Below are 112736 nucleotides of genomic sequence, written 5' to 3'. Positions count from 1 at the left end.
GGCCTCGCGGCGCCCGAGCGCTGAGCGCACGCCGCATCCCGCGCCGCCCGCGCCCCCGCGCCCCGCCACCCACCGTCGATCCGGAGGAGATCTGCGATACGGAGGTCACCTCCCCCGCCTCCACCCTCCGAATTGCGGATCCCCTCCCGACTGCCGCAGCACCACAAGCCGAGGCGCAGCGAACCCGAGGTCAGACGACGATGCCGGCCAGTCGCTGCTGCGACATCCATGACCGGACGAGACGCCCGAACTCACGCGGCCGCTCGAGTGGCAGCAGGTGGCCGGCATCCAGGGTGACGAGACGGGCGTCAGGCATCGCCGACACGATCTCGGTGTGGAAGTGCGGCGGACAGATGGCGTCGTCGAGCCCCGAGACGACGAGGGTCGGCATCGACAATCCGGTGATCCGCGAGAGCAGGTCGGTGCGCGTGAGCTGCATCCGCAGTTGAGCGCGCAGCCGGTCGGCACCGGTCTCCTCCCCCATGCGCAGAGTCCGCTCCACGAGCTCGGGCCGCTCTCGCACGAGAGCCTCCCCGAGCAGAGGAATGAGGATGCCGTCCTGCAGCGCGCGCGGCTCGACGCCCTCGTCGAGTGCCGTGAGCCACCCGCCCCATCCGGAACGCTGCGCGTCGGTCGGCGCCTTGGCATTGGTCGACACGAGGCAGAGGCCGGCCACCCTCTGAGGCGCGGCGAGGGCGAGAGCCATGCCGACGATGCCCCCGAGCGAGTGGCCGACGAGCACGAAGGTCTCGGGCAGATCCCGGAGCAGCGCCGCCACCTGCTCGTCGATCGAGGGACGATCCAGCACCGGCCGGACCGCCCCCTCGAACCGCGCATCCGTCCACAGGTCGGCCGTGCAGTTCATGCCCGCGAGGAGCACGAGCGGCGGCACCGCGGCAGCCACCTCAGCCCTTCACGGCACCGTCGCTGAGACCCGCGACGAGATACTTCTGCGCGATGAAGGCGATCACGAACACCGGGATCGTCAACAGCATCGACGCCGCTCCCGCCTGCTGCAGCATCGGCAGGGTCTGCCCGAGCTGCGTGGCGATGAACACGGGCACCGTCTTCGACGAGGTGTCGGTGAGCACGAGCGCGGTGAGGTACTCCTGGAAGGCGAACAGGAACACGAAGATGCCGGCGGTCAGGATCCCCGGCCCCATCAGCGGGATCATGACCCTGCGCAGCATCCCGATCCTGGTGCAGCCGTCGATCATGGCCGCCTCGTCGAGCTCCTTCGGAATCTCGGCGAAGAAGTTGCGCAGCAGCCAGATCGTGAACGGCTGGTTGATCGCGACGAGGGCGATCGCGAGCGCGAACGTGGTGTCGTAGATGCCGAGCGCGCGGCTGATGTCGTACATCGGCAGCACCACCGCGAAGCGGGGCAGCGCACGGAAGATCAGTGCGAGCACGAGCAGCAGCGCCGAGACGTAGCTGGGGAACCGCGACAGCGCATAGGCCGCCGGGATGCCGATCGCCAGCGCGATCACGGTGGACACGACCGCCACGACCACGGTGTTCACGAGGTAGTCGGCGAAGTACGTGGTCTGCCACAGATCGACGAACGCCTGCAGGGTCGGCTGGTAGTCCCAGAGCACCGGCGGGTTGGCGAAGGCGACGTCGGTGGGCTTGGTCACCGACAGCGTCATCCAGATGAAGGGGCTCAGCATCACGATGCAGAGGATGCCGAGCAGCAGCCCCGTGATCACCGGCGGGCGGTTGGGGCCGCGGCGACGGCGCTTCGGCACGCCCTTCGTGACGATGGCCCTCGTCGAGAGTTCTGCGGAGGTGAGACTCATCGTTCGGCCTTCGCTTCCTTGAAGATGCCCCGGATGAACGGGATCAGCATGATGAGGATCAGGAGGATGGTGAGCACGTTGATCGCGCTGCCGAGACCGAGGTTCTCGGCGCCATCGGCGAATGCCACGGAGTAGACGTAGAGCATGATCGATTCGTTGCCGATGTTCTGCGCCTGCGGCGACAGCGGGATCAGGTTGTCGAACATGCGCAGCACATCCATGATCGTGATCAGTGTCACGAATCCGAGCACTCCGCGGATGGTCGGGATGATCACGTTGAGGTGCGTCTGGAAGCCGTTGGCGCCATCGATCTTCGCCGCCTCCTTCAGCTCGTTCGGCACGCCCTGGAGTCCGGCCAGGATGATCAGCATCGCGAACGGGAGCATGTGCCAGACAGTGTTGGCGATCACGAGGATCGCGTTGGGCACCTGGTCGGTGAACCAGAGCACCTGCGACCCGCCGAAGAAGCCGATCAGGCGGTTCACCACGCCGCCGAAGTTGTCGTCGAAGAGCCACGAGAAGGCGACGGCGCCGACGAGGTTCGGCAGCACGTACGAGACGAGCATGATGCCGAGCACGAGCGGACGCGACGTGGTGATGCGGTTGATGCCGGTGGCGATGATGTACCCGAAGACGAGCAGGATCGCCGTGGTGACGATCGTGACGGCGACCGTGAACATCACCGCCTTGTGGAAACGGGGGTCCGTCAGCGCGTCGGTGAAGTTCTCCAACCCGATGAAGGTGCCTGGTGTGCCGTAGCGGACCTGCTCGAAGCTCCACTGCACCGTGCGCACCAGCGGCAGCACGAGCAGTGCACCCATCACCAGCAGGCTCGGAGCGAAGAGCAGCCAGAATTCGCGTGCCTTCATGTGCGTCCTCCCTTGGACGGACTGTGGCCTGAACTCACGCTCAGGCCACAGTCATGGACGGTCGGATCGGGGTCAGCCGGCGATCTTCTCGCCGGCGGCCTGCATCTGGGCGAGCCCGTCGTCGACGGACACCTGGCCGTTGAGGATCGAGACCAGGATCGGCCGGATCTCGTTGGTGATGTCGGCGATGACCGGCGACACGATCGGCGGCATGGCGCTCGCGATCGAGTCGTTGGCGGCGGCACCGTACGGGGAGTTCTCCTCCGTCACCATGCCCTCGCGGGCCGGGTAGGCGGCGGGGACGGATGCCGTGGACGCGTCCTCGCTGACGGCGGACGCCATCATCTGGAAGAGCATGTCGTGGTCGAGCTTGGTGTTGAAGGGGATCGACCAGCCGTCGATCGAGAGGCGGTTGTAGGAGTACTCGGCGTCGTCGGAGACCTTGGGCGCACCGGCGAATCCGAAGGAGTCGGACAGCTTGGAGTTCGCGGGCAGGGTCAGGTCGAACATGCGACCGGAGAACATGATCGACATGGCCGCCGTGCCGTTGAACATCTGCTGCTGCACCTTGGGCTGGTCGAAGGTCGTGACCTGCGGGTCCATGTAGGGCTTGAGTGCGAGCATCGCCTCGACGGCCTGCTTCGCCTCGGGTCCGTCGAGCGTGACCTCGCCGTCTGCGGTGACGAAGTCGGCGCCGAGGGAGTTCATCGCCCCTTCGAAGCCGGTCGTCACGTCGGCCGTGGCGAGCCAGGGCAGCGCGATCGGGTAGTCCATGAGGCCCTCGGCCTTGATCGCCTCGGCCGCGGCGATCATCTCGTCGAAGGTGGTCGGCACGTCGAGGCCGAGGTCTTCGAAGATGTCGGTGCGGTAGGCCATGACGAACATCTGCGCCTGCATCGGGATGGCGTAGATGTCGCCGTCGTAGGACATGCCCTCGACCATCGACTCGCTGATCTCGCCGAGCCCGTAGTCCTCGCCATACTTGTCCCAGAGGTCGTTCAGCGGAACGAGCTTCTCCTCTTCGCCGAAGCCGGGGATGACGAATCCGTAGGTCTCGATGATGTCGTAGGTGCCCGTGTCGCCGGCCAGGGTGGCCGTGGTCTTGGTCACCTGCCCGCCGAAGTCGATCGGATCGTGCTTCAGCGTCACGTCATCGGTCGAACAGCTCTTGACCATGGTGTCGGTGAAGGGGTCGATGGCGGAGGAATTGTAGGCGAGGACGTTGACCGTGGTCTTGCCCTCGGGAGCCGTGTAGTCGCACGACACCGTTGTCGCGTTCTCATTGTCGGTTCGGGTCCCGGCGCCGCAGCTGGAGAGGGCGATCATGCCCACTGCTGCGAGGGCGAGTACCGGCAGTGCTCGATGCTTGATGTGTCCCATGACGCTGATGGTATACGTATGCAATCGACTTAGGGAAGCCTATGTTCCCGGAAACTTTCAGGATTGAATACGTATACTGCGAAAACCCGCGATACGGGAGGACGAACACCCTTTCGCATCACTCTCACGGCCCTCCGTGGCCGACCCGAACTGCTACTCCCGAACCCTGCGCTTCTCGAGCACTCCGGCGAGAAGCACCGCGACCAGAGCCGCAGCCGGGGCCACGATCAACCCGGCCCGCAGGCTCTCGGTGTCGGCGATGAACCCGACGATCGGCGGTGAGAGCAGGAAGCCGAGACGCAGCAGCCACGACACGACCGTGAGCCCCACTCCCGGTCGCAGGCCGGGCAGTTCGTCCGCCGCATGCATGGCGGCCGGGATGAGCGTCGCGATGCCGAAGCCGACGGCGGCGAATCCGGCGATGGTTCCCGGCACGCTCGGGAAGATGAGCGCGAGTGTCATGCCCGCCGCGGCGATCAGTCCTCCGACGCGGGCCACCGCGCGCTGCCCGAACCGGTCGGTCATGCCGTCGCCCAGCATCCGGCCGATGAACTGTGCGCCGACGAGCGCGATGAATCCGAGCGGTGCGATGGCGGCCGCGGCGCCGAGCGATTCACTCAGATAGAGAGTCGCCCACGAGTTGCCGGCGTCTTCGGCCACGGCACCGGCCATCGCGATGAGCGTGAGCGCGATGATGATCATCACGGTGCGAGGGCTGACTCCGCGGCGCACGGCGCCGCCCAGCTCGACCGGCTCGGCCGTCGCCTCCGCATCCGCCTCCTCATCGCGTCCGGGCAGGCAGAACCAGAGCGCGGTGAAGGCGACGGCCGCGAACACCGCGGTCGAGATGCCGAGATGCACGCCGAGCGGCAGCTGCAGGGCGATCGCGGCAGCGGCCATGCCTCCGCCGAGAACCGCGCCGATCGACCAGATGGCGTGGAAGGAGTTGATGATCGAGCGGCCGTATCGCCGCTGCACGCGCAGACCGTGCGCGTTCTGCGCGACGTCGGTGATCGCGTCGGATGCCCCGCCGAGCAGAAGGGCGACGGCGAAGAGGATGCCGGAGGGCGCCAGTGCGGCGGCGAGCAGACCGAGTCCCGTGGCGATCGTGCCGAACACGGCGATCCGCGCCGAGCCGAATCGACGGATCAGCACGGCGGCGAGAAGACCCGCGGCGATCGCGCCGGCAGGGAAGGCCGCGATCGCGAGGCCGTACCCGGCGTTGTCGAGCCCCAGAGCAGCCTTGATCTCGGGGTAGCGGGGCAGGATGTTGGCGAACAGTGCGCCGTTCGTGAGGAACAGCGCCGAGACCGCGATGCGCGCTCGGCGCGACGCCTGGTCGACAGCAGGCCGTCGAATCGATTCGATCGAAGTCATAGCAATGACCGTACACGTCGAGGGACGTCGTCGAAAATCGCCTTTCGCATCGCGTATGCCACCCGTGCGGCGATCGCGATCAGCCTCAGTGGAGCAGCGGTTCGCCCTGTGCGAGCTCTTCGTCGATCACGGATGCCGCAGCGACCGCAGCCTTGGCGGCATCCAGGTCGTCGAACTGGCCGATGAAGTCGGACTGCGCTCCGAAAGCCCGAAAGCCCTCACGCGGTGTCCCCGTGATCGATCCGAGGAACTGGCGCCGGTCATTGCCGACGTGGAAGCCGGGATCGACCTCGACCCACAGCCCTCGCGTCCGCGAGGCGCCTCGCACCCGCGCGCTCGCCGCCGCCTTCGCGGCATTTTTGATTCGTACGGACATGGCTCACGCAGTCATCGCGTGCAGCACACGCGACCCCGTGAGCGCCGGAGCGAACTCAGCCCGAGTGAGGTCGAGCCCGCCGGCCGAGTTCGCCGCGTTCATCATCGAGACCACCAGCGAGCGGTCGATGCTCGGCTCCTCGTCCATGGCGAACCGGAGGGGGATGGAGGCGTGCACCCAGAGCGTCTCGATGGCGCCGTCGCCGATCGAGAGGGTCAGGGGGAAGGACTCGTTGCGCCGCAGCTTGGTCACGATCACCAGCCGCAGGTGGGTCAGCAGCTCGTCGTCGATCTCGATCGGTGCGGCGGTGCTTCCGTAGGTCAGGTAACCCATGTTCTCTCCCTCACGCTCAGACTGGCTTGAGAAATAGATTACTAGGTTACCTAGCTAAATCCCAGTCAGACGTCAGGGAAGGTCGCCGATCTCTTCCGTCAAGCGGTGCAGGAACCGTGAGATCGCATCGGTCTGCTCGGGCGTGAACTCGTCGGCGAGGGCGGCGATACGCTGCGTGAGCTCGTCGCCGGGCGAGTGGAGATCGCGCAGAGAGGGTCGCAGAACCTTCGATCGCGCGTCAGCCGGATGCGGGGCGACGACGATCTGGCCGCGCTCCTGCAGACGGCGCAGCAGGCTCGTGATCGCGGCCGTGCTCACGTTCAGGTGCGCAGCGAGTCCTCCCGGGGTCGCGGGAGCATCCGCCGGCGCCTCCGTGATGTACCTCATGGCCTCACGATCGGTGTCATTGGGCGCGCGCAGCGCGGCGAGACGACGGCCCAGCTGCGCCTCGGCGCGACGGAGTTCGTCGACCCGAGCGACGAGATCGGTCGACGTCGTTCTGATGTCGGTCCTGCTGGCCATGTGTCACCCCCTGACCCCTCCATGCTACTCGAAAGACAGGTAACGAGGTGGCCTAGCGAATTCCAATGCCACCAGGGACTCTGATCGGGTGCGAAGATAGAACACGGGCAGGAAAGGGACGTCATGGTCGAGCGATTCACACTCGGGGATGCGGGGTACATCATGTACGCCGACATGCTCGATCGCCTGCGAGCGCGGTTCCCGTCGGTTCCCGCCTGGCGGCTCGACCAGATCGTGGCCGCCGAGCACGACGCCATCACGGGCGGACTGCTGCGGATCGTCCCTGCCGAGGTCGAAGCCGGCGCGATCGAGATGCTCGCGCGCGAGCATGGAGAGAACGAGGGATCCCTGAGCGATGACGGCGAGGTGGCGTGATGGAGCGCTCTGAAGAATTCGGCCGATCGGGGTACTGGTACCCCGACTCCGACAGCGCGAGCACGGTCGACGTGCTCAACATGCTCCGCCGCTACCGCTCGGCCGAGACCGCCATGCGAGCCCGCACCAGGGCGTCGATGGGCATGAACGAGACCGACCTGGTCGCGCTGCGGTTCCTGCTGCGCGAGCAGCGGGCCGGCCGCATCGTGCGCCCGATCGACATCGCCCGCATGCTCGACATCTCCACGGCATCGACGACGACCCTCATCGACCGTCTCGAGAAGGGCGGGCACGCGAAGCGCGAGCCGCACCCGACCGATCGCCGCGCCGGGGTCGTCGTGCCCACCGTCAGCAGCGACGACGAGGTGCGCGAGACCCTCGGCGCGATGCACCGGCGGATGCTGTCGCTCGTCGACGAGATGAGCGACCGCGAGCGTGGCATCGTGACGCGATTCCTCGCCGGCATGACCTCGGCCATCGAAGAGGCGTCGGATCTCGATCAGGAGCTGCGCGACGTCATCCGCTCGCACGAGGAGTCCGAGCCCTCCGGCGAGTGATCCCTCCGCCGCGGGTCAGGCCTTCTCGACCTGATCCTCGACCCGAGCGCCGGCTTCTCCGTCGTCGTCCACGGCGTTCTCGAGGCGTTCGGGGAACAGCTCGTCGAGGTCGAGGTCGGGGTTCTCCTCCTGCGTCTCGACCAGTTCCACGGCCTCCTCGATCGTCTGCACGCTCGGCATCGCACCCGGCAGCGGCCTGCGCGCCGACTCCTTGAGCACCACCACGGCGATGAAGCCGGCGATCGAGGTGCCGATCACGTAGAACGCCGGAGCCAGCGACGATCCGGTCATCTGCACGAGCGCCTCCATCACGACCGGAGCCGTGCCCGCGAACAGGGCGACGGCGAGGTTGTACGAGATGCCCATGCCGCCGTAGCGCGACGACGTCGGGAAGAGCGCGGGCAGAGACGAGGCGAGGTTGGCCACATAGAAGGTCACGGGGAAGGCGAGCAGCACCAGGCCTAGAAGCGTCGACCAGATCTCCCCGTACATCATGAACAGGAACGACGGCACGGCCAGCACGATCGCCGAGATCGAGCCGATGAACAGCACCTTGCGGCGTCCGATGCGGTCGGAGAGCTTTCCGGTGAGCGGGATGCAGAGCGCCATCGCCACGAGCACGGGAAGGGTCAGCAGAGTGCCGTGCACCTCGTCGTAGCCCAGGGTTCCGGTGAGGTACGTGGGCATGTAGGAGGTGAGGGCGTAGCCCACGGTGTTGGCGGCGGCGACGAGCACGAAGGCCGTCAGCAGTTCGCGCCAGTATGCGCGGATCAGTGCGAGCACGCCCTTGGGCGCATCCGCCGACGCCTGTGCGTCGTCGGCCGCGCGCTTCGCCGAGTCCTGTGCCTCCTGGAATGCCGGGGTGTCCTCGATCTTCAGCCGGAAGTAGATCGCGATCAGTCCGAGCGGAAGCGCGACGAGGAACGGGATGCGCCAGGCGAAGCCCTGCATGACCTCGGCCGACAGCGTCAGCTGCAGGATCGAGACGAAGGCGGCGCCGATGGCGAAGCCCATGTACGAGCCGAGGTCGAGCAGGGAGGCATAGAAGCCGCGGCGCCGGTCGGGCGCGTACTCGGTGATGAAGGTCGTGGCGCCCGCGTACTCGCCGCCGGTCGAGAAGCCCTGTGCGAGCTTGAGCACGATCAGCAGGATCGGCGCCCAGACGCCGATGACCGAGAAGTCGGGGAGCACGCCGATGAGGAACGTGGCCGCGGCCATCATGATCAGCGTGAAGGCCAGCACGCGCTGACGGCCGAGTCGATCGCCGAGCTGGCCGAGCACGATGCCGCCGAGCGGACGGGCGACGAAGGTGACCGCGAAGACGCCGAGCGAGAAGAGCGACTGCGCCCCGGCGGATGCGTCCGGCAGGAACGCCCGCCCGATGATCACCGCGAGATAGCCGTAGACGCCGATGTCGTACCACTCCATGAGATTGCCGACCACGGTACCGGCGACCGCGCGGCGGAGCATCGGGCGGTCGACGACGGTGACGTCCTCGACCGTGAGCCGACGAGGCTCTGCCGCGGCGGGACGCAGCCGTCGCAGCAGGCGCTGCCACAGGTTCGGCGTGTCATTCTTCAGGCGGTCGGACATGCTGTCTCACTCTCTCGCCGCACGACCATTGCAGGTCGGGCCGCACAGAAGGCGGGGAGGTGGCTCGCGCCACCTCCCCGCCGTTGCTCACCGGTGTCAGTTGTTGAACGCGTCCTTCACGTTCTCTCCGGCCTTCTTGACGTCGGCCTTCGCCTGGTCGGCGCGGCCCTCCGCCTCGAGCTTCTCGTTGTCGGTCACCTTGCCGACGGCCTCCTTCGCCTTGCCGGCGAGGTCCTGAGCGGTGTTCTTGATCTTGTCATCGAGTCCCATGGGGGCTCCTCTCTCTTATCAGCGGTGGTCTGTGGTCGAGCGCCCGCGCCGTGCGGTCACAGGGGGATGTCGAGGGCGGATGCCGCCAGCGGCAGAGCGCCGGCGGCGATGACCGCGATGAGGCCGACGACTCCGGCGGACTTCCAGAACGGCGTGCGCGATGCGGGGAGCGGGACGCTGCGGAGCCCGGTGGAGCGGCCGACAGCAGCACGTGCCGACAGCGGGGCGACGTCGACAGGACCGTTCGGCAGGATTCGCCGAGACCGGAGCTCACGACGGGTGGGGTACTGCGTGGCTGTCGACATGTGATCACCTTCCTCCGTCAAAAGATTACTAGATGAACTAGTCAATCGCCAGCCTAGTGAAATTTCCGGTCATCACGCCTACGCTCGACACATGACCGAGCTCACCCAGCCCACCGGACACGAAGAGGCCCTGCGCGCCCTCCCCCGCGAAGACGGATCGGCGCCTCGCGCGCTGGTGCTCGGCGCCACGGGATACATCGGCGGGCGGCTGACGCCTCGTCTGCTGAACGCCGGATACCGGGTGCGCGCACTGGCCCGGGACGCCGCGCGCGCGGCATCCTTCCCCTGGGGTGCCGACTGCGAGATCGTCGAGGGCTCTGCTGACGACGCGGACGCCGTGGCCGAGGCCATGCGCGATGTCGACGTGGTCTACTACCTGATCCACTCGATGACGGCGGGCAAGGGGTTCGAGGAGAGCGACGAACGAGCGGCCACCACGGTGGCGGATGCCGCGGCGAAGGCCGGCGTGCGCCGCATCGTGTATCTCGGCGGACTGCATCCCGACGATGTGAAGCTCTCGCCTCATCTGCGCTCCCGGGTGCGGGTGGGCGAGATCTTCCTCGAGTCGGGCGTTCCGACGCTCGTGCTGCAGGCGGGCGTCGTGATCGGCTCCGGTTCCGCGTCGTTCGAGATGATCCGGCACCTGACCGATGTGCTGCCGTACATGCCGGCGCCGAAATGGGTGCGCAACCGCATCCAGCCGATCGCGGTGCGCGACGTGCTGCACTACCTGCTGGGCGCCGCGCGCGTCGATGACAGCGTCAACCGCGCCGCCGACATCGGCGGACCCGACGTGTTGCGCTACGGCCAGATGATGAACGGCTATGCGCTCGAGGCGGGTCTGCGCCAGCGCGCGATCGCTGCCCTGCCGGTGCTCACTCCGGGACTCGCATCGCACTGGGTGAACCTGGTGACCCCGGTTCCGCGATCGATCGCGCGCCCGCTCGTCGCGTCACTGCAGAACGAGTGCATCGTGAAGGACCGCGCGATCGATGACCTCATCCCCCGCCCGGACGGCGGGCTGACCCCGTACCGCACCGCCGTGTCGATGGCGCTCGGCCGTCTCGACGCCGACACCATCGAGACGAGCTGGCAGGATGCCGAGGTCTCGGGCGCCCCGAGCGACCCGCTGCCCAGCGACCCGGACTGGGCGGGACGCACCGTCTTCACCGACACCCGCAAGCTGAAGACGTCGGCCCCGGTCGACGGACTGTGGCGGGTGATCATCGGCATCGGCGGGTCGAACGGCTGGTACTCGTCGAAGTTCCTCTGGGCGGTGCGCGGCTGGATGGACCGGCTCGTCGGCGGAGTCGGGCTCCGCCGCGGACGCCGCAGCAAGGCCGAGGCGCGGGTCGGTGATGCGATCGACTTCTGGCGCGTCGAAGCCGTCGAGGAGCCGGGCCGCAAGACCGACTCGTCGCCCGCGAGCGGCGGACTGCTGCGGTTGCGCGCCGAGATGAAGGTGCCGGGCGAGGCCTGGCTCGAGCTGCGCGCACTGCCCGACGGCGACGGATCCCGCTACGAGCAGCGGGCGGTCTTCTTCCCCCGCGGGCTCGCGGGACGGCTGTACTGGCTGGCCGTGCTGCCGTTCCACGGCTTCATCTTCGCGGGCATGGCGGCGAAGATCACCGCCGCGGCATCCGTCCCCGTCGAGACGGTCGCGCCCGGTGCGGGCGAGGCGGGTGCGGGCGAGGCGGGTGTCGGCGAGGCGGGTGTCGGCGAGGCGGCCCCGAGCGAGACGGCCCCCGTCGCCTGAGCCTCTGGGCCCACGCGCGAGGTGTATGCGGGGCCACTTCGACACCGGGACTCACGTGCGGGGCCACTTTCGCAGCGGAAACGGCCGATTCGGATGCGCTACTGACCCCGCACCGCGATGGAACCCGCGGGTAGGGGCAACCTCACTCCCCCAGCCCGCGTGGCGGGGCCACTTTGGCACCGGGATCCACCCGCGAGGTGCGTGCGGGGCCACTTCGGCATCGCGACTCACGTGCGGGGCCACTTTCGCAGCGGAAACGGCCGATTCGGATGCGTTACTGACCCCGCACCACGGTGCAACCCGCGGGTAGGGGCAACCTCACGCCCCACCCACATGGCGGGGCCACTTCGGCACCGGGACTCACGTGCGGGGTGCGTGCGGGGCCACTTCGGCACCGGGACTCACGTGCGGGGTGCGTGCGGGGCCACTTCGACACCGGGGCTCACGTGCGGGGCCACTTTCGCAGCGGAAACGGCCGATTCGGATGCGTTACTGACCCCGCACCGGGCCGGGGGCGGCGCGGGCGGGGTCAACAATGCGACTGACGTCAGGAAGGACGCTCGGCGAGGCCCGCAGGGTCGCCCCCGTCATCCGACCCGGCGTCCGCAGCCGCACCCGCACTCGCATCGCCGGCCGCACTCGCATCGCCGGCCGCACTCGCGTCGCCGGTCGCACTCGCATCTCCGGCCGGACTCGCATCGCCGGCATCGGCGCCGGCATCCGCTGCGCCACCACCGGCATCCGGGATGATGTCGATCGCCTCGGTCGCGGTCGCGTAGACCTCGGCGAGGCTGTCGTCGACGTCGGCCTCATCGATCCAGGCGAGGTCGTCTTCGGAGTGGTCGTACTCGACGGGCACGAGCGCGAAGTCGTCGCCGTACTCCTCGAGTCCGGCCATGACGCTGTGGCGCACGGCCATGCGGGCATAGCGCTCGCGCAGGATCATGGGGTCGCGTCGCAGATCCTTCATGAACGCGACCATCATGAAGGCCATGATCACCGCGAACGGCAGCGCCGCGATGATCGTGACGTTCTGCAGCGACTTCAGGCCGCTGCCCTCTTCGCCGGTGACGAGCAGCACCGCCGCGATCACTCCGACCAGGACTCCCCAGACCACGGCGACCCAGCGCGACGGCTCGGGACGGCCCTGCTGCGAGAGCGTGCCCATGACGAGCGAGGCCGAATCGGCGCCGGTGATGAAGAAGATCGAGATCAGCAGGATGAGCACGATGCTGGTGATCAGCGGGAACGGCAGGTTCTCGAGCACGCCGAAGAGCACCTCTTCGGGCGGGTCGACGGTCAGTCCTGCGCCGTTCATCTGCTGCTGGATCGCCGTGGTTCCGAAGATCGCGAACCAGATGAGCGAGATGGCGGCCGGAACCAGGATGACGACGGAGACGAACTGGCGCAGCGTGCGGCCCCGCGAGATCTTGGCGATGAACATGCCCACGAACGGCGACCAGGAGATCCACCATGCCCAGTAGAAGATCGTCCAGCTCGACAGGAACATCTGCGCCTCATCGCCCTGCGACGCCGACCGCGCGACCATCTCGGGCAGGTCACCGAGGAACTGCACGGCGACCGAGGGGATGACGTTGAGGATCAGCAGCGTCGGTCCGACGAAGAAGACGAAGAATGCGAGCAGCAGCGCGACGACCGCGTTGATGTTCGACAGCGCGCGGATGCCCTTCGAGACGCCCGAGACCGCCGAGGCGATGAAGCAGGCGGTGAGCACGGCGATGGCCGCGATGAGCACGCCGTTGCCGAGTTCGCCGATGCCGCTGACGATCTCGACGCCGTGGCCGATCTGCAGGGCTCCCAGGCCGAGCGACGCGGCGGTGCCGAAGAGGGTCACGATGATCGAGAAGATGTCAATCGTGCGACCGAGGGGTCCGGTGGTGCGGCCCTCGCCGAGCAGCGGCGCGAAGATCGACGAGATCAGGGGCGTGCGGCCACGACGGAACGCGCCGTACGCGATCGCGCCGCCGACCAGCGCGTAGAAGGCCCACGCCTGCGGGCCCCAGTGGTAGAGCACCTGCGCCTGCGCCGTGTGCATGGCCTCGAGGGTGTTCGCCTCGACCGTTCCGGGCGGCGGGTTCTCGAAGAAGGTGAGCGGCTCGGCGGCGCCCCAGAAGACGAGACCGATGCCCATTCCGGCGGCGAAGAGCATCGAGATCCACGAGAACATCGAGAACTCGGGCTCTTCGTCGTCGCGGCCCAGGGGAATGCGTCCGTAGCGGCTGAAGCCGACGAAGAGCATGAAGACCAGGATGACGGTGGCGATCGTGGTGAAGAAGAAGCCGAAGTACTCGACGACCCACCCGAGCACGGTCGAGGTCGTGCCCGAGAGGTTGTCACCCGCGAACACGCCCCACGCGATGAACGCGAGGGTCAGCGCGACGGCGATGCCGAAGACGAGCGGATCGGTGCGGTAGGTGCGTCCGGTCTCTTCGACCGAGACGCCGGGCACGAGCGCCGGGTGCACGCCGCGCGGCGGAACCGCGGCGATGTCGCGCACGATCTTCTGCGCGGCCTCGGTGGCCTTCGCGGCCTGCCTGATCGCGGCGGTGGAGGTCTTCGGAGGGTCGTTCCTCGTGGGCGTCTTCTCGTCCGGAGTGTCCATGAGAACCCATTCTCCCATGCCGGCATTCTGCGACCTGGACGGAAAGGCCAGATGAACGGGTCGATCCGCGGCGCTCCGGGGCCCTACACGCCGGGCGGATGCCGGATGCTCCGGGTTCTCCGGGCGCGTCAGCGCGAGCACCAGAACGCGTTCAGCGCGAGCACCAGGGCGCATCAGCGCGAGCACTCCGGGCGCATCAGCGCGAGCGACGACCGCCGAACACCGAGTGCAGCAGGGGCAGCGCCGAGACGCAGATGAGGGTGATGCCGAGCGGCGGCAGCGGCGTGACGAGCAGCGCGCCTCCGACGAGCATCGCGGCGAACAGCACGCCCGATCCGATGCGGCGGGCGATGCCCTCGAGCCGGTCGAGGCGGCGCTCGAGGGCCGAGGTGTCGAAGGTGACGTTGCCGTCGTCGACGCGGGTGATGATCGCGTCGATCCGCTTCGGCAGGCGGTAGGTGACGGCAGCGGTCTCCATGGCCTGCTGCGCCATGTCCTGCATGAGGTTGCCCGACTCGTCGCGCAGCAGGCGGCCGGCGTAGGGCTCGGCGGCGTCCCACACGTTGAACGACGGATCGAGGCTCGAGCACATGCCCGAGGTCAGCGACACCGCACGGATGAGCAGCAGCATGTTCTCGGGCAGCTGGAGCGGAAGCGAACGCACCATGTCGCCGAACTCGTCGGCGAAGTCGGTGAACTCCCGAGGGTCGACCTTGCTGAGCTCGGCGAAGCCCATGCCGCCGAAGCGGGCGAACAGCGCGCGGAGCGCCCGTTCGAGCTCGGCGGTGTCGGCGGAGGGCAGCAGCACGCCGATCTCCTGGGCCGCTGTGACCAGGCCTCGACTGTCGCGACCGGCGACCGCGATCAGCAGGGTGCGCAGACCGTCGCGGAGGTTGTCGGGCACCTCGGCCATCATCCCGAAGTCGATGAAGGTGAGGCGGAAGTTGCGCCCGGTCGTCGAGTCGGCCTCGGGTGTCACGAAGATGTTGCCCGGGTGCGGGTCGGCGTGCACGAAGCTGTGCGTGAACACCTGGTCGAACATGACCTCGGCGAACACGTCGGCGACCTCTGCCGGATCGATGCCGGCTGCCCGCAGAGCATCCGTGTCGTTGATCTTGATCGCGGTGACGTCCGAGAGCGTGAGCACGCGCCGGGTCGACCGCTCCCAGACGATCTCGGGGGCGCTGACGCGCGGGTCGCCGGCGAAGTTCTCACGGAAGCGCTCGGCGCTGGCGGCCTCGTGCAGGTAGTCGATCTCCTCGAGGCTGGTCTGCGCGAACTCCTCGACGAGGCCGGGAGCGTCGACCCGATCGGCGACCAGTCGCACGCGCATCGCCCAGCGGGCGACGCGGCGGAGTGCCGCGAGGTCGACCGCGACGATCTCGTCGATGCCGGGGCGCTGCACCTTGACGACGACGTCGCCGAGACCGGTGTCGACGGCATCCTGTGCGGAGAGGCGGGCCCGGTGCGCCTGGCCGAGGGATGCCGCAGCCACCGGCGTCTCATCGAACCAGGCGTAGGCCTCCGCGAGCGGACGGCCGAGTTCGGCCTCGGCGGCCGCACGGATGTCGGCGAACGGCACGGCCGGGACCTCGTCCTGCAGTCCCTCGAGCTCCTTCGTGATCTCGGGCGGCAGCACGTCGAGGCGCGACGACATGAACTGCCCGACCTTGATCATGAGGCCGCCGAGTTCGACCGCGAGCACGTGGAACCGCTTCGCGAAGCGCTGCATGCGCGGCGCCCGGGTGCGCTCGGCGATCGAGCTCATGCCGAAGCGCGGCAGCACGAGCTCGAACCACCAGACCTTGAGGAACTCGCGCGCCGCGAACGACAGGATGCGGCGGTACCGGGCACGATGGGCGCCCTGCGCCGCAGCATCCGTCATGTGTCGTCCCTGTGTCGTGTGCGATCAGTCCTGAGCGAGGATCGAGTACAGCCTACGGCGGGCCTCGTCGAGGATCTCGACCGCCTGCTGCACCTGCTCGGTGCTGCCGCTGCGACCGACGGCCGCGGCTGCCGCCGCGAGGTCGACGCCCGCCTTGGGCAGTGCGCTGTAGCGGGGGTTGTCGTGCGAGCCCTCGCTCTTCGACTGCGACTCCCACGGGGCGGGGGTCTCGGTGTGCTCGGCGGCGACGGCGCGGCCGGCCTCGGTGAGCGAGTAGGTCTTGCGACCGTTCTGCTCCTGAGCCTCGATCAGGCCCTCGTCGGCCAGCAGCTGCAGGGTGGGGTAGACCGAGCCTGCGCTCGGCTTCCACGATCCGCCGCTGCGATCGGCGATCTCGTTGATGATCTGGTAGCCGTGCATCGGCTTCTCGGTGAGCAGCGACAGCACCGCAGTGCGGACGTCGCCCTTCGCCATGCGCGAGCCGCCGCTGGGGCGCTGCTCGAAGGACTTGCGGAGCTGCTCCATGGCATCGAAGATCGCGGATGCGGGTCCGCCCTGGCCCGAGCCGAAGCCGGATCCGCCGAACGGGTTCGAGGGGAATGCGTTGTTCATGATGACCTCCCGGAAGTGGTGAGCGATAGTCAACGATATATCGTTAAGGCTGAGTGTGGGGTGGGAGTCTCGGCCCGGAAGGTGAACTTCGGCGGATGTGTCGATCGGCCTGCTGCTCGAACGTCATCTCTCTGTACGCTGACCGTCGAACAGTGAGGAAGAGACATGCGCTACACACTGCTGTTGCACTACGAAGAGCTCGATGCCGAGACTCTGGGCGCCGAGGCGCTCGCAGAAGGCCAGGCCGCATTCGCGAGCTACGCCGCCACCCTGCAGTCGGCAGGGGTGCTCGTCTCGGCCGAGGTTCTGCAGCCGTCGGCCGTCAGCACCACCGTTCGCGTGCGCGATGACGCGCTGCAGGTGCAGGACGGCCCGTTCGCCGACACGAAAGAGCAGCTCGGCGGCACGGTCGTCATCGACGTGCCCGACCTGGATGCCGCGATCGGATTCGCCCGCCAGGCCCCGCCGGCGTTCTGGGGTGCGGTCGAGATCCGCCCGGGTGCCGTGTTCACGGTCGACGGCGTCTGGACTCCGAACCGATGATCCCCGAGGGGGTCCGGGCCGCTGCAGAGAGTGCGGCGCGGACCTCCTACGGCCGGCTGGTCGCGCTGCTCGCGGCGCGGTCCGGCGACCTCGCGCTCGCCGAGGACTCCCTGTCGGGAGCGTTCGAAGAGGCGCTGCGGCGCTGGCCGGATGCCGGAGTGCCCGACAACCCGGAAGGGTGGTTGATGACCGTGGCGAGGAACAGGCTGCGCGACGTGTGGAAGTCGGCCGCGGCGACGGCATCCGCTCCCCTCGCCGAGGAGAGCGCTCGCGTCGATCCGCTCGCCGACCATGATCCGCTCGCGATCGGCGACAAGCGACTCGAACTGCTGTTCGTGTGCGCGCATCCGGCGATCGACCCGGCCGTGCGCGCGCCGCTCATGCTCCAGACCGTGCTCGGATTCGAGGCGGCCGAGGTCGCGCGCGCGTTCGCCGTTCCGGCGACGGCGATGGCACAGCGCCTGGTGCGGGCGAAGCGACGCATCAGAGATGCCCGCATCCCGTTCGCGATTCCGGACCGCCGCTCGATGCCCGAACGATTGCCCGCTGTGCTGGAGGCGGTCTACGGATGCGCCGCGCTCACCTGGCGCGGCGATGCCGAGTCGATGGCGGGCGAGGCGCAGTACCTGGCCGTCACTCTGGCGGGGCTTCTCGATGACGAGCCCGAGGCGTGGGGGCTGGCCGCCCTCACGACGCTGACTCTCGCGCGGCGCTCTCGCGAGTTCACCCCCCTCGACGAGCAGGATCCTCAGACCTGGGATGCGGCGCTGATCGCCGAGGGCGAGGCGTACCTGCGGCGAGCGCGGCCGACCGGTGCGCCGGGACGATTCCAGCTCGAGGCGGCGATCCAGGCGGTGCACTGCGATCGGCTGCGCACGGGGGCGACCGATTGGGACTCGCTGCGGATGCTGTATGCCGCGCTTCTCGCGGTCTCTCCGACCCTCGGTGCCCGGGTCGCGGCCGCCGTCGTCACTGCACGCATCGACGGAGCCGAGGCGGGCCTCGCCGCACTTCCGGCCCACGCAGAGGGATTCCAGCCGTACTGGGCGGCTCGGGCGGCGCTGCTCGCCGAGGCCGGACAGGATGCCGGTGAGGCCTACGCGCGGGCGATCGCGCTCGCCGACGACGACGGCGTCATCGGCTTCCTCCGTGGCCGCGCGGCGGCCCACGCACGATCCCACTGACACGCACAGCACGCACACGCCGCACGCACTGCACGCACACGGCGCACGCACTGCACGCACACGGCGCTGAAAGCAAGCCCCGTGCGCTCCATAGCCGACGATGTTTGACTGCCGTCGATGTCGTCTTCCCCTGCCGTTTCCCCACCGTCCACTTCGATCAGAGTGAGCGTCGTCGTTCCCGTGTTCCGTCCGGGAGCGGCATTCGACGAGCTCATCGCGTCTCTCGATCGGCAGACGCTCGATCGCGGCCGGTTCGAGGTGCTGCTCTGCGACGACGGCTCCGGTGAGGAGACGGCGGCTCGACTGGTCGAGATCGCGCGTGATCGTCCCTACGTGCGCGTCGCGTATCTGCCGCATTCAGGATGGCCGGGAACACCGCGCAACCACGGGATCGACGATGCGCGCGGCACGTACATCCAGTTCGTCGATCAGGACGACTGGCTCTACGACGGCGCCCTCGAGGCGCTCTGCGACTACGCCGACGAGCATGCATCCGATGTCGTGGTCGGCAGGGAGGTCGGCATCGGCCGGCGGCTTCCGAGTCGCATCTTCCGCCGCGACATCCCCCGTGCGCGCCTCGGCGAGGATCCGCTGCTCGAGATGCTGACGCCGCACAAGATGTTCCGCACCTCGTTCCTGCGCGAGAAGCGCATCCGATTCCCCGACGGCAAGGTGCGCCTCGAAGACCATCTGTTCGTGATGAGGGCGTACTTCGAGGCGTCGACGATCTCGATCCTCGCCAGCCGCCCCTGCTACGCGTGGGTCAAGCACGCGGGCAGTGCCAGTTCGTCGCGGATCGAACCCGAGACGTACTTCCCGCATCTCGAGGCCGTGCTCGATCTCGTCGAGCGGTACACCGAACCGGGGCGACTGCGCGACCGGCTGCTGCGGCACTGGTTCCGCGGCAAAATCCTCAAGAGGGTGTCGGGCAAGAAGTACGCCGGGTACCCCGAGGAGTATCGCCAGCGACTGCTCGACGTCGTCATCCCGCTCGCGCGACGGCGCTTCGGACCCGGCGTCGACGGGGGCCTGGCCTTTCCGAACCGCATCCGGGCCGCACTGCTGCGAGCCGATCGACGCGCCGACCTGCTGACGTTCGCGCGGTTCGAGGCCGAGCTCACCTGCCGGGCGGTGGTGACGTCGGCACGGTGGTCGCGGGGCGGAGGACTGTATCTGACCGTCGATGTCTCGATCACCCGCGACGGGCAGGACGCACTCGAGTTCGAGCCGGGCACGGGCGTCATGACGTCACTGCCGATCGCGATGGACGGCCTTCCGACCGGTCTTCTCGAAGCCAAGCGGGAGATGTCCAACGATCACGTCGAGCTGGTGTGGCGCGACAAGGCCGCGGCGATCGAGCGTCGCGTGGCGAACCTCCACCCACGCAGCCTCGACTCCCTCCGCATCGCGATCGACCCGCTGAAGGTGTTCCGGCCCGACGACGAGTCGCGCGGGGCGAAGCTCTTCGTGACCGTGCGACGGGCGGGGTGGACCTTCGACGTCCCCCTCCGAGCGGATGCTGCGACGCTCGCCGCCGCGGGACGCTCACCCCTGCTCGCCGGCCGCACGTGCACGCCGGTCGCGGGACGCGGCGGCGCCGTCGAGCTGCGCAGGCAGTACCCCGGCGGCCGGCTCAAGGATCTGGCCGGCCGCGCTGTGCGTCGGGTGCGGAGCGGCTCGCGCACGAAGTGACGAGGGTCAGCGCGGCAGCGTGAGCACCTCGGCCCCGGTCTCGGTGATGGCGATGGTGTGCTCGGTGTGGGCTGTGCGGCATCCGGTCGCACTGCGCAGCGTCCAGCCGTCGTCGTCGGTGACCAGCCGGTCGGTGTCGGCCATCACCCACGGTTCCAGTGCGAGCAGCAGGCCGGGGCGCAGTCTGTAGCCGCGGCCGGGGCGTCCGTCGTTCGCGACGTGCGGATCCTGGTGCATCGTCGAACCGATGCCATGGCCGCCGAACTCGAGATTGATCGGGTAGCCCGCGTCGCCGAGCACCGTGCCGATCGCGTGAGAGAGGTCGCCGATGCGCGCGCCGGGTCGGGCTGCGGCGATCGCGGCGGCCAGCGCACGCTCGGTCGCGTCGATCATGTCGAGGTCGGCGGATGCCGCACCGTCGCCGACCACGAAGCTGATGGCGGCATCCGCTGAGATCCCCCGGAGCGTGACGGCGAGGTCGAGAGTGAGAAGGTCGCCGTCGAGGAGGGCGTAGTCGTGCGGCATCCCGTGCAGCACCGCGTCGTTCACGGCAGTGCAGACGTAGTGGCCGAAGGGCCCCCGGCCGAAGGAGGGGGCGTAATCGACGTAGCAGGACTGCGCACCGGCATCCTCGATCATCTGCTTCGTCCAGCGGTCGAGGTCGAGCAGGTTCACCCCGACCGCGGCTCGCTCCTTGAGGGACTGGAGGATGCCGCCGACGAGGGCGCCCGCGTCTCGTGCACGAGCCAGTTCGTCGCGGTTCAGGATCTCGATCATGGGGTTCTCCACAGCTCGCCATCGGTCATTCCAATAACTATACCGGTAATACTATCCCGGTATTACAATGGGCTCATGATGGTTCGGATGCCCCTGACTCCCGCCGAGGTCGAGCGGGGCGAGCGCCTCGGCGCACTGCTGCGGCGAGCGCGCGGTGAGCGATCGATGCTGAGCGTCGCCCTCGAGGCGGGGGTCTCGCCCGAGACCCTGCGCAAGATCGAGTCGGGTCGCGTGGCGACCCCCGCCTTCTCGACCATCGCCGCGATCGCCGGCGTGCTCCACCTCTCGCTGGACTCGGTGTGGTCCGAGATCGAGCCGGCGGTGCATGCGGTCGGTCGCACGCAGGTCGCGTCCTGAGATGGCGCATGCGCTGATCACGGGCAGCTCGCGCGGCATCGGCCGCGCAGTGGCGCAGGCCTTCGCCCGACGGGGCGACCGGGTCGTCGTGCACTACGGCCGTGATCGCGCGTCCGCGGAAGAGACCCTCGCCTCGCTCGAAGGCTCGGACCATGCGATCGTGGGCGGCGACCTCGGGGATCCGGCGGAGGCGCAGCGCGTGGTCGAGGAGGGCATCACAGCCCTGGGTTCACTCGACATCCTGGTGAACAATGCAGCCGTGGCCCCGAGCGCGGCGAACGAGCATCGCGTCGACTCGACGACGTATTCCGAGTGGCAGCGCGCCTGGTCTGCCATGGCCTCGGTGAACCTGCTCGGCGCCTCGAACGTCACGATGCTCGTCGCTCAGCACATGATCGAGCGGGGCAGCGGCGGATCGATCGTCAACATCGGGTCACGCGGCGCGTTCCGCGGAGAGGCCGACCACCCCGCGTACGCCGCGACGAAGGCAGGACTGCACGCGTTCGGGCAATCGATGGCGCTGGTGCTCGCACCCCACGGCATCTCTGTGACCTCGGTCGCTCCGGGAATGGTGGCGACAGACCGGCAGACGGCGAAGCTCGAAGGAGAGCAGGGCGACAGCATCCGCGGTCAGAGTCCGTTCGGCCGGGTGGGCACGCCCGAAGAGGTGGCGGATGCCGTCGCCTATCTCACCTCGCCCACCGCGGTGTGGGCGTCGGGCACGGTGCTCGACCTGAACGGCGCGTCGTACTTCCGCTGAGGCGGTGGGCTCCCGCCTGCGCGGTTGCGGGTCACGAACGCAGCACGGACTCCAGCAGGCCGGGGAACAGTTCGTCGAGCTCTGCGCGTCGCAGCGTCAGCATCCGTCGCCGGCCGTTGGGCTCGTTGCGGATCACGCCCGCTTCGCGCAGCACCTTCATGAAATGCGACTTGGTGGACTTCGGCAGGTTCGGGTCGGTCGCGTGGCATTCGGCCATGTCGAGCGGGCCGTCGGCGAGCTGTCGCGCGATCGCCAGACGCTCGGGGTCGCTGAGGGCGAAGAGCACGTCGGTGAGCTGGATCTCGGATCGCTCGGGGTGCGGGAGTTCGCCTGGCATGGTTCGAGAATAGTTGAACAATCGCGGAATCGCGAGTACGCTCCGATAGTTCGATGAATCTCGAACCGATACCGCGGGAGCACTCATGACCACCACGTCACCGATCGACACGACCGCGACGGCACCTCGGATCCGTCGCCCGCGCTTCGGCTTCGCGCTGGCCGTTGTGACGCAGATCGCGATGATGATGGGCGCGAGTGCGCCGTCGCCGTTCTACCCCGTGCTCGCCGCAGAGATCGGATTCGACGCGATCGTCATCAGCGCCGTCTTCGCCGTCTACGCGGTCGCCCTGCTGCTCGCCCTGCTCACCGCAGGCTCGCTCTCCGACCATGTCGGGCGGCGACCGGTCGCGATCGGCGGTCTCCTGGTGCTCGCCGCGAGCATGGTGCTGTTCTGGCATGCCGATACGGTCGCCACGCTCATGCTCGCCCGCATCCTGCAGGGGGCGGCGAGTGGCGTGCTCATCGCAGCCCTCTCGGCCGCCGCGCTCGACCTCGCCCCCGGTGGCCGTTCGAGGGTCGCCGCACTGTGGAACGCGCTCAGCCCCGGAATCGGCCTCGCCCTCGGCGCGCTCGTCTCGGGCATCGCGCTGGACGTGACCGGACAGCCGCTGCTCGACGTCTTCGCACCCCTGACCGCCGTGTACATCGTGCTCGCGGGGCTCTTCTTCCTGGCACCCGAGACCGCTCCGCTGCGGCCGGGAGCACTCGCGTCGCTGAGCTTCCGACTGTCGGTGCCGGCCGGCATCCGCTCGGACTTCTGGCGCGGAGCCCCCGCGATCATCGCCGGCTGGGCGACGGGTGGGCTCTTCCTCTCACTCGGCGCGAACATCGTGCGCACCCAGCTCGGCGGTGAGGCGCACGTCTGGCAGGGACTCGCGGTCGCGATGCTGGCCGGCGTCGGCGCGGTCACCGCATTCCTCTTCCGCAACCGGCGCCCGCGCACCTCGGTGATCTTCGGCACCGCGGCCCTCGCCGTCGGCACTGCACTGTCGCTCTGGGCGCTCGCGACCGGGTCGCTTCCGTTCTACCTCGCCGCGACCGCCGTGACCGGCATGGGATTCGGCACCGCCTTCTCGGGAGTCGTCGCCTCACTCGCACCCCGCATCCCCCCGACCGACCGCGCCGACACGTTCGCCGTGATCTACCTGCTCGCCTACCTCGCCTTCGGCGTGCCCGCAGTCATCGCAGGGATGCTGGTCGGAGTCTTCGGACTCGGCGCCGTGTGCGTCGGGTACGGCGTCGCGGTCATCGCGCTCGCGCTCATCGCACTGGTGCTGCGGGTGCGTCGGGCGGAGTAGCGGCTCTCTGTTGGGTGGAGGTCTCTCGCGTCGGAGGGGATCTCTCGCTGCGGAGGAGATCTCTCGCTGCGGAGGAGATCTCTCGCTCCGAAGGACAGATGCCGCCGACACCTCCTTCGGTAGGCGCGATCTCCTTCCGAGCGCGCGCCGCCTCCGGCATCCACCCCCAGTACGAAGGAGATCTCTCGCCCCGAAGGACAGATGCCGCCGACACCTCCTTCGGTAGACGCGATCTCCTTCCGAGCGCGCGCTGCCCTCGGCATCCCACCGACTGTGAAGGAGCCCTCTCACTCCGAAGGACGGATGCCGGCGACACTTCCTTCGTTAGGCGTGATCTCCTTCCGAGCGCGCGCTGCCCCCGGCATCCCACCGACTGCGAAGGAGACCCCTCGCCTCGAAGGAAAGATGCCGCCAACACCTCCTTCGGTAGACGCGATCTCCTTCCGAGCGCGCGCCGCCTCCGGCATCCACCCCCACCGCGAGGGAAATCTCTTGCCTCGAAGGAGGTATGACGGCGACACCTCCTTCGGTAGCCGCGATCTCCTTCCGAGCGCGCGCTGCCCTCCCGCATCCACCCTCACTGCGAGGGAAATCTCTCGCCTCGAAGGAGGGATGTCGCCGATATCTCCTTCGGTAGGCGCGATCTCCTTCCGAGCGCGCCCGGCCCCGGCATCCGGAGCAAACCTGCGTAGCGGAGGAGATCTGCGCACCGGAGGACGAACTCGCGAAGTTGATCCTCCCTTCCGTAGATCTCCTCCGCATCGAACGCGCCCCGCACATCCACCTTGCCGAATCGAACGATTAACGATAGATTTCTGCTGTTGTTCGATGAGAGGTGGAGTCATGGCGAAGTCGACGATCATCGTGCTGCGGGTCGTGATCGCGCTGGCGCTGGTCGGATCCGTGGCCGTGCAGGCGCTCATCGTGCCGCTGCTGTGGCTCGACCTCGCCGAGGAAGAGCTGTGGGGACGGATCGCCTTCGTGTCGATCGTCGTCCTCGGGGTCGGCACTCTGCAGGTCTTCGGCGTCTGCGTGTGGTTGCTGCTCACGAAGGTGCGTCGCGGATCGATCTTCTCGACCTCGTCGTTCCGCTACATCGACGTGATCATCGGTGCGATCCTCGTGGCCGCGGCTCTTCTGTGGATCCTCGCGGCGATACTCGCTCCGGGCTCGGCAGCTCCGGGTCTCGTCGCGCTCATCGGCGGAGCCGGCGTGGTGCTCGCCGGCGTCGCCCTGCTGGTCGTGGTGATGAAGGCGCTGCTGCGGCAGGCGATCGACCGCGATGTCGAGGCGCAGGCGCTGCGGTCCGAGCTCGACAACGAGGTCATCTGATGCCCGTCGTCGTCGACATCGACGTGATGATGGCGCGACGCAAGATGGGTGTCGGCGAGCTGGCCGAGCGCATCGGGATCACGCCGACGAACCTGGCCGTGCTGAAGAACGGGCGGGCGAAAGCCGTGCGGTTCTCGACCCTCGACGCACTGTGCGAAGTGCTGGAATGCCAGCCCGGCGACATCCTGCGCTGGGAGGCGTGAGGGGACCTCTTTCGTCGCGGCACCCACGCACCCACACACACACACACACACACGCACCCACGCAACGGAGGAGTTCTGCGCTTCGGAAGGCCAGATCCCGGGATTCTCTCCTTCGGAAGCGCATTTCTCCTTCGCAGCGCGCGGGCCGCACGGCTGCGGCACCCCGCCACGACGGCCGCAGCGCACCTACGGTGCGGAGGAGAACAGCGCACCGGAGGATGGGATCGTCAATACGGCCCTCCGCATCGCAGATCTCCTCCGCATCGACGATGGCCAGCAAGAGAAGGACAGCACTGGATGCCGGGCGTCGAGCCCCCCGGAGGCCGACGCCTACCGCCGCGCGAGCAGGTCGCGCAGTCGCGCGGCCTCGCCCTCGGGCATCCCGTAGCCGTGCTCGGGCGCCGGGTACTGCCCGCCTCGCACCTCGTCGGCATAGGCCGCGACCCCCGCGATGGACACACCGCGCACATCGGCGTAGCGCTTGACGAACTTGGCGGCCCCGCCGGCGTAGATGCCGAGCAGGTCGTGGAAGACGAGCACCTGGCCGTCGGCATCCGCTCCGGCTCCGATGCCGATCAGCGGAATGCGCAGCAGGGGCGCGAGAGCGGCGGTGACCTCGGACGGCACTGCCTCGATCACGAGCAGCGAGACTCCGGCATCCTGCAGCGCGAGGGCGTCGTCGATCACGGCGAGCGCCGCCTCGGCGGTGCGTCCCTGGGCCCGGTATCCGCCGAGCGAGGTCGCGGTCTGCGGCGTGAGTCCGACATGGCCGACGACGGGGATGCCGGCATTCACGAGCGCTCGAGCACGGTCGACCGTGGTGCCGCCGCGCTCGATCTTGACCAGGTCGACGCCGGCCTCCTTGATGAAGCGCTGCGCGGTCGCGAGGGCGAGCTCATCCGACGCCTCGTACGAACCGAAGGGCAGGTCGCCGACGAGCAGTGGCTTCGTGAGTCCGCGCCGCACGGCTTTCGTCAGCATCAGCATCTCGTCGATCGTGACGGGCACGGTGCTGTCGTAGCCGAGCACGGTCATCGCGGCCGAATCGCCGACGAGCACCAGGTCGACGCCGGCCTCCTCGACGATCTGCGCACTCGGGAAGTCGTACGCGGTGACCATGACGATCGGCTCGCCGGCATGCTTCTTGGCGTCGAGATCGCGCAGGGTCAGTCGCTTCGTCGGGGCGGCGTGGGCGCTCATGGCGTGAACCCTCTCAGCAGGTGGTTGTCGATCAATCGGGCGGCGCCGACACGGGCGGCGACGAGCAGCAGGGCGTCGCGGTCGATGCGGGTGACGGGCTGAAGCGTCTCGGCATCCCGGAGTTCCAGGTACTCGACGTCGATTCCCGCCTCGGCGAGAACATCCCGGGCAGCGGACAGGATGCCATCGCCATCGCCGATACCGTCGCCGTCGCCCGAACGGTGCGCCGCATCCGCCGCGTCGAGCGCACGGTTCAGCGCGGTCGCCCGGGCGCGAGCATCCGCGTCGAGGTACACGTTGCGCGAGCTCATGGCGAGTCCGTCGGGTTCGCGGACGATGGGGCACGCCTCGATGCGCACATCGAGGTTCAGGTCACGCACGACCCGCCGGACGACGAGCACCTGCTGCGCGTCCTTCTGCCCGAAGTACGCGACGTCGGGCTGCACGATGCCGAACAGCTTCGTGACGACGGTCGCGACGCCGTCGAAGTGGTGGGGGCCGCGGCTCGCGCCGTCGAGCACCTCGGTGATGCCCGCCACGTGAATGTTCGTGGCGAAGCCGTCGGGGTAGATCTCGGCCGGCTCGGGGGCGAAGAGGATGTCGACGTCCTCCGCTTCAGCGAGCGCGGCGTCACGCGCTTCGTCGCGGGGGTAGGTGCTGAGGTCTTCGTTCGCGGCGAACTGGGTCGGATTGACGAAGAGCGAGACGACGACGAGGTCGTTCTGCGCCCTCGCCGCGCGCATGAGCGAGAGGTGCCCCTCGTGGAAGGCGCCCATGGTCGGGACGAGCCCGACAGTCCCGCCGTCAGCGCGGGCGTCTCGAACCGCGGTGCGCACCTCGGCGATCGTACGGAGGATTCTCATGACCGGGGCTTTCTGTCGGCGACCGCTCGGGTGGCGGCGGCGAGTGCGTCGAAGAGGTCGGCGAAGTCGGCGGATGCTGCGCGCTGCCGCGCGACGGTCGCCTCGTCGCCGCGAGCGATCGGACCGGTGAGGGCGGATGCCGCGCCGGATGCCACCCAGTTGTCGACCGTCTGCTGCACGAGCGGTGCGAGGTGGGCGCGATCCAGCCCGGAGGGAGCCGCGAGGCGCTCGGCGGCGTCGAGCACCGTGAGCACGAAGTTCGAGGCGAAGGATGCGGCCGCGTGATACGCCGCGCGGTGGGCGTCGTCGACGCGGAAGGGTGTCGCACCGAGCGCTGCGGCGAGCTGCTCGGCCACCGCGAGCGCCTCGGGTGTGCGGCCGTCGACCGCGACGCCGATTCCGCGGAAGACCTCGGGCGTCTCGGTGCCGGTGAAGGTCTGCAGCGGGTGGATGCTGAAGTCGACGTCGGCGAGCGGCGTCGCACCTGAGACGTGCGCGACGAGTCGAGCATGCGGTCGCGCGGCGAAGGCCACGGCTGCGATCGCCGAATCGGGAACGCAGAGCAGCGCGATATCGGCATCCGGCATCCGGTCGTCGCGACGAAGCGGGCCGAGGACGCCGAAGCCCGCTGCACGCAGGGCCCGGGCGAGAACGCCGCCGAGACGACCGGCGCCGACGATGGCGATGGTCGTGTCAGGGGCGAGAACAGGGGTGCTGTGCATGTCGATTCCCCGGCCGAGAAGGGCGGCGCGGATGGGATGAGTATCCGCCCGAGACCGGGTGCGCGCAAAATCTCGGAGCATCTTGACAATCCCAACGCGCCCAGCCCTTGTCATACTGCTGCACATAACACGCAGATACCTGCTCGCAATGACCTCGCGATCTCGCCACCCCCCCGCGACCCCGCCGATCGGGAGGGGATCCTCGATGCGGAGGGCCGATTCCCGGCATCCGCCCTCCGTACTGCAGAAATCCTCCGCATCGAGACCGAGGTCTTACGCTGGAACGTCTGCCCCATCCCCGGGCACCTTCTCTGGAGCATCCCCATGTCTGCACTCGCGGTCGACGATCGCGCCCACTATCGGGCGAATCCCACTGTCCTCCAGGCGCTGAAGAGTCCGCGGATGCTGACGCGCGAGGTGCTCGCGGGCCTGGTCGTGGGTCTCGCGCTGATCCCCGAGGCGATCGCGTTCTCGGTGATCGCGGGCGTCGACCCGAAGGTGGGGCTGTTCTCGTCGTTCATCATGGCGGTGTCGATCGCGTTCCTCGGCGGGCGCCCCGCGATGGTGACCGCGGCGACCGGAGCCGTCGCGCTCGTGATCGCACCGGTCGCTCCGACCTACGGGATGGACTACTTCATCGCGACCGTGATCCTCGCGGGCATCTTCCAGGTGCTCCTCGGGGTGCTGGGCGTCGCGAAGCTGATGCGATTCATCCCACGCAGCGTCATGGTCGGGTTCGTGAACGCGCTCGCCATCTTCGTGTTCAGCTCGCAGTTCCCGCAGCTGATCGACGTGCCGTGGCTGGTGTATCCGCTGGTCGCACTGGGGATCGTCGTGATGATCGTGATGCCCAGGATCATCAGGGTCGTGCCCGCGCCACTCGTGTCGGTGGTCATCGTGACCGGTGTCGTGCTGGCGTTCGCGATCACCGTGCCGACGGTCGGCGATCAGGGCGAGCTGCCGAAGAGCCTTCCCGAGCTGTTCATCCCGAACGTGCCGCTCACCTGGGAGACGTTCACGATCATCGCTCCGTTCGCCCTCGGGGTCGCGCTGGTCGGGCTCATGGAGTCACTGCTCACCGCCAAGCTCGTCGACGAGATCACCGACACCCACTCGAACAAGACGCGCGAGTCGTGGGCGCAGGGCGTGGCGAACATGCTCTCCGGAATCTTCGGCGGCATGGGCGGATGCGCGGTGATCGGCCAGACCATGATCGGCGTCAAGGCGTCCGGGGCGCGCACCCGCATCTCGACGTTCTGCGCCGGCATCTTCCTGTTCCTGCTGGTCGTCGTGTTCGGCGACTTCGTCGGCACGATCCCGATGGCCGCCCTCGTCGCCGTGATGATCATGGTCGCGATCGGCGCCTTCGACTGGCACAGCGTGAAGCCGTCGACCCTCAAGCGGATGCCGAAGAGCGAGACCTTCGTGATGGTGGCGACCGTCGTGCTCGTGCTCCTCACCCACAACCTCGCGGTCGGCGTCGTCGGCGGGGTGCTGGTCGCATCCGCGCTGTTCGTGCGGCGGGTGGCGCACTTCGTGTCGGTCGAGCGCTCGGTCGACCGCTCGGTCTCGGGCGACGTCGCGCGCTACGTCGTGAACGGCGAGCTGTTCTTCGCCTCGAGCAACGACCTGACCACCCTCTTCGAGTACCCCGACGACCCCGAGCATGTCGTGATCGACCTCTCGGGATCGCACATCTGGGATGCGTCGACCGTCGCCGCCCTGGATGCGATCGAGACGAAGTATGCAGCGCTCGGCAAGAGCGTCGAGATCGTCGGGATGAACGAGAGCAGTCAGCGGATGCGGGGACGGTTGACCGGCGGGTTCGAGTAGCGATCCACCCGGACGCGCCTCAGCGCACGAGGGCGGGCCGCTTGCTGTCGAACTGCCAGTCGGGCACGAGGTACTGCATGCCGATCGCGTCGTCACGGGCGCCGAGCCCGTGCTCGACATACAGCTCGTGGGCCTCGGCGAGCCGCACGCGGTCGATCGTCACACCGAGCCCCGGCCGGTCGGGCACGCGCACCGCGCCGTCGCGGATCTGCGGTGCATCGACCGTCAGCTGCTGACCGTCCTGCCAGATCCAGTGCGTGTCGAGTGCCGTGATCTCGCCGGGCGCGGCGGCACCGACCTGCGTGAACATCGCCAGCGAGATGTCGAAGTGGTTGTTCGAGTGCGAGCCCCAGGTGAGGTCGAAGTCGTTGCACAGCTGCGCGACGCGCACCGACCCTGCCATGGTCCAGAAGTGCGGGTCCGCGAGCGGGATGTCGACGGCATCCGATCGGATCGCGTGCGCCATCTCGCGCCAGTCGGTCGCGATCATGTTCGTCGCGGTCCGCAGTCCGGTGCGCCGCCGGAACTCCGCCATCACCTCTCGGCCCGAGAACCGGCCCTCGGCGCCGCAGGGGTCCTCGGCGTAGGCGAGCACGTCGCGCAGTCGTCGACCGATGCGCACCGCATCCTCCAGCAGCCACCCGCCGTTCGGGTCGAGCGTGATGCGCGCCTCGGGGAAGCGCTCGGCGAGGGCGGTCACGACGTCGGCCTCGATCTCTCCGTCGAGCACGCCGCCCTTGAGCTTGAAGTCCGAGAATCCGTAGCGCTGCTGGGCGGCTTCGGCCAGGCGCACGACGCCCTCGGCCGTCATCGCCTCTTCGCGTCGCACGCTCTCCCAGCTGTCGCCGCTCTCGCGCAGATAGGGGAGGTCGGTCCTGTCGGCATCGCCGACGAAGAACAGATAGCCCAGCATCGGCACGCTGTCGCGCTGCTGACCGTCGCCGAGCAGTTCGGCGACCGGCACGCCGAGGTGCTGCGCATGGAGGTCGAGAAGCGCCGACTCGATGCCGGTGACGGCGTGCACGGTGGTGCGCAGGTCGAACGTCTGCAGCCCGCGGCCACCGGCGTCGCGATCGGCGAAGCGCGTCGCGATCGACCGCAGCAGCGAACGGTATCGGCCGACCGGCTGGCCCGAGAGCATCTCGCCGGCCTCGGTGATGGTGCGGCGGATCGGCTCTCCGCCGGGGACCTCGCCGAGACCCTCGCGTCCGTCCGAATCCGTCACGATGACGATGTTGCGTGTGAAGAACGGCCCGTGCGCGCCCGAGAGGTTCAACAGCATCGAGTCGTGGCCGGCGACCGGAACGACCTCGACTCTGTCGACGGTGGGAGCGGCGCTCATGCGGACGCCTCGCGCCGCCCGTCGATGAAGCGCGGGACGTGCCACGGGTTGGCGTCGCGCAGCGCCTCGGGCAGCAGCTCGTCGGGGATGTTCTGATAGGCGACGGGCCGCAGGAAGCGCTCGATCGCGAGAGTCCCGACGCTCGTGGTGCGCGAGTCGCTCGTCGCCGGGAACGGTCCGCCGTGAACCATGGCGTGCCCGACCTCGACCCCGGTCGGCCAGCCGTTCGCGAGGATGCGTCCGACCTTGCGCTCGAGCACCGGCAGCAGCGCCGCCGCGAGCTCGTTGTCGTCCGCGCTGAGCTGCAGCGTGGCCGTCAGCTGACCCTCCAGACGCGACGCCGCCTGCACCAGCTCGGCGACATCGCCGTACCGCACCACCAGCGATGCCGCACCGAAGATCTCCTCGTGCAGCACGTGGTTCTCTTTGAACGATCCGAGGTCGGCGGCATGGATCACCGGCGCGGGAGCATGCGGACCCTCTCCGTCGGATCCCCTCGCGAGGATCTCCGCGTTGGCGTCCCTCGTCTCGACGCCCTCGCGCCACGCGGCGGCGATGCTCGGCGAGAGCATGGTCTGCCCTGTGGCCGCGCGCAGCGCCTCGGATACGGCCTGCAGGAAGGCGTCGCCCTGCGCGCCCCGCGGGACGAAGACGATTCCGGGCTGCGTGCACAGCTGCCCGCTGGATCCGGTCGCGCTCTGCACGTACCCCGCGGCGAGCGCTCCGACATCGCCGCGCAGAGCGCCGGGCAGGATGAACACGGGGTTCACCGAGCTCATCTCGGCGTAGACGGGGATCGGCACCGGCCGCGCCTGCGAGGCGCGCACGAGGGCGAGACCGCCTTCGCGGGAGCCGGTGAACCCGACGGCCTGGATCTCGGGGTCGGAGACGAGCGCCTGTCCGACGCTGCGGCCCGGGCCGAAGATGTGCGAGAACACTCCCGGGTGGAGTCCATGGGCGTCGATGGCACGCGCGATCGCCGCCGCCACGAGCTCGCTCGTGCCGGGGTGCGAGCTGTGCGCCTTGAACACGACCGGGCAGCCGGCTGCGAGGGCGGATGCGGTGTCGCCGCCGGCGGTGGAGAACGCGAACGGGAAGTTCGACGCCCCGAACACCGCCACCGGCCCGAGAGGGATCTTGCGCTGACGGATGTCGACGCGGGGCACCGGCGTGCGGTCGGGCTGCGCCGGATCGATGCGCACGCCTCGGTGTTCGCCGGCTCGGACGACCTCGGCGAACAGCCGCAGCTGCCCGGTGGTGCGCGCACGCTCCCCGAGAAGACGCGCCTGCGGCAACCCGGTCTCCTGCATCGCCCGCTCGATCAGCGTGTCGCCGATCGCCTCGATCTCCTCCGCGACCGTCTCGAGGAAGGCCGCGTGGGCCTCGGGCTCGAGGCGCGAGAACGTCACGAACGCCTCGGCGGCGGCCGCCGTCGCCTCGCGGAGCTGGTCGACGTCGATCTGCGAGTAGGGCGGATCTAGCTGTTCGTCGGTGTCGGGCGCGATGGCGTGAAGAGCCGAGCCGGTGCCGGCGACGGAGCGCCCGGCGATCGAGGAATGCCCGGTGAGGACGGGAACGGTCATGTCACTCTCCTTGAGTCGAGGGTGGGGATGGTGAGGATCAGACGGGGACGGACTCGAGCAGCCCGGCGCGGTCGAGAAGCTGCAGGAGGTCGGCGTCATCCTGCTCCGACAGGTCGTGCAGCGGCGGGCGGACGGGTCCGACGCCGTGTCCGGTGAGACGCAGCCCCGCCTTGACGATCGAGACGCCGAAGCCGCGGCCCCGATCGCGGATCGCGATGTACGGCAGCACGAAGCGTCCCAGCTTCTCGGTCACCGCGACTCGGTCCTGGGCACGCACGTCCCGGTAGAACTCGAGGGCGAACTCGGGAACGAAGTTGAACATCGCGGACGAGTAGGTGCTCATGCCCATCTGCAGCAGCGGCAGCGCATACGTCTCCGCCGTCGGCAGCCCGCCCAGGTAGAACAGCCGCTCGCCGTTGCGGACGTAGACCGAGGCGAGGTGCTCGATGTCGGCCGTCGCATCCTTGAAGCCGATGACGTTCTCGTGTCGGTCGGCGAGGATCGCCATCGTCTCGGCCGAGTAGATCGCGTTGCCCCGGTTGTAGACGATGATCGCGAGACGGGTCGCTGCGGCGATCGCCGAGACATGCTCGACGAGACCGGGCTGGTCGCACTCGGTGAGATACGGGGGCAGCACGAGGATGCCCTCGGCACCGGCCTCCTCGGCTGCACGAGCGTTCGCGATCGCGTTGCGGGTCCAGCCTCCGGCCGACGCGAGCACCGGCACCTCGGGGCGGGATGCCTGCACGGCCGCGCGGACGACCGCGGCCGACTCGGCGGCATCGAGGCTGAAGCCCTCGCCGGTGCCGCCGGCGGCGAACAGACCGGCGACGCCGAATCCGGCCTGCCACTCGACGTGCTCGCGGTAGCGCTTCTCATCGAACTCGAGCTCCGGCGTGAATGCCGTCGCGGGGAACGAGAGGAGACCTTCGCGAAGGTGGTCGGCCAGCTCGGTGGGCGTGAATCGTGCCACGGTGCACTCCTGGGGTGTCGCGCCGGTGTCCGGCTCGGATCTGAACAATCGTCACGCTATGCGGGAAACGATGCGCCTACAAACCAAATGGTGGATAGATCAATGCGCCGCCTGCATCAAAGCGCAGACATCTCCGGCACCGGCGTCGGGAGCGGCTCGCCTGCGAGGTACGCCCGGAGGTTCGCCAGCGTGAGGTCTCGCATGTCGCGCCGGGTCTCGTGCGTTCCGCTGCCGACGTGGGGCAGCAGCGTGACATCGTCGCGGATCAACCGCTCGGGCACGTGCGGCTCCTGCGCGAAGACGTCGAGACCCGCCCCCGCGATCTCACCGGCCTCGAGAGCGGCGATCAGCGCGTCCTCGTCGACGACCGAGCCGCGGGCGATGTTGACCAGGAACCCGTCCGGTCCCAGCGCCCGGATGACCTCGGCATCCACGAGCCCCACGGTCGCCGCGCCGCCGGGAACCGCGATGACGAGCACGTCCGATCGGCGTGCGAGTTCGACGGCGGAAGCCACGTGCTCCCACGGCACCTCCTCGACGGGGCGTCGGGTCGTGTAGAGGATCGTCGCGTCGAATGCCGCCGCGCGCCGGGCGATCGCCTGCCCGATGCGGCCGAGCCCGAGCACGCCGACCGTGCTGCCCGAGAACCGACGCGTCAGCGGGAAGCCGCCGGACTCCCAGCGGCCCTCGCGCAGGAACCTCTCGGATGCCCCGAACCGTCGGAACACGTCGAGCATGAGCCCGAGGGCCGTATCGGCGACGCAGTCGGTGAGCACATCGGGCGTGTGGGTGACCTGGATGCCGCGTGCGACCGCCTGAGCCACATCGGTCGTGTCGTAGCCCACCCCGAAGTTGGTGACGATCTCGAGGTTCGGGAGCGCAGCCATCAGAGCGGACGGGACACCGTTGCGACCGCTCGTGACGACGGCGCGCACCTTCGCGGCATCCGCGGGATCGAGGGTCGAGAGGTCGTCGGGAAGACGCACCACGGAGTACTCGTCCTGAAGCGTCCGCTCGAGAGAGTCGAGCAGTGGCCCCGCCTGGGCGACGGAGCCGGGGGCGACGGGCGAGGGAGCATCGATGATGTTCGTCATGGCGCGAGACTACGACCCGTCAACGATGCAGTTCCATAAGCGAAGTTGCATGGATTGATGCGTCCGCTGTATTCATCGGGCGAGAACGGCGGAATCCCGCGGATCGCCGCATGTCGCTCCACCGCTGCCGAGCGCCGAGCCCCGGTTCCGCTCGCCGATGCGTGCCGCGCATCGGTTGACGCTCGGGAAGCGGTCTGCGACATTCTGAACGAGCCGACGACCACTCTGGGCCTCGGCCGTCCCCTACCTGGAGGAACCGATGAAGCTTTCTTCCCCCCGACGCAGAGCGGCCCGCGCATCCGCCGTCACCGCTGGAATCGCGTCCATCGCACTGCTCGCATCCTGCTCGGTCGCGAACTCGGAGTCGCAAGGCGGCGGCGAGGGTGGCCCCGAAGACACCCTCCGCGTCGTGCTCACGCAGGAGCCGCCCACGCTCGAGGCATGCGACGCGAACCTCACGTCGACCGGTGTGGTCGTGCGCAGCACGGTGACCGAGCCGCTCGTCGAGCGCAACCCGTCGACCGGAGAGCTCGAGCCGCTGCTCGCCACCGAGTGGGAGCAGACCGGCGACACCGAGTGGACGTTCACCGTCCGCGACGACGTCACCTTCCAGGACGGCACCCCCTTCGACGCCGAAGCGGCCGCCTACTCGATCGACCGCGCCGTGAACGGCGACCTCGGCTGCAACGTCGAGGGCTACATCTTCGGTGACGACGACCTCGAGGTCGCCGCCACCGATGCCACCACCCTCACCGTGAGCACCCCGAGCCCCGACCCGATCCTCCCGCTGAAGCTCTCGTTCATCGAGATCGTCTCCCCCGAGACCTCGAACACCGAGTTCGTGCGCGAGCCCATCGGCACCGGCCCCTACGCGATCGGCGACTGGCAGGCCGGCACGAAGCTCACCCTCGACCGCAACGACGACTACTGGGGCGACGCTCCGCAGTTCGCCGAGGTCGAGTACCAGTGGCGGTCGGAGGGCACCGTCCGTGCCGCGATGATCACCAGCGGCGAGGCGGACATCGCCCTCGGCCTCAGCGCCGAAGACGGCATCGGCGACTTCGGCGTGAGCTACCCGAACAACGAGACGATCGCACTGCGCTTCTCCGGGCAGACGGCGCCGCTCGACGACATCCGCATCCGCCAGGCGATCAACTACGCGATCGACCGCGAGGGCATCGTCTCCTCCCTCTACCCCGACGGCGACGTGGTCGCCGCGCAGCTGATCCCCGAGGGCATCGTCGGCTTCAACTCCGACCTCGAGCCCTGGGAGTACGACCCCGAGAAGGCGAAGGCCCTCGTCGAGGAGGCTGCGGCTGACGGCGTCCCGACGGACACGAAGATCCTCATGCCGGTGCGCACCGCGCAGTTCCCGAAGGTCAGCGAGCTCGGCGAGGTCCTGCGCGAGCAGCTCGCCGCCGCCGGCCTCAACGTCGAGCTCCGCATGGTCGACACCACGCAGCACCTGCAGTACCAGCTGAGCCCGTTCGTCACGAACGAGGGCCCCATCTCGATGCTCATCCAGCACGGCAACCAGGCGGGTGACGCGCAGTTCACGGTCGAGCAGTACATGCTCACGGGCGGTGCGCAGGCCGAGTTCGGCGACCCGGGTCTGGACGAGCTCATCAACACGGCCCGCACCCTGACCGGCGATGAGCGTCAGGCGGCCTACGAGGACGTGTTCGCCTACGAGCGCGAGAACGTCGTCGCCCTCGCCCCGATCGCGCACCAGACGGTCATGCTCGGTCTCGCCGACCGCGTGACGTACGAGCCCAACTCGTCGACCGGCGACGAGCTGCGCATCAAGGAGGTCTCGCTCGCGGGCTGACCGCGAGCGAGAGTGAGAGGCGGGCGACCATGTGGACCTACCTGAGAAAACGGATCCTGCAGAGCGCGCTGCCGCTGATCGCCGTCGTACTGGGTGTCTTCGTGCTCGCCCGTCTCACCGGCGATCCGTCGCAGCTGTACCTTCCGCTGAACGCCACCGACCAGATGCGCGAGGACTTCGCCGCCCGCAACGGCTTCGACCAGCCGCTGTGGAAGCAGATGGGCGACTACTTCCTCGGTGTCCTGCAGCTGGACTTCGGTCAGTCGCTGCGCACCGGGGAACCCGCCGCCGAGATGGCGCTGCGCGCCTTCCCCGCCACCCTGCAGCTCGCCGCGGTGACGATGGTCCTCGCGATCGTCATCGCCATCGTGCTCGGCAGCTGGGCGTCGCTGAAGCCGAACGGCATCGCCGACCGCATCGTGAGCTTCTTCTCGATGACGGCGGCCAGCGTGCCCGACTTCTGGGTGGCGATCCTCGGCATCTGGATCTTCGCGATCACCCTCGGCTGGCTGCCGACCTCCGGAACCTCCGGCGCTCTCGTCTGGATCCTGCCGGTCGCGACGCTCATGCTGCGACCGGTCGGGGTGCTCGCCCAGGTGATCCGCGGGTCGATGGTGACCGTGCTCGGGCAGCCGTACATCCAGGTCGCCCGCAGTCGCGGCGCCGGCCAGATGCACATCGTCTCGAAGCACGCGCTGCGCAACGCCGCGGCACCCGCCCTGACCGTCGCCGGCGACCTGACCGTCGGCCTCATCAACGGCGCGGTCGTGGTGGAGTCGATCTTCGGCTGGCCGGGCATCGGCAAGCTCATGATCGACTCGATCCTGCAGCGCGATTTCGCGGTGCTGCAGGCCGCGGTGCTGATCACCGCTCTGGCGATCTTCGCCCTCAACATCATCATCGACCTCGGTTACGCGCTGCTGGATCCCCGCGTGCGGCCGACCTCGGGAGCCAAGGCCCGTCGCCGCGGTCCCGGGGCACTCTCCGACACGAAGGCAGAGGTGCTGACGAATGTCTGACAACGCATCGACCGTCACCGTCCTCACGCAGAAGGCGCGCGGAGCCCGCTCGTCGGGTCGCGCCAACCTCTGGCAGCTGCTGCTGAAGGACAAGGTCGCCACCGCCGCCGCCATCGTGCTGTCGTTCATCGTGCTCACCGCGATCATCGGTCCGCCGCTGTTCGGCGAGATGGCGCAGCGACAGGACCTCGGCGCGCGCAACATGCCGCCGTTCAGCTTCCAGCTCGGCTGGGAGTACGTCCTCGGCAGCGACTCGCTGGGTCGCAGCCTGCTCGCCCGCATCATCACCGCCGCGGGAACCACGCTCGGTGTCGCGGCGGCCGCCGTGGTCGTGTCGGCGGTCGTCGGCTCGATCTGGGGCATGTGGGCCGGATTCCATCGCGGATGGCGCGAGTCGGTGTCGATGCGCATCGCCGACGTCATCATGAGCTTCCCCTCGCTGCTGCTCGCCGTCGTGATCCTGTACGTGTTCAACCCCAGTGCGGCCAACATCGTGCTCGTGCTCGCGATCACCCGCATCCCTCTGTACCTGCGCACGGCGCGAGCAGATGCTGCCGAGCTGCGCTCGAGGATGTTCGTCGACGCCGCGACGAACTTCGGAGCCACGAACAAGGCCATCGTCTTCCGCCACATCGTCCCGAACGTCCTGCCCACGTTGGTCACGCTGGCGACGCTGGAGTTCTGCTACGTGATGCTGGCCGAGTCGTCGCTGAGCTTCCTCGGCATCGGCATCCAGCCGCCCGATGTCAGCTGGGGCCTCATGGTCTCGCAGGGACGCCAGTACCTCGCCGAGGCGTGGTGGCAGTCGGTACTCCCCGGTCTCGCGATCGTCATCACCACGGTGTGCGCGAACGTCCTGGCCGCGTGGCTGCGTCTCGCGACCGACCCGGGCCAGCGCTGGCGTCTGCAGAGCAAGAAGCGCCGTCGCGTGATCGGCTCGATCGCCCCGCGTCGCTGAGTCCGCGGTGACGCCGCTCGAGTTCGTGCTGCTGGGGGCCGTCATCCTCGTCGCCGGCTGCCTGCAGGGCTCGATCGGCTTCGGAATGGGGATGCTGGCCGCACCGTTCATCGCCCTGATCGACACGACGCTGCTGCCGGTGCTCGTGATCATGCTGGCCATGGTCGTGACGCTGATCGTGGCGGTGATGGATCGCGCGGCGCTCGATCTGCGCGGGGCCGGCTGGGCGTTGGCGGGGCGTGTGCCCGGGACCGTCGTCGGCGCGGGTCTCGTCACCGTGATGTCGACGACCGTGCTCTCCTGGGCGGTCGCGGTCGTCGTTCTGCTGGGTGTCGTCGTCTCGCTGCGGGGCTGGCGCCCGAGAGTGACGAGGACGACGCAGGCGGTGGCCGGGGCGCTGTCGGGCGTCATGGGCACGACCACGTCGGTCGGAGGGGCGCCGATGGCGATCATCTGGCAGGGCTCCGACGGGCCGCGGCTGCGCGGCACGATGTCGGCGTTCTTCCTCGTCGGATCATCGCTGTCGCTCGTCGCGCTGTTCCTGTGGGGCGCGGTGCCGACGCACGCGCTCGCCACGGCGGCCTGGATGGCGCCGTTCGCGGTCGCGGGGGTGGTGCTGTCGCGGTTCGTGAACAGGTTCCTCAACCGCCGGCGCACGCGCGCGATCGCTCTCGGAGCATCCGCTCTCGGTGCGGTGACGCTGATCGTCACCCGCCTGTTCGAGCTCGGCTGAGCGGATGCCGGAGCGACCCGCCCACGGCCAGCCGCCTCAGCGCACCTGACGCTCGAGTGGGAGGCCCGCGTCGAGCAGGTCGATGTTGCGGGCGATGTCGGCTGCCCGCGCCGTGAAGACCTCGCGGGCATGGCCCGAGTGGTGCGGGGTGAGCACGACCCGATCGAGCGCGGCGAATCTCTGCACGACGGGTGGAGCCTGCGCGCCCTGCGGCGCCTCCCACCACACGTCGATCGCCGCTCCCCCGATGCGTCCCTCGCTGAGGGCCGAGAACAGTGCGTCCTCGTCGATGAGAGCCCCGCGGGCGACGTTGATGACCAGCGCGTCGCCGTTCAGCTGCGCGAACGCGTCGGCATCGATCATCCCTCGCGTGCTCTCGGTCAGGGGCGCGGTGACGACGACGACATCGCTCTCCCGCAGCAGCGGATGCAGCTGATCCTCGCCGTACACCTGATCGAGCAGTTCGGTTCCGGGGCCGCCTGCATCAGGATGCCGACGCATCGCGACCACGCGCATGCCGAAGGCCTTCGCGAGGTGGGCGACGGAGCGGCCGATCTCGCCGTAGCCGACCAGTCCGAGGGTGCTGCCGGCGAGCGAGCGATGGTACGGGGCGCCTGCCGTCGCGATCGTCCGCCACTCCCCCCGACGCATCTCGGCATCGGCGTCGATCGCGCGACGGCGCAGCATAAGTGCGGTCATGATCACGTGCTCGGCGATCGCGGCGCCGTGGTGACCGGTGTTGCACAGCGGCACGTCGTCGGGCACGGCACCGGCTTCCACCCGGTCGACGCCCGCACCCGTCGCATGCACGAGACGCACGCGATCGGCCCCTGCCATCTCTGCGACCGTGAGCCGCGAGCAGATCACCACGTCGGCGCCCTCGATCGCCGCTCGCGTCGAACCGGGCACGTCGAGGTCGGCGAACACCCACTCGTGCGGGCGCGCGGTGCGGCGCAGATCGTCGGCGAACGCCGACATGATCGGATCGGTGACCGCGATGCGCAGCGGCGCGTTCACCAGCGGGGGCTCTCGAGCACGTATCCGGGATCGACGCGCTGCATGTAGCCGGTGTCGTCGCGCTCCCGGATGCCGCCGTCGAGGTACTGCCTGTGCAGTCGCGCGAGCGCCTCGGGGTCGAGCTCGACGCCGAGTCCCGGTGCGGTCGGCACCGCCAGCGATCCGTCGCGGAATGTCAGTGCGCCCGGCGCGATGACGTCTTCGTCCTCGCGCTTCCACGGCCAGTGCGTGTCGCACGCATAGCCGACGCCCGGGGTGGCCGCAGCGAGGTGGGTCATCGCCGCGAGGCTGATCCCGAGGTGCGAGTTCGAGTGCATCGAGAGTCCCCACCCGAGAGTCTCGGCGAAGCCGGCGAGCAGTCGGGATCGTTCGAGACCTCCCCAGAAGTGGTGGTCTGAGAGCACGATGTCGATCGCACCGAGGCGCACGGCATCCGCGATGTGCGAGAACGCGACGACGCACATGTTGGTGGCGAGCGGCAGGTCGGTGTGGCGGCGCACCTCGGCCATGCCCTCGAGACCCGGGGTGGGGTCTTCGAGGTATTCGAGCACGTCCTTCAGCGCATCGGCGACCCGCAGCGAGGTCTCGACGGTCCAGGCCCCGTTCGGATCAATGCGCAGGGGGTGGTCGGGGAACTCCTCGCGCAGCGCGAGGATCGCGGCGATCTCGTCGTCGGGCGCGAGGACACCGGCCTTGAGCTTGAGCGCTGTGAAGCCGTAGGTGTCGACGATGCGACGGGCCTGCGAGACGATTCCGTCCGGCGTCAGCGCCTCGCCCCATTCGTCGGATGCCTTGCCCGGGTGCCCTGCCCACTTGTAGAAGAGGTAGCCGCTGAACGGCACCGCATCCCGCACCCGTCCGCCCAGCAGCTCGCTGGCGGGCATGCCGAGCAGCTTGCCGCGGATGTCGACGGCGGCCACGTCGAACGGCGAGAGCACACGGTCGCCGGTGCTCGTGCCGGTGACCATGCCCGACATGCCGTGTCCGCCCTGCACGCCGTCGCCGGCCACACTGCGTTCGACCCGCGCGCGCAGGTCGTTCGTGGCGAACACGTTGCAGCCGAGTACGGCGTCGGCGGCGACCCGCAATCGCTGCAGGTGCGCGCTGTCGCCGTAGGTCTCGCCGAGTCCGACGACGCCCGATTCGGTGGTCACCTGCACGATGGCGCGCAGCGCGAGCGGCTCGTGCACGCCGACGGTGTTGAGTAGCGGCGGGTCGTGGAATGCGACCGGCGTGATGCGGACGGACCGCACCGCGTTCTCGGACAACCGCGTGGCAGCCGGGACAGACAGCAGGAGCTCTTCGGACATCACGCCTCCGTTGGTGAGACTCCGGGACTCCGCTTCGACGGATTCCGCGTCATCGAGTTTCTCCGACACTATGGTGGGGACAGATGCGCGGACAAACCAAAACTCGCACTGATCAATGTCGGGAGTGGATCGATGATCTCGCTGGTACAGCTCGAATGCTTCATCGCCGTCGCGGAGGAACTGCACTTCGGTGCGGCCGCGACCCGACTCAAGATGACGCAGCCGCCGCTCAGTCGGCAGATCCAGCAGCTCGAGCGCGAGCTGTCGACGAGGCTCTTCGATCGCACCAGCCGTCGCGTCGCGCTGACTCAGGCCGGGCGCGCGCTGCTGCCCAACGCGCGGCGCCTGATCGACCTCGCGGCGAAGGCGGTCTCGGATGTGCGCTCGGTCGGCGAGGGCGCCGCCGGAACCGTCACGATCGCCTACACCGCGATGGCCGGGCAGGCCGTGGTGCCCGATCTGCTGCGGCGCGCGTCGGCCGAGCTGCCCGGCGTCACCCTGCTGCTGCGCGAACTCGTCTCGCTCGACCAGGTGGAAGAGCTCGAGAAGGGCACGGTCGACATCGGCCTGATGCGACCACTGCTCGCCCGACCGCAGATCAGCAGCCGCGCGGTGTACCGCGAGCGGCTGGCGGTGGCGCTCCCCAGCGACTCGGCACTGGCGCAGCGCTCCGAGCCCGTGAAGCTCATCGACCTCAAGGACGAGTCGCTGCTCATGTACTCCCCGAGCGGCGCGCGCTACTTCCACGACCTGCTGCTGTCGATGTTCGTGGCGAGCGGGGTGCACCCGCACATCGTGCAGTACGCCGGGCAGGTGCCCGCCCTGCTGGCGATGGTCAGCGCCGGCATCGGGTTCACGCTCGTGCCGCAGTCGGCCGAGCGGATCTCTCCCGACACCGTGACGCTGCTGCCGATCAGCGAGGCCGATCCGTCGTCGCGGGTGAACAGCGTCGAGCTCGACATCGCGTGGAACTCCGAGTCGCACAATCCCCTCGTCGAGCGTCTGCTGAACCTGATCGACGACGTGGATCACGACGACTGATCTATGCAGTGGGCGCATTGCCCAATGCCGATGTAGTGCTTGATCGGGATGAATCCTCACGCCTAGCGTGAACGAGAAGATGATCAGTGCTGATGACACGACCCGTGCTCGACGAGGAGGACGCATGCCGAAGGACATCGCCGCGACCGCCGATGAGTCCGCCCGACCCAGCGAGGCCGTGAACCCGACACCCGGCGGCCGACCCGCCGCGCGTGACGACATCCTGCGCGTCGAGGATCTGCGCGTCGCCTATCGGATCGGCGACCGCGAGGTCGATGCGGTCCGCGGGGTGAACCTCAGCGTGGGCCGCGGTGAAGTGGTCGCGATCGTCGGCGAATCCGGATCCGGCAAGAGCACGGTCGCGCAGTCGATCATGAACCTCCTCGCGCCGAACGCCGAGGTCACCGGCGGGCGCATCGAGTTCGACGGCGAAGACCTGATCCCGCTGAGCGAACGCCGCTGGCGCAGCATCCGGGGCCGTCTGATCGGACTGGTCCCCCAGGACCCCGCACTCTCTCTCAACCCGGTGCGACGCGTGGGCGTGCAGGTGGCGGAGCCGCTGCTCGTGCACGGACTCGCGACCAAGCACGACGCGCATGATCGTGCCGTCGAACTGCTCGAGATGGCAGGACTGACGTATCCGGCCGAACGGGCGAAGCAGTATCCGCACCAGTTCTCGGGCGGCATGAAGCAGCGCGCGCTGATCGCGGGAGCGCTGGCCGCGCAGCCGAGCCTGATCATCGCCGATGAGCCGACGAGCGCCCTCGACGTCACCGTGCAGAAGCAGATCCTCGACCACCTCGCGAACCTCACGCAGGAGCTGGGCACCGCGATCCTGCTGATCACCCACGACCTGGGCATGGCGGCCGAGCGGGCCGACCGGGTCGTCGTCATGAAGCAGGGCGAGATCGTGGACTCCGGTCCTGCCGCGCAGGTGATGACCGCGCCGACGCACGAGTACACCCGCAAGCTCATCGCCGCCGCACCGCGGCTGAGTGCACATGAGCGGCGGACGGCATCCACCCAGGCCCGCATCGAGTTCGGCGGCGAGCCGATCGTCCGGGTCTCCGAGCTCACCAAGGTCTTCCCGCTGCCCAAGGGCGAGGGCGAGCGCCGCACGCTGACCGCCGTCGACGCCGTCTCTCTCGAGGTGCGCCGCGGCGAGACGCTCGCTGTCGTGGGCGAGTCGGGGTCGGGCAAGAGCACGCTCGCGCGGCTCGTGCTGCGGCTGGAGGAGCCGACCTCGGGATCCATCTCGTTCGCCGGCGAGGACATCACCCACCTCAAGGGCGAGAAGCTGCGTCAGCTGCGGCGGCGGTTCCAGATGGTCTACCAGAGCCCGTTCGACTCCCTGAATCCGCGCATGACGATCGAGCAGCTCATCACCGAGCCGCTGCTGTCGTTCGGCGAGGGCGACCGGTCGTCGCGGTCGAAGCGCGCCGTCGAGCTGTCGGAGCAGGTCGCTCTTCCCGACGGGATGCTGGGTCGGTTCCCCGACGAGCTGTCCGGCGGCCAGCGGCAGCGCGTGGCCATCGCCCGCGCTCTCGCGCTTGACCCGGAGTTCCTCGTGCTCGACGAGGCCGTCTCGGCGCTCGACGTGTCGGTGCAGGCGCAGATCCTCGCGCTGCTCGACGAACTGCAGCGCGAGCGCGAGCTGAGCTACCTCTTCATCACGCACGACCTCGGTGTCGTCGCCGAGACCGCCGACCGCGTCGCCGTGCTCAAGCACGGCACGCTCGTGGAGTGCGGCGATGCCGCGCAGATCTTCACGGCTCCGCAAGAGGAGTACACCCGGATGCTGATCGAGGCCGTTCCGGCGTTCTCCGCCTGACGCTCGCCCTCGGTTCGACCGCGCGTGAGTGGTCACTTTCGCACCCCTCCCGGGCACTTCAGGTGCACTACTGACCACCCACCGCACGCCCCTCGCGTGAGTGGCCACTTTCGCATCCCTCACGGCCGCTTCAGGTGCATTACTGACCACCCACCGCACAGGCGACAGGCGTCAGGCGTCAGGCGTCAGGCGTCAGGCGAGGCACAGCGTCGACAGTTCACTTCGCACTCCCCGTGCGTTCACCTCGGACGCCTATCTTGAGTGCGGTCGCGCGAACGCGGCTAAGAATCAGACACTTCGTTGTACGTAAACCACAACATCGCGGTAAAGTCGGATCAGACATACCTCGATGACGAGAAAGGCGACCATGGTCGACATCCGAAAGAAGCGCTGGTCTCTCCTGGGAATCGCTGCGGTGGCGGCCGTGACCCTCACCGGCTGCGCAGGCGGCAGCACCGAGTCCGACGGCGGTTCGAGCGACGGCGGGTCGGATGCGACCCTCATCGTCTACACGAACTCGAACAGCGACGGCCGTGGCGAGTGGATCACCGAGAAGGCCGCAGATGCCGGCATCGACATCGAGATCGTGGGTCTCGGCGGCGCCGACCTCACCAACCGCATCATCGCCGAGAAGAACAACCCGGTCGGTGACGTGGTGTTCGGTCTGAACAACATGTTCTTCGAGCAGCTCAAGGCCGAAGAGGCGATCACCGCCTACGAGCCCGAGTGGAGCGGCGAGGTTCCGGCCGATGCGGGCGACCCCGCTGACGGAGCGTTCTGGCCGCTCGTCGAGCAGGCCATTGTCACGGTCTATGACGAGAACACCATCACCGACGCTCCTTCCGACGAGGAGGACCTCTGGACCGACGAGGAGTACGCGGGCCGCTACGAGGTCAACCCGGCGCTCGGCCAGGCCACCCCGCAGCTCGTGCTCGCCAGCATCCTGTCGCGTCACCTCGACGAAGACGGCGACCTCGGCGTCAGCGACGAGGGCTGGGACCTGGTGAAGTCGTACTACGCCAACGGATCGCCCGCGGTCGAGGGCACCGACCTCTACGCCCGCATCACGCGTGGCGAGATCGACTACGGCGTGCTGCCCTCGAGCGGCATCGCCGCGCGCGACGAGGAGTACGGCACGAAGACCGGCATGATCGTGCCCGACTACGGCGTGCCGTATGTCACCGAGCAGATCGCGCAGATCAACGGCACCGGCAACGAGGAGAAGGCCCAGGAGTTCATCGACTGGTTCGGCAGCGCCGAGGTGCAGGGCGAGTTCGCGGCCGAGTTCAACTCGATGCCCGTCAACGAGGGTGCGGTCGAGCAGGCCAACCCCGAGGTCGTCGAGCTCATGGGCACCCTCGACCGTCAGGACATCGACTTCGGCTTCGTGAGCGAGAACCTCGGTGCCTGGGTCGAGAAGGTCACGCTCGAGTACATCGGCTGATCTCGCACGACACCACCCCTCCTCTCGCACTAGCCGGAAAGACACCATGATCCGTTTCGAAGATGTCGAGGTCGCGTTCGGCGATCACCGCGCGGTCTCGCACCTCGATCTGGAGATCCAGGAGGGTGAGTTCTTCACCCTCCTGGGTCCGTCCGGATGCGGCAAGACCACCGCCCTCCGCACACTCGCCGGGTTCGTCGAGCCGACGGGCGGTCGCATCCACATCAACGGCCGTGACGTCACTCGCGTGCCGAGCGAGAAGCGCGGCGTGGGCATGGTGTTCCAGAACTACGCCCTGTTCCCCAGCATGAACGTGCGCGAGAACATCGCGTTCGGGCTGTCGATCCAGAAGACGTCGAAGGCCGAGCAGCGCCGCCGCGTCGACGAGATCGCCGACCGCACGGGCCTCGCGCCGTCGCAGCTCGAGAAGAACGTCTCGGAGCTCTCGGGCGGGCAGCAGCAGCGTGTGGCCATCGCCCGCGCTCTCGCGCTGACCCCCAGCATCCTGCTGCTCGATGAGCCGCTGTCGAACCTCGACGCGAAGCTGCGCGTGCAGCTGCGTGAACAGCTGAAAGACCTGCAGCACGAGGTCGGTGTGACCACGGTCTACGTCACGCACGACCAAGAAGAGGCGCTCACGCTCAGCGACCGCATCGCCGTGCTCGACGCCGGAACGCTGCAGCAGGTGGGCACGCCGGAAGAGATCTACGACCGCAGCGCGACGCCGTTCGTCTGCCGCTTCATCGGCGAGAACAACCGTCTCAGCCCGGCGCAGATCACGAGCCTCGGCGGCGGACTCGACGCCACGGCCGAGAGCTACGTGCGACCCGAGAAGCTGCATCTCGCCGAGGCGGGCGACAGCTCGACGGCATCCGCGTCGCTCGCCGGCACGATCGTCGACCGCACGTACCACGGCAGCCACAGCGTCTACACGGTGACGGCAGAGGATGCTGCGCTGCGCGTCAGCGTTCCCGCCGCGGCGAGCGCGCGCCAGTGGAACCCCGGCGACGCAGTGCGCGTCGACGTCGATCCGCGCTGGATCCTGCAGTATCCGGCGGCGTGACATGTCGGACGCTCGGAACCCCCAGAACCCCTCACACCCCGCGGTCCCGCCCTCAGCGGCCGTGACCGGAGAAGCCGGCTCCTTGACGACCGAAGCTGTCGTCGAGGGTCAGACGGCGGGACCGCGGCTCAACAAGAGAGGGCGCCCCGGCAGCGTGAAGGCGATGCTGCGCTCGCCCCTCGCCTGGATCACGGGCATCATCGTGATCTGGTTCGCCGCGGCGTTCCTCGTACTTCCCAACGCCGCTCTGCTCGGGGTCACGTTCTTCCCCGACGGGCAGTTCAGCATCCGTGCCGTCGAGAAGCTGTTCGGCAGCGAGCGTGCGCTGAAGACCCTCGGCAACAGCTTCCTGCTCGCGGTCACGCTGTCGATCACGGTCAACGTGGTCGGTGTGTTCATCGTGCTGGTGACGAAGTACTTCCAGGTGCGCGGAGCGAAGATCCTCTGGCTCGGCTATGCCACGACCCTGATCTACGGCGGCATCGTGCTGGCCGCCGGATACAACTTCATCTACGGCCGGTTCGGGTTCTTCACGAACATGATGGTCAACTGGTGGCCCGACATGGACCGCGACTGGTTCTCGGGGTACTTCGCCGTGGTCTTCGTGATGACGTTCGCGACCACGACGAACCACATGCTGTTCCTCTCCTCCTCCCTCGGCAAGGTCGACTACGCGTCGATCGAGGCGGCCAAGCTCATGGGCGCCTCGACCTGGACGATCCTGCGCCGCATCGTGCTGCCGGTGATGAAGCCGATGCTGTTCGCCGTCACGGTGCTCACGTTCCTCATCGGGCTCGGGGCGCTGACGGCTCCGCTCGTGCTCGGCGGGCCCGACTTCCAGACCGTCGCGCCGCTGATCATCGACCTCTCGCGCAGCCCGATCACGCGTGACATCGCAGCTCTCCTGGCGATCGTGCTCGGCATCGCGACGATCATCCTGCTCGCGATCATGAACCGCTTCGAGAAGTCGGGCGTGTACTTCTCGGTCGCGAAGGTGGCGACGCCGATCCAGAAGCAGAAGATCCGCAACCCGTTCGCGAACGTCGTCGTGCACGCCATCGCGTACCTGCTATGGGTGATCTACCTGATCCCGGTCGTGCTGATCGTGATCTTCTCGTTCGTCGATGCGCGCAGCATCCTCGCCGGGTCGATCACCCTCGACAGCTTCACGCTCGACAACTACATCACCGTGTTCTCGAGCGCCGAGGCGATCCGTCCGTTCATCGTCAGCGTCGTCTACAGCGCCGTCGCATCGCTCGTCGTGGTCGGCGGTCTGCTGTTCGTGGCGCGCATGCTGCAGAAGCACCGCAACCTGCTGACCACCGCGATCGAGTACGTGCTGCACATCCCGTGGATCCTGCCGATCGTGCTCATCGCGCTCGCCCTGGTGACCGCGTTCGACGAGCCGCGGGCGATCGTGGGCGGCTTCGTGCTGACCGGCACGCCGATCCTGCTGCTCATCGCCTACATCTGCGTGAAGATCCCGTTCACGCTGCGCCTGCTCAAGGCCGGGTTCGCGTCGGTGCCCGATTCGCTCGAAGACGCCTCGCGCATTCTCGGGGCGAAGTCGCTGACGACGTTCCGCAAGGTGCTGGTGCCGCTGGCGCTGCCCACGGCCGCGGCGATCACGGCGCTGAACTTCAACAGCCTGCTCGACGACTACGACGCGGCGATCTTCCTCTACCACCCGCTGTTCAAGCCGCTCGGTGTGGCGATTCAAGAGAGCACGCGCGGCGAGAACAATCTCGACGCGATGCCGATCACGTTCGTCTACACAGTGCTGCTGATGATCATCATGGGTGTCACCATGTATCTCGTGTATGGACGAGGTTCGCGCGCCGGAGCGCCCCGCAAGGCCAAGAAGGCGCGCGCGTGAGTGGTGCATCGCCTTCGGATGGTCCGGGGCTGCGTGTCACGGTCAGTGATGTCGCGGCGGCCGCCGGGGTCTCCCGGGCCACCGCGACCAGGGCGCTGAAGGGCGAGGGGCGGTTCGCGCCCGAAACCCAGGAGCGGATCCTCGCCGAGGCCGAGCGCCTCGGATACGTGCGCAACACGATGGCCGCCGAGCTCGCCGCCGGCCGCACCGGAACCGTCGGACTGATGCTGCGCGATGCGAGCAACCCGGCCTACGGTCTGCTGTTCTCGCGGCTGCAGGATGAGGCCCACAGGCGGGGGCTCGACCTCGTGACCGTGACGATCGGCGCCGACGAGCAGGGCGCCGAGCAGGTCAATGCGCTGCACCGGCTGCTCGGCATGCGTGTGGCCGGGCTGATCGTGGCGACCGGTGGCATCACGGCCGCGCAGCTCGAGCCGTTCGCCGACCAGGTGCCGATCGTGCGCGCGGGGCGGGTTGAGACGGCTTCCGGGATCCATACCGCGCACTATGACGATCCGGAGCATGGGCGGATGTTGGCGTCGCATGTCTTGTCGTTGGGGCATCGGCGGGTGGTGGTGCTCTCCGGCGCGGAGGATGTCTCGTTCGCTGAGCACCTTCGGGCTTCGGCGATGGAGTCGACGTTGGTCGCCGGTGGGGCTTCGGTGGCTCGGGTGTCTGCGGGGGCGGCGCCGACCAATGGAGTGGATGAGGCGCTGGACGCCGTGCGCTCCGGAGCGACCGCCGTCATGTGCGCGTCGGACTATCGGCAGCTCGCGGTCATGCGCGCTCTGCGTGCTGCGGGCTTGTCTGTTCCCGGCGATGTGAGCGTTACGGGGTGCGACGGCATCCTGCCCGGGGCTGACCTCTTGGGTCTGACGACGCTGCGGATTCCGGTCGAGGCCGTCGCGGCCGCGGCTGTAGAGACGATGCAGCGGTTGCTCTCGGGATCGGGGGCTGAGTCGGACTCTTCGGAGACCGTGCGGCAGCCGTTCGTCGGAACTCTCGTGCCCGGGTCGACTGCCGCCGCCGTCTGACTTCTGTCCTGTACTTGTTCGTCGTCTCACTGGAAGAGAAATGATCCTCACCGAGCACTCTCGCCCATCGCACACCTTCGTGCACATCTCCGATACGCACCTTCCCGGTGAACGCGCGCCGCTGTATGGCAGTGGGGCGGATGCCGATGCGAACCTTGCGTCTGTGCTCGCCCGGTTGGTGTCTTCCGGGCTTCGCCCTGACGCGCTGCTGTTCACGGGGGATCTCGCGGATCGGGGTGATGCGTCGTCGTATCGGAGGTTGCGGGAGTTGGTGGCACCGGCGGTTGAGGCGCTGGGGTGTGAGGTCGTGTGGGCCATGGGCAACCACGACGAGCGCGGGGCGATGCGGGCGGAGTTGGGGCTCGATCTTGAAACGCCGGTGTCCGGTATCGCAGGTGCCGGTTCGGATGCTGTGGTCGAGGTGCGGTGGTTCGGTGGGATGCGGGTGATCGTGCTGGATTCGACGGTTCCCGGGCAGCACTGGGGGCGGGTCGATGAGGCGCAGCTGTCGTGGCTTGCGGCCGAGTTGGCCACGCCTGCGCCGGAGGGGTCGCTGCTGCTGATCCATCACCCGCCGCTGCCGACCGTGCTCGACCTTGCGGTGACGGTCGAGCTGCGCGAGCAGGCGGCGCTGGCTGCGGTGCTAGCAGGGTCAGATGTGCGGGGGATCCTGTCGGGGCACGTGCATCACCCGTCGTTCGGCACGTTCGCGGGGATCCCGGTGGCGGCCGCGTCATCGAGTGCGTACGGGCAGGATCTGGCTCAGCCGGTCGGGGCTACGCGTGGGCAGGATGCCGCGCAGGGGTACAACCTCGTGCACGTGTATGAGGGGACGATCGTGCACTCGGTCGTGGGGCTCGAGGTCGGGGCGGATGTGGGGGAGCCGGTTGCGGCGGATGAGGCCGGGAGGCGGATCGCCGGGCGGGGGATCTCTTGGCGGGAGCGCCCCTTCGCTCCCTGAGCGGGTCGGATGCGTCTCGGGACGCGAGGCGGTCAGAATGGTTGGGCCATAGTCACACGGATGGCAGGGGCTGTGCCCTGGTCAGCCTTCCGTCAGCCGCCGACGAACCCGGACATGACAACAGCGAAGCCGGCAGCTTCGCACGCAGCCGCGAGGTCCGCGGTGGGGTCATGCGCTCCTAACGCGAAGGCCCCGAGAAGCGATTGCCCATCAGGAGCCGCCTCTTTCACGGCGTCGACCGCGTCAGCTATTGACCCGTGGTCGGCACTAGGGGTGTTGCTGAGAACCCGAGAGGCGAGGTCCGCCCACCGGTCCAGCTCGTCCTGACTCATGCGATCGGTTTCGAACGCGGCTAGCGAATTGTAAAGAATGGTCCGCACGTCGCCTAGCGCCGCACAGGTTGCTTCATCATCTGCGGCAGTCGACGTCGGCGTCGGCGTCGGCGTTGCTGTCCAGGGCTGTGCCGTCGAGGTCTCGTCCCCTAGGTTCGGGGACGAAGCGCAACCGGTCAGACTGCCGAGCACCAAGACGACGAAGGCGGCGCCATAAAGCGGGAGGCGGCCGGTTCGAAGGAGCAACATGGCTTCAACTTACTCGTCCGGCCGGCAGCGGCAGGACGCCGTGAGGGTAGAGGATGTGCGGTAGCTGGTGTCGTAGTGCAGGCATTGGATAGCGTGCGGTCATGTGGAAACGCACGAACGTCCTCACGGTCGCCCTCGTCTCTGCCTTCTGCACTGCAGCGCTCGTCGGGTGTACGGCCTTGGCTCCAGAAGCTGTCGAAAAATCAGCGACGGTCACAACAGCGGATGGTTCAAGCGCGGAGCCAGGGCCCAGCGGGACGCCAGCGCCCGAAGAATCGCCGGAATGCCGGCTGCCCCGCGGCGATTCCACGATCTTGAGCGATGAGCTGCTTGATGTGGACCTATACGCGGCCATGGCCGATTTCGGCGCGCGGGCGGGAGCTGAAGGCACAGTGAGCTACGCGGAGGATGGGACTCTCGCTTCGTACTTGGTCGCACCGGGGGATTCCAAGAATGCAATCCGCGATCGGCTCTGCGTTGGGCACTACTCGTTCGAGGCGCTGAATGCGGTTCGACGCGGCAGCTTGCACTCGGTGGAGCCGACGAATCAGGCGTACCTGACACCGCTGTATGCGGGCGACACGCTGAACCTCAGCCCCTACACGATCGCGAGCGTCGGAGACGTCAAACGGTGAAGTTCACTCATACGACACCATGTTGATCCTGCCCCCACAGCGTTGAGACTCCAACGGCCCTGCCCCGCAGCGGGCGGTAACAGGCAGATCAGTGGCCCCAAGACCGCGCAGAGTCAACCACCTACGCATCACTTCGAGCCGTGCGAAGTGCTCCCAACGCGCGCAGTGACTCCCGAAGTCCCGCCACTCCCGTGAAGTGATGCGTCAGCATCCCGAGCTCCTCCGCCCCGACGAGCTTGCTCGCCGAATCATCGGTGAAGAACACCTCCTGCGGTGCGAGCTGCAGCTCATCGAGCACGTGCTGGAACGCCCGCGCGTCGGGCTTCGTCCACCCGATCTCAGCGGAGTTGAAGACAGACTCGAAGTGAGAGCCGAGGTTGATCGAAGCGACCTCGTCCGGAATAGTGTCGGTCCCGTTGGTCAAGATCGCAGTGCGGATGCCGTTCGCTCGCAGTTCATCGACAAGGTCGAGCACCTCCTCGTCGACGCGGAAGGGCTGACTCCCCCATCCATCGGCAGCCTCAGCGTTGCCGAGCTCTTCACCGATCCGCTCAACCCACTCGCGGCGAGAAATGCGCCCGGTCGTCACCTGTTCGAGATGGTGTGGAGCGAAGGCGATGGCCTCGATCGAGCCTGGGTCGAGTTCGTGAGCTCGCTCAATGCTGGCAACGTTCTCGGGGTCGAAGTGGCGGACGACGCCATCGAGGTCGAAGAGCACAGCTCGGATGGGAGGCATCGGATCACCATACTGTCCGCCGATCCGCTCACGACAACTCTCAGATGGACCGAAGTCGCTGAAGCTTCGCCGAAGCGAGGCTATACGCCTCCCGCCCTGACAAGTTCGGCGCGGGGACGCGGATAAGCCCGTAGCCCATTGCGGGTGCCACGAGATCCCTCAGGAGGTCGTTGTACGCGCGCTGGCGCGCTCGCCCGAAAGGACCCGGGAAACCCTTCGCCGTCTTGGAAGCGCGGTACTTATCGGCCACCGAGCTCCACTCTCGACAGAGATCGAGGTACTCGGCCCCGATGTCGCTTGCAGCGCCTAGACCCTTCCGAATGGTCAGTGCTCGGAACGAAGTGAAGTGCTGGACTTCGTCGACCTCAACCATCGTTCCTGACGCCACATAGAAGAGGTCGCTCGGAAGAGTGCGAAGTTGCTTTGATCGTTGTTCTCGCTCGTCGCCCCCGAGTTCTTCGAACACTCGCTGCAACGCGGGCTGACCAGCCGCAGCCTGCGGCGGGAGTTCGAAGTGGCCGTGCGTGTTCAGCCATTCGACCCGCGGCATGCGGACGAGTGCAATTCCGTCAGCACTTGCCATCGCAGATACCGCAGCTTCGACTTCACCGACGGGCATAGCGTTCCTTCCTCGTTCTCACTGCTCGGAGTGAAGCGAAAGGCTCCGACCCGGTTGATCGCGGGGTCGGAGCCTTTTGGCCATGGAGACGAATTACGGCTGAATGAATGCCTCATCAGCGAGGATGCCAGGCTGCACCCGCACGAGGAAGGTCTCCCCGTCCGGCACGAGGAACGCCTGCGATCCGGTCGCCGAAGCGTCGGTGTACAGCTCGTCGAGGCCCATACCGTCCGTAAGCACCACGAGAGCGTCATAGCTGTTGACGACGTTCCCGGTCGAAGTGACGAGGTCGAGCATCACCTCGGCCGCGTAGCTAGAGTCAGCACCCTTGTACGTCACCGTGTAGTTGACGATCACGTAGTGCGAGCCTGCCGGAGCCGGCTCGTTGAACTGGTTCGCCTCGGACACGACCGCGTTTCCGTCGGGGTTCACCGAGTTGACGACGACACTCCAGTCGCTGTTGCTGATCTCCGTCCCCACCGGAGCCGGGTTATCGCGGGAGCCCTGAGCGGCCTCCGCAGGTGCCTCTTCGGCCGGTTCCTCGGCTGCGTCCTCCTCGGGCTGCTCCGACTCGGGCTGGCTGACCGTGGTGTCGCCGCCTCCGAATGCGTCATTCGCCGCGTTCGCGATGACTCCAAGGAACACGACGACACCCACGATAGTTCCGATGATCGAAACGATGAGTCCGACGATGCCGAGCCACTTCTTGTCCCCCTTGAGGAACAACGAGACGATGCTCAGCACGAAAGCGATCGGCAGCAGAATCCAGCCGACGATCAGCGCGCCGGGGATGCAGGCAAAGATGAAGCCAACGGCCGCGACGATTGCGGACACGAGGGCGAGGACATTGAGCTTCTTCTTCGTAGCAGGCTCAGTGAAGGCAGGATCGAGGGGCGCGATGGGAGCCCGAGTCTCGGCCTCGTCGGCGAAGTTCCCCCATTGCTGACCGTCCCACCAGCGCTGACGGCCAGAGCCGTCGTCGTACCAGCCGGCGGGAGTTTCAGTCGGTGTTGTCATGCGCTCATCCTGGCAGAATGCTGTGAACGATTCGGGCGGCGTTGCGTGTTCGTTACACCTCACGGATTTAGCCGCTTGAGCCGGACGCCATCGAGATCGAAGAGCACGGCCCGGGTTGGAGGAATCGCGTCACGATAGCGGCCCTCGTTCGCGTCTACCCCGCCCTATGCAGGACAGAGCAAGAGCGCGCGATTCTGGCATATCGATATGCTGCGAATCGTGAGCACTACTCCGGCCCAGCTGTCGCTAGAACTAAATCTCAACCAGCGGCGCATCCGTGATGAGATGCTGATGCTCTATGGCACGCTTCCCGAAGGCGTCACCCGCTGGGAGCTCGACGATGTTCAAGCCGACGCCGTTCGGTCTCGACTCGGCCGCCGGCCTGAAGACCTCAATCCGAGGATCTGGACGTTGGAGATCGGCGACACGGTCCAACGTCACCAACTTCACGCGGCCTACGGCGGGCAGCAGCAAAGCGGGATCATCACGCCCAAGTCTGTCCGGGACATCCTTATCGTGACACATCCGGGGAGGGGCGACCGACACGGGTATGGAGAGTACGAGGGGCTCCAGGCGGATGGCTCCTTCCTGTACACAGGCGAAGGACAGTACGGGAATCAACGCTTTGTTCGCGGCAACCGCGCCCTCAGGGACGCTGTGCAGAACGACCGGCCTATCCGTCTGTTCACCAAGCGGGGCACGGAAGTCACTTACGTCGGGGAGTTCACCACAGGGGAACCCGCCTACAGCGTCGAGAAAATCCGCGATTCCGATTGGACGCTCCGCGACGGAATCATCTTCAAGCTCGTTCCAGTTGACGCTGACACCGAAGCACTAGAACCGACTTCTCCGGCTGGGGCAGAGGAGCACCAGGCGACCGAGTGGACGGCACCGGAAACTTCTCCCTACGTTGTCGGCGCCCCCTCCGTCATCATTGACAGAGAAGTCCCCCGCATCGAGTTCGAGCTGCAGCGAGACTTCGGGAATTGGGTAAAGGGCCGCAGCGAGACACCACAGCGGCTTCGCCTCCGCGCTTCGGGCGCAACGATCGAACCCGATATGTACGTCGAGGAGTCGGGATGGATAGTCGAGGCGAAGAAGTCACCGGCGCGTGAGTACGTGCGCACCGCAATCGGGCAGGTGCTCGACTACGCCCTCCTGGCTCGCGAAACCGGCCGAAGCGCTGTTCCAGTGGTCTTGCTCCCCAGCCGACCTGTCGCGCACCTCGAGCGATTGCTGTCCGAGTTGGGAATCATCCTGATCGTCCGAGACGGTACCGGTTTCGAGATCATCGAGTAGGAGTAGAGCCCGCGAGCTCTGCTACCGCGGGCAGATCCGGCGCGGCCCAATCAAGACCCGACAGTTCTCCTGGGCTCAGCCAGCGAAGTTCGTCATGATCGGAGCTGTTCGTGGGCACGTCACCACGTAGCTGCGCGCGAAGACAGACGAGTCGGATGATGTTGTTACCAACTGTCGTATCGTCAGTGCGTAGTGGGCCGACCACGTCGATGGCGGTGCCGAGCTCTTCCTGAATCTCCCGCACGAGGGCCGCTTCGTTGGTCTCGCCCGGTTCGATCTTCCCGCCGGGGAACTCCCACTTCCCACCGGCTGCTTTCTCGGGCCGACGACGGCACGCAAGAAACATGCCCTCGTGCTCGATGACAGCAGCAACAACCTCGATAACGCGACCCTGACTCACGGATGCCTCCGGGAGCACGCTAACAGGGTCACGACCTCCGCAGGCTTCGTCGAGAGAAGTACTGGGCCGCGTTGAGCGAGCGCAGCGGCTTGAAGCACGTTGCGCCCTCAAACACGGTGAATCAGCGCGACTTGGAGTCACGGGACGACGATGACCTTGCCCGAGATCGGCCCCTCAACCGCTTCCGCGTGCAGCGCCGGAAGCTCGGTCAGCGGAATGCGACGAGTCACCTCGAGGGTGAGCACTCCGCTGTCGACGAGCGACACGAGCTCCGCGAGCTTCTCTGCATCACTCCGGACGAACACAACCACAGACGTCACCCCACGGTCGGCGTCATCCGGTGCCGGCATCCAGGCGGTGCTGGCGCAGGTGTTCCCCGGGCACATCGCAGTCGTGCGAGGGTTGTTGTTCGAATCATTGGATGAGGGGGACGTCGAGGTGCTGGAGCGGGTGATGACTCGGCTGAACGGGCATCCGCGGGCAAACCCGCCTCGGAGTGCTGGGGGGCGAAAGCGGAAGAGCGTGTAACCCATCCGCGTAGCGTGTTGGTCAGCGCAGCTAGCAGCCGGGCGCGCCTTTCCCTGCACAGATACGCGAGACTCAACTGGATCTTTCACACGTCGAAGTTGAGCGTCTCTTTCATCTCGGCATCGGCGCGATACAGTGCCTCCCATAGCGAGTCACGTTGGTACTTGTAGGTGTCGTGTCGCAAGTAGGCGCTCATTGCACCCAGCCCCTCAGACGCGAGACCGTGTGCCAGCGAGCGCAACGGGAAGTTGGAGTCGCCTGGATCATCACCCTCCCCCGAGTACTCGATAACAAGACTCAGGAATCGGACAATCTCGCCGATCTGCTCGCGTGGCTCATGTTCTGGAATCAGTTCGGCGAGAACTCGAAACTCGCTTCGTCGCTCCGCTGTCCAGATTCCCTGCCACACGCTTGACCACCACGGACTACCTCCATTGCTCGAGCCGACTGGCGCAGAAAGAACGTCGCGCTCCAAATCAACGAAGGCACGAAAGAGAACCCTCGCATCATCCTGCGCATCGGCGCGCCGAGCATCGGCGAGCTGATTCTGCCGTGCGATCTCATCGCGTGCGACTTGCGCCTCCGCGGCCTTCACCTGACCGCGAAGAGTGAAGAGGCCACCGAGCACCGCACCGAACAGCGCGGCGAGCACCGTCCGTACCCACTCCCAGACCGCGTCGTCCTGTACCCAGTCGAAAAGGTGATCCCAAGACAATCCTGCCCCCAGTCGGTCGATGTCTGCCGCCTGTCGATCAGCGGAACAACTCGTTCGTCTGATGCCTAGGTCGCTCGCAGTAGTCCGGTCGTAGTAGATGCGCGTTCCTCAGTTCCCCTCACACTGGGATCGGCCGCGCGGATCCGTCGCATCGACAGCCAGCTTGACGCTCTTCCACCGTAGCCTGCCTCCCGGAGCCTCGGAGAAGGGATTCGAGAGTTTCGTCGAGTCGAGTCAACTCCTTCCGGACTTGATCTTGACCTACTGTTTCACGCCAAACGCTCCGGGATGGCCCGCTGCCGTGATTGCAATGTGTGGGCAACTTTTGCGCGTTCTTGTTGAAGTTGCAAGGTCTAACAACACGGAATCAGGTTGACGGCGAGGACCACAAGTACGCGAGGCTTGCGTGGCGCGATATCGTTGCAACGATGCCGACCGCCGAAGAGTTTTTTGCCCCGTGGGAGTCCGTGGCTGCCCCCATCAACGGTTGGGCCACCATGATGGAGCAAATCGATCGAGTGCATAGCCGCGTTGGCGAAGACAGAACTCTCGCATGGCGAGGGCTGTCGCGAGCGTCCTACACGGCGCATAGCACTCTCTATCGTCACCTCGCTGCGGCGGGTGGGCCCGTCGACGAGGACGACATGGTGCGATTCGAGACGAAAATGTTGGAGGTAGCGCGAACACGGTGGAGGTTCGACGATCGCAGTGCTCTCGAAATACTTGCGCAGTTTCAGCATCTTGGTGCCCCGACGCGTCTGCTGGATGTAACCTTCAACCCGCTCATTGCGCTCTGGTTCGCGGTCGAGCCGAAGTACGCCGCCGGCAAGCAGGTCGCGGACGTCGACGGTCGTCTTATTGCGTTTGACGTAACTGACCGGCAGATCCAGCTCTCGAGCGAGTGGGGCGGGCGTGATATTCCTTGGGCGTCCCCGCCCGACGGATGGCGTATCGAGCTTCCGCGAGTGTGGCGCCCTCCCGCGTACAACGAAAGAATTCCGGCTCAGGATTCGGGCTTCTTGCTGGGGGGCGTCCCAGGGTCGGGAAACAGTCGATTCTATCGGAAGCGACCAGGAGATAACACCCACATTCCCCCATGGCGCCTCGGCGAAGCTCGCGCAGTTACATCCGTGCCCATGCGGATGTACTCGCTCGACTCCCCGACTTATCCACGGTCGAAGCCAACACTGACCATCCGAATCCCGGGCCCAGCCAAGAAGGATATTCGCAATGTACTTGACCGCCGCTTTGGCATAAACACGTCTTCGGTGTACCCGGACATGTATGGTCTGGCGCAACGAGGGTGGCTCGAGCTGACCTACTGAGTCGCCCGCCGGGAAGTTCGGACCGGATTTGGCGCGGCTTCGGGAGGATGGATGCCGCAGGCGCTTCTTGTGGCGCGGAAGTTCGCTAAGCCGCCACCACTCCACGTCTCGAGTCGCTCGACGATTCGCTCTGCATGCGTCATCGAAATCAGCTTCGCCTACCCGGTCTCCGTTAGCTCTCCACGGCGACCACGGTGTCGTATAGGCCGATCCTTTTTAGGCCGTCATACGACGCGATGCCGGTGTAGGACAGCGATGCGTCCTCGTAGCGGCGGAACGCGAAGACGGCGGCATTCATGTGAGCGGCGTTGAACACCCCAAGCGAGACCAGCAGATCGAAATCCTCGACGGTGAGGCCGGTCACGGTCTTGAAGAGGCCCGGCTCGAGCTTTGTGATGACGTCCTTGAGCGTGTTCTCGCGATAGTCGGTGAGGTACATGAAGGCCGGAATCCTTGTCGCGAACTTGATCAGCTTCTCCTGGATCTGCTTTCGCTTGGACTTGTACTCCCTCTCCTCGTCGGAAAGCTCCTTCTTTTCCGTCGGGGTGAGATCGCCCCCCTTCGTCTTCTTCGTGCTCTTCACAGACTCGGACTTGTTGACGACGGTCTCGAAGACTTCGCTACCGAGCGCGCGGAACCCCTCGATGTTCATCACGGCCGCCATTGCGGCGGCATTGCTCATGATCTTCTTGAGCGTCTCATTGTCGACGTTAACAAGGATCGCCGACTCCCACTTGCGCGCCAGCAGCGTCGCCGACGTTCCAGCCATCGCGAAGTCGAGGATGCTGCCGGCGTCGACCTGAATCATGTTCGCTCCGTCGTAGGCGAGAACCGGAAGGAACGCGACGAGATCCTCGACGGCGTGCTCCGAGTTCGGCTCCCCCGGCGAGAGGCCGATGCCGTAGTCGGCTAGTTGTTGGAGTGCTCGTGTCGGGGCGAAGTCGAAGACGAAACAGACCGGCTTGAGGATCTCTTCCTCGTTCGGGTCGTCGCCATTCGGATTCTTGATCGACCACGGCGACTGGACACGGAACGCCGCCTGAAAGTAGGTTTCCGGCGACTTGAGGTTACGGAGCATGAGGATGGACGCCCACTGAGGGACGGTGACGCCGGTCGTTAGCTTGCCGCAGGAGAGCGTGATCGTTTTCGTGTCGAACCCGGCGCCGATCGCCTTCCGAACCGGACGGAGGGCCTCGAGCCCGATGCCCGCGCCAGGGCCCGCCGCGTTCAGTACCGTATATTGACCCCAGTACTGCACGTTTTGCTTCTCGGCGAGGAGATTCGCCATCGCATGGCAGGCGGCGACATTCGGCAGGAACCAGAACGAATGCTGCAGATACGGCAGCAGACGCACATCCGAGTACGGGAACGGCGGACGGCTGCCACCCTTGAGCGCGTCGATAGACGTTGGTAGATGCTGGCCGCGGATGATGTCGAGCCACTTCTGGACGTCGTCTTTGTTCTTAAACCAGGCGTTTGCGCCAACGCCGGTGGCAGCGAAGAAGGCGTTGAGGTCAAACTCCCCGAACTCACCTTCGTTCGCGACCGCAATCAGGTCGTCCGGCATCTGGTAGGTGAACAGCCGCATCTCCGGTAGCGCGCCGTACGGGTTCCACTTGCCAGGATGCTTCTCGGCGAAGTTGGCTTTTGCACTCTGCTCGTCGGTGTAGGTCCAGTTGAAGATCTGCTCCTCGATGAACTCACCCGTCGCCAAAGCTTTGAAAGGGGTGCCTGAGAGGTACAGGTAGGCCCGGGTCGTGATCGGTAGGAAGTCCTTCTCGTCGGAGCCGAGCTCGTCGAGCTCCTCATCGAAGGTTTCAAGCCCCTCGCCATACTCCCCGGCGAGCTCCTTGGCGGCTTCCTTGTCGTCCTCTCCCTCGAATAACTCCTTCGCGCTGTCCCGCCAGGCGCCGTAGTGGTATTCATCGAAGATGACGAGATCCCAGTTGATGGCGTGGATCCACTCGTTCTTGGCCTTGATCAGGCCGGTGCTCTTGTCACGGCCGAGGAGGTCCTGGAACGACCCGAAGTAGACGAGCGGCTTCTTTTTGTCGACGATCGAGAGGTCGACGCCGGACGACTTCGACACGTACTGCCAGCCGTCGAAGTCTTTATGCGAGAGCAGGTCGGAGGCCCAGGCATCCTCGACGGCCGGCTTGAATGTGACGACCAGCACCCTGGTCGCGCCAAGCCGCTTCGCGAGTTGGTAGGACGTAAACGTCTTGCCGAAGCGCATCTTCGCGTTCCAGAGGAACCGCGGGACCGCGTGCATGTCCTCTTTCCACAACGAGTGGAAATAGTCGAACGTCTTCTCGACGGCACTGCGCTGCTCAGGCCGCATAGGGAACGTTTCGTGATGAGTTCCGCTCATCACTATGCCCTCACGCAGCTCGGTAACGGCGGTCTGCACGTCAGCGACCCCGCACTCCATCCACTCCAGGATGGGGTTCGCGAACCCCTTCGCCTTCAGTCGTCGGCGCACATCGTGGTCGCGAAAGAACGTGCCGTCGCCCCGCACCGCCGACTCGTCAACCTCGATGGTGTAATTGTTCACGGCCGCGGTTTTCACCTGCTGCGCGACCCGGGTCTTCACGTCTTGCGTAGTCTGCCCGACCTTCAGCCAGCCCGAATGCTGCTTATCGTGGATCGCGTACGCGTAGATCCGAGGCTGCCCCTCGGGCCGCTCCGGCATCAGCTCATCGAGGGGCTTAGTCATCGTCGCCCTCATCGGGTATGGCGGGTTCGTCGCTCGGTCGTTCTGCGATGAGCGACTCGATGAATGCCACCTGGGCGGCGTCGATCTGATAGCGATCAAAGAGCGCCGTGTCGCTCCACTCACGATCCATCGGCAATAGCGGGACGAAGCGGTAGGAGTCTCGCGTGATGTTCTGAGTGATCTTCCGCAGTGAGACTAAGAACCTGACGAACCGAGTGCGCATGTACGAAGCGAGATTGCGGGCCTCCGCCTCTGACTGGCACACACCGATCACGAGGTAGGTCTCCGTACACGCGGAACCGGGGCCAGCCACAATCGGCTCCCCGAGGATCGTAACGTCATCTCGGCCGCTGGTTCCGTGTGCCTTGACCAGCAGCACTTTCCACTGATCAACCCAGTCGACGTGGCTCCTAATCGCGCTGCGCTCCAGATACGACCTTTGCTGGTTGCCGTAGATGAGAATTGGATCTTTGATGCCGTCGGGAGTTGTTTTTCCACGCTGATTCGTCAGACCGAACGGCCTCCTCGCAGAGACCCGATGCCCCAGACTCGGCTCACGCTGCCCGTCGACACGGTACTCCGCCACTTTGTCGAGAATCAGAACGGCCTCATTCCGGCGCACCAGAACGTCATAGGCGCTCAGGTCGCGGACCGCGGGCTCACCGATGACTTCGTCACCGATCATCGTCACGACCTCGCAACCACCAGTGTGATCCCGCTCCCACAGCCAGTACGAGACGCCGCCGCGGATCTTCACGCCGGGGAACACGTCGTAGAGCTGCGGGTAATCGACGAGCTTGGCGAAGTGATGGTCCGCGAGCATGCGATCCCGGAAGTCGTCGAGTCCCTTTCCTCCAGAGAACCATCGTGAGGGCGTGATCATTGCAACGTAACGCGGCTCGAGGTCGAGGGCGGCTTCAACGAACAGGTTGTAGATCGGGGTAGCAGATGCCCCTCCACCTCCACCGCCGTCGCCCAGCTGGTACGGCGGGTTGCCGATCACGACGTCGAACTGCATGTCAGCTCCGAAAAGGTCGGCGACGAGCGTCTTCACGTCGTCGGTGTGGATGAATGCGTAAGCGTGGGACTCCAGATCCCCGCCACGCGCGTACTCGGCTTCAGTCGCGCCGCAATACTTGCAGCGCCCGGTACCGATGACCTCGACGGTGATCCCGTGACCGTTCGTCGGGTGAACCTGCCTGTCCTTCTTTCGGCCCGTCCAGGTGTGCTCGGTGCGGTCGAACCAGATGTTGCCCTGCTCATTGGTGAACGACTTCGCGACCGAGTGTTTGCCGTTCGCCCACTTTGAGCAGTACAAGCTGCGGCGGGCAAGCATACCGGTCAGCCGAGTGATTCCGATGCCGAAGACCTGCTTCGTCAAAATGTGATCCACCCTGTCGTGCAGATCAGGTATCTCCGTGACGAGACCTGCCGTGAGCCGCACCGTAATCTCTCGGAGAAAAATCCCGGACTTCGTGAACGGATCAAGGAAGGTGACCTGTGAGTCGGCCCAGATATTTGCTCCGTCATGGGAATCCGCCCAGGCAACAGCGATCGCGTCGAGCATCCTACTAGCGACCTCTGGCGGAGTGAATACCTCGTCGTTCGACAGATTCGCGATGCAGGTCAGCACATCCGGGTTTCGGCCACGGAGCGCGAATGTCGCCTGGGTCATGCGTCCTCAACTCCGGCCGGCGCCCAGGCCGCGATTCCCTGCTCCCGTCCCGGACCGGGTGCTTCGACGAACATCGCGGGGCTCTGCTCTACCGGGTCGTTCTCCGGGGTGTCCTCGCCAAGACGCTCGAGGTACTCGGTGCGGATGTTAGCGAGGCTCTTGCCCGTCAGCACCACCTCCCAGAACGTCCAACCGTTGATATAACCAGTGAGTCCGCCGGCGACACTGATCGCCTTGGCGGCGCCGGAGGGCGTGTCGTACGGAGTGTCCTTGACGAAGATTCTGCCGTCCAGTCCGACAGCGGCTTCGACGTCCGCCAGAGCGGCCGATCGCGCCCGAAGCACCGCCCCAGCTTCAATCAGGCCATCGGACACGAGCTGCGCAACGTCCACCGATACGCTCGCGACAGCACTCCGCTGAGTAGTCGGTAGCCCCACATGCCCAGCCGGGACGGGCCAGATTCTCTGGATCGCGGCGATCAGGCTGCTCGTCCGCCTCGTAATTGCCGACTCATTCCAGTCAAACCCTGCCATAGACAGGGCTTCGTTGGTGAGCAGCACGTCGTTGATCTCGTGGAAGTTCGTCACCTTGCTCGCCCAAGACCCGTTGGACACCTTCGTGTTCAACTTGCCGGTGACGAGTGTGAGGTTACCAAGTTCGTGGACTTTGCGATCGCGGACCGTCTCCTGCTCCGGAGTCAGATCCGCCGGCCAGTTCGCCCGCCACTTCTGCGGCATTAGATGTTCGACCGTGCCGGTCGCGCGGGTTATGGGACTCATGGCGTATTGCTTCCCGGTTGGGTAGCCGCGCTTGTCGTCCTCCAACGCCTCAAGGATCATTCGGAGCCTCGCGCGGAGGTACTTGTTATACGCGGGAGCATCCAAGAGGGCGGCGGCGACCTCGTCATCGTCTGGCCAGTAACCGACGGTCGTGTTGTTGCTTGCAAGGTACGCCTCCGTGGCGTCGGCCAGCCGATCGTGCGGCAGCCGACTGAGATGCACCATCAGTTCGATGATCAAGCGATTTGCGCCCTGAGACGGCGCCTTCACGATCGCTCGGCGCACAAACCAGCTTTCGAGCAACTCCAGGATTCTCCGCCTGTCGACGGCGGGGATGTCTACCTGACCTTTCTCGTCAAGCCAGATCAGCAAAGGGCGCACGACCTCCGAATCGAGAGTCCCGACTCGATAGCTGAACAGCTCGTCCGGAGCGAGCACACCACTCGGCGTCTGCGAGCCCTCCATCACGGCACGGTACTTGTCGGCCGCGCGCTTGATCTCCGGCAGCAGCGTACCGAGCGCCCCCGTCCCGTCCGCGATATAGCCGGTCACGTAAGCCTTGAACTCCGTGAAGAGTTCGCGGATTGGGAAGTCCGCCAGCAACCGTGCGCGCAGCCAGTGCCAGAGGAACCACGATGCGCGCGGGTGCGTGACGCGGCCAGCGGTGACGAGCGTGACCCACCAGGGGGTCTCGAGCTCGGCCCAGTTGGTGGTGTAAGCCGCCTCGACATGACCGTCGGACCCGACATAGTTCTGGAAGACGAAGTTCTTGATAAGGTCTGCCGCGCTAAGCGGCTCGCCACGAGCATTCAGCGTCTCGAAGATTGCCTGGGCGTCCTCGTTGAGGTCGAGTCGTATGCTGACGATCTCGAGTTGGCCGGTGATCGCGTCGACGAGCAGCTTTGCCTTGAGGTCCACGTCGTGATCGCACCCGAGCCAGGTAGCGATCGAATCGCTGAAGAATCGGTGAGCTTCGGACAGGCGGGAGGCGACGGCTGTGCCGTAGTCTACGGGCGAAACCGCCGACATGACGGCTTCGAAGCCGGCACGGTCATGGTTGGTGGGCCAGACCTTGAAGCGGTCTTCGGGCTTCTGACAGAACGCCGCGGGGTTCTCAATCAGCGGCTCCACCTGAGCCGCGAGGGTTGGCTGCCCCTTCGCCATGAGCTGGGCATGGAGCGCGTCCAGGAGGATCTGTAGTGTCGTAAGGCGCTGTTGCCCGTCGATGACACTCCACTCCTGCATTGTGCCGAGGGTCAGTGGGAGCTGCTGAACTACGAACGCGCCAAGGAAGTGCGTAGCCGTCGGATTCTTCGTCGCGAGCACTTCGGTAAGACGGACGATGTCTTGCCAGAGTGGTTCCCATTGCCGCTCCTTCGACCAGACATACGGTCTCTGGAAGAGCGGAACGACCAGCCGAGATGGTTGGTAGAAGACCTCGCGCGGGTTGACCTTATCCGGCTTCATGCTGCGAGCTCCTCGACAGTCATCTGGGGGTACGTCTTCGTGGGCGCGAAGATCTCGTGCTCATCCAAGTGTTGGAAGAGTGAATCCTCCGCCTGGAACGCTGCGCGCTGAGTGAGATTCTCGTACTGGAAGTCGCGGCGCTGAAACCTGCCGCGACCGAGATATGCCCACTCGGGAAATACGATGGGTTGTCCTGGCGAGTCCGGTGATGCCCCGACCGTAGTCATTTCGAGGGCGTTGCCCTGCACAATGTTCGCGGTCAAGACAGCCTCCGCTGCTCGATACCAGGAATCTCCGGTCACCACACCCACGTACGTCGCGAAGACCTTGACCAGGTTCGCGCGGCACTCCACGACATTATCGGCGAGCAACTCGATGCCGTAGATACACATGAGCCCGAGCAGTGCGTGGTGCCGTTTCTCGAAGTCGCTCTTGCCATAGCGAGCCTGCACAGTAGCGAGCTTGCGCGCGAGCACTGCGACGAGGAAGTTCCCTGAGCCGCACGCCGGCTCAAGTACGCGGGAGTCGATTCGCTCGGACTCGGCCTTGACGAGGTTCAGCATGTCCTCGACCATCCAGCCTGGCGTGAAGACTTCCCCATGATCCGCGACACGCTGCTTCGACTTCACCAGCCGCGCGAAACGATGACCGTCCGTCATCGCTGCTCCTTCCCCGCACAAAGGCATGTTGTTGCGTTGCCCCGCCCTGTTCCAACCTACCGGCCGTGGGTGACACCACGCACGGCCTCCGCGCGGTGACGCCTTTACGCCTCAGAAGAAACCAAGATCGGCTTCCCTCCGACATCCAGACACCCAGCGCTCGGGCGCGGCGCCCCATAGACTGATAAGTAAACGCACCGTTGCGAAACCCAAGCCTCAAGGAGCTCCACCATGGCCCTCACCGCACACTCCACCATCGGCGACTGGATGAACGACCCGACCGGCGGGCCGCTCATCCGCGCACTCTTCGAGCAGACAGGCGCTGACCCCGAGCTCCTCACCCCCGTGCTCGGACTGCCGCTGCAGCAGCTCGTCGCGATGAGCCAGGGCGCACTGCCGCAGTCCGTCGTCGACGACCTGGTGCGCGCAGCCAACGGCGGAGAGATCCCCGAGGCCGATGAGTCCGAGGGCTGGACAGAGAAGCCCACCACCGGTCGCTTCGCCGGCAAGACCGTGATCGTCACGGGTGCAGCATCCGGCATCGGCAAGGCCACCGCATCCCGCATCGCCCGCGAAGGCGGACGCGTCATCGCCTCCGACATCGCCGCCGACAAGCTCGACGCGCTGAAGGCCGAGCTGCCGGACGCCGACATCATCACCGTCGCCGGAGACCTCACCAAGCAGGACGCGATCGACGCCGTGATCGCCGCTGCGGGCGACCGCATCGACGCCCTCGCGAACGTCGCCGGCATCAACGACGACTTCTCCCCCGCAGGCGAGACGACGGATGCCGTCTGGGACCGCGTCATCGCCATCAACCTCACCGCCCCGTTCAAGCTCATGCGCGCGGTGCTGCCGATCATGGAGAAGGCCGGCCGCGGCTCGATCCTCAACGTCTCCAGCGAAGCGGGTCTGCGCGGCAACTCGTCGGGCAACGCCTACACGGCCAGCAAGCACGGCATCATCGGCGTCACGAAGTCCGCGGCGTTCATGTACGGGCCGAAGGGCATCCGCGTGAACTCCGTCGCTCCGGGCGGCGTCGCCACCGGCATCCCCATGCCCCCGAACATGTCGGAGTACGGCTCCGGCCGCCTGGCCCCGTTCCAGCAGGCGATCCCGACGGTCGCGACCGCCGAGCACCTCGCGGCGTCGATCACGTTCTTGCTGTCGGACGACGCCGTGAACATCAACGGTGCCGTGCTGGCATCCGATGGCGGGTGGTCGGTTCAGTAACCGCGCCCTGAGTACCGCGGTCGACAAGCTCGTCCATCTCATGCGTGTGGAATATCGGAATACAGTGGATGCATGCAGTCGTGGAGGGAATCGATCGTCGATGCACTGCGCGCGCTCGGTGGAGAGGGGCATTACCAGGAGATCTACGCGGTAGTAGCCTCGCGACGCCCCGTCCGTCCAAGAACCTGGCAAGAAGTCATCCGCCGGACCATTTAACAGTCATCGTCCGATTCTGCAGCATTCATCGCTCGCAACGGCGACGTCTTCTTCTCCGTCGACAGGATTGGCCGAGGTCGCTGGGGGCTTCGAACTCGCCTCGATGGAGGCTCTGACGGGGCAAGCTCGATCGCAGAGAGTTCGCCCTCGGGACAAGGCTTCTCTGTTGACTCTGTCGTTCGAGTCGCAATAGAGAAGCATGCTGTCTCGGTCGCGATGGCCCATTTCAGGTCGCTGGGGGCTGTGGAACTGACCGAAGTAGGCAAACCCTACGATCTGAGGAATACGCTCGACGGTCGAGAAACCCATGTAGAGGTCAAAGGTTCCAGCCGGGCCCTGAGTGCCGTGACCTTGACGCGCAACGAAGTGACCCACGCAAGAGCCTTCCCAGGCACTCAATTGTTCGTGGTCGATTCGATCGAGATCGAGACCGACCAGGCTGGGCTCGTCACGACGTCCGGCGGGCGAGTGCGCGTGTGGCGCGACTGGGTGCCGTCCGACGACTCGCTAGATGCGACCGTGTACCAGCACACCCTTCAACGAGGGAGGGTCGATCACCTTGCCGTCAACCTTCCGCTGTGAAACCCGCGGGGTCACGCCGCGCGAGCGAGCGTAGCGAGAACCGCATGTCACGAAGTCCGCGGCGTTCATGTACGGGCCGAAGGGCATCCGCGTGAACTCCGTCGCACCGGGCGGCGTCGCCACCGGCATCCCGATGCCCCCGAACATGTCGGAGTACGGCTCCGGTCGCCTGGCCCCGTTCCAGCAGGCGATCCCGACCGTTGCGACCGCCGAGCACCTCGCCGCTTCGATCACTTTCCTGCTGTCGGACGACGCGGTGAACATCATCGACGCCGTGCGGGCGTCGCATGGTGGATGGTGGATGGTCGGTGCAGTAAGCACCGCCACTCGCGCTGCAGTGGATGGCCACGGTGGATACGGGGATGGCTACGATGGATACGGGGATGGCGCAGTTCATCACTTCGTGGTCGAGGTTGCCCTCAGTGGCTGGCTGGCTGGCGCAGCGCGTCCTATCGCCCGTGCCAAAAGCCGCTAATCCGCCCGGCTACTTCCTCGCGAGGAAGGCTGCAATCTCTCTTCCGCCAGTCACCTTGACCGTCTGATTTCCGACTCTGCGGTAGGCAATCTCGTTGTCGACCCAAGCCGCGCCCACGACCGGGGAGACAGTCACTCTCGTTACGCATTTCCCGCGCACGGTGATGAATCGAACACGAACGGAGCTGGCGACAAGCTCCTTGTCAATTCTCTCTGCGAGCAGGTTCATGAGCAGCCATCTCTCATATCGGTCCAAGCTCCCGTCGAATACGGCGAGGTCTCGGTCCATCCCAGACACAGCCCCTGAATCCGTAACACCGATCAGGAGGTCGCCGCCTTCCGCGTTCATGAAGCCGGCGACTGTCTTGACGACTGCCTCTTCGATAAACGCAGCCTTCTCCCCGGTTCGGATATCAATCCGACTAGTTTCCTTGAACTCAAGGGTGAGAGACTCCGGTGACGCGATCAGGCGGCTAACTTCCTCAACGGACGCATCCTGCGCGGACATCGGCAGCGCAGGGGTGTTCGGCGCACCGCCTAGAGCCTGCAACGCGGTCAGAGTCTCAGTGGGGACTACCTTGTCCTGCTGCCGTTCGAATAGACCCAGCGCGATCAAATCATCTGCTGCCTGGTGGGCATCAGCATCCGCGGAGATCCAGTCAGAAAGCTCTGTCTCACTAAGCCCTTGGTCCAAGAGGTCGGCCGCCGCAGGATGGTGGTTTCTCAGAGCCGAGACGATTCCCCTCCACGTGACCGCCGCCTGATGCGACCAGTCATCTGCGACCTGACGGACATGATCAAGACTGATCGACACCCGGTCCGAGTCAATGTCGTGGTCGAGCGGCAGCAGAGATCGAGCGTGGGCTGCTACGACGGCTGCGAGGTCGCGGACGAAGTAAGGGTATCCACCCGTCATCGCCTGCGCGGCATCAATGGCGTCCTCTTGCCAGTCCAGCAACATCGCGCCACCAAGATCGCGCAGAAGCTTGGCCGTCTCCTCACCTTTGAAAGACGTCAGATGGACACTAGCCACCTGTCCAAACATCGGGTTGTCCACGGAGTTGTTGTCATCCAGAGAACTTCGTTGAAACATGCGGTTGGCGACACCGCTGAACACGAGGGACACGTTCTCCCGGGATTGGGCTGCGGACCTCAGAGCACCGAGCAGGTTTCGGACGGCGTTCGGGTTGACCTTCGCGATCGCAGCAGCGCTCTCCACCTCGTCGACGGCAACGACAAACCGTATACCACCGTTGCGAGAGGCCACTCGTTTGATTCGATCGGACAGCCTAGTTAGTGTCATGTGCTCGGTTGATCGCTCGGATTCCGTCCCGATCCAGACGTCTATGCCCGCGTCCTTCGCACGCTTTAGATCCTCGTTGAGGTTAGAAGCGATGGAGCCCGCGAGCTCATCAATGGACTTTTCATCCAGCATCTGAAAGTCAGCGATCGAAACGACAACCCGGCGGGTGAGTAGTTGTCTCCGTAACTCTCGGAGGACAGAAGTCTTACCCGAGCGCCGGAGTCCCAGAATCGCGATGTTCTGGTCCCCTTGGATTGCTGCTGTGATGTCTCGGAGCAGGCCAGAGCGACCAAAGAAGTCGTCGCCAACTACGGGGTTCTGTGTTTGGTACAGGTCCCTGTCCCCGAGGCGCTCGCGCAGCCCGCGAGCGATCGAAGCACGAATCTCAGTATCGCTCGTGTTGTGTGCATCGACAGGCACCAAGACAACTTCGCCCTGCGAGTCACGCTGCCACTCAGCCAGCTTTTGTTTGATCTGCGGGTCCGGCGAGACAACCATGATGGCCTTCCGCGAGGCGGTGTACCGCTCCGTGCCGCCGTGCTCAAGTTGAAGCGTGCGCACAAGTTTGGGTGTGCGCAAGGTGATCGCGTTGAAGGTTCGCCTTTGGAAGTCTGCCCAGGGGGTGAAGTACCAAGCAACCTCACCATGGATGCTGAACCGTCTTTCGAGGTCCGAGCCCAAGCGTCCGAGGGTGATTCCCGAGTCCTTTAAGTCGGGGTCCTCCTTCAAAGCAGCCAGGAAGAACATGGGGACGGGATTTGTAGTACTGCGCAAAGCACTGTCGACGGCTTGTGCAACTGGAAAACGTGAGAAAAACCGGTCGCGCACATCTTGCAGCCCCATCACCACTCCATTCATTGTGGCGAAACTAGAGCCGCCTCCGTCAGTATGGCCCAGCGTATCGGCGGATCTGCAACTGTCGTCCGTCCGTACGCTACTTGCGGCGCTCCTCGGGTCCAGCCGTCTCCAGCGCTCCGAGCCGCGTCCGGCCCGCTTCGCAACCGCCCACCCGAGAATCGCAGGGTGAGAAGGCGTACCGGTGGGCTCCCGCCCGAGGATCGTCCGCATCTGCGGCTCCATGCGCTTCGCCGAGGACATGCGAGCGGTGAGCCAGTCCTTGACGCGTGGTGGCTTCATCGTCCTCATGCCGACCGAGATCAACGGCCCGATCACAGACGAACAGAAGGCCACACTCGGCGAACTGCACCTCCGCAGGATCGACCTGGCCGATCGCGTGGAAGTCGTTAACCGGGGCGAGCACTTCGGCGAATCGACGCGACGAGAGATCGCGTATGCAGAAGCCGCAGGCAAGCCCGTGACGTTCGTGGGCCTCGCCTGGGGCTCGACGCAACCTCACATCTCCCCCGCCTACCCTGGCTCTATGAAGAGGCTCTCCGCGCTCGCGACGCTCGCCGTCGGCATCCTCCTGCTCTCCGGATGTTCGCAGGCGTCGACCATCGCGGCCTGTGGTCAGGTCGCCTCTCAGGCCGCGCAGGTGACCGGTGTGATCGGCAGCGTCAGCTCGCCGACCCCTGAGGCCGCGCAGGCTGCTCTCGATGAGGTCAAGAGCGTCGCCGAGAACATCCGCGGAGTCGACGGACCCGACGAGTTCGTCACCCTCCGCGACTCGTGGACGACGAGCATCGACGCCTTCGCCGCCGAGGGCGAGAAGGCCATCGCGGGTGACATGACGGGTCTGGACGCGGCGACGACGGAGATGCGCACAGCGACCGACGCGATGCTCGCCTACTGCACCCCGTAACGGGAGCCCGTCACTCTTCCTGCTGAACAGTCATCGCGATCTCGAAGCTGTCGCCGATCACGCGACCTCCGTCGAACACCGGGTCTTCATCGAGCGTCTCGAGCACACGAGGATCGCTCGTGACGGCAGCCGTCCCGCGGTCACGAGCCTCGCGCGATGACCAGCTCGTCACTGTGACCACAACCGACTCCCCGACGGTCGTGCCCGCGAGGTCGGCGATGCTCTTGAGCTCGCCCGATTCGTACGAGGTCCCGTCGGCATGGAAGTCACCAGGGTCGGCTGACTCGCTCGACTGCCAGTAGTCCACGACACTGATCGCACCGTGATCGCGGTAGACCTTCGCCATCCGCTTCGAGAAGTCCAGATATGCGGCCTTGCGTTCCGTCGGCACCGGAACGACGGTGATGTCAGCGATGACCATTTCAGCTCCCGTCGTCGACGTCGAGTACTCAGGGCAAGGTTATCCGCCATCGACTTTGCCCGAACTGCCTACCGCGCGGTTGCCGCAGCAGCCGAGCGACCGTCTCGTCGACGGCTCCGCGCTCAGTTGCGGTTCAATCCCCAACGTCGCGAGTCAAGCGCACGCTTGTAGTGATCCTCAGCCTCGTTGACGTCGCGCTCGGGCGTCGCCGGATCGAATACGCGGAGAACCGAGTATCGGAAGGTCGAAGGATCGAGATTCCGCAGCTCGACATTCCCACCGTGTCCGTTCGTGGCGTAGACCGCCCAACGCTGACGGATGCTCTCAGCCCCATCGGCTTTGCCGACATAGTGACGACCATCGCGCGTGTCGGTGATCAGATATATCCCCTTCACCGAAGCCAGTGCTGTGCGCCACGACGCGTATCGGTGGTCACGAATGACCGCTTGAAGCTGGGGGTAGTCGAGAACCAGGCCATCGAACCCGGGGAACGGAATCGGCTTGGCATCTGCGATCTCCAGCACCGGGTACGGAGCGGCCGTTCCCCCGTTGATCCACCAGGCGCGGGGAGACTTCCAGCCGATGACGAGCCTGTTCCGCAGGTCGGCCATCTGCTCCGACACCGTCAGGGTGAAAGCGCGCTGCCTGCCGTCGTTCCAAGCCTCACCGTGGTTTTTGACAACGGCCCAGAACCGAGCACGCCCTCCGTCTTCACGGATGAAGACGATCCAATACTGCGGGGGTGTGACGGGAAAGACTCGTTGCGTCGCACTCTGCCGGCTCGTGTAGTAGAGGATCTCGTCGTCGGTCGAGTCGGCATGGATGCCCTGGAGCCCGCTGTCCTCATGTTCACGCACGTAGGCATGGCGAATCACCATGGCCTCGTCGGGCCTGACGTCGGCGCTTCGGAGAATCCAGTCCAGCGAGAGCATCAGAGAAAGCCGATCACTGCTTCGCGAGGCGAACCGTCATCGTCGTGCCGAGAGCTGTGAGCTCATACGAAAGCTCACCGTCGGCATAGGTGAAGGTCTTCGTGTCATCGCTCGACGCCATGAGAGCGTTGTCCGTCTTGGTCTTGTCGTTCACGGAATCCCAGGTGAATGACGTCGACCCGTCGGTCGGTACCTCGACCGTTCCGGCCCAGTAGATCGCCTGCATATCGGGGCTGTTCCAGAAGACTTCGATGGTCTGCCCCGCGATCGTGGCCGACTGGAAGCTGTCTTCTGCCCCGGAGTTTGTCTGCTTCCACTCCCCGGCGAGATCGACGGGCTCAGGTGCCTCCTCTGCCTCTTCGACCTGCTCAGTCGGAGCCGACGTCGCGCCGGTCGTCGTGTCAGCGGCCGGAGCGCTGCAGGAGGCGAGAAGGAAGACAGCAGCGAGAGCCGTCGCGAGGCGCAATGGAGTTTTCATCGGCCTAAACGTATCGGCCGAGCCTGCCACAAACTGCCGCCGTTACCGCTTCGCAACGAGCGGCCCGAAAGCACTACCGCGCGATCCCGCGCAGCAGCCGCGTCACCGTCTCCTCGACGCGCTCTGCGCTCAAGGGCTGACCGATGAGCGCCGCGTACGACGCCATGGCGATGAGCTGGTCGGCGATGGCGTCAGCATCCACGTCGGCCCGGATCTCGCCGGCCAACTGTCCGCGCGCGATCCGCTCGGCGACCCACGCGCGGATCGGCGCCGCAAGACGCTCGTTGAGCGCGAGCCCGAGTTCGTGGTCGGTGGCCGTCACAGCGATCAGCGCTCGGGCGAGTGCCACGCCCTCGGGCCTCTCCATGCCAGCGGACATCGCGGAGAACCAGGCGTGCAGGTCGGCCCGGATGTCGTCGCTCATCGCGACGGCAGGGTCGGCTCCGGGCAGGTCCCCCTCGAGCAGCGCTTCGCCGAGGATCGCCGCCTTCGACGGCCACCACCGGTAGATGGTCTGCTTGGAGACTGCGGCCGTCTCAGCGAGTCCCTCGATGGTCACCGCTTCGTAGGTGCCGGCGATGACGGCTGCGCGCATCGCCTCGAGCACAGACTGGCGCGCGGCTTCACTTCGGGGACGGGGCACTAGGACAGGCTACCGAGGGTGTGGGTGGCGCGTTTCGTCTCGGGCCGCTTCGCGGGCCCCGCTCAATGGCTGAGGGCGCAACCGCGGGCTCCGCGCGACGACGCGTGTGGCTGCGCAGCTTGGATAGAGTCGCGGGATGAGGGAGACACGAGGGCCGTTGAGAATGGGCCTGTTGACTCTCGCGCTCACGGTGTTCGGACTCGTGTTCTTCGTCGTGACGATGCTGATCATCCACGGCGTGCCCTACGTCACCGACTCGCTCGGCCCCGGGAACGACCAACACTGGATCAATTGGTACTGGCTGGCCCTGCTCATCGTGGTGCCGACTGTCGTCACCGGCGCCGCATCCGGACTGACCTCAGCCTTCGGCGCGTACATCGGCAAGCGCGTCTCGGCGACCACCGATGGCGCGCCAGCGGATCGCATGAAGATCAGCGTCGGCGCCGGTCTCGGTGGCGCCTTGGGCAGCGCCCTGTTCCTGATCTATATGAGCTTGCTCTACCCGAACGGGCTGGGCCCGTGGATCCTGGTGCTCGGCTCCATGGCGGTATTCGGCGCCTACGCGGGCTTCACCGCACTGTGGATGGGCCGCAGATCGGGGAGCCCTCAGGCGCTCGCAGCTCCGGTCACGTTCGCGGACGATATGTGACGGCCACGGCTCCAGAGCCGAACTCCCGACGATCCACGACGTCGAGCTCGAGCGGTCCGTTCAGCCCGTCGAGCAACCGCGGCCCGTGCCCGGCAATGAGTGGATGCACAACGAAGATGTACTCGTCGATCAACCCGAGATCGGCGAGCGCCAGAGGAAGAGTGACGCCGCCGACGGACAGACCCTCGCCCGGCTGCTGCTTCAGCTCGCGAATCGCGTCAGCGAGGTCGCCCCGGATGAGCTCGGCGTTCCAGTCGACGGCGTCCAGCGTGCTCGAGACGACGTACTTCGGCACGCGGTCGATGGCCTCGGCGAACGGGACCTCCCACTCGCTCATCCAGTCCGGCCAGACTCCGGATGCGGGGCGACGCCACGCGCCCTCCATCATCTCGTAGGTCGTTCGACCGTAGATAACGGCATCCGCTCGTTCCATCTCGGCGGTCCAGAAGCCCATCAGCTCCTCGTCGGGAGCGACCCCCGCCTCGTGATGGACGCAGCCGTCGAGCGTGACGTTGATCGAGTAGCGCAGTGGTCTCATCTCGCCGATCTCCTTCGATGCGGGCGGTGGGTGGTACGGGGTGGGACTTAGAGTACGCGGCTGTGAAGCCGGCGTTGCCATCTATCTCCGACAGCTGCGACACGCTCCGACGCGCGATCGAGAGTACGAGCAACGTTGACCCCCGTGGGATCTTGGGATACAGTGGAATACGCGCCGGAAGGGCCGGCGCATGACAAGGAGAAAAACTGATGAATATATCCGTCCTACCAGGCTCCCAGCGCTACCGCCCCCATACGCGAGGAGGCGCTCGAGTCTGATGAATGACGTAAAGGATCTCTACGGTCAGGTGGGTATCTCTAATCCTTCCGGACCGCTGGATGTGCCTGTTCGCTTTCGTGCTGAGCAGTCACTCGTTGATGACCTCGACAAGCTGGAAGCAAGCCTTCGGGGCGCCGGCTACCGGGTTTCGAGATCCGACATCCTGCGCGCTCTCGTGGCTTCGGCCCTCGAGGGAGTTCAGGAGACTTTTCCCCTCCGTGAAGTGCAGCTTCCTGGAGCTAGCGACTAAAAGCACGAGGGAGAGTCCCGGCCGCGATACAGATGCGCGGCCCCAACCCCGAAAGGGGGCCCAAAGTGAGCGACAAGAAATCCGAGTCTCACTCCAACTCCGAGAACGGAAAGGACGAATCGAATGCAGAAGTTGCACGCGTCGGGCGCAACGCCCGAGAAGCCGGCCGCCGCATCGGTCTCCTCCTGCGGGTGCTCGGGCCGACGGCGGCTCGTATCGCGTATGACGTTCTCACTGACAACGAATCTGGAGGGGAATAAGAAGTTCGACCACTGGTAGCGACCAGACGGCAGATCACGAGCAGCTCAAAGACTTCAGGGCCGGGACACTCTTAGTCCCGGCCCTTTCTGCTGCGAAAGCTTTTGCCAGCAAGCTCCAAGGTCGCTGCCGACTGTGTTTGGGCGCGCAAGCGATGAATGCAGAGCGCAAGAACCCACGCCGCCTGACCCGCATGTTGCGATCGTGTCGATCGTGATCCGCGTGAACGACCTCCCCGCTCAGTCGCGCTTCTGGCAGGCGGCCCCCTCGACTATGTCGAGCGAGACCCGGCATCCGACGACTGGTCGTGCTGAAACCGCGCGATGCGGACGCCCCCTGCATCGCCCTCGATGCGCACCATTCCGAGCGAGTGCTGCCGCCCCGCATCCACCTCGACATCTACACCGAGAATCAGGATGCCGAGGTGCGCCGCCTGGCCGTACTCGGCGCCCGGGAGGTGCACTGGGACAACCTGCCCGACGATGCCGACTACGTGATCATGGAAGACCCCGAGGGCAACCGGTTCTGTGTCGTGGATCGGCCGGACTGGGCGGGGTGGGAGCGCGTTCGGGGAGAGTGAGCCGCGCCGCCTGCACGCACCCCTCGTCGGTAGTCGCATCGGCAGCCGCCGCGGTTCCCGCCCGAGCCGGGCAGCCCGGTGTGAATCGTTACTTGTCGGCCGGGTACAGCAACCGATATACAGGTCGAGGCGCTCTGGGGGCGCCGGCGATTCGTCGCCTCATCGTCGAGGGGAACTCTCATGTCACAGCCGCCTGCCGCCTGGCATCTCGATCCGGAGAATCCGCACCAGCTGCGCTGGTGGGACGGCCATCGTTGGACCGCCTCGACCGCTCCGTCCCCGGCGGCTGTCGCGACGACGCAGATCGCGTCCGCCACCGCGCCGGCACCCGCACCCGCACCCGCACCCGCGAAGCGCAAGACCGGTTGGCGCACTCCCGGGATCATCGTCGCCGCACTCGTCGTCGGCGGCGCGCTCGCCCGCCTGTCGCCGATCGCGATCCTGCTCGTCGCCACCGCCGTCGTCGGCGTCGCTCTCTATGTCATGATCGCGCGCCCCCTCCCGGCTCTAGGACTCCGATCGCGGATGTCGGGCGTGATCGCCCTCGGCCTGGCCGCTCTGCTCGTCACCGGCGGCGGAATCGCGAGTGCCAGCAGCGGCACCGCCCCGACGGCATCCGAACCTCAGACCTTCGCCGCGGTGACGACGTCGGCTCCGACGCCGACGCCCACTCCCACGCCGACGACGTTCGAGACCGCGACCGAAGAGGTGCCCGTGCCGTTCACGGCGACCACGGTCGACGACCCGCAGCTCGACCAGGGCGCCACGGCGCTCGTCGCCGCGGGCGTGAACGGCGTGAAGGTGATCACCTATCGCCTGACTCTGGTCGACGGCGTCGAGGTGTCGCGCGAGGTCGTCAGCGAGGCGATCTCCGTGCAGCCGGTGAACGAGGTCACGGCGGTCGGAAGCAAAGCGCCGGCACCGGTCGCGGCTCCGGCGCCCGCTCCCGCCCCCGTGCCGCTCGTCCAACAGGGTGGCGGAGGGTGCGACTCGAACTACACGGGAGCGTGTGTTCCGATCTCGAGTGACGTCGACTGCGCCGGCGGCAGCGGAGACGGACCCGGATATGTGCAGGGCCCGGTGCAGGTCGTCGGCTCGGACATCTACGACCTCGACCGCGACGGAGACGGCATCGCCTGCGACTGAGCGCTAGTCCACCGGGCCGAAGACCTGAGCCCAGGCCTCGAGGATCTCGCCGTCGAGCCCTGCCGCGTCCGACCCCGAGAGGGTCGTGACAGAGACCATTCGTCAGCGCCCGGAGTAGCGCTGCGCCGGTCGTCCCTCTTCCGCCAGCGCCTGACGATGCGACGTCAAGGCCGACCGCACGGCCGTGTAGATCACGAGCCACAGGATCAGGATGCCGATCAGGAACCCGGCGACGTAGAAGAGGACGATGGTGAGGAAAGGATCCATGGCGTCAGGATAGCCACCGGGGTGCGCGGCGCCTCTAGCCCCGGCAGCTAGTCCCCGAGCTCCAGCGACCGATAGAAGTAGAACGCCCGCTCGCCGGAATCGGGGTCGACGCCACTGAATCCGTGCCGTTCGTAGAAGCGCATCGCCGCGGCATCCGATTCATCGACGTTGATCTCGATCGCCGCGACGCCGAGTTCCCGGCAGATCTCGACCATGTGCCGGAGGACCGCGCCGCCGACACCACCACCGCGGCGGGCGGGCTCGACGTACATCTCATCGAGCAGCGCCACCGGCCCTTCCGACCACACGTTCGGACGCAGGGTCACGAGCGCGAGACCGACCGCCGGATCGCCGCCGAGCACCGCGAAAGTGGAGGTTCCGCCCAGCAGTGTGCGCAACCGCGCGGCGAGCACCTCGATCCCCGGTGTCGCGGTGTCGAACTCCGTGTTGAAGGCGTGCAGGAGTTCGGCGAGACGGGCGGCGTCGTGCGGGGTGGCTCGACGTGTGGCGGCGGTCATCGGATGCCTTTCTCGGGTCGGGGGCTTCGGCTCGGGCGGACGGCGGCGGTTTCGCCGGTTCACAACTCCGGAAGAACGAGCGGGCCGACGCATCGGTTCCCCGGGAATCCGGGGCCGAGCCGCCGGGCGCACCCGCTTCTTCCGGAGTTGTGGACCTGAACCTCCGTGGGCCCCGCTCGACGATCCGGGAGAACGCGGTCAGGCGCTGTCGGAATCCGCCTTGCGCGATCCGGCCTCGAGCACATCTCCGGCCGGCAGCTCCTGGTGCCCGCCGAACTGCAGACGCATCGCCGACAGCACCTGGTTGGCGAACTTGTCTTCATCGCGCGAGGCGAAGCGCTCGAACAGCGATGCCGCGAGCACTGGCACGGGCACTCCGACATCGACGGCGGCCTTAACCGTCCAGCGTCCCTCGCCCGAGTCGGACACGCGGCCGGCGAGACCGTCGAGCTGCGGGTTGTCGGCGAGCGCGGCAGCGGTCAGGTCGAGCAGCCACGACGAGATCACCGATCCGCGTCGCCACAGCTCGGCGACCTTCGACGTGTCGATGGGGAACTGGTAGAACTCCGGCTCTTCCAGCGGAGCGATCTCCGCCGAGTGCTCGGCCTCGCGCACCCCGGCATCCGCGTTGTGCAGCAGATTGAGGCCCTCGGCGATCGACGCCATGATGCCGTACTCGATGCCGTTGTGCACCATCTTCACGAAGTGCCCCGCACCCGACGGCCCGCAGTGCAGGTAGCCCTGCTCCTCGGGGGTGAGGTCTCCGGTGCGGCCCGGCGTGCGCTCGATCTCGCCGACACCCGGAGCGATCGTGCGCAGCACCGGCTCGATGCGCTGCACGGCCTCATCGGGTCCGCCGACCATCAGGCAGTATCCGCGGTCGAGTCCGAACACCCCACCGCTCGTGCCGACATCGACATAGTGGATGCCGCGCTCGCGGAACGCCTTCGCCCGACGGACGTCGTCGCGGTAGTTCGAGTTGCCGCCGTCGATCAGGATGTCGCCCTCGTCGAGCACCTCCGCCGCCTGATCGGCCACCATGCCCGTGAGCGAGGCGGGCACCATCATCCACACGGCGCGCGGCGCCTCGAGCTTCGACGCCACGTCGGCCATGCTGTCGGCACCGGTGGCTCCCTCGGCGACCAGCGCCTGCACGGCATCCGTGTTGACGTCATAGACCACGCATTCGTGCCCCGCCCGCATGAGGCGGCGCACGATGTTGGCGCCCATCCGGCCGAGTCCGATCATCGCCAGCTGCATGAGAATCCTTTCGTCTCAGCCCCGGTGGGCCGAGTCGGGGCAATCCTGGCACGGGTACTGATGACGCTCAATGGTGTTGCGGAGTGGCGTGGGGTCGTGCCGGGGTCGTGCGAAAGTGACCCCGCTCCCGGCTCGACTCCATGCGGGGTCAGTTGTGCACCCGAACAGCGGTTCCGGACGCCGAAGCGACCCCGCTCGCGGCTCGACCCCTTGCGGGGTCAGTTGCGCACCCGAAACGGCGGTCTCGGATGCGGAAGTGACCCCGCTCGCGGCTCGACTCCAGGCGGGGCCAGTTGTGCACCCGAAGCGGTGCCCGCTCCCAGCATCCGGAGCCGCGCGCGAGCCCGGTGTCGCCGACGGGTGGAAGGATTGAGACATGACTTCCCCCGCGTTCGACCAGATCACGCAAGACGACCTGCGCGCTGCGGGCAGCGTCAAATGGACGGCCTTCCCCGACACGATCGGCGCGTTCGTCGCCGAGATGGACTTCGGCCTCGCCCCCGCGATCACCGGCGCGGTGAAGGATGCCCTCGACCTCGGCGTCACCGGGTACCTGCCCGAGAAGCTCGCGAAGGACCTCTCGGCGGCCACGGCGCGCTGGTACTCCGACTCGTACGGGTGGGAGATCCCCGCCGAGCGCGTGCACCACGTGCCCGATGTGATCGCCGCATTCGAGCTGGCGATCGAGCACTTCACCACCCCGGGTTCGGCCGTGATCGTGCCGACTCCTGCATACATGCCGTTCCTGCTGGTGCCGCCCATGCACGACCGTCGGGTCATCGAGGTGCCGAGCATCGAGGTCGACGGACGCTGGGTCATGGACCTGGATGCCGTCGCCCAGGCCTTCCGCGACGGCGGCGAGATGCTGGTGCTCTGCAACCCGCACAATCCGCTCGGCACCGTCGCGACCCGCGACGAGCTGCTCGCCATCGCGTCGGTCGTGACGGATGCCGGCGGACGCGTGTTCGCCGATGAGATCCACGCGCCCGTCGTCTACGCCCCGGCCCGGCACATCCCCTACGCCTCGGTGTCGGATGCCGCCGCAGCCCACACCCTCACCGCGACCTCCGCCTCGAAGGCGTGGAACCTCGCGGGCCTCAAGTGCGCGCAGATCATCCTCTCGAACGACGCCGACGCCGAACTCTGGGAGAGCCTGGGATTCTGGGCCGGACACGGCACATCGACGCTCGGCGTCATCGCGAACATCGCCGCTTACACCGGCGGGCGCGAATGGCTCGACGACGTGGTCGACTACCTCGACGGCAACCGCCGGACGCTGGCGCAGCTCGTCGACGAGAAGCTCCCCGGCGTGCGGATGGTCGTGCCGGAGGGCAGCTACATCGCCCTGCTCGACTTCCGCGAGACCGGGCTGACGGGCGATCTCGGCGAGTGGTTCCGCGAGCACGCCGGAGTCGCGATGACGGACGGCGCCGCATGCGGTGTGGCCGCGATCGGGTACACGCGCTTCGTCTTCGCGATGCCCCGTCCGGTGCTGGTCGAGGCGGTCGAACGGATCGCCTCGGCGCTGCGCGACCGGGGCTGAGCCGCAGTTCGGCCCACCGACCCCGGCGCGTACGGGGTCAAAAACGCATCGGGACTCAGCGTTTCCGGTGCGTTTTTGACCACGCATCCGACGAGAGGTGCGGAACCGACCACGCATCCGCCCTCACGAGGCGACGAACGACGCGTCACCGAGTGCGAACGGCATCCCCCATCGCCGCGAAGGCCTCGCGCAGGACCGGCCGAGGTGTCGCGAACACGATCCGCACGAAGTTCTCGTATCCCCGCCCGAGCAGCGCGCCCTCGGTCAGCACGACGCCGGCCTCCTCTCGGAAGTACGCGGCCGGCGGGCCGGGGATCTCGAGCGCCGTCGTGTCGATCCATCCGATGTAGGTCGCCTCGGGCTCGCGATACACCGCGCCGGGCAGGTGCTCCGTGATGAGGTCGCCGACAAGGCGGCGCGACTCCGAGAGATACCCGAGCACGCCGTCGAGCCACGGCTTGCCCTCCCGATATGCCGCCGTCGACGCCACGACACCGAGTGTCGCGGCACCGTGCTGCACCGAGAACCCGAAGCGGCGGTACAGCTCCTGGTCGGCGTCGTTCGAGGTGATCAGTTGCGCGGTCTTGAGGCCGGGGATGTTCCACGCCTTCGACGCGCTGGTGCCGGTGACGGTATGAGCGGCGGTCGCCTCGGACACCGACGCATAGGGGATGAACGGTCTCCCGTCGAAGCGCAGCGGCGCGTGGATCTCGTCCGCGAACACCCGTCCGCCGTGGCGTTCGACGATCTCCGCAAGCGCCTCGAGCTCGGAGCGGTCCACGACCGTGCCGGTGGGGTTGTGCGGGTTGCACAGCACGAGTGTGCGGGCGCCGGCGGCGAATGCCTCGTCGATGCGCTGCAGGTCGTGGTGCCAGCGCCCGTCGATGTCGACGCCGGGGATCTCGATCACCGGATGCCCGACGGTCGGCAGATATGTCAGGAACGGCATATATGCCGGAGTCGGCACGATCACGGGCGATCCGGCGGGGGCATACTCCTCGACGGCAACCCTCAAGGCCGCCATCACGTCGGAGACCGGATGCACGCGTTCCGGATCGACGACCCAGCCGTGTTCGCTGCGCATCCACTCGGACGTCGCGTCTCCGAGTCGGGCGGCGAGCGGCGGCGACAGGTATCCGAGGTTCTCCTCGTCGATCGCGCGGTGCATGGCGTCGGCGATCACCGGCGCGACGCCGAAGTCCATCTCCGCCACCCATGCCCCGATGTGGCCGGGGTGCAGGCTCCACTTGCGGCTTTCGGGCCGGTCGAGGTCGAACCTCGTGCGGGAGTCGAACGGATGCGGGTCAGCGGGCGCGCGGTGGTCGGTCATGGCAGGCGTTCCTCAGCCCACGAGCCGACATCGAACGGCACCGGCGCGGCGGGTCTGGATCTCGGACACGCGTACTCCTTCTCAGCGGGAGCTTCCACCCTAAGGAAGCGGCGGATCGGTCGCGAGTCGCATGACGGCGGGTGACGATGAGGCTGCAGGGCGAGCCGGCTCCGGACCCCGACTCAGGCGTTGATGAAAGCCACAGCCGCTCGCACCAGGGCCGCGTTGTCGGGTGCCGTCCGTCCATCGGGCAGCTGCAGGGTGTCTTCGAGGCCGATGCGCGAATCGAGGCCCAGCTCGACCGCCAGGGTGAACGCCGGCCAGGCGGACCGCTGCTCGCCGTGCAGCAGGATCGGAATGTCCGGGTCGTCGAGGCGCACGTGCGCGATGAGCCCCTCGGCGTGCCGCCGCACGACATCCGCCGCCTCATCAGGCAGCTCGACCAGCACCCGCAGCGTGTCGTCGTGAACGGGCGAGCGCTGCCAGGCGTCGAGTCCGGTGGCATCCCAGATGCCCGCCTCCACGCGGATGCCGCGGCTCACGAGCAGCGCCGCGACCTCGTCAGCACCGGCTTCGTGCCAGTTCACCGAAGCGAAGTCGGGCAGGACGCTCCATTCGCGGATCGCCACGAGGCGCTCCCCGACATCGGGCTCGATCCATGCACCGGTCGTCACCCCGATCTGCACACCAGGGCACGCCGAGCGCAGTGCTCTCACCCACCAGTCGACATCGGCGGCACGCAGGCTGTCGTCGCCCGCGGCATCCTTCGGGTGCACGTGGATCTCGCGGGCACCCGCCGCGACGGCACGCGCGGCGTCGGCGCCGGCGAGGGTCGTATCGGCGGTGAGGGCAGGATGCTGCGCCGCGGGTCGCGCACCGTTGAGGCACGCCTGCAACAGCATCCGCCCGTGTCTGTCGTTGCCGGTCACCGGCCCTCAGTTCATGAGATCGCGCGGGTGCCAGTCATAGAGGTTGCCCGTGCCCGACGGCCCCTCTTCGACACGCACGGTGTGCTTGACCTGACGTGCCGTTGCGGCACCCCGACCGACTCGAACCGCCTCGGCCTCGGTCTCGAAGCTGGACCCCAGAGTGCGGGATTCGCCCTCGATGCGGTTGAACCAGATCCCGTCTCGCTGGAACGTCTCGATGTCACCTGCGGCCATGCCACATCCTTTCGATCTGACTCTTTTCTACCCGAGGCCGCCGACGCTCGAGGAGGGCCTTGACAGTCTCCGCGCACGCGCTCGCCCGGCGCGAGAGCACGCGAATCATCGACCGCATCCACTTCTTCGTCCATACGTCAACCCCGATGACGCACTCCCGTCAGCCGTGGTTATGTCGAACGATGCATGACCCGGGTGCATCTGCAAGGAGCAAGTGATGACGCTGGAAGTGATGTCGCCGACGGCGGCACTGCTCGACGGACGGTACGTACTGCACGACCGCGTCGGACGAGGCGGCATGGCGACCGTGTACCGCGCCGAGGACACCCACCTCGGACGCATCGTCGCGATCAAGATGATCCACGAGAGCGACGGTCCGGTCGCCTCGATCGAGCGCGCGCATACCGAGAAGGCGCTGCTCGCCTCGCTGAGCCACCCGTCGCTCGTGACGCTGTACGACGCGCAGCTCGTGCCCGGTCGTCCGCAGTACCTGGTGATGGAGTTCGTCGACGGGCCCACCCTCGGCGCGCGCATGGCCGAAAGCCCGATGACGCCGCGCGACGTGGCCCGCATCGTCCGCGATCTCGCCGAGGGACTCACCGCCGTGCACGCCGCTGGCATCGTGCATCGCGACATCAAGCCGTCGAACGTGCTGCTCGCGCACGCCCGGTCCGGCCGTCCGGTCGCGGCGAAACTCGCGGACTTCGGCATCGCCTGCTCCATCGAGGACACCCGCCTCACCACGCCGGGGATCGTACTCGGCACACTCACCTATATGGCGCCGGAGCAGCTGCGCGACGCCGACCCCGGAACCCCGGTCGACATCTTCTCGCTCGGACTCGTCGCTCTCGAGGCGCTCAGCGGATACCCCGGCTACCCCTCCCTCGCTTCCGGACGCGCGGCGGCGGTCGCTCGCCTGCTCAACCCGCCGACCATCTCCGACACGGTTCCCGACGAATGGCGCGACCTCCTCACCCGCATGACACGCCTCGAGCCGGAGGAACGCCCGACCGCCGTCGAGGTGGCGCGCGCCGCCCGGGCTCTGCTGCGCGACTACGCCGCGAACAGCAACGGCACCGCCGTCGCCGCGGCGGCTGCGGCCATCGTCGCATCGGCCGGCACGGAGCCGGCGGTCGACGCGACACCGGGGGCGGCGGGCGCGGAATCGGATGCCGTCGCCGCAGCGCCAGACGCGGGCGCCGGAATCCAGCCGCCGCGTCCCGCATCCGCCGCCTCATCCGCGAGCGTCGACGCGGAGTCGTCGGCCCTCGACGCTGATTCCGCGCCGACCGGAGCGACCGCTGTGATCCCCGCGACCGAGGTCACGGATCCCGCACCCCGCTTGCGGACCCGCGATCGCACCCGCCCCGGCACCCGCACCCGCACCCGCGTGATCGCGGGCGCCGCGGGGCTTCTCGCCGCCGGAGCGATCGTCACCGGCATCGCGGCGTTCAGTGCGCCACCGGCATCCGAGCTGGGACGCATCGCCTCAGGCGTCGTCGCCCGCACGGCGTCGACCCCGGCGGAGACCTCCCCCATCGACACCCCCGCAGCGCCCGTCGAGGTGGTCACGGAGCCCGTGGACCCGGGGAACTCGGAGAACTCCGGCAACTCCGGCAACTCTGGAAACTCAGGCAACTCCGGGAATAACGGGAACTCCGGGAACTCCGGCAAGGGCGACAAGGGCAAGCCGGACAAGGGCTAGGCGCGTCGCGGTCCGCAACTCCGGAAGAACGCGGCCGATCGTGCCGAGACCCCCGGTTCCGGCCCGATCGAGCGCGAATCTTCCTGAGTCATGAACGGCGACCGCCTCAGCCCGCGTAGGCGGCGCGCACGTCGAGCACCCAGGTGACGCCGAATCGGTCGGTCAGCATGCCGAATCCGGGTGACCACGCCGATGCGGCCAGCGGCTCGACGATCGAGGCGCCGTCTGCGAGGGCGTCCCAGTACCCGGTGAGCTCGTCGAGCGAATCGGCGCGCAGCGACTGGAAGAACGTGCGGTCGGTGACGGTCGTCCCGTTCTGCCTCGAGGTGGTTCCCGCGGTGGCGTCAGCGTCGTCGGCGCCGGGGATGTCGTATGCCATCAGCCGGAAGCCGTCGGCGTTCTCGACCTGGCCGAACACGATCTTGTCGGCGCCGGGAGCTCCCGCCGGCATGCCGAAATCCGCGTAGGTCGCCCGCGTGACCTCGCCGCCGAAGACGGACTGGTAGAAGTCGAGCGCCTGGCGCGCGGTGCCGCGGAAGTTCAGGTGGGTGGTGGTCGCGATGGACATGGGATCTCCTCGGATCTGTGTGGGCGGCGGATGCCGGTGAGACCAACACTCACAGCAGAAGAGGTCAGTTTCGGTCCTCTACTCAGAGCACAATGGATTCATGACCGGCAGCTCCTCTCGCATGCTCGCCCTGCTGTCCCTGCTGCAGACGGCTCGCGATTGGCCGGGGCAGGTGCTCGCCGACCGCCTCGACGTCACACCCCGCACGGTGCGACGAGACGTCGACCGACTGCGCGAGCTCGGCTACCGCATCAGCGCGATCAAAGGACCGGATGGCGGATACCGCCTCGCCGCCGGTTCCGAGCTGCCGCCGCTGCTCTTCGACGACGAGCAGGCCGTCGCGATCGCCGTCGCGCTGCAGAGCGTGCCGGCCACAGGGATCGACATCGACGAGGGCGCGGCTCGTGCGCTGGCCACCGTGCGCCAGGTGATGCCGTCGCGCCTACGGCACCGGGTCGACGGCATCCGCTTCGCCGGGGTCGAGAACGAGACGCGCGTGGATCCGGCGGTGCTCGAAGCCGTCAGCGGTGCGGTGCGAGACCACCACGTGCTGCGCTTCGATTACGGAGAGAACCATGACCGCCCGGCGCGGCGCACCGAGCCACACGCAGTTATCGCCCGGGAGGGCCGCTGGTACCTGCTCGCGTGGGACCTCGAGGCCGATGACTGGCGCACCTTCCGACTCGACCGGATGACACCGCGCATCCCGACCGGCCCCGCTTTCACGCCACGCGAGCTGCCCGCCGCCGACGCCCAGACCTACCTTGCAGCTCGGACGAAGGGATCGGATGCCGCAGACCGCTGGCCGTGCATCGGAGAGCTCGTGCTCGATCTGCCCGCCCGCGAGGTCGCGCACTGGATCGGCCGCGACGGCACCGTCGAGCCGATCGACGACAGCTCGTGCCGCGTGACCGTCGGATCGTGGTCGTGGGTCGGCATCCTCGCGTCGATCGCCCGCTTCGACGCGCCGTTCCGCGTCGTCGCACCGCCCGCGCTGGCGGACGCCGCGACCGCCCTCTCGCGACGCCTGTCCGGCGCGGGCGAGGCCCGCTGACCCGGTCAGGCCTGACCGTATCCGAGACCCCGCACTCCGATTTGCCGAGTGCTCACAGATCGATCTGCGTGCGCCTCGCCGCCCCCGCCCCGCGGTGCGCGGTCACCTCGATCTCGGCCTTGTACTCGCCCGCGAGCGGGCTGCGCGTCATGGTGAGTGCCGGGTCGATGCCGCGGAACTCCTCGCCGAGCACTTCGATCGTCTCGTCCTGATCAGACGCATCCGGAACGAAGACCTGGATCCGGACGACATCGGAGAGCGATGAATCCACGGCGGCGAGCGCCCGCGCGACGGTGGCGATCGCGAGACGCAGCTGCTCTGCCGCCGTGTCCGGCAGGGTCCTCGTCTCGTAATCGATGCCGGCGGTGTTCGAGACGAAGATCCAGTCGCCGATCGCGACGGCCCGCGAGTAGCTTGCGAGGGTCTCGAACTTGCTGCCGCTCTTCACGCTGGTGATTATCAACGGTTCCGTCTTTCGTGTCAGTGGCCCTGGAGGACCGGATAGTCGTCTGCGAGGACAAGATCGTCGGCGCGCGCCTGAGCACGGCGCCGGTGGTGACCGAGCGTGAACAGGGGGTGCTGCAGCGCGCTCGACCCGCTCTCGGCGAGTTGCGCCAACACTCGCCCGTAGGCGGGCGAGAACTTGAAGCCGTTGCCGGAGAACCCGGCTCCGATGATGGTCCGGCCCGACTCGGAGACGTCGAGGATCGGGACATGATCAGCCGTCGCCGACTCCGGGTGGATGGACGACCGGACCACCTCGGGCAGGATGCCGGGGAACATCCGGGTGGCGATCGCCGTGCATCTCCGCAGTTGCTCACGCGACAGATCGCGGGGATCTGTGTCGGGGTCCTCGATCGTGTCGATGCGGGTCGTGGGGGCGATCTTGACCGAGTAGCCGTCGAGTGTGGGGACGCCGAAGGCATGGTCGCCGTCCAGGTCCCGCATCCAGCATGGGAAGCGATCCGGGGTGAACTGGCTGATGTCCTCCGGCATGAACCACGTGAGCGGTATGGCGATGGCGCTCACCAGATCGCGCACCTCCGGCACGATCCTCGTCGTCCACGCACCGGTCGTCACGATCACCTTCTGCGCGTGGACGATCCCCTCGGATGTCGAGATCACGACACCGCTCTCCCGCTCATCGATGCCGAGCACCGGAGTGTTGTACAGGATCTCCGCCCCGCGCCTGATCGCGGCCCGCTGCGCGGTCGCCACCGCCAGCTCCGAGCGCAACCCGCCGCCCAGCAGGTCCATGATCCCGATGTCGCCGTCCTCGACGGTGAACTGCGGATACTCCCGGCGAAGCTCTGCGGCGTCGAGGAACCGGTGCGGCAGATCGCCCTCCACGATCGACCGCTGCGTGGACGCGAGGAATGGATGACCCTCCGGCGCGATCGCGAGGACGCCGGTCTTCAGCAGCAGCTGGCGGCCGGTCTCACGCTCCAGCTCGGTCCACAGCGCCCTGGCCTCGAGAGCAGCGGCCGTGTAGAGCGCGCCCTCCTTGTTCGCCGCACGGAACAGACGCGACTCGCCGGCGAATGCCGCGTGGCCGTGCGCCGGTCCGTACTGCTCGATGCCCAGCACGGACATCCCCGCCGATCTCGCGAGGTGCCACAGCGCCATCGATCCCATGGAGCCTGCACCCACCACCGCGACGTCAACGGTCCGGATGACCTCTGCCGCACTCATGCGAGCGCCGGCTCGGTCCACAGGTTCAGCTTCTGGCCGATGCCGCGCTCAAGGGCGTTGCGATACACCTTCGTCCCCCACGCGACGTCCTCCACCGGCATCCCGCCGACCGACATGATGACGATCTCGTCGTCGCTCTGCCGACCGGGCCGCTTTCCGGAGACGACATCGCCGATGTCGACGAGCTCGTCGCGTGAGAGCTCCCCGGCCTTCACGAGATCCATCCACTTCTGCCCGACCATCGGAATGTACTCGAACGACGGCTTCGGGAACTCCTCGTACCAGGTCTCGTACAAGCCGTACGCATCGACGACCTTCGTGATGTCGCTGTCCAGCAGCGAGTCGTCGGTGTTGCACAGGGACGGCATCGCGAAGAACGCCCCCGGCGCGATCCACTCCCGCTGGATCGTGGGGTAGCTCTCCGAGCCGCCGGCACCGGTGCCCGTGGTGCAGAAGCTCACCAGGTCGCTGCCCCGGACGACATCTTCGATCGAGTCGACGACCTCGATCGTGGTGATCGTCGGGAACTCCTCGCGCACCCACTCCTGGAAGCGCGCGAGGCTCTCCGCCCCTCGCCCCTTGATCTTCAGCGTGTCGATCAGCGGGCACGCATCCATGAAGGCCAGGAGCACCGTGCGTGCCATGACGCCGGGCCCGGCGATCCCCGCGACGCGCGAGTCCTTGCGGGCGAAGTGCCGCGCACCGACCCCCGGCACGGCGCCGGTCCGGTATGCCGACAGCAGGTTCGCCGACATGAACGCGAGTGGCGCCCCGGTGTCGGTGTCGTTGAGCGTGAACATGAGGATCGACCGCGGCAGACCCTTCTCGCGGTTGGCGATGTTGGATCCGTACCACTTGACGCCAGTCGTCTGGAAGTCTCCGCCGAGGTACGCCGGCATCGCCATGAACCGTCGATCCTCAGTGGGCACCGGCATGTTCGGGAACGGCGACGCCTCAGGGAACGTCATCATCGCGCCGTGCGAGTCGTTGCTCTCACCGGTCATGCGGTAGTCGCCGGCGGCGAACAGTGCGAACATCTCCTCCATGGTGTCGACGCACTGGTGCATATCGGTCACTCCGGCCGCGATCATGTCGGCTTCGGAGAGGTAGAGGAAATCCACGTGGGGCAGGGGCATGACGGTCCTTCTCGTCGAGGGGGCGGGGGAGAGTGTGTCGGTCGCGCTCATGGTGCGCCTCAGCCGGCGATGGCGTCGGTGAGCTTGACGTATGCCGCGGGCCTGCGGGCTCTGATCCACGCGGCCTGGGCGTACCCGATGAGGGGGAAGACGATCACCAGCCCGAGCAGACTCCAGCTGACCGCGCCGAACACGGGCGCGCCTGTGGCATCCGCATCGCCGACCATGATCGGGAAGTAGACGACGATCATGACCACGGAGAGCACCAGGCCGATGAAACCGAGCACGGGGGCGATCACGGTGTTCCAGATCCTCCGGTCCTTGCGTGTCCTCGCGAAGTAGACGATGACCGCGATCGAAGTGACCGCCATCAGGAGGGCGATCGCCACGGTCGCGACCCCGGCGAACCAGGTGAACACCTGCAGCACCGGGTCGAGCTGCAGAACGGCGAACAGCGCGACGAGGACGATCGCGGTGATGCTCTGCACGAGCGAGGACACGTGCGGAGACATGTGCCGGGGGTGCACGGCGCCCACCCGGTCGGGCAGCACGCCGGCGCCTGACATGGAGTACTGGTAACGGGCGACGACGTTGTGGAACGACAGCACGCAGGCGAACATCGCGGTGATGAGGAGGATGTTCGTGATGATCTCGCCGGTGGCGCCGAGGTACGCCGACATCGTGCGGAGGATGAGCGTTCCCGGGTCGGCCGCGGCCTCCTCCAGGATGTTCGAGGGGCCCCACGCCATGACGAGGCCCCATGAGGCGAGGGTGTAGAACACGCCGACGCCGATCACGGCCATATAGGTGGCGCGGGGGATCGTGCGGTCGGGATCGCGCGCCTCGCTGCGGAAGACGGCGGTCGCCTCGAACCCGATGAAGGCGGCGATCGCCATCATGAGGCCGACGCCGGGGGAACCGCTCGCGACGTTCTTCGGCTCGAACGGAGCCAGGCTCAGACCTTCAGGGCCGCCGGAGATCACGACCGCCGCTACGAGAAGGAGGACGATTCCGACCTCGGCGCAGAGCAGGACGCCGAGCACTTTGCTGGACAGATCGATGTGGCGATAGCCGAGGAACCCGACGAGCGCGACGACGGCGATCGAGTACAGCCACCATGGGAGTGTGATGCCGAACCCCTCGAAAGTGAAGCTCAGCACGTAGCCCATGTACCCGTACACGGACACCTGGATCGTCGTATACGTGAGCATCGCGATCCAGGCGGACGCGAGACCGGTCGAGCGTCCGAGGCCGTATCCGACGTAGGTGAAGAACGCCCCGGGGTTGGGGACGTGCTTGGCCATCGCGGAGACGCCGACGGCGAAGAGCACGAGAACGACGGCGCTGATCGCATACAGCGCCGGGAAGCCCGCCCCGTTGCCGAGCAGGATGCCGAGTGGGGCGGACCCGCCGATGACAGTCAGGGGCGAGGCGGCGGCGACCACCATGAAGACGATCGCGGTAGCACCGAGCGATCCCGACAGGACCTTCTTCGGGGAGGTCTCGGTAGCGCTGGGTTGAATCTGGACCATGTGCAAACCCTTCTGAGAGAAGCGGAGTGGAGCAGTTCCCCCACCCTGCCGCGGCAGGATTTCCCACCCGTCTCGCCGGAGTGACGTCTGCGTTCGCCGCGAACGGGACGCCGGAACTCCGGCCGTCTCATTCGGGTGACATCTGCGTGAAACATCGCAGACGCGCTCCGGCAACAGGCCGCTCGTAGCCTCCTCCCATCACGAGACAGGCGGAGGCCCCATGTCTGCACTGGAAGAGGCGATCGAGCGCCCGCAGACCGTGCGCTCGTTCGCCGCCCGCTCGCCGTTGCACGGACTGGACAGACACACCGTGGGTTTCGCCGACATCCTCGCGCAATCGGTCGCGGCCGTCGCCCCAGCCGCCGCCTCGGCGATGGCGGTGCTGCTGGTGGCGGACCTGGCGGGCGGCGCCACCGTGCTCGTGATGGCCCTCGCCATGATCATCACGTTCCTGGTCGCTCGGACGATCAACCAGTTCACTCGTCGGTTCGCCGCCAGCGGCTCCCTGTACACCTACGCGGCGCGCGGACTCGGCGCGGCGGGCGGACTCGCGACCGGTGCAGCGATCCTTGTCGGGTATGCCTTCATCTCGATCTTCGCTCTTCTGGGCGGCGCCCATTATGCGACCATGCTCGTGACCCGACTGTGGCCTCAGCTCGCCGCGACGCCGATCGCCCTGGGCGCTCTCGTCGTCGAAGCAGCGGTGCTCACGATCGTCCTCGTTCGCGGCATCCGCCTCTCATCCCGGGTCGCGCTCGTCGTCGAACTCATCTCCGTCGCGCTGATCCTGTCGCTGATGATCGTGCTCCTCGTGCACATCGGGCCGCTCCAACCGGCGGCGATCTTCTCGGCCGACGGCATCTCCGTGGCCGGCGTCGCCGGCGGTGCCGTTCTCGCGATCACCGCGTTCGTGGGGTTCGAGAGCTCCGCGACGCTCGGCGTCGAGGCCCGCTCGCCGCTGAAGAACATCCCTCGCGCCATCGTGTGGAGCGTCGGCGTCGCCGGAGTGTTCTACCTCATCGCCGCCTACACGCAGATCGCAGGAGCCGCCGCGATCGGGGGGACGGCATCGGTCGCGCTCCTCGACGATCTCGCGTCGCGTTTCGGCCTCTCCGCATGGGCCGCCGTGGCGGACGTCGGCATCGCCACCTCGGGTCTGGCCTGCGCGATCGCCTCGACGACCGCCCTCACCCGTATCGTGTTCGCGCTCGCCCGCGACGGCGTCCTCCCCGCCCGACTCGGCCGCACGCACGGGCGCCACCGCACCCCGATCGGCGCGGTCGTCGTCGCGGTCCCGCCGATCGTCCTCGCACCGCTCGTGATCGTCGCGGCCGGCGTGTCACCGTGGGACGCGATGAAGGCCGTCCTGCTGATCTCGGCAGCGGGCTACATCGTCGCCTACGTGCTGGTCTGCATCGCCGCTCCCCTGTTCCTGCGCCGTATCGGGGAGGTCACCGTCGGTTCCGTCATCGCCGCCGTCAGCGCGGCGGCGGCGCTTGCGGCATGCCTGACGGTCTATCTCGTCGCGGAGGCGGCCGCGGGAAACCCCGGGGTCTGGTTCGCCCTCGGCTTCGCCCTGATCGCCGCGGTACTGATCCGGTGGCGACGGCGCTCGCCTCTCGGCGAGGTCGGGCGCTACGACGAGCCGGTCGCCGCCCACGTTCTCGGCGGCGTGGCCCGCATCGGCGGCGGCAGCGCACACGGGGGCGAACCGGGGGACGCCGACGGATGACGGCTGGCGACGCGGTATCGATCACGGCCCGGCAGCCCGCCGCCATCCACAGCGCGCTGTCGATGCTGGAGGCCGTCGCTGCGATGGGTGCCGGCGTCACAGCGCGGCAGCTGGCCGACCGGCTCGGGATGCCGCGTGCGACCACCTATCGCCTCCTCAACCTGCTGGTGCAGGACGAGTACCTCGTCCGGACGCCGGATCTCACCGGATTCGCCCTGGGCACCAAGGTGGCGCTGCTGGCCGGCAGCATCGGCGTCGAGCGCATCCCGCGCGCCGCACGGGACGTGCTCGAGCGCACCAGGGCGAGCGCGAGGGGCGGCATCCACCTCGTGCTCTATCGTGACGACCGGGTCGTCGTCGCCGATGAGGACCCCGACTTCCCCCTCTCGAATCGGCAGGGCCTGCAGCAGGAGCCCACCCGCTACGCCCTCGGCCTGCTGCCCCTGGTCGTGCGCGGGGAGACCGCCGCCGGTGACCTGGTCTCCGAACTCCGCTCGCAGGGGGTGATCCGCGCCCGCGACGGTCAGCGTGGCTGCCTCGTCGCGCCGATCACCGATGCCTCCGGCACGCTCGCCGGAGCGCTCTCCTACTCGGGCCCGCGCCGGCAGATCGACAGCTCCGACTCAATCGCGCTCTCCCTCATCGCGGCCGCACGGGAGCTCGGGCCGCTCCTGACGTAGACCCCGCTGTCCGCCCGGGCCGATGGCCAGGGCATCCCCCGGTAGACTGGCCATGCCCCGCCGGCCCCTCATCTAGGAGTGCGCGTGACCACCGCCCCTGCACCTGCCCACAAGCACGTCCCCGACTCCGTCGAGAACGCCACCGCGACTCCGGAGAAGGAGCAGCCGTACGCAGCGCTGGGCCTCAAGGACGACGAGTACGCCCGCATCAAGGAGATCCTGGGCCGCCGCCCGACCTCCGGCGAGCTGGCGATGTACTCGGTCATGTGGTCGGAGCACTGCTCGTACAAGTCGTCGAAGAACTACCTGCGCCGCTTCGGCCAGAAGGTCTCCGACGAGATGAAGGAACGCCTCATGGTGGGCATGGGCCAGAACGCGGGCGTCATCGACGTCGGCGAGGGCTGGGCCGTCACCTTCAAGGCCGAGAGCCACAACCACCCCAGCTTCATCGAGCCGTTCCAGGGCGCCGCGACCGGCGTCGGCGGCATCGTCCGCGACATCATCTCGATGGGCGCACGTCCGGTCGCGGTCATGGACGCCCTCCGCTTCGGCGCGATCGACCACCCCGACACCGCTCGCGTCGTGCACGGCGTCACCAGCGGCATCAGCTTCTACGGCAACTGCCTGGGTCTGCCGAACATCGGCGGCGAGACGGTCTTCGACTCCGTCTACCAGGCCAACCCGCTCGTCAACGCGCTCGCGGTCGGCGTGCTCCGCCACGAGGACCTCAAGCTCGCCAATGCGACCGGCGTCGGCAACAAGGTCGTGCTGTTCGGCGCCCGCACGGGTGGCGACGGCATCGGCGGTGCCAGCATCCTGGCATCCGACTCGTTCGACAGCACCGGACCCACCAAGCGCCCCGCGGTGCAGGTGGGCGACCCGTTCGCCGAGAAGGTGCTCATCGAGTGCTGCCTCGAGCTCTACCGTGACGAGCTGGTCGAGGCCATCCAGGACCTCGGCGCAGCCGGCATCTCGTGCGCGACCAGCGAGCTCGCGGCCAACGGCAACAGCGGCATGAAGGTCTCGCTCGACAACGTGCTGCTGCGCGACCCGTCGCTCACGGCCGAGGAGATCCTCATGTCGGAGTCGCAGGAGCGCATGATGGCGATCGTCGCTCCCGAGAAGCTCGACGCGTTCCTCGCCGTCGTTCAGAAGTGGGATGTCGAGACGTCGGTCCTCGGTGAGGTCACCGGCGACGGCCGCCTCATCATCGACTGGCAGGGCGAGCGCATCGTCGACGTCGACCCCTCGACCGTCGCGGTCGACGGCCCGGTCTACGACCGCCCGGTCGCGTACCCCACGTGGATCGACGCACTGCAGGCGGATGCCGCCGAGAACCTTCCGCGGTCGAACGACCCCGAGGTGCTTCGCGAGCAGTTCCTCGACCTGGTCGCCTCGCCGAACCTCGCCGACACCCGCTGGATCACCAACCAGTACGACTACTACGTGCTCGGCAACACGGCCCTGTCGTTCCCCGATGACGCCGGCATGATCCGCGTCGACGAGGAGTCGGGACTCGGCTTCGCGATCTCGACCGACGCCAACGGACGCTACTGCCAGCTCGACCCGTACGCCGGTGCGCAGCTCGCACTCGCCGAGGCGTATCGCAACGTCGCCGTCACCGGTGCCGTCCCCACGGCGATCACCGACTGCCTGAACTTCGGCTCTCCCGAGAACCCCGAGGTCATGTGGCAGTTCGGGCAGACCGTCGACGGTCTCGCCGACGGATGCTACGAGCTCGGCACCCCGGTCACCGGCGGCAACGTCTCGTTCTACAACCAGACCGGCGACGTGCCGATCCACCCGACCCCGCTCGTCGGCGTGCTCGGCATCATCGACGACGTCTCGCGCCGCATCCCCTCGGGATGGCAGGACGAGGGTCAGAACATCTACCTGCTCGGCACGACCTCGACCGAGCTCTCGGGTTCGGCGTGGGCCGAGACCGTGCACCAGCACCTCGGCGGACTGCCCCCGAAGGTCGACCTCGCGGGCGAGAAGCGCCTCGCGGGTCTGCTCGGAGCCGCCCGTGACGAGTGGCTGATCTCGTCGGCGCACGACGTGTCGGAGGGTGGCCTCGCGCAGGCCCTCGCCGAGGGCGTCTCGCGCTTCGGCGTCGGCGCACGCGTCTGGCTGAACGAGATCATCGAGCGCGACGGTGTGGATGCGGCATCCGCCCTCTTCTCGGAGTCGACGGGCCGCGTCATCGTGACCGTTCCGCGTGAAGACGACGTCAAGTTCCGCGGACTCTGCGAAGGCCGCGACTACCCGGTGATGCGCATCGGCGTGACCGATTCCGAGGGCGACAAGCTCGAGGTGCAGGACGTCTTCACCGTGCCGATCGCCGAGATCCGCGAGCGTTCGCAGGCCACCCTGCCCGCCGCCTTCGGCCCCACGGTCACCGAGCCGGTCAGCGCATGAGCGGCGACGGTCTGAGCGAGGACTACGGCGATCTCGGCGAGAAGCGCAATCGCCGCATGCGCATCGTCGCCTGGACCGTCATCATCGCCCTCATCCTGGGTGGCGGCGGCGCGACAGTCATCACGCTGATCCTGGGCTGAATCGAGTTCTTCTCGGGTCTCTTTCCGACGCTGGTTCGGGGTGCCCGGCGGCACTCCGGCGACCCCGGCCCTGTGGCTGCGTGTCGGCGACCGGGTCCGAACCTGCGCCCGGCCGGCCTCGCGGCATCCACTTCTGCACCGGCATCCGTCATCCGGGTTTCTTCACAGTCCCCGGAACTCGGCCTCGCAGTGTAGGTACCCCCGCGAAGGATCCGAGGCATCACAGATCCATTGGGGGATGCCATGACCGAAGCCAAGCTCGACCTGATCGCCAAACTGCTCGCCAAGGCCGAGAGCACGACGCCCGAAGAGGCCGAGGCTCTGACCGAGCACGCCGAGCGCCTGATCGTGAAGTACGGGATCGAGCAGGCGCAGATCGACGAAAGACGGGGACTCCTGGGGCAGACGCGCGAGCAGATCGTCACCGAAAGGATGCTGTTCCGCGGCGTCTACGCGAAGGACCTTCGTGAGATCGGCATCGGCGTGGCCTACGGGCTGGGCGCGGTGCGCCCGATCCTGGCGGAGTACCCGCCGATCGCCGGCCTGCTTCTGGTCGGGCACTCGTCGGATGTGACGCAGGTGCAGACGCTGACCGCCAGTCTGCAGGTGCAGGCCACGGTCGCGATGCGCGCGTGGTGGATCGCGCATCGCGATCTGTATGCCGGCCATCGCGAAAGGGGGAGACGTCGAGCGCGCAGCGGCTTCCTCCGGGGGTTCGCCGCGGGCGCCATGAACCGGATCGAGCAGAGTCGCCGCGCTGCGGTCGAACAGAGCGGCTCGGGGACCGAGCTCGTTCTCACCTCGCGCCGGAGCCGAGTGGACGAGGCGGTCGACGAGATGGCGACGACGCACGCCCGGCGACGCCGCGGCGCGGATCCCGGCTCCTTCGCGCACGGCCACCGTTCGGGCCTGGAGGCCCAGACCGGCGGCGGCAGAGCGGTCTCGCCGCGATGACCACGCACGCGCCCGCTGCCGCTATCGCGAGAAGAGGAAGCGCGTCAGCCGAACGATCGCGTCGGTGTCGTGCTCGTCTCGAACGAGGGACTCGACGATGATCGCCCCGAGGATCGCCCGTCCCAGCTGCTCGACCGGTGCGTCCGGGGCGAGCTGCCCGTCGCGGATGCCGCCGCGGATGCGCTCGGCGAGGTACTTCTCGACGCCGAGGCTCTCACCGAGGTGCGCGCCGACTCCGGCGTCCTCGGTGGCAGCCGCCACGAGCGAGCGGAGAAGTGCCCCTCCCTCCGGCGCTTCGAGGATGGACAGCACGCTGCGCAGCCAGGTCTCGACATCGTCGGCGAGGTCTCCCGTGTCGGGAACCACGAAGTCGACGGGGATCAGGCGGCCCTCGGCGAGGCATTCGCCGATGAGGGCTCCGCGCGACGGCCACCACCGATAGATGGTCTGCTTGCCGACGCCGGCCTCTTTCGCGATTCCCTCGATCGTGAGACGGTCGTACCCCTGGTTATGGAAGAGGCGAGCGGTGGCGTCGAGGATCGCTTCACGGGCAGCCGTGCTGCGCACGGGTCCGCTCCGATGCTCGTTCACCACACGTTCAGGATAACCACAGAACACTAGACGAGACGCCCCGTATGATCTATTCGTCTGAAGGAGATCGTTTTGGCTTCACTGCTGTTCCGCCTGGGTTCGTTCGCTGCACGCAAGGCGTGGACGGTGATCGTCTCGTGGGTCATCATCCTCGGCCTGGGTGTCGGCGCGTTCCTCACGCTCGGCGGCACGCTGAGCAACAGCTTCGACATCCCGGGCACCGCCTCAGGCGCTGTGACCGACCAGCTCGCCGAGAAGCTGCCCGACACCGCCGGGGGCACGGGCACGGTGGTCTATCAGACGACCGACGGTTCGGCTTTCACGGAGCAGCAGAAGCAGGAGATCTCCGCGCTCGCGAAGAGCGCCGAAGACCTCGACGGCGTCGCATCCGTGATCGACCCGTTCGACGCACAGCAGCAGCAGGCCGTGCAGGCGCAGGATCTCGCCGACGGCAAGGACCAGATCGAGGGTGGCCGGGCGCAGCTCGACGCCGGTCAGACGCAGCTCGACGAGGGTCGCACGCAGCTCGAGGCCGGTCTCGACCAGCTGACCACGGCTCGGTCGCAGGCAGAAGCGGGCGGCGCTCCGGCCCAGCAGCTCGCAGCACTGGATGCGCAGATCGAGGCTCTGAACGCGCAGGCAGCCCAGCTCGATGCGCAGCAGAAGACCATCGACGACTCGCGCGCCGAACTCGATGCGAACGCCGAGAAGGTCGACCTCGGTTCCACGCTCCTCGACCTCACGAACGGCATCGGCGTCGTCTCGGAGGATGGCTCGACGGCTATCGTCAACGTCTCGTTCGAAGACCCCCGTCTCGAACTCTCCGAAGAGGTCAAGCAGGGCACGATCGAGCACTTCGAGTCCTCGCCGATCGAGGGCGTCGAGGTCGACTTCGGCACCGACATCGCGCAGGGCGTGCCCGAGATCTTCGGCGTCGGCGAAGCGATCGGACTCGCATTCGCCGCAGTCGTGCTGATCGTCATGCTCGGCACACTCATCGGCGCAGCACTGCCGATCGTGACGGCCGTCGTCGGCGTGGGCGTCGGCGTGACCGCATCTCTCGCCTTCTCGGGCGTCGTCGACATGGCATCCGTCACCCCCGTGCTCGGCGTCATGCTCGGTCTCGCCGTCGGCATCGACTACTCGCTCTTCATCGTGAACCGGCACCGCAAGCAGCTGCTCAACGGTGTTCCGGTTCGCGAATCCATCGGCCTCGCCACCGGCACCTCGGGGACGGCCGTGGTGTTCGCCGGCACCACGGTGATCGTCGCGCTGCTGGCCCTCAACGTCACCGGCGTTCCGTTCCTCGGACTCATGGGCACGGTCGGCGCGGTCTGCGTCGGCGTCGCCGTGCTCGTCGCGATCACGCTCGCCCCCGCGATCCTCGGCCTCGTCGGAACACGACTGCTCAGCGGCAAGGCTCGCTCCACGATCGGCCAGCCGCACGCCGCGGGCAAGCCCGTGAAGCGGATGTCCACGCTCCGCGCGATCGTCACCGTGCTCGTCAGCGTGATCGCACTGCTGATCGTCGCGATCCCGTCGATGTCGATGCGCCTCGGACTGCCCGACGGCGCGAGCGAACCGTCGGATTCGACCAGCTACCGCGCCTTCCACATCGTCGACGAGCAGTTCGGCGAAGGGGCGAACGGTCCGCTGCTCGTCACAGCCACCCTCGACGACGCGGTGAGCGACGACGACCTGCTCGCCACGCAGGTCGAGATCGCCCAGAAGATCGCCGACCAGGACGACGTCGTGGGTGTCGCCCCGATCGCGAACTCCGACGACAACACTCTGCTCGCGTTCCAGGTGCTCCCCGCCGAAGGCCCGAACAGCGCATCGACCGAGAAGCTCGTGCAGGACATCCGCGCGCTGCCGCAGCTCGACGGCGGCATCACCCTCGGCGTCGCCGGGCAGGCCGCGACCAACATCGACATCTCCGAGGCACTGGCCGCCGTCCTGCCGCTCTACCTCGTGGTCGTGGTCGGGCTCTCGCTGCTCATCATGATCGTCGTGTTCCGCTCGCTGCTCGTGCCGATCATCGCCACCGGTGGCTTCGTGCTCTCGCTGTTCGCGACCTACGGCCTGATCGTCGCCGTGTTCCAGTGGGGCTGGGGCGCCGACCTCATCGGCCTGGACAGCCCGGGGCCCATCCTCAGCTTCCTGCCCGTGATCCTCGTCGGCATCCTGTTCGGGTTGGCGATGGACTACCAGCTCTTCCTCGCCTCGGGGATGCGCGAGGCGTACGTGCACGGAGCCTCGGCACGGGATGCCGTCGCCCAGGGCTTCCGGGCCGGACGTTCGGTCGTCGTCGCCGCGGCGCTCATCATGGTGTCGGTCTTCGGCGGGTTCATCTTCTCGGAGTCGACCATCATCCGCTCGATCGGCTTCGGCCTGGCGTTCGGTGTGCTGCTCGACGCCTTCGTCGTCCGGATGCTGCTCATGCCAGCGCTCATGCACCTGCTCGGCCGGTCGGCCTGGTGGCTGCCGCGGTGGCTCGACCGCATCCTTCCGAACGTCGACATGGAGGGTGCAGCGCTCGAGCGCGAGCACCCGGGAGTCAGGACCGACACGGTTCAGGTCGTGGCGAGCTCGGAGACGCCTGAGGCGCGCTGACGTCGCGGCGGTGGCTGTCGCTCGGATGGCCGCTCGGCGTCCCTGCGAAGGAGATCTCGCACAACGAAGGAGCCCATCCGAGGAATGCTCCTTCGATGCGTGAGATCTCCTTCCGCGCCTGAGATCCCTTCGGCGCGTGAGATCTCCTTCCGCTGACGTCGCGGCAGTGACTGCCGCTCGCGTCCCTGCGAAGGAGATCTCGCACAACGAAGGAGTCCATCCGAGGAATGCTCCTTCGGTACGTGAGATCTCCTTCGGTACCTGAGATCTCCTGAGGGCGATGCTCCCGCCATTCGTGACGCAGCCCGCCGTCTGCATCACCTCACCCGGATGCCCGGGTGGGTCCCCGGGACGCGTGAGTCAGGCGACCATCCCGCGCCAGATCGTCTCGACCGCGGCCCGCAGGCGAGCGGCCACCGCAGGGTCGTCCATCCGGTCGCCGCGCACGACGATCTGGTAGTACGCGGTGCCGGCTATCGCATCGAAGCACGCCTCGACGTCGAGGTCGGCCCGCAGCTCGCCACGGGAGATTCCCGCGCGCAACGCGTTCAGGAGCGGCACTCGCCGCCGCGACACGTGCGACTGCCAGTACGCCTTCTGCAGTGCGCGATCCGACATGACGAGTCGGATGCGCTGCCGGAATCGTTCCTCCGCATAGCCGGATGCCGCGACAGACAGCGCCACACCGGTGTCACCGAGCCCGAACCCGTCGAACAGCGCCTCGCGCAGGTCGACATGGCCCGGGTATTCGGGCGGAATGGTGCGTCCGACGTCGAGCGCCGCCGCGATCAGCGTCGTGAGCGACGGCCACCGCCGATATAGGGCAGCGCGACTGACTCCGCTCCGCGCGACGACGCGGCTGACGGTGACGTCCTCGCCCGCATCGATGATCTCGAGCGTCGCGGCGACGATCTGCCCGTCCATGTCCTCATCGCGCGGACGGCCGGGGCGGCGGCGGACCGCAGCCCCGGCATCCGACGCGCCCGCAGACTTCGAGCCCACAGACTTCGCGCCCGCAGACGTCGAGCCCGCAGTTCCGACGGCGACCGGAACGGCACCGACAGCGTCACCCGCGCTCGCGACGCGAGCCTCCAGCTCCACGGTCGTCACGCGGCGAGCGCCCGCTCACGGAGCCGCGCGACAGTCGCATCCGACAGTCCCGCCGCTCGCAGCGGAGCGAGTGCATCGCCGTGCTGCGCGCGGAGGGTGTCGAGCAGGGTGCGCATCGACACCTCCATCGAACCCTCCAACAGCGACGACGTCGCACCGGCGGCATCCGCGTCGAAGCCGAGCGCCTTCCACATCGCGCCCATCACGGGTGCGGTGCGCTGCATGATCGCGACCATGTTGCCGCCGGTGAGGGCGTAGTCGGCGACGATGTCATCATCGGCCGCGCCGAGGGCGAGCAGCAGCATCGCCGCCACGACTCCGGTGCGGTCGCGCCCGGCCGCGCAGTGGAACGCCGCGGTTCCCGGCGTGTAGGCGATCACGTTCATCGCGGTGACGAGCTGGGGTGCGGCGACCTCGACCATGCGCAGGTACATCCGGCCCATGGCGTCGTGGCTGAGCTCGGGAGCGTCGCGGTTCATCGACTCCCCGACATCCGCGATCAGCGGCAGGTGGTGGTACGCGACCGGGTAGTCGGCGAGCGGACCCCGCCCCGTGACCGAGACCTCGAGCGGCGAGCGCAGGTCGATGATCGCGGTGAGCCCGGCGGCTACGAGCTGCGACGCGATCTCGGTCGTGACGTAGGCGAGGTCATCCGTGCGGATCGCGAGACCCTCCCGCAGTACTCCCCCCTCGATCGGGATGCCGCCGAGGTCGCGCAGGTTCACGGGGGCGCTGAGCACCAGGTCGATGTCGGCGATGGTCATGTGATTCTCCTTCGGATGAGGGCGCTGCCCTGGTCGATCGCCGTGACGAGCACGATGATGCAGATGATGATGGCGCTGAGGTGGCCGTAGTCGTACATGCGCATGGCGGTGGTCAGCTCGAGGCCGATGCCACCGGCGCCGACGAGGCCGAGGATGGTCGCGCCGCGCACGTTGCCCTCGAACAGCAGCAGCGTGTAGGACGTGAGCAGCGGTGCGCTCTGCGGCAGGATGCCGTACTGGATGACCTGACGCTTCGAGGCACCGACCGCCTCCATGGCGACGACGGGTCCGCGGTCGACCTGCTCCATGGCCTCGGCGAAGATCTTGCCGATCGACCCGATCGAGCCGAGGGTCATGGCCAGGATGCCGGCGAACGGACCGAGTCCGACGGCCGAGACGAACATGAGCGCGAACACCAGGTCGGGCACCGAGCGGATGATGTTCATCACCCAGCGCGTCGGGTAGTAGACCCACTTCGGCGCGATGTTCGACGATGCCCCGAAGGCGACGAGCAGCGACAGCACGGCTCCGAGCACGGTGCCGACCACCGCCATCTGGAAGGTCTCGAGCAGCAGCGCGAGGATCGTGCCGATCTTCGAGAAGTCCGGCGGGAACAGGCGCGACAGGAACTCGCCCATGTTGACCGCGCCGTCGCCCAGCTTGATGAAGTTGAACTCGGCGCCGTTGAACGACCAGATCAGCAGCAGGGCGGCGATCGGCAGCCCGAGCAGGAACCTCGCGCGCGGCACCCGGAACGCCCGCTCGAGCCGCGAGCGCTCGGCAGGGTCGAGGGTCGGCCTCGAGATCGAGCGGTCGGTCGTGCCGGCGGCGGGGCCGGCTGAGCCTGCCGACCCTGCCGTGGAGCGGGGGTCAGTGGTGAGCGTCATCGTCGTGCTCCTCGTCGTCGTAGAGCGGCGCAAGGGCCGCGGCATCCAGCTGCGAAGTGGCGCCGGCGACCAGCATCCGTCCGTGCCGCAGGCCGATGATGCGGTCGCTGTGCGCGAGGGCCAGCGGCAGCACGTGCAGGCTGACGAGCACGGGGATGCCGTCTTCGGTGGCGATCTCGCGCAGCAGACCGAGAACGGAGTCGGCGAGCTTCGGGTCGAGCGACGCGACCGGTTCGTCGGCGAGGATCACCTTCGGCTGCTGCATGAGAGCGCGGGCGATCGCGACGCGCTGCTGCTGTCCGCCCGACAGCGAGCGAGCAGGCTCGTTGGCCTTGTGCGCGATGCCGACGCGATCGAGCAGCTCGAGTGCGCGGCGACGGTGCGCGCTCGAGAAGCCGCCGACCAGATTGATGGAGCCCGCGCCGTGCAGGGCTCCGGCCAGCACGTTCGTCATGACGCTCAGACGCGGGATGAGGTTGAACTGCTGGAACACCTGGCCGACATCCGACCGCAGGGTGCGCAGCTCGCCGCGCGCGAGATTGGTGACGTCGTGGCCGGCGACCCGCGCCGACCCTGCCGAGATCGGCGCGAAGCCCGTGAGACTGCGCATCAGGGTGGACTTGCCCGACCCCGAGGCGCCCAGCAGCGCGACCATCTCGCCCGGGAACAGGTCGAGATCGACGCCGTCGAGCACGGTGGTGGTGTCATACGCGACGCTGAGGTCGCGCACCGTGACGAGCGGCAGGGCCTGGCGCAGCTCGGCGGTCGGGGTGCGGAGCTCTTCCGCCGTCGGCGATCCCAGACCATCGGATGCCGTCTCGGCGCGTCGGGAGGCGACATGCCGATCGGCGGACGCACCGCGCGCGTTCTCCAGCGAAGCGACGACGGGTGCGGGACTCGTCACTTGAGGTCCTTGAGCTCGACACCGGCGACCGCGGCGATCTCGGCGAACGAGGCGAACGACGAGCCGTCGGGGTCGACGGTCTGCTCGGCGGCGGCGAAGGCGCCGTACGCTCCGAGGCGCTCGGCGTTCTCGGGCGAGAAGACCTCGGCGATGCCCTCCTGGATGACCTTGCGGGTCTCGGCGTCGAGCGACTGACGTCCGAGCACAGCACCCTGGATGTCCATCGCCGGGCTCTCACCCACCGCACGCCACTCCCCGTCGGCGAACGGGAACATCGGCGCGCCGAGCTCGGTCAGCATGACCGCGGTGCAGGCGGCATCCACCTGTCCCTGCTCGAGCGCGGCGAAGCTGCCTTCGTGTCCGCCGGCGAAGATCGCCTCGTAGTCGGTGCCCTGCTCGAGGCCCGCCTCATGCAGCATGTACACCGGCATGAAGTAGCCCGAGCTCGACGCCTGGTCGGCGAAGGCGACGGTCTTGCCCTCGAGGTCCTCGACGGTCTGGATCGGCGAGTCGTTCAGCACCACACAGGTCGAGACGGGCTTGCCGTCGCCCTGGAAGGCGACGAGCGCGTCGACCTCGCCCGTGTTCACGGCGAGCGCCGAGGGGAAGCCGCTCATGATGCCGATGTCGACGTGGTCGGCGCGGATCGCCTCGACGACGCTGAGGTAGTCGGGAACATCGGTGATCTCGACGTCGCGGCCGGTGGCGTCTTCGAGCAGCTCGGCGAAGACCTCGACGGGGTTCTCGGCTGTGGGGTCGTCACCGACCGGGATCGTCGCGATCGTGAGAGGAGCGTTCGGGTCGGCGGGGGCCGCTTCGGCGGACGGGCTCTGGCAGCCGGTCAGGGCGAGGGCGGCGACGCCGAGGAGGCCGACGGCGGGCAGGGTGAGGCGGCGCATGATGACCTTTCGGGAGGAGGCGTTCCCGAATTCCGAGAACATGGGTATTCCAACTCGCGAAGGTGACAGGCAATTACGAGACCGCCGTACTCGAAACGGAACGCTGAGTGAACGGCTGGTGTCGGAGGTGCCGCCTAGAGTGTGCGGATGACGTCGGATGCCCGCTCACGCCTCGAGATGCTGCGCGCCGAGGCGACGGCGCGGGTCGCATCGACGGCGGCGACCCTCGCCGAGCTGATGCACGATCGCGAAGGCTCGAACGACGACGACGAGCACGACCCCGAGGGCGTCACGCTCTCGTCCGAGTGGTCACGGCTGACCGGGCTCGCCGACGCGGCGGCATCCGAACTCCAGCAGGTCGACGACGCGATCGCACGACTGGATGCCGGCACCTACGGCGTCTGCGCGCACTGCGGCAGGCCGATTCCCGAGGCGCGACTCGAGGTGCGCCCGTTCGCCACGCACTGCGTCGCCTGCGCGGAGAAGCTCGGCCTCTGATCGGCGCCCCGCAGAGCTGGACGCCGCAGACCCTTACCCGCCGACGACCTCGGCGATCGCCCGACCGAGCTCGACCGTCGTCGCGGTGCCTCCGAGGTCGGGGGTGAAGGGCGCAGCATCCGCTCCCCTGCTGAGCACGTCTTCGATCGCGCCGAGCACGGCGGCCCCGGCATCCGGATACCCGAGGTGCTCGAGCATCATCGCACCGCACCAGATCTGGCCGATCGGGTTCGCGATTCCCCGCCCGGCGATGTCGGGCGCCGAGCCGTGCACGGGCTCGAAGAGGCTGGGGAACAGCCCCTCCGGGTTGATGTTGGCGCTCGGTGCGATGCCGATCGTGCCGGTGCATGCCGGTCCGAGGTCGGAGAGGATGTCGCCGAACAGGTTGCTCGCCACCACGACGTCGAACCAGTCGGGATGCAGCACGAAGTTCGCGGTGAGGATGTCGATGTGAAACTGGTCACGCCGCACATCGGGGTAGTCGGCGGCGACCGCGGCGACCCGTTCGTCCCAGTAGGGCATCGAGATCGAGATGCCGTTGCTCTTCGTCGCGGACGTGAGATGGCCGCCGCGCTTCTGCGCCAGGTCGAACGCATACCGCAGCACCCGGTCGACACCCGTGCGAGTCATCACCGTCTCCTGCAGCACGAACTCCCGCTCGGTGCCCTCGAACATGCGCCCGCCGATAGACGAGTACTCACCCTCGGTGTTCTCGCGCACCACGTAGAAGTCGATGTCACCGGCCTCGCGGCCGGCGAGCGGAGAGACGACGCCGGGCATGAGACGGCACGGCCGCAGGTTCACGTACTGGTCGAACGCACGCCGGAACTGGATGAGGCTGCCCCAGAGGCTCACGTGATCGGGCACGACATCGGGCCAGCCGACGGCGCCGAAGTAGATCGCGTCGAACCCGCTGAGCGTCTCGAACCAGTCCTCCGGCAGCATCCGCCCGTGCTTCTGCCAGTAGGCGGCGCTAGCGAAGTCGAACTCCTCGAACTCGAGCGCGATGTCGAAGCGGGATGCCGCGGCACGCAGCACCCGCAGCCCCTCGGGCATCACCTCGGTGCCGATGCCGTCGCCGGCGATCACGGCGATGCGGTGCGTGGTGGTCATGGGATTCCTTCCGGGTACGGACAGAGGGGACGGAGGAGCGAACCTCAGAGCACGTCCCGCTCGGCGGGGTGGTGGCAGGCCACGCCGTGGGTGTCGCCGTGGTCGACGAGCAGGGGCACGACCTCGGCGCAGACTTCGGTGGCCTTCCAGCAGCGGGTGCGGAAGCGGCATCCGGACGGCGGCGAGACCGGACTCGGCACGTCACCCGTCAGCACGATGCGCTCCCGCGCCCGCTCGGCTCGGGGGTCGGGCACGGGGATCGCCGACAGCAGCGCCTGGGTGTACGGATGCAGCGGCCGCTCGTAGAGCTCATCGACCGGTCCCTCTTCGACGAGCTTGCCGAGGTACATGACCCCGACGCGGTCGCTCAGGTGTCGCACCACCGACAGGTCGTGCGCGATGAAGAGGTAGGTGAGACCGAGGTCGCGCTGCAGATCGTCGAGCAGGTTGAGCACTCCGGCCTGCACGCTCACATCGAGGGCGCTGACCGGCTCGTCGAGCACGATGACCTCGGGCTCCACCGCGAGAGCGCGCGCGATGCCGAGCCGCTGGCGCTGACCGCCCGAGAACTCGTGCGGAAAGCGATCGGCGTGGGCCGGGTTCAGCCCCACCTGCGCCAGCAGCTCCTCGACCCGCTGCTCGTGCCGTCCACGGTGCAGTCCGTGGATCACGAGCGGTTCGGTGATCGTGGCCCGCACGGACTTGCGCGGATTGAGCGATGCGTAGGGGTCCTGGAACACGAACTGCACCCGACGCCGCAGCGCCCGCAGCCGCCCGCCCTCGAGGCCGGTGATGTCGTCGCCGCCGAGCCGGATCGTGCCGCCGTCACTCGACTGCAATCGGGCGACGCTGCGCCCGAGCGACGACTTGCCGCACCCGGATTCCCCCACGAGGCCGAACGTCTGGCCGGCATCGATCGAGAGGCTCACATCCGACACGGCCTGCACGACGTCGCGCGTGCGCCCGAACAGCCCTCCGCCGACCTTGTACTCTTTCACGAGCCCCTCGACGGTCAGACCGGTGCCTCCTCGAACGACCTCGCTCACGACGCGATCACTCATGACACGACCTCCTTCTGCCATTCGTCGACCCGCACGCATGCGGCCGTATGCCCGGCGCCCACCTCGATCGGCGGTGGCACCACGGCATCGCAGAGCCCCTCGACCGCATGGGCGCAGCGCGGTGCGAAGCGGCATCCGCTGGGCCAGGCTGTCGCCACCGGCGGTTGCCCGGCGATCTGATAGAGCCGCTCGTCCCGAGACGAGCGGCGGTCGAGCCGAGGCAGCGAGGCGAGCAGCCCCGCCGTGTACGGATGCGCGGTCTCGTAGAACAGCGGGTCGACGTCGGCCGTCTCGACCAGCCCGCCCGCGTACATCACCAGCACCCGATCGGCGGTGCCGGCGACGACGCCGAGGTCGTGGGTGATGAGCAGCACGGTCGTGCCCGTGCGCCGCTGCACCTCGCGCAGCACCTCGAGCACCTGCGCCTGCACCGTGACGTCGAGGGCGGTGGTCGGCTCGTCGGCGATCAGCAGGTCGGGCTCGTTCGCGATGCTCATCGCGATCATCACACGCTGCCGCATGCCGCCCGAGAACTCGTGCGGAAAACGGTCGACCCGCAGTTCGGGCGAGGGGATGCCGACGACATCGAGCAGCTCGACGGCCCGCGCCCTGCGCTCGGCCGCCGTCGACTCGGGCCGATGCACCCGCACCGCCTCGATCAGCTGCTCGCCCACCCGCATGACCGGATTCAGCGCGGTCAGAGCATCCTGGAACACGATCGCGATGTCCTTGCCGCGGATCTCACGCAGCTCGGCATCCGAGAGTCCGACGAGCTCACGCCCGCGGAGCTTGATCGATCCGGTGACGACGGCCTTCTTCGGCAGCAGCCCCATGATGGCCATCGCCGTCATCGATTTGCCCGATCCGGACTCGCCGACGATGCCGACCGTCTCTCCGGTGCGTAGAACGAACGAGACGCCTTCGACGGCTCGAGCGAGGCCGGCATCCGTCGGGAAACTGATCGCGACGTCGTCGACCTCGAGGAGGATCTCTGCGGTGCTCATAGATTCTTCCCCTGCGGGTCGAGGGCGTCACGGAGTCCGTCGCCGATGAAGTTGACGCACAGCACCGTGACGAGGATGAACAGGCCGGGGAAGTACAGCAGGTACACCTGGGGTGTGCCCACATATCCCGCGGCCTGACTGAGCATCGAGCCCCAGCTGGTCTGGGGCGGCTGCACACCGAACCCGAGGAAGCTCAGGGTCGACTCGGCGATGATCGACGATGCGACGGCGAGGCTCATCGCCACGACGATCACGCCCGCGAGGTTCGGCAGGAGGTGCGAGACGACGATGCGGAATCCGGATGCTCCGATGCCGCGCGCCGCGTCGATGAAGTCCTTCTCCCGCAGCGACAGCACCTGGGCGCGCACGACGCGGGCGATGTACGTCCACCCGAGTGCCGTGAGCGCCAGGACGATCGTCGTCGGCGAGGGCCCGAGCCCCTGCAGGATCACCGCGAGCAGCGCGATGGCGGGGACGATGAGGAACAGGTCGGTGATGCGCATGATGAGCTCGCCGACCCAGCCGCCGACGTACCCGGCGATCGCCCCGAGGGCGGTGCCCACGACCGTCGCCAGGAGAGCGACGGCGAGGCCGATCGCGAGCGAGATCTGCCCCGCGAAGAGGATCTCGCTGAGGTAGTCGCGGCCCAGCTCATCGGCGCCGAGCCAGTGCTCGTCCGACGGGGGTGTCGGGCCGAGCAGCAGATCCTGCTGCCCTTGCGGGTACGGGGCGAGCCAGCCGGCGCCGAAGCACGCGATCAGCAGGATGGCCAGCACGATGAGACTCGTCACCGCGAGTCGGTGATGCAGGAACCCTCTGAGCAGCTGGCGGGTGGGCGCCTTCTGCGGATCCTGCTCGGCGAGGATCTCCTCGCGTCCGGCGATGCCCGCACCGCTCATGACAGCCTCACTCTCGGGTCGAGCACCGCATAGGCGATGTCGGCGATCAGGTTGCAGACGACGACCGCGACGGCGACCACGACCATCCAGGGCAGCAGCACGTAGACGTCGCCGGCGACGAGCGACTGCAGGAACAGCCGCCCCATGCCCGGGATCGCGAAGATCTGCTCGGTGACGACGAGACCTCCGATGAGGATCGCGGCGTCGAGGGCGACGACGGTGACGAACGGCGCCATCGAGTTCCGCACCGCGTGCCGCCAGATCACCTGACGACGCGGCACCCCCTTGGCTCTGGCCGTGCGCACGTAGTCACTGGATAGGGCGTCGAGCATCGCCGCCCGCCCGAACCGGCTCCACGATGCGACGAGCGCGATCATGAGGGCGGCGACGGGCAGGATCAGGTGCCGGATGTAATCGATCACGCCGGTCTCGCCCGGCGAGTGCAGCCCGATGAAGAAGAGCGGCGGCTCGCTGAGCCCGAACGCCTCCTTGGGCCATACCGCGAACGTCTGGATGAGGATGAGTCCGAACCAGAACGCCGGCATCGCGATGCCGATGTACGAGGCGCCGGTGAGCAGGTTGTCCCCGAGCGAGTACTGGCGGACGGCCGAGTAGACGCTGATGCCGCCGGCGATCAGCACCGCGATGATCAGCCCCCAGAAGGCGAGCTGCACTGTCGGCCACAGCGCATCGCCGATCAGCGGCAGGACCGGGGTTCCCGTGCGGGTGCTGAGGCCCCAGTCTCCGACGATCAGCGACCGCAGCCACAGGAGATACTGCTCGGGGATCGACCGATCGAGACCGAGCCTCTCCACCTCGCGGGCGATCACGGCCGGGTCATGCGCCTGGCGCAGCTTGGCGAGCGGATCGAACGTCGAGCGCACCGCCCAGAACAGGATGAACGAGGCGACGATGATCACCGGGATCGAGTACAGCACCCGTCGTGCGATGAAGGTGATCACGTCGCCTCGTTCCTGTCCTGCTCTGCCTGTCCGAGCCGGCTCAGCCGGCCAGGCCCCACTCGGCCAGGTTCCAGAACGGGCCCTCGACCGGGTTGATCTGCAGCGGGCCGCCGACCGTGTCGCTCCACAGGAGCACGTTGGGCACGGCGTCCAGCGGCAGTGACGGCACGTTCTCGGCGATCAGGGCGTCGGCCTCGTGGGAGGCGGCGATGCGCGCATCCGGGTCTACCTCGCTGTCGACCTGCGCGAGCAGGTCGTTGAGGCCCGGGATGTCGGTGCGGTAGAAGTTGATGCCGGAGAAGCCGTTCGCCTCGCTCGGGATGTTGACCGATGAGAACGTCGAGCTGAGAGTGGGATCCGGGAACGTGTCGACCAGAGCCCAGATACCGGCCTGGAAGTCGCCCTGCGGGGCGATCGTGCCGAACAGGTCCGCGGGCGTCACCTGGTCGATGGTCATCTCGAATCCGGCATCCGCGAGCTGCGACTGCAGCACCTGCACCGTGAGGTCGCGGCGCTTGTTGCCGGCGAGGGTCTTGATCGCGAACGTCGCCGTCTCACCGTCCTTCGCCCAGACGCCGTCGGAGTCCTTCGCCCAGCCGTCGCCCTCCATCAGCTCGTCGACCTTGTCGAGGTCGAGCGAGTACTGCGAGAAGTCGTCGGACGCGAACGGTGCGACCATCGGCGAGTTGAAGCTCTGCTGGGCCTCGTCGATGCCGAGGCTGCCGAACAGGCGCTTCACGATGGCATCGCGGTCGATCGAGTAGGCGAGTGCCTGGCGCACGGCGACCGAGTCGAAGGGAGCGGCCGAGTTGTTGAGCCAGATCGCCTCGAGGTTGCCGCTGCGGGCATCGACCTGCGACTGGATGCCGGGCAGCCCTGCATCGATCTGGTTCAGCGCATCGAGCTGCGGCGAGGGGTAGAGCGCACTGACCTGGCCGCTCTTGAGCGCCTGGAACGCGGCGGTCGTGTCGGGGAGGAAGAGGAAGGTCACCTTGTCGAGGTGCGGCTTCTCACCCCAGTAGTTCTCGTTCGGGACGAGCGTCACGGAGGTGCCGCGAGTCCATTCGTCGATCTTCCACGGACCCCCGCTGAAGTCGTACCCGTCGGCCATGAGCGCGTTGCGGTCCTGGCCCTCGAGCAGGTGCGCGGGCATGATGCCGTAGACGCTGAAGAGGGTGCGCCATCCGGCGTAGGGCGAGCTGAGGGTGACGACCGCGGTGGACGGGTCGGTCGCGTCGACCGAGGCGATGCGGTCGTAGCCGGTCTTGTCGAAGATGTCGTCGCCGTCGCGGATCTGCAGCGCCGTGTACTCGAAGTCGGCCGAGGTGATCGGCTCCCCGTCCGACCAGACCGCGTCGGGGTTGATCGAGTAGGTGATCGTCTGGGTGCCGTCGTCCGCGACCTCGACCTCGGGCTCGGCGGTCACCAGGTCAGACGGCACCGGCACCCATTCGTCGTCGACCTGCCGCGTCTGGAAGACACCGGGCAGCGTCGGGATCTGCATGATGTACGTGCCCCAGATCGACCCGCCGCAGGTGGCGATCCAGTCGGCGCAGTCGGGCTCCTGCTCGGCGCCGATCACGATCTCGCCGCCGTCGACGACCGCGACCTCGCTGGGCTCCGGCGTGGTGCCCGACGACGAGCAGGCGGTGAGCGAGCCGATGAGCGCGGCGACGGCGAGAGCGGCGACGAAGCCGCGACGGGAGGCGGGTGCAACAGAGCGAAGGGGCGATTTCGACATGGTCGGATCTCCTGTGATCGGGCTACTGAGGGACACTTCGGGCGTGCTGTCGTGCTGTGGTGGTCTGACTCTAGGACTGCCCAGAACAGATAGCAAGCCTTTTAGTCAATGTTCGTGACTAGAGGTGAGATCAGCGATCCCAGCGCTCTCCCGAGAGCGTCCGCAGAGCGAGCTGGTGCATGCGACGCTGGTCGACCGCGGCCGCTTCGAGACCGGTCGGCTCGTGCCCGCCCTCGAAGATGTCGAGCACGACGTCGCCGC

At 67.4% G+C, this 112736-nt stretch carries 108 protein-coding genes and 1 pseudogene (2 of these 109 cut by a window edge); 44 read left to right on the top strand and 65 right to left on the bottom strand.

The annotated features are described in order from the left end of the window. A protein-coding gene (locus ACIPV5_RS03555) for an HpcH/HpaI aldolase/citrate lyase family protein (RefSeq protein ID WP_400339784.1) crosses the window boundary here: on the top strand, positions 1–24 show its 3' portion. It extends 720 nt beyond the left edge of the window; 24 of the gene's 744 nt are visible here — the last part of the coding sequence; its start codon lies beyond the left edge, outside the window; it ends in the stop codon at positions 22–24. A gap of 166 nt (positions 25–190) precedes the next feature. Here the strand turns inward: ACIPV5_RS03555 and ACIPV5_RS03550 are convergent, their stop codons facing one another. The 8 genes from ACIPV5_RS03550 to ACIPV5_RS03515 all read right to left on the bottom strand — a co-directional run bounded on the left by ACIPV5_RS03550 (position 191) and on the right by ACIPV5_RS03515 (position 6656). Next, positions 191–904 (bottom strand): alpha/beta fold hydrolase, encoded by a 714-nt coding sequence (locus tag ACIPV5_RS03550; RefSeq protein ID WP_400339781.1) that lies wholly within the window; start codon positions 902–904, stop codon positions 191–193. A gap of 1 nt (position 905) precedes the next feature. Then, complete coding sequence (locus ACIPV5_RS03545; protein WP_056276215.1) at positions 906–1799, bottom strand: carbohydrate ABC transporter permease; 894 nt, start codon at positions 1797–1799, stop codon at positions 906–908. After that, the gene (locus tag ACIPV5_RS03540) at positions 1796–2668 is read right to left on the bottom strand and encodes a carbohydrate ABC transporter permease (RefSeq protein WP_056276212.1); all 873 of its coding nucleotides are present in this window, start codon (positions 2666–2668) and stop codon (positions 1796–1798) included. The genes ACIPV5_RS03545 and ACIPV5_RS03540 overlap by 4 nt, the downstream gene beginning before the upstream one ends. A 72-nt stretch (positions 2669–2740) precedes the next feature. Next, positions 2741–4048 (bottom strand): ABC transporter substrate-binding protein, encoded by a 1308-nt coding sequence (locus ACIPV5_RS03535; RefSeq protein ID WP_053098462.1) that lies wholly within the window; start codon positions 4046–4048, stop codon positions 2741–2743. 153 nt (positions 4049–4201) lie between these two features. Then, entirely contained in the window at positions 4202–5425 is a 1224-nt protein-coding gene (locus tag ACIPV5_RS03530) for an MFS transporter (RefSeq protein WP_072590531.1), read from the bottom strand. Between the two features lie 85 nt (positions 5426–5510). After that, on the bottom strand, positions 5511–5801 hold the full coding sequence (locus tag ACIPV5_RS03525; protein WP_400339775.1) for a hypothetical protein: 291 nt from the start codon (positions 5799–5801) through the stop codon (positions 5511–5513). Between the two features lie 3 nt (positions 5802–5804). After that, positions 5805–6134, bottom strand: coding sequence for a hypothetical protein (locus ACIPV5_RS03520; protein ID WP_285363716.1), 330 nt, complete (start codon positions 6132–6134; stop codon positions 5805–5807). 72 nt (positions 6135–6206) lie between these two features. Beyond that, positions 6207–6656 carry a MarR family winged helix-turn-helix transcriptional regulator gene (locus ACIPV5_RS03515; protein ID WP_056276197.1) on the bottom strand — a complete coding sequence of 150 codons (450 nt, stop codon included), beginning with the start codon at positions 6654–6656 and terminating at the stop codon, positions 6207–6209. 123 nt (positions 6657–6779) lie between these two features. Between ACIPV5_RS03515 and ACIPV5_RS03510 the strand changes: the two genes are divergently transcribed. Continuing rightward, on the top strand, positions 6780–7031 hold the full coding sequence (locus tag ACIPV5_RS03510) for a hypothetical protein (protein ID WP_053098457.1): 252 nt from the start codon (positions 6780–6782) through the stop codon (positions 7029–7031). Beyond that, the gene (locus tag ACIPV5_RS03505; protein WP_053098456.1) at positions 7031–7588 is read left to right on the top strand and encodes a MarR family winged helix-turn-helix transcriptional regulator; all 558 of its coding nucleotides are present in this window, start codon (positions 7031–7033) and stop codon (positions 7586–7588) included. Before ACIPV5_RS03510 ends, ACIPV5_RS03505 begins: the two co-directional genes overlap by 1 nt. Positions 7589–7603: 15 nt before the next feature. Here ACIPV5_RS03505 and ACIPV5_RS03500 read toward each other — a convergent pair whose 3' ends face one another. The 3 genes from ACIPV5_RS03500 to ACIPV5_RS03490 form a co-directional block, all read right to left on the bottom strand. Next, a complete protein-coding gene (locus ACIPV5_RS03500; RefSeq protein ID WP_400339770.1) occupies positions 7604–9181 on the bottom strand; it encodes an MFS transporter in 1578 nt (525 codons plus the stop codon). A 96-nt stretch (positions 9182–9277) separates the two neighbouring features. After that, a complete protein-coding gene (locus tag ACIPV5_RS03495; RefSeq protein WP_072590528.1) occupies positions 9278–9451 on the bottom strand; it encodes a CsbD family protein in 174 nt (57 codons plus the stop codon). Between the two features lie 56 nt (positions 9452–9507). Beyond that, positions 9508–9756 (bottom strand): hypothetical protein, encoded by a 249-nt coding sequence (locus ACIPV5_RS03490; RefSeq protein ID WP_400339767.1) that lies wholly within the window; start codon positions 9754–9756, stop codon positions 9508–9510. Between the two features lie 91 nt (positions 9757–9847). Here ACIPV5_RS03490 and ACIPV5_RS03485 point away from each other — a divergent pair, with 91 nt between their 5' ends. Next, positions 9848–11512, top strand: coding sequence for an SDR family oxidoreductase (locus ACIPV5_RS03485; RefSeq protein ID WP_400339765.1), 1665 nt, complete (start codon positions 9848–9850; stop codon positions 11510–11512). A 547-nt stretch (positions 11513–12059) separates the two neighbouring features. On the opposite strand, the gene ACIPV5_RS03480 is transcribed toward ACIPV5_RS03485, so the two are convergent. From ACIPV5_RS03480 to ACIPV5_RS03470, 3 genes are all read right to left on the bottom strand, one after another. Beyond that, positions 12060–14153, bottom strand: a complete 2094-nt coding sequence (locus tag ACIPV5_RS03480; RefSeq protein WP_400339763.1) for a BCCT family transporter — start codon at positions 14151–14153, stop codon at positions 12060–12062. A 178-nt stretch (positions 14154–14331) separates the two neighbouring features. Beyond that, positions 14332–16020 (bottom strand): AarF/ABC1/UbiB kinase family protein, encoded by a 1689-nt coding sequence (locus ACIPV5_RS03475; RefSeq protein WP_053098453.1) that lies wholly within the window; start codon positions 16018–16020, stop codon positions 14332–14334. A gap of 24 nt (positions 16021–16044) precedes the next feature. Then, a complete protein-coding gene (locus ACIPV5_RS03470; RefSeq protein WP_053098452.1) occupies positions 16045–16632 on the bottom strand; it encodes a PadR family transcriptional regulator in 588 nt (195 codons plus the stop codon). A 165-nt stretch (positions 16633–16797) separates the two neighbouring features. Here ACIPV5_RS03470 and ACIPV5_RS03465 point away from each other — a divergent pair, with 165 nt between their 5' ends. From ACIPV5_RS03465 to ACIPV5_RS03455, 3 genes are all read left to right on the top strand, one after another. Continuing rightward, entirely contained in the window at positions 16798–17175 is a 378-nt protein-coding gene (locus ACIPV5_RS03465) for a YciI family protein (protein ID WP_053098451.1), read from the top strand. Further along, on the top strand, positions 17172–18359 hold the full coding sequence (locus tag ACIPV5_RS03460; protein ID WP_400339758.1) for an RNA polymerase sigma factor: 1188 nt from the start codon (positions 17172–17174) through the stop codon (positions 18357–18359). Before ACIPV5_RS03465 ends, ACIPV5_RS03460 begins: the two co-directional genes overlap by 4 nt. Before the next feature lie 162 nt (positions 18360–18521). Further along, complete coding sequence (locus ACIPV5_RS03455) at positions 18522–20051, top strand: glycosyltransferase family 2 protein (RefSeq protein WP_400339756.1); 1530 nt, start codon at positions 18522–18524, stop codon at positions 20049–20051. A gap of 6 nt (positions 20052–20057) precedes the next feature. Here the strand turns inward: ACIPV5_RS03455 and map are convergent, their stop codons facing one another. Continuing rightward, positions 20058–20828, bottom strand: a complete 771-nt coding sequence (gene map / locus ACIPV5_RS03450) for a type I methionyl aminopeptidase (protein WP_187249009.1) — start codon at positions 20826–20828, stop codon at positions 20058–20060. Positions 20829–20906: 78 nt separating this feature from the next. On the opposite strand from map, the gene ACIPV5_RS03445 reads away from it, so the two are divergent. Then, positions 20907–21185, top strand: a complete 279-nt coding sequence (locus ACIPV5_RS03445) for a helix-turn-helix domain-containing protein (protein ID WP_056277652.1) — start codon at positions 20907–20909, stop codon at positions 21183–21185. Between the two features lies 1 nt (position 21186). Then, on the top strand, positions 21187–21945 hold the full coding sequence (locus ACIPV5_RS03440) for an SDR family NAD(P)-dependent oxidoreductase (RefSeq protein WP_400339754.1): 759 nt from the start codon (positions 21187–21189) through the stop codon (positions 21943–21945). A gap of 31 nt (positions 21946–21976) precedes the next feature. On the opposite strand, the gene ACIPV5_RS03435 is transcribed toward ACIPV5_RS03440, so the two are convergent. Next, entirely contained in the window at positions 21977–22282 is a 306-nt protein-coding gene (locus ACIPV5_RS03435) for a helix-turn-helix transcriptional regulator (RefSeq protein WP_053098447.1), read from the bottom strand. Positions 22283–22367: 85 nt separating this feature from the next. Here ACIPV5_RS03435 and ACIPV5_RS03430 point away from each other — a divergent pair, with 85 nt between their 5' ends. The 3 genes from ACIPV5_RS03430 to ACIPV5_RS03420 all read left to right on the top strand — a co-directional run bounded on the left by ACIPV5_RS03430 (position 22368) and on the right by ACIPV5_RS03420 (position 25117). Continuing rightward, positions 22368–23582, top strand: coding sequence for an MFS transporter (locus ACIPV5_RS03430; RefSeq protein WP_285363704.1), 1215 nt, complete (start codon positions 22368–22370; stop codon positions 23580–23582). 843 nt (positions 23583–24425) lie between these two features. After that, positions 24426–24914: a DUF2975 domain-containing protein gene (locus tag ACIPV5_RS03425; protein WP_400339751.1), complete on the top strand. Its 489-nt coding sequence runs from the start codon at positions 24426–24428 to the stop codon at positions 24912–24914. After that, positions 24914–25117, top strand: coding sequence for a helix-turn-helix transcriptional regulator (locus tag ACIPV5_RS03420; protein ID WP_042540715.1), 204 nt, complete (start codon positions 24914–24916; stop codon positions 25115–25117). The genes ACIPV5_RS03425 and ACIPV5_RS03420 overlap by 1 nt, the downstream gene beginning before the upstream one ends. 330 nt (positions 25118–25447) lie before the next feature. On the opposite strand, the gene panB is transcribed toward ACIPV5_RS03420, so the two are convergent. From panB to ACIPV5_RS03405, 3 genes are read right to left on the bottom strand one after another with little or no spacing between them, the layout of a single operon-like run. Next, positions 25448–26317, bottom strand: coding sequence for a 3-methyl-2-oxobutanoate hydroxymethyltransferase (panB, locus tag ACIPV5_RS03415; RefSeq protein ID WP_053098442.1), 870 nt, complete (start codon positions 26315–26317; stop codon positions 25448–25450). After that, positions 26314–27180 carry a pantoate--beta-alanine ligase gene (panC, locus tag ACIPV5_RS03410; RefSeq protein ID WP_400339747.1) on the bottom strand — a complete coding sequence of 289 codons (867 nt, stop codon included), beginning with the start codon at positions 27178–27180 and terminating at the stop codon, positions 26314–26316. Before panC ends, panB begins: the two co-directional genes overlap by 4 nt. After that, on the bottom strand, positions 27177–27902 hold the full coding sequence (locus tag ACIPV5_RS03405; protein WP_400339746.1) for a DUF2520 domain-containing protein: 726 nt from the start codon (positions 27900–27902) through the stop codon (positions 27177–27179). The genes panC and ACIPV5_RS03405 overlap by 4 nt, the downstream gene beginning before the upstream one ends. Before the next feature lie 324 nt (positions 27903–28226). On the opposite strand from ACIPV5_RS03405, the gene ACIPV5_RS03400 reads away from it, so the two are divergent. After that, on the top strand, positions 28227–29735 hold the full coding sequence (locus tag ACIPV5_RS03400) for a SulP family inorganic anion transporter (protein WP_400339744.1): 1509 nt from the start codon (positions 28227–28229) through the stop codon (positions 29733–29735). A gap of 19 nt (positions 29736–29754) precedes the next feature. Here ACIPV5_RS03400 and ACIPV5_RS03395 read toward each other — a convergent pair whose 3' ends face one another. The 4 genes from ACIPV5_RS03395 to ACIPV5_RS03380 form a co-directional block, all read right to left on the bottom strand. Further along, on the bottom strand, positions 29755–31077 hold the full coding sequence (locus ACIPV5_RS03395; RefSeq protein WP_400339741.1) for an enolase C-terminal domain-like protein: 1323 nt from the start codon (positions 31075–31077) through the stop codon (positions 29755–29757). After that, on the bottom strand, positions 31074–32660 hold the full coding sequence (locus tag ACIPV5_RS03390; RefSeq protein WP_400339738.1) for an aldehyde dehydrogenase (NADP(+)): 1587 nt from the start codon (positions 32658–32660) through the stop codon (positions 31074–31076). The genes ACIPV5_RS03395 and ACIPV5_RS03390 overlap by 4 nt, the downstream gene beginning before the upstream one ends. A 37-nt stretch (positions 32661–32697) precedes the next feature. Then, a complete protein-coding gene (locus ACIPV5_RS03385) occupies positions 32698–33633 on the bottom strand; it encodes a 5-dehydro-4-deoxyglucarate dehydratase (protein ID WP_053098437.1) in 936 nt (311 codons plus the stop codon). A gap of 116 nt (positions 33634–33749) precedes the next feature. Further along, complete coding sequence (locus tag ACIPV5_RS03380; protein WP_372984997.1) at positions 33750–34727, bottom strand: 2-hydroxyacid dehydrogenase; 978 nt, start codon at positions 34725–34727, stop codon at positions 33750–33752. A gap of 259 nt (positions 34728–34986) precedes the next feature. Between ACIPV5_RS03380 and ACIPV5_RS03375 the strand changes: the two genes are divergently transcribed. From ACIPV5_RS03375 to ACIPV5_RS03360, 4 genes are read left to right on the top strand one after another with little or no spacing between them, the layout of a single operon-like run. After that, on the top strand, positions 34987–36555 hold the full coding sequence (locus ACIPV5_RS03375; RefSeq protein ID WP_400339735.1) for an ABC transporter substrate-binding protein: 1569 nt from the start codon (positions 34987–34989) through the stop codon (positions 36553–36555). A 29-nt stretch (positions 36556–36584) separates the two neighbouring features. Then, complete coding sequence (locus tag ACIPV5_RS03370; protein WP_056510877.1) at positions 36585–37574, top strand: ABC transporter permease; 990 nt, start codon at positions 36585–36587, stop codon at positions 37572–37574. Beyond that, the gene (locus ACIPV5_RS03365; protein ID WP_053098433.1) at positions 37567–38532 is read left to right on the top strand and encodes an ABC transporter permease; all 966 of its coding nucleotides are present in this window, start codon (positions 37567–37569) and stop codon (positions 38530–38532) included. Before ACIPV5_RS03370 ends, ACIPV5_RS03365 begins: the two co-directional genes overlap by 8 nt. A 7-nt stretch (positions 38533–38539) precedes the next feature. Continuing rightward, the gene (locus ACIPV5_RS03360) at positions 38540–39265 is read left to right on the top strand and encodes a sulfite exporter TauE/SafE family protein (protein WP_363519108.1); all 726 of its coding nucleotides are present in this window, start codon (positions 38540–38542) and stop codon (positions 39263–39265) included. Between the two features lie 36 nt (positions 39266–39301). Here ACIPV5_RS03360 and ACIPV5_RS03355 read toward each other — a convergent pair whose 3' ends face one another. Then, positions 39302–40282: a 2-hydroxyacid dehydrogenase gene (locus ACIPV5_RS03355; RefSeq protein WP_400339731.1), complete on the bottom strand. Its 981-nt coding sequence runs from the start codon at positions 40280–40282 to the stop codon at positions 39302–39304. Next, the gene (locus tag ACIPV5_RS03350; RefSeq protein ID WP_400339729.1) at positions 40279–41592 is read right to left on the bottom strand and encodes a glucarate dehydratase family protein; all 1314 of its coding nucleotides are present in this window, start codon (positions 41590–41592) and stop codon (positions 40279–40281) included. Before ACIPV5_RS03350 ends, ACIPV5_RS03355 begins: the two co-directional genes overlap by 4 nt. A 132-nt stretch (positions 41593–41724) precedes the next feature. Between ACIPV5_RS03350 and ACIPV5_RS03345 the strand changes: the two genes are divergently transcribed. The 8 genes from ACIPV5_RS03345 (at position 41725) to ACIPV5_RS03310 (ending at position 52058) form a co-directional block, all read left to right on the top strand. After that, complete coding sequence (locus ACIPV5_RS03345; RefSeq protein WP_400339726.1) at positions 41725–42633, top strand: LysR family transcriptional regulator; 909 nt, start codon at positions 41725–41727, stop codon at positions 42631–42633. Positions 42634–42757: 124 nt separating this feature from the next. Next, entirely contained in the window at positions 42758–44464 is a 1707-nt protein-coding gene (locus tag ACIPV5_RS03340) for a dipeptide ABC transporter ATP-binding protein (protein WP_400339723.1), read from the top strand. A 367-nt stretch (positions 44465–44831) separates the two neighbouring features. Continuing rightward, positions 44832–45908 (top strand): extracellular solute-binding protein, encoded by a 1077-nt coding sequence (locus ACIPV5_RS03335; RefSeq protein WP_053098430.1) that lies wholly within the window; start codon positions 44832–44834, stop codon positions 45906–45908. 46 nt (positions 45909–45954) lie between these two features. Further along, entirely contained in the window at positions 45955–46971 is a 1017-nt protein-coding gene (locus tag ACIPV5_RS03330) for an ABC transporter ATP-binding protein (protein WP_295100967.1), read from the top strand. A gap of 82 nt (positions 46972–47053) precedes the next feature. Then, positions 47054–48847, top strand: coding sequence for an ABC transporter permease (locus ACIPV5_RS03325; RefSeq protein ID WP_400339719.1), 1794 nt, complete (start codon positions 47054–47056; stop codon positions 48845–48847). Further along, the gene (locus ACIPV5_RS03320; protein WP_400339716.1) at positions 48844–49881 is read left to right on the top strand and encodes a LacI family DNA-binding transcriptional regulator; all 1038 of its coding nucleotides are present in this window, start codon (positions 48844–48846) and stop codon (positions 49879–49881) included. The genes ACIPV5_RS03325 and ACIPV5_RS03320 overlap by 4 nt, the downstream gene beginning before the upstream one ends. 40 nt (positions 49882–49921) lie before the next feature. Then, entirely contained in the window at positions 49922–50842 is a 921-nt protein-coding gene (locus ACIPV5_RS03315) for a metallophosphoesterase (RefSeq protein ID WP_400339714.1), read from the top strand. Between the two features lie 682 nt (positions 50843–51524). After that, positions 51525–52058, top strand: coding sequence for a hypothetical protein (locus tag ACIPV5_RS03310; protein ID WP_400339711.1), 534 nt, complete (start codon positions 51525–51527; stop codon positions 52056–52058). A gap of 121 nt (positions 52059–52179) precedes the next feature. Here the strand turns inward: ACIPV5_RS03310 and ACIPV5_RS03305 are convergent, their stop codons facing one another. From ACIPV5_RS03305 to ACIPV5_RS03295, 3 genes are all read right to left on the bottom strand, one after another. Beyond that, on the bottom strand, positions 52180–52794 hold the full coding sequence (locus ACIPV5_RS03305) for an HAD family hydrolase (protein WP_400339708.1): 615 nt from the start codon (positions 52792–52794) through the stop codon (positions 52180–52182). Positions 52795–52834: 40 nt separating this feature from the next. Continuing rightward, the gene (locus ACIPV5_RS03300) at positions 52835–53413 is read right to left on the bottom strand and encodes a hypothetical protein (RefSeq protein ID WP_400339705.1); all 579 of its coding nucleotides are present in this window, start codon (positions 53411–53413) and stop codon (positions 52835–52837) included. Between the two features lie 93 nt (positions 53414–53506). Continuing rightward, the gene (locus tag ACIPV5_RS03295) at positions 53507–54430 is read right to left on the bottom strand and encodes a DUF2510 domain-containing protein (protein ID WP_400339703.1); all 924 of its coding nucleotides are present in this window, start codon (positions 54428–54430) and stop codon (positions 53507–53509) included. A gap of 219 nt (positions 54431–54649) precedes the next feature. Here ACIPV5_RS03295 and ACIPV5_RS03290 point away from each other — a divergent pair, with 219 nt between their 5' ends. Further along, complete coding sequence (locus ACIPV5_RS03290) at positions 54650–55729, top strand: hypothetical protein (RefSeq protein ID WP_400339701.1); 1080 nt, start codon at positions 54650–54652, stop codon at positions 55727–55729. Here ACIPV5_RS03290 and ACIPV5_RS03285 read toward each other — a convergent pair. From ACIPV5_RS03285 to ACIPV5_RS03275, 3 genes are all read right to left on the bottom strand, one after another. Next, positions 55719–56129 carry a (deoxy)nucleoside triphosphate pyrophosphohydrolase gene (locus ACIPV5_RS03285; protein WP_400339698.1) on the bottom strand — a complete coding sequence of 137 codons (411 nt, stop codon included), beginning with the start codon at positions 56127–56129 and terminating at the stop codon, positions 55719–55721. The genes ACIPV5_RS03290 and ACIPV5_RS03285 overlap by 11 nt on opposite strands. A 137-nt stretch (positions 56130–56266) precedes the next feature. Beyond that, positions 56267–56515 (bottom strand): zinc-binding dehydrogenase, encoded by a 249-nt coding sequence (locus ACIPV5_RS03280; RefSeq protein WP_400341236.1) that lies wholly within the window; start codon positions 56513–56515, stop codon positions 56267–56269. A gap of 227 nt (positions 56516–56742) precedes the next feature. Beyond that, positions 56743–57309 carry a hypothetical protein gene (locus ACIPV5_RS03275; RefSeq protein WP_400339696.1) on the bottom strand — a complete coding sequence of 189 codons (567 nt, stop codon included), beginning with the start codon at positions 57307–57309 and terminating at the stop codon, positions 56743–56745. A gap of 491 nt (positions 57310–57800) precedes the next feature. On the opposite strand from ACIPV5_RS03275, the gene ACIPV5_RS03270 reads away from it, so the two are divergent. Next, a complete protein-coding gene (locus ACIPV5_RS03270; RefSeq protein WP_400339693.1) occupies positions 57801–58697 on the top strand; it encodes an FRG domain-containing protein in 897 nt (298 codons plus the stop codon). 172 nt (positions 58698–58869) lie between these two features. Here ACIPV5_RS03270 and ACIPV5_RS03265 read toward each other — a convergent pair whose 3' ends face one another. The 4 genes from ACIPV5_RS03265 to ACIPV5_RS03250 are packed head-to-tail and all read right to left on the bottom strand — an operon-like array spanning position 58870 to position 65993. Then, the gene (locus ACIPV5_RS03265) at positions 58870–61413 is read right to left on the bottom strand and encodes a DEAD/DEAH box helicase family protein (RefSeq protein ID WP_400339691.1); all 2544 of its coding nucleotides are present in this window, start codon (positions 61411–61413) and stop codon (positions 58870–58872) included. After that, positions 61406–63088 (bottom strand): Eco57I restriction-modification methylase domain-containing protein, encoded by a 1683-nt coding sequence (locus tag ACIPV5_RS03260; protein ID WP_400339688.1) that lies wholly within the window; start codon positions 63086–63088, stop codon positions 61406–61408. Before ACIPV5_RS03260 ends, ACIPV5_RS03265 begins: the two co-directional genes overlap by 8 nt. After that, positions 63085–65334, bottom strand: coding sequence for a DUF262 domain-containing protein (locus ACIPV5_RS03255; protein ID WP_400339685.1), 2250 nt, complete (start codon positions 65332–65334; stop codon positions 63085–63087). The genes ACIPV5_RS03260 and ACIPV5_RS03255 overlap by 4 nt, the downstream gene beginning before the upstream one ends. Then, entirely contained in the window at positions 65331–65993 is a 663-nt protein-coding gene (locus tag ACIPV5_RS03250; protein WP_400339683.1) for an N-6 DNA methylase, read from the bottom strand. Before ACIPV5_RS03250 ends, ACIPV5_RS03255 begins: the two co-directional genes overlap by 4 nt. Before the next feature lie 231 nt (positions 65994–66224). Here ACIPV5_RS03250 and ACIPV5_RS03245 point away from each other — a divergent pair, with 231 nt between their 5' ends. The 3 genes and pseudogenes from ACIPV5_RS03245 to ACIPV5_RS03235 form a co-directional block, all read left to right on the top strand. Beyond that, positions 66225–67226 (top strand): SDR family NAD(P)-dependent oxidoreductase, encoded by a 1002-nt coding sequence (locus tag ACIPV5_RS03245; protein WP_400339680.1) that lies wholly within the window; start codon positions 66225–66227, stop codon positions 67224–67226. 243 nt (positions 67227–67469) lie between these two features. Next, on the top strand, positions 67470–68024 hold the full coding sequence (locus ACIPV5_RS03240; protein ID WP_400341234.1) for a protein NO VEIN domain-containing protein: 555 nt from the start codon (positions 67470–67472) through the stop codon (positions 68022–68024). Between the two features lie 55 nt (positions 68025–68079). Continuing rightward, positions 68080–68499, top strand: a pseudogene (locus ACIPV5_RS03235) (SDR family oxidoreductase); the annotation flags it as partial. Positions 68500–68508: 9 nt separating this feature from the next. On the opposite strand, the gene ACIPV5_RS03230 reads toward ACIPV5_RS03235, so the two are convergent. Continuing rightward, positions 68509–70548 carry an RNA-binding domain-containing protein gene (locus ACIPV5_RS03230; RefSeq protein ID WP_400339677.1) on the bottom strand — a complete coding sequence of 680 codons (2040 nt, stop codon included), beginning with the start codon at positions 70546–70548 and terminating at the stop codon, positions 68509–68511. Positions 70549–70840: 292 nt separating this feature from the next. Between ACIPV5_RS03230 and ACIPV5_RS03225 the strand changes: the two genes are divergently transcribed. Next, on the top strand, positions 70841–71563 hold the full coding sequence (locus tag ACIPV5_RS03225) for a hypothetical protein (RefSeq protein WP_400339674.1): 723 nt from the start codon (positions 70841–70843) through the stop codon (positions 71561–71563). Positions 71564–71573: 10 nt separating this feature from the next. Here the strand turns inward: ACIPV5_RS03225 and ACIPV5_RS03220 are convergent, their stop codons facing one another. From ACIPV5_RS03220 to ACIPV5_RS03205, 4 genes are all read right to left on the bottom strand, one after another. Next, positions 71574–71984, bottom strand: coding sequence for a DUF1428 domain-containing protein (locus ACIPV5_RS03220; RefSeq protein ID WP_400339673.1), 411 nt, complete (start codon positions 71982–71984; stop codon positions 71574–71576). 122 nt (positions 71985–72106) lie between these two features. Further along, positions 72107–72916, bottom strand: coding sequence for a GIY-YIG nuclease family protein (locus tag ACIPV5_RS03215; RefSeq protein WP_400339670.1), 810 nt, complete (start codon positions 72914–72916; stop codon positions 72107–72109). A gap of 13 nt (positions 72917–72929) precedes the next feature. Then, positions 72930–73394, bottom strand: a complete 465-nt coding sequence (locus ACIPV5_RS03210; protein ID WP_400339667.1) for a hypothetical protein — start codon at positions 73392–73394, stop codon at positions 72930–72932. A 73-nt stretch (positions 73395–73467) separates the two neighbouring features. Beyond that, positions 73468–74037 (bottom strand): TetR/AcrR family transcriptional regulator, encoded by a 570-nt coding sequence (locus tag ACIPV5_RS03205; RefSeq protein WP_400339666.1) that lies wholly within the window; start codon positions 74035–74037, stop codon positions 73468–73470. A gap of 136 nt (positions 74038–74173) precedes the next feature. Between ACIPV5_RS03205 and ACIPV5_RS03200 the strand changes: the two genes are divergently transcribed. Beyond that, positions 74174–74686, top strand: coding sequence for a hypothetical protein (locus ACIPV5_RS03200; protein ID WP_400339663.1), 513 nt, complete (start codon positions 74174–74176; stop codon positions 74684–74686). Here ACIPV5_RS03200 and ACIPV5_RS03195 read toward each other — a convergent pair. Next, positions 74664–75224: a dihydrofolate reductase family protein gene (locus ACIPV5_RS03195; protein ID WP_400339661.1), complete on the bottom strand. Its 561-nt coding sequence runs from the start codon at positions 75222–75224 to the stop codon at positions 74664–74666. The two genes, ACIPV5_RS03200 and ACIPV5_RS03195, sit on opposite strands and share 23 nt — an antisense overlap. Before the next feature lie 1094 nt (positions 75225–76318). Between ACIPV5_RS03195 and ACIPV5_RS03190 the strand changes: the two genes are divergently transcribed. Both ACIPV5_RS03190 and ACIPV5_RS03185 read left to right on the top strand, forming a co-directional pair. Continuing rightward, positions 76319–76591 (top strand): VOC family protein, encoded by a 273-nt coding sequence (locus ACIPV5_RS03190; RefSeq protein ID WP_400339659.1) that lies wholly within the window; start codon positions 76319–76321, stop codon positions 76589–76591. Between the two features lie 180 nt (positions 76592–76771). After that, a complete protein-coding gene (locus ACIPV5_RS03185; protein ID WP_400339656.1) occupies positions 76772–77737 on the top strand; it encodes a G5 domain-containing protein in 966 nt (321 codons plus the stop codon). A 102-nt stretch (positions 77738–77839) separates the two neighbouring features. Here ACIPV5_RS03185 and ACIPV5_RS03180 read toward each other — a convergent pair whose 3' ends face one another. The 3 genes from ACIPV5_RS03180 to gnd form a co-directional block, all read right to left on the bottom strand. Next, the gene (locus ACIPV5_RS03180) at positions 77840–78004 is read right to left on the bottom strand and encodes a hypothetical protein (protein ID WP_157534255.1); all 165 of its coding nucleotides are present in this window, start codon (positions 78002–78004) and stop codon (positions 77840–77842) included. A 47-nt stretch (positions 78005–78051) separates the two neighbouring features. After that, positions 78052–78522 (bottom strand): GNAT family N-acetyltransferase, encoded by a 471-nt coding sequence (locus tag ACIPV5_RS03175; protein WP_400339653.1) that lies wholly within the window; start codon positions 78520–78522, stop codon positions 78052–78054. A 198-nt stretch (positions 78523–78720) separates the two neighbouring features. Continuing rightward, positions 78721–79782, bottom strand: a complete 1062-nt coding sequence (gnd, locus tag ACIPV5_RS03170) for a phosphogluconate dehydrogenase (NAD(+)-dependent, decarboxylating) (RefSeq protein WP_400339650.1) — start codon at positions 79780–79782, stop codon at positions 78721–78723. A 376-nt stretch (positions 79783–80158) separates the two neighbouring features. Here gnd and ACIPV5_RS03165 point away from each other — a divergent pair, with 376 nt between their 5' ends. Further along, positions 80159–81325 carry a MalY/PatB family protein gene (locus tag ACIPV5_RS03165; protein ID WP_400339648.1) on the top strand — a complete coding sequence of 389 codons (1167 nt, stop codon included), beginning with the start codon at positions 80159–80161 and terminating at the stop codon, positions 81323–81325. A 145-nt stretch (positions 81326–81470) separates the two neighbouring features. Here the strand turns inward: ACIPV5_RS03165 and ACIPV5_RS03160 are convergent, their stop codons facing one another. The 3 genes from ACIPV5_RS03160 to ACIPV5_RS03150 form a co-directional block, all read right to left on the bottom strand. Beyond that, positions 81471–82655 carry a MalY/PatB family protein gene (locus tag ACIPV5_RS03160; RefSeq protein WP_400339646.1) on the bottom strand — a complete coding sequence of 395 codons (1185 nt, stop codon included), beginning with the start codon at positions 82653–82655 and terminating at the stop codon, positions 81471–81473. 182 nt (positions 82656–82837) lie between these two features. Then, entirely contained in the window at positions 82838–83584 is a 747-nt protein-coding gene (locus tag ACIPV5_RS03155; RefSeq protein ID WP_400339644.1) for a 3-keto-5-aminohexanoate cleavage protein, read from the bottom strand. Between the two features lie 6 nt (positions 83585–83590). After that, positions 83591–83818 carry a DUF2188 domain-containing protein gene (locus tag ACIPV5_RS03150; RefSeq protein WP_053098394.1) on the bottom strand — a complete coding sequence of 76 codons (228 nt, stop codon included), beginning with the start codon at positions 83816–83818 and terminating at the stop codon, positions 83591–83593. Between the two features lie 217 nt (positions 83819–84035). Here ACIPV5_RS03150 and ACIPV5_RS03145 point away from each other — a divergent pair, with 217 nt between their 5' ends. Continuing rightward, positions 84036–85523 carry a serine/threonine-protein kinase gene (locus ACIPV5_RS03145; protein ID WP_400339642.1) on the top strand — a complete coding sequence of 496 codons (1488 nt, stop codon included), beginning with the start codon at positions 84036–84038 and terminating at the stop codon, positions 85521–85523. Between the two features lie 106 nt (positions 85524–85629). Here ACIPV5_RS03145 and ACIPV5_RS03140 read toward each other — a convergent pair whose 3' ends face one another. Next, on the bottom strand, positions 85630–86091 hold the full coding sequence (locus ACIPV5_RS03140; RefSeq protein ID WP_400339640.1) for a VOC family protein: 462 nt from the start codon (positions 86089–86091) through the stop codon (positions 85630–85632). A gap of 100 nt (positions 86092–86191) precedes the next feature. Between ACIPV5_RS03140 and ACIPV5_RS03135 the strand changes: the two genes are divergently transcribed. Then, positions 86192–87145 carry a helix-turn-helix transcriptional regulator gene (locus ACIPV5_RS03135; protein ID WP_400339639.1) on the top strand — a complete coding sequence of 318 codons (954 nt, stop codon included), beginning with the start codon at positions 86192–86194 and terminating at the stop codon, positions 87143–87145. Positions 87146–87197: 52 nt separating this feature from the next. Here ACIPV5_RS03135 and ACIPV5_RS03130 read toward each other — a convergent pair whose 3' ends face one another. Genes ACIPV5_RS03130 through ACIPV5_RS03115 form a run of 4 tightly spaced genes read right to left on the bottom strand, consistent with a single transcriptional unit; the run spans position 87198 to position 91505 of the window. Further along, complete coding sequence (locus ACIPV5_RS03130) at positions 87198–87593, bottom strand: Rid family hydrolase (RefSeq protein ID WP_200955145.1); 396 nt, start codon at positions 87591–87593, stop codon at positions 87198–87200. Positions 87594–87625: 32 nt separating this feature from the next. Further along, the gene (solA, locus tag ACIPV5_RS03125) at positions 87626–88837 is read right to left on the bottom strand and encodes an N-methyl-L-tryptophan oxidase (protein WP_400339636.1); all 1212 of its coding nucleotides are present in this window, start codon (positions 88835–88837) and stop codon (positions 87626–87628) included. Then, entirely contained in the window at positions 88834–89973 is a 1140-nt protein-coding gene (locus tag ACIPV5_RS03120; protein ID WP_400339634.1) for a tyramine oxidase subunit B, read from the bottom strand. Before ACIPV5_RS03120 ends, solA begins: the two co-directional genes overlap by 4 nt. A gap of 59 nt (positions 89974–90032) precedes the next feature. Continuing rightward, positions 90033–91505, bottom strand: coding sequence for an APC family permease (locus tag ACIPV5_RS03115; RefSeq protein WP_053098388.1), 1473 nt, complete (start codon positions 91503–91505; stop codon positions 90033–90035). A gap of 220 nt (positions 91506–91725) precedes the next feature. Here ACIPV5_RS03115 and ACIPV5_RS03110 point away from each other — a divergent pair, with 220 nt between their 5' ends. The 5 genes from ACIPV5_RS03110 to ACIPV5_RS03090 all read left to right on the top strand — a co-directional run bounded on the left by ACIPV5_RS03110 (position 91726) and on the right by ACIPV5_RS03090 (position 97429). Then, positions 91726–93237: an APC family permease gene (locus ACIPV5_RS03110; RefSeq protein WP_400339631.1), complete on the top strand. Its 1512-nt coding sequence runs from the start codon at positions 91726–91728 to the stop codon at positions 93235–93237. Further along, complete coding sequence (locus ACIPV5_RS03105) at positions 93234–93917, top strand: helix-turn-helix domain-containing protein (protein WP_187249056.1); 684 nt, start codon at positions 93234–93236, stop codon at positions 93915–93917. Before ACIPV5_RS03110 ends, ACIPV5_RS03105 begins: the two co-directional genes overlap by 4 nt. Before the next feature lie 84 nt (positions 93918–94001). Then, on the top strand, positions 94002–96335 hold the full coding sequence (purL, locus tag ACIPV5_RS03100; RefSeq protein ID WP_053098386.1) for a phosphoribosylformylglycinamidine synthase subunit PurL: 2334 nt from the start codon (positions 94002–94004) through the stop codon (positions 96333–96335). Further along, positions 96332–96475 carry a hypothetical protein gene (locus ACIPV5_RS03095; protein WP_171821968.1) on the top strand — a complete coding sequence of 48 codons (144 nt, stop codon included), beginning with the start codon at positions 96332–96334 and terminating at the stop codon, positions 96473–96475. The genes purL and ACIPV5_RS03095 overlap by 4 nt, the downstream gene beginning before the upstream one ends. Positions 96476–96718: 243 nt before the next feature. Next, on the top strand, positions 96719–97429 hold the full coding sequence (locus ACIPV5_RS03090; protein ID WP_400339628.1) for a DUF2786 domain-containing protein: 711 nt from the start codon (positions 96719–96721) through the stop codon (positions 97427–97429). Between the two features lie 21 nt (positions 97430–97450). Here the strand turns inward: ACIPV5_RS03090 and ACIPV5_RS03085 are convergent, their stop codons facing one another. Then, positions 97451–98020, bottom strand: coding sequence for a TetR/AcrR family transcriptional regulator (locus ACIPV5_RS03085; RefSeq protein ID WP_320489505.1), 570 nt, complete (start codon positions 98018–98020; stop codon positions 97451–97453). A 72-nt stretch (positions 98021–98092) separates the two neighbouring features. On the opposite strand from ACIPV5_RS03085, the gene ACIPV5_RS03080 reads away from it, so the two are divergent. After that, a complete protein-coding gene (locus tag ACIPV5_RS03080; RefSeq protein ID WP_400339625.1) occupies positions 98093–100633 on the top strand; it encodes an MMPL family transporter in 2541 nt (846 codons plus the stop codon). A 360-nt stretch (positions 100634–100993) separates the two neighbouring features. Here the strand turns inward: ACIPV5_RS03080 and ACIPV5_RS03075 are convergent, their stop codons facing one another. The 5 genes from ACIPV5_RS03075 to phnD are packed head-to-tail and all read right to left on the bottom strand — an operon-like array spanning position 100994 to position 105239. Continuing rightward, entirely contained in the window at positions 100994–101743 is a 750-nt protein-coding gene (locus ACIPV5_RS03075) for a TetR/AcrR family transcriptional regulator (protein WP_400339624.1), read from the bottom strand. Further along, on the bottom strand, positions 101740–102507 hold the full coding sequence (locus tag ACIPV5_RS03070; RefSeq protein ID WP_400339621.1) for a tyrosine-protein phosphatase: 768 nt from the start codon (positions 102505–102507) through the stop codon (positions 101740–101742). Before ACIPV5_RS03070 ends, ACIPV5_RS03075 begins: the two co-directional genes overlap by 4 nt. After that, a complete protein-coding gene (phnE, locus tag ACIPV5_RS03065; protein ID WP_072590474.1) occupies positions 102504–103394 on the bottom strand; it encodes a phosphonate ABC transporter, permease protein PhnE in 891 nt (296 codons plus the stop codon). Before phnE ends, ACIPV5_RS03070 begins: the two co-directional genes overlap by 4 nt. Next, positions 103378–104298 carry a phosphonate ABC transporter ATP-binding protein gene (locus ACIPV5_RS03060; protein ID WP_233277276.1) on the bottom strand — a complete coding sequence of 307 codons (921 nt, stop codon included), beginning with the start codon at positions 104296–104298 and terminating at the stop codon, positions 103378–103380. Before ACIPV5_RS03060 ends, phnE begins: the two co-directional genes overlap by 17 nt. After that, entirely contained in the window at positions 104295–105239 is a 945-nt protein-coding gene (gene phnD / locus ACIPV5_RS03055; protein WP_232224512.1) for a phosphate/phosphite/phosphonate ABC transporter substrate-binding protein, read from the bottom strand. The genes ACIPV5_RS03060 and phnD overlap by 4 nt, the downstream gene beginning before the upstream one ends. Positions 105240–105344: 105 nt before the next feature. On the opposite strand from phnD, the gene ACIPV5_RS03050 reads away from it, so the two are divergent. Then, positions 105345–105695 carry a TraR/DksA C4-type zinc finger protein gene (locus ACIPV5_RS03050; protein WP_053098380.1) on the top strand — a complete coding sequence of 117 codons (351 nt, stop codon included), beginning with the start codon at positions 105345–105347 and terminating at the stop codon, positions 105693–105695. A 33-nt stretch (positions 105696–105728) separates the two neighbouring features. Here ACIPV5_RS03050 and ACIPV5_RS03045 read toward each other — a convergent pair whose 3' ends face one another. The 7 genes from ACIPV5_RS03045 to ACIPV5_RS03015 all read right to left on the bottom strand — a co-directional run. Beyond that, complete coding sequence (locus ACIPV5_RS03045; RefSeq protein WP_400339617.1) at positions 105729–106808, bottom strand: tartrate dehydrogenase; 1080 nt, start codon at positions 106806–106808, stop codon at positions 105729–105731. Positions 106809–106852: 44 nt separating this feature from the next. Then, on the bottom strand, positions 106853–107869 hold the full coding sequence (locus ACIPV5_RS03040) for an ABC transporter ATP-binding protein (protein WP_187249064.1): 1017 nt from the start codon (positions 107867–107869) through the stop codon (positions 106853–106855). Continuing rightward, the gene (locus ACIPV5_RS03035; RefSeq protein ID WP_400339613.1) at positions 107866–108873 is read right to left on the bottom strand and encodes an ABC transporter ATP-binding protein; all 1008 of its coding nucleotides are present in this window, start codon (positions 108871–108873) and stop codon (positions 107866–107868) included. Before ACIPV5_RS03035 ends, ACIPV5_RS03040 begins: the two co-directional genes overlap by 4 nt. Continuing rightward, positions 108870–109772: an ABC transporter permease gene (locus tag ACIPV5_RS03030; RefSeq protein WP_400339610.1), complete on the bottom strand. Its 903-nt coding sequence runs from the start codon at positions 109770–109772 to the stop codon at positions 108870–108872. Before ACIPV5_RS03030 ends, ACIPV5_RS03035 begins: the two co-directional genes overlap by 4 nt. Next, positions 109769–110734 carry an ABC transporter permease gene (locus tag ACIPV5_RS03025; protein ID WP_187249067.1) on the bottom strand — a complete coding sequence of 322 codons (966 nt, stop codon included), beginning with the start codon at positions 110732–110734 and terminating at the stop codon, positions 109769–109771. The genes ACIPV5_RS03030 and ACIPV5_RS03025 overlap by 4 nt, the downstream gene beginning before the upstream one ends. Before the next feature lie 40 nt (positions 110735–110774). Next, positions 110775–112475 carry an ABC transporter substrate-binding protein gene (locus tag ACIPV5_RS03020; RefSeq protein WP_400339607.1) on the bottom strand — a complete coding sequence of 567 codons (1701 nt, stop codon included), beginning with the start codon at positions 112473–112475 and terminating at the stop codon, positions 110775–110777. A 130-nt stretch (positions 112476–112605) separates the two neighbouring features. After that, on the bottom strand, positions 112606–112736 hold the 3' end of the coding sequence (locus tag ACIPV5_RS03015) for an alpha/beta hydrolase family protein (RefSeq protein WP_400339604.1). Its footprint extends 1702 nt past the window's final position; 131 of the gene's 1833 nt are visible here — the last part of the coding sequence; its start codon lies beyond the right edge, outside the window; it ends in the stop codon at positions 112606–112608.

The organism is Microbacterium sp. NPDC090014, from assembly GCF_044748285.1.
Classification (GTDB): domain Bacteria; phylum Actinomycetota; class Actinomycetes; order Actinomycetales; family Microbacteriaceae; genus Microbacterium.
The sequence above is the reverse complement of the archived record's forward strand: the minus strand, read 5'-3'. Positions and strand labels throughout refer to the sequence as shown.

Coding starts and splice junctions, on each gene's coding strand:
- ACIPV5_RS03545 (WP_056276215.1), bottom strand. CDS start 1,799: ATGAGTCTCACCTCCGCAGAACTCTCGACGAGGGCCATCGTCACGAAG.
- ACIPV5_RS03540 (WP_056276212.1), bottom strand. CDS start 2,668: ATGAAGGCACGCGAATTCTGGCTGCTCTTCGCTCCGAGCCTGCTGGTG.
- ACIPV5_RS03535 (WP_053098462.1), bottom strand. CDS start 4,048: ATGGGACACATCAAGCATCGAGCACTGCCGGTACTCGCCCTCGCAGCA.
- ACIPV5_RS03530 (WP_072590531.1), bottom strand. CDS start 5,425: ATGACTTCGATCGAATCGATTCGACGGCCTGCTGTCGACCAGGCGTCG.
- ACIPV5_RS03525 (WP_400339775.1), bottom strand. CDS start 5,801: ATGTCCGTACGAATCAAAAATGCCGCGAAGGCGGCGGCGAGCGCGCGG.
- ACIPV5_RS03520 (WP_285363716.1), bottom strand. CDS start 6,134: ATGGGTTACCTGACCTACGGAAGCACCGCCGCACCGATCGAGATCGAC.
- ACIPV5_RS03515 (WP_056276197.1), bottom strand. CDS start 6,656: ATGGCCAGCAGGACCGACATCAGAACGACGTCGACCGATCTCGTCGCT.
- ACIPV5_RS03510 (WP_053098457.1), top strand. CDS start 6,780: ATGGTCGAGCGATTCACACTCGGGGATGCGGGGTACATCATGTACGCC.
- ACIPV5_RS03505 (WP_053098456.1), top strand. CDS start 7,031: ATGGAGCGCTCTGAAGAATTCGGCCGATCGGGGTACTGGTACCCCGAC.
- ACIPV5_RS03500 (WP_400339770.1), bottom strand. CDS start 9,181: ATGTCCGACCGCCTGAAGAATGACACGCCGAACCTGTGGCAGCGCCTG.
- ACIPV5_RS03495 (WP_072590528.1), bottom strand. CDS start 9,451: ATGGGACTCGATGACAAGATCAAGAACACCGCTCAGGACCTCGCCGGC.
- ACIPV5_RS03490 (WP_400339767.1), bottom strand. CDS start 9,756: ATGTCGACAGCCACGCAGTACCCCACCCGTCGTGAGCTCCGGTCTCGG.
- ACIPV5_RS03485 (WP_400339765.1), top strand. CDS start 9,848: ATGACCGAGCTCACCCAGCCCACCGGACACGAAGAGGCCCTGCGCGCC.
- ACIPV5_RS03480 (WP_400339763.1), bottom strand. CDS start 14,153: ATGGGAGAATGGGTTCTCATGGACACTCCGGACGAGAAGACGCCCACG.
- ACIPV5_RS03475 (WP_053098453.1), bottom strand. CDS start 16,020: ATGACGGATGCTGCGGCGCAGGGCGCCCATCGTGCCCGGTACCGCCGC.
- ACIPV5_RS03470 (WP_053098452.1), bottom strand. CDS start 16,632: ATGAACAACGCATTCCCCTCGAACCCGTTCGGCGGATCCGGCTTCGGC.
- ACIPV5_RS03465 (WP_053098451.1), top strand. CDS start 16,798: ATGCGCTACACACTGCTGTTGCACTACGAAGAGCTCGATGCCGAGACT.
- ACIPV5_RS03460 (WP_400339758.1), top strand. CDS start 17,172: ATGATCCCCGAGGGGGTCCGGGCCGCTGCAGAGAGTGCGGCGCGGACC.
- map (WP_187249009.1), bottom strand. CDS start 20,828: ATGATCGAGATCCTGAACCGCGACGAACTGGCTCGTGCACGAGACGCG.
- ACIPV5_RS03445 (WP_056277652.1), top strand. CDS start 20,907: ATGGTTCGGATGCCCCTGACTCCCGCCGAGGTCGAGCGGGGCGAGCGC.
- ACIPV5_RS03440 (WP_400339754.1), top strand. CDS start 21,187: ATGGCGCATGCGCTGATCACGGGCAGCTCGCGCGGCATCGGCCGCGCA.
- ACIPV5_RS03435 (WP_053098447.1), bottom strand. CDS start 22,282: ATGCCAGGCGAACTCCCGCACCCCGAGCGATCCGAGATCCAGCTCACC.
- ACIPV5_RS03430 (WP_285363704.1), top strand. CDS start 22,368: ATGACCACCACGTCACCGATCGACACGACCGCGACGGCACCTCGGATC.
- ACIPV5_RS03425 (WP_400339751.1), top strand. CDS start 24,426: ATGGCGAAGTCGACGATCATCGTGCTGCGGGTCGTGATCGCGCTGGCG.
- ACIPV5_RS03420 (WP_042540715.1), top strand. CDS start 24,914: ATGCCCGTCGTCGTCGACATCGACGTGATGATGGCGCGACGCAAGATG.
- panB (WP_053098442.1), bottom strand. CDS start 26,317: ATGAGCGCCCACGCCGCCCCGACGAAGCGACTGACCCTGCGCGATCTC.
- panC (WP_400339747.1), bottom strand. CDS start 27,180: ATGAGAATCCTCCGTACGATCGCCGAGGTGCGCACCGCGGTTCGAGAC.
- ACIPV5_RS03405 (WP_400339746.1), bottom strand. CDS start 27,902: ATGCACAGCACCCCTGTTCTCGCCCCTGACACGACCATCGCCATCGTC.
- ACIPV5_RS03400 (WP_400339744.1), top strand. CDS start 28,227: ATGTCTGCACTCGCGGTCGACGATCGCGCCCACTATCGGGCGAATCCC.
- ACIPV5_RS03395 (WP_400339741.1), bottom strand. CDS start 31,077: ATGAGCGCCGCTCCCACCGTCGACAGAGTCGAGGTCGTTCCGGTCGCC.
- ACIPV5_RS03390 (WP_400339738.1), bottom strand. CDS start 32,660: ATGACCGTTCCCGTCCTCACCGGGCATTCCTCGATCGCCGGGCGCTCC.
- ACIPV5_RS03380 (WP_372984997.1), bottom strand. CDS start 34,727: ATGACGAACATCATCGATGCTCCCTCGCCCGTCGCCCCCGGCTCCGTC.
- ACIPV5_RS03375 (WP_400339735.1), top strand. CDS start 34,987: ATGAAGCTTTCTTCCCCCCGACGCAGAGCGGCCCGCGCATCCGCCGTC.
- ACIPV5_RS03370 (WP_056510877.1), top strand. CDS start 36,585: ATGTGGACCTACCTGAGAAAACGGATCCTGCAGAGCGCGCTGCCGCTG.
- ACIPV5_RS03365 (WP_053098433.1), top strand. CDS start 37,567: ATGTCTGACAACGCATCGACCGTCACCGTCCTCACGCAGAAGGCGCGC.
- ACIPV5_RS03350 (WP_400339729.1), bottom strand. CDS start 41,592: ATGTCCGAAGAGCTCCTGCTGTCTGTCCCGGCTGCCACGCGGTTGTCC.
- ACIPV5_RS03345 (WP_400339726.1), top strand. CDS start 41,725: ATGATCTCGCTGGTACAGCTCGAATGCTTCATCGCCGTCGCGGAGGAA.
- ACIPV5_RS03340 (WP_400339723.1), top strand. CDS start 42,758: ATGCCGAAGGACATCGCCGCGACCGCCGATGAGTCCGCCCGACCCAGC.
- ACIPV5_RS03335 (WP_053098430.1), top strand. CDS start 44,832: ATGGTCGACATCCGAAAGAAGCGCTGGTCTCTCCTGGGAATCGCTGCG.
- ACIPV5_RS03330 (WP_295100967.1), top strand. CDS start 45,955: ATGATCCGTTTCGAAGATGTCGAGGTCGCGTTCGGCGATCACCGCGCG.
- ACIPV5_RS03315 (WP_400339714.1), top strand. CDS start 49,922: ATGATCCTCACCGAGCACTCTCGCCCATCGCACACCTTCGTGCACATC.
- ACIPV5_RS03310 (WP_400339711.1), top strand. CDS start 51,525: ATGTGGAAACGCACGAACGTCCTCACGGTCGCCCTCGTCTCTGCCTTC.
- ACIPV5_RS03305 (WP_400339708.1), bottom strand. CDS start 52,794: ATGCCTCCCATCCGAGCTGTGCTCTTCGACCTCGATGGCGTCGTCCGC.
- ACIPV5_RS03300 (WP_400339705.1), bottom strand. CDS start 53,413: ATGCCCGTCGGTGAAGTCGAAGCTGCGGTATCTGCGATGGCAAGTGCT.
- ACIPV5_RS03295 (WP_400339703.1), bottom strand. CDS start 54,430: ATGACAACACCGACTGAAACTCCCGCCGGCTGGTACGACGACGGCTCT.
- ACIPV5_RS03280 (WP_400341236.1), bottom strand. CDS start 56,515: ATGTGCCCGGGGAACACCTGCGCCAGCACCGCCTGGATGCCGGCACCG.
- ACIPV5_RS03270 (WP_400339693.1), top strand. CDS start 57,801: ATGCCGACCGCCGAAGAGTTTTTTGCCCCGTGGGAGTCCGTGGCTGCC.
- ACIPV5_RS03265 (WP_400339691.1), bottom strand. CDS start 61,413: ATGACTAAGCCCCTCGATGAGCTGATGCCGGAGCGGCCCGAGGGGCAG.
- ACIPV5_RS03260 (WP_400339688.1), bottom strand. CDS start 63,088: ATGACCCAGGCGACATTCGCGCTCCGTGGCCGAAACCCGGATGTGCTG.
- ACIPV5_RS03255 (WP_400339685.1), bottom strand. CDS start 65,334: ATGAAGCCGGATAAGGTCAACCCGCGCGAGGTCTTCTACCAACCATCT.
- ACIPV5_RS03250 (WP_400339683.1), bottom strand. CDS start 65,993: ATGACGGACGGTCATCGTTTCGCGCGGCTGGTGAAGTCGAAGCAGCGT.
- ACIPV5_RS03245 (WP_400339680.1), top strand. CDS start 66,225: ATGGCCCTCACCGCACACTCCACCATCGGCGACTGGATGAACGACCCG.
- ACIPV5_RS03230 (WP_400339677.1), bottom strand. CDS start 70,548: ATGTTCTTCCTGGCTGCTTTGAAGGAGGACCCCGACTTAAAGGACTCG.
- ACIPV5_RS03220 (WP_400339673.1), bottom strand. CDS start 71,984: ATGGTCATCGCTGACATCACCGTCGTTCCGGTGCCGACGGAACGCAAG.
- ACIPV5_RS03215 (WP_400339670.1), bottom strand. CDS start 72,916: ATGCTCTCGCTGGACTGGATTCTCCGAAGCGCCGACGTCAGGCCCGAC.
- ACIPV5_RS03210 (WP_400339667.1), bottom strand. CDS start 73,394: ATGAAAACTCCATTGCGCCTCGCGACGGCTCTCGCTGCTGTCTTCCTT.
- ACIPV5_RS03200 (WP_400339663.1), top strand. CDS start 74,174: ATGAGGGAGACACGAGGGCCGTTGAGAATGGGCCTGTTGACTCTCGCG.
- ACIPV5_RS03195 (WP_400339661.1), bottom strand. CDS start 75,224: ATGAGACCACTGCGCTACTCGATCAACGTCACGCTCGACGGCTGCGTC.
- ACIPV5_RS03185 (WP_400339656.1), top strand. CDS start 76,772: ATGTCACAGCCGCCTGCCGCCTGGCATCTCGATCCGGAGAATCCGCAC.
- ACIPV5_RS03180 (WP_157534255.1), bottom strand. CDS start 78,004: ATGGATCCTTTCCTCACCATCGTCCTCTTCTACGTCGCCGGGTTCCTG.
- ACIPV5_RS03175 (WP_400339653.1), bottom strand. CDS start 78,522: ATGACCGCCGCCACACGTCGAGCCACCCCGCACGACGCCGCCCGTCTC.
- gnd (WP_400339650.1), bottom strand. CDS start 79,782: ATGCAGCTGGCGATGATCGGACTCGGCCGGATGGGCGCCAACATCGTG.
- ACIPV5_RS03165 (WP_400339648.1), top strand. CDS start 80,159: ATGACTTCCCCCGCGTTCGACCAGATCACGCAAGACGACCTGCGCGCT.
- ACIPV5_RS03160 (WP_400339646.1), bottom strand. CDS start 82,655: ATGACCGACCACCGCGCGCCCGCTGACCCGCATCCGTTCGACTCCCGC.
- ACIPV5_RS03150 (WP_053098394.1), bottom strand. CDS start 83,818: ATGGCCGCAGGTGACATCGAGACGTTCCAGCGAGACGGGATCTGGTTC.
- ACIPV5_RS03145 (WP_400339642.1), top strand. CDS start 84,036: ATGACGCTGGAAGTGATGTCGCCGACGGCGGCACTGCTCGACGGACGG.
- ACIPV5_RS03140 (WP_400339640.1), bottom strand. CDS start 86,091: ATGTCCATCGCGACCACCACCCACCTGAACTTCCGCGGCACCGCGCGC.
- ACIPV5_RS03135 (WP_400339639.1), top strand. CDS start 86,192: ATGACCGGCAGCTCCTCTCGCATGCTCGCCCTGCTGTCCCTGCTGCAG.
- solA (WP_400339636.1), bottom strand. CDS start 88,837: ATGAGTGCGGCAGAGGTCATCCGGACCGTTGACGTCGCGGTGGTGGGT.
- ACIPV5_RS03120 (WP_400339634.1), bottom strand. CDS start 89,973: ATGCCCCTGCCCCACGTGGATTTCCTCTACCTCTCCGAAGCCGACATG.
- ACIPV5_RS03115 (WP_053098388.1), bottom strand. CDS start 91,505: ATGGTCCAGATTCAACCCAGCGCTACCGAGACCTCCCCGAAGAAGGTC.
- ACIPV5_RS03110 (WP_400339631.1), top strand. CDS start 91,726: ATGTCTGCACTGGAAGAGGCGATCGAGCGCCCGCAGACCGTGCGCTCG.
- ACIPV5_RS03105 (WP_187249056.1), top strand. CDS start 93,234: ATGACGGCTGGCGACGCGGTATCGATCACGGCCCGGCAGCCCGCCGCC.
- ACIPV5_RS03095 (WP_171821968.1), top strand. CDS start 96,332: ATGAGCGGCGACGGTCTGAGCGAGGACTACGGCGATCTCGGCGAGAAG.
- ACIPV5_RS03090 (WP_400339628.1), top strand. CDS start 96,719: ATGACCGAAGCCAAGCTCGACCTGATCGCCAAACTGCTCGCCAAGGCC.
- ACIPV5_RS03070 (WP_400339621.1), bottom strand. CDS start 102,507: ATGACCATCGCCGACATCGACCTGGTGCTCAGCGCCCCCGTGAACCTG.
- phnE (WP_072590474.1), bottom strand. CDS start 103,394: ATGACGCTCACCACTGACCCCCGCTCCACGGCAGGGTCGGCAGGCTCA.
- phnD (WP_232224512.1), bottom strand. CDS start 105,239: ATGTTCTCGGAATTCGGGAACGCCTCCTCCCGAAAGGTCATCATGCGC.
- ACIPV5_RS03050 (WP_053098380.1), top strand. CDS start 105,345: ATGACGTCGGATGCCCGCTCACGCCTCGAGATGCTGCGCGCCGAGGCG.
- ACIPV5_RS03045 (WP_400339617.1), bottom strand. CDS start 106,808: ATGACCACCACGCACCGCATCGCCGTGATCGCCGGCGACGGCATCGGC.
- ACIPV5_RS03040 (WP_187249064.1), bottom strand. CDS start 107,869: ATGAGTGATCGCGTCGTGAGCGAGGTCGTTCGAGGAGGCACCGGTCTG.
- ACIPV5_RS03035 (WP_400339613.1), bottom strand. CDS start 108,873: ATGAGCACCGCAGAGATCCTCCTCGAGGTCGACGACGTCGCGATCAGT.
- ACIPV5_RS03030 (WP_400339610.1), bottom strand. CDS start 109,772: ATGAGCGGTGCGGGCATCGCCGGACGCGAGGAGATCCTCGCCGAGCAG.
- ACIPV5_RS03020 (WP_400339607.1), bottom strand. CDS start 112,475: ATGTCGAAATCGCCCCTTCGCTCTGTTGCACCCGCCTCCCGTCGCGGC.